101 protein-coding genes and 3 tRNA genes (2 of these 104 only partly in view) are annotated in these 113951 nt (G+C 62.3%); 34 read left to right on the top strand and 70 right to left on the bottom strand.

The annotated features are described in order from the left end of the window. Positions 1–79, top strand: partial view of a BolA family transcriptional regulator gene (locus FAY22_RS07440; protein ID WP_146329622.1) — the end only. Its footprint begins 197 nt before the window's first position; the window shows 79 of its 276 coding nt (coding positions 198–276); its start codon lies beyond the left edge, outside the window; the stop codon is at positions 77–79. A 50-nt stretch (positions 80–129) separates the two neighbouring features. Further along, on the top strand, positions 130–906 hold the full coding sequence (locus FAY22_RS07435; RefSeq protein WP_146329621.1) for a peptidylprolyl isomerase: 777 nt from the start codon (positions 130–132) through the stop codon (positions 904–906). Positions 907–990: 84 nt separating this feature from the next. On the opposite strand, the gene purL is transcribed toward FAY22_RS07435, so the two are convergent. Beyond that, positions 991–5010: a phosphoribosylformylglycinamidine synthase gene (gene purL, locus FAY22_RS07430; RefSeq protein WP_146333330.1), complete on the bottom strand. Its 4020-nt coding sequence runs from the start codon at positions 5008–5010 to the stop codon at positions 991–993. 116 nt (positions 5011–5126) lie between these two features. Continuing rightward, a complete protein-coding gene (locus FAY22_RS07425) occupies positions 5127–6827 on the bottom strand; it encodes a glycosyltransferase family 39 protein (protein WP_168204790.1) in 1701 nt (566 codons plus the stop codon). 81 nt (positions 6828–6908) lie between these two features. On the opposite strand from FAY22_RS07425, the gene FAY22_RS07420 reads away from it, so the two are divergent. The 4 genes from FAY22_RS07420 (at position 6909) to FAY22_RS07405 (ending at position 11740) form a co-directional block, all read left to right on the top strand. Then, positions 6909–8225, top strand: coding sequence for an amidase (locus FAY22_RS07420; protein WP_146329619.1), 1317 nt, complete (start codon positions 6909–6911; stop codon positions 8223–8225). A 68-nt stretch (positions 8226–8293) separates the two neighbouring features. Next, positions 8294–9028 (top strand): ParB-like protein, encoded by a 735-nt coding sequence (locus FAY22_RS07415; protein WP_146329618.1) that lies wholly within the window; start codon positions 8294–8296, stop codon positions 9026–9028. Positions 9029–9384: 356 nt separating this feature from the next. Then, entirely contained in the window at positions 9385–10635 is a 1251-nt protein-coding gene (locus tag FAY22_RS07410) for a D-amino acid dehydrogenase (RefSeq protein WP_146329617.1), read from the top strand. Continuing rightward, positions 10628–11740, top strand: coding sequence for an NAD(P)/FAD-dependent oxidoreductase (locus tag FAY22_RS07405; RefSeq protein WP_146329616.1), 1113 nt, complete (start codon positions 10628–10630; stop codon positions 11738–11740). Before FAY22_RS07410 ends, FAY22_RS07405 begins: the two co-directional genes overlap by 8 nt. 5 nt (positions 11741–11745) lie before the next feature. Here the strand turns inward: FAY22_RS07405 and FAY22_RS07400 are convergent, their stop codons facing one another. After that, positions 11746–12009: a DUF2249 domain-containing protein gene (locus FAY22_RS07400; RefSeq protein ID WP_146329615.1), complete on the bottom strand. Its 264-nt coding sequence runs from the start codon at positions 12007–12009 to the stop codon at positions 11746–11748. A gap of 244 nt (positions 12010–12253) precedes the next feature. Here FAY22_RS07400 and FAY22_RS07395 point away from each other — a divergent pair, with 244 nt between their 5' ends. Beyond that, positions 12254–13795: an NAD(P)H-hydrate dehydratase gene (locus FAY22_RS07395; RefSeq protein WP_146329614.1), complete on the top strand. Its 1542-nt coding sequence runs from the start codon at positions 12254–12256 to the stop codon at positions 13793–13795. A 17-nt stretch (positions 13796–13812) separates the two neighbouring features. Here the strand turns inward: FAY22_RS07395 and FAY22_RS07390 are convergent, their stop codons facing one another. Then, the gene (locus FAY22_RS07390; protein WP_146329613.1) at positions 13813–14499 is read right to left on the bottom strand and encodes an ABC transporter ATP-binding protein; all 687 of its coding nucleotides are present in this window, start codon (positions 14497–14499) and stop codon (positions 13813–13815) included. On the opposite strand from FAY22_RS07390, the gene FAY22_RS07385 reads away from it, so the two are divergent. Further along, on the top strand, positions 14498–15175 hold the full coding sequence (locus FAY22_RS07385; protein WP_146329612.1) for an arylesterase: 678 nt from the start codon (positions 14498–14500) through the stop codon (positions 15173–15175). The two genes, FAY22_RS07390 and FAY22_RS07385, sit on opposite strands and share 2 nt — an antisense overlap. A gap of 70 nt (positions 15176–15245) precedes the next feature. Here FAY22_RS07385 and FAY22_RS07380 read toward each other — a convergent pair whose 3' ends face one another. The 11 genes from FAY22_RS07380 to FAY22_RS07330 all read right to left on the bottom strand — a co-directional run bounded on the left by FAY22_RS07380 (position 15246) and on the right by FAY22_RS07330 (position 28846). Beyond that, entirely contained in the window at positions 15246–17171 is a 1926-nt protein-coding gene (locus tag FAY22_RS07380) for a SurA N-terminal domain-containing protein (RefSeq protein ID WP_146329611.1), read from the bottom strand. A 132-nt stretch (positions 17172–17303) separates the two neighbouring features. Further along, positions 17304–17380: transfer RNA gene (locus tag FAY22_RS07375), tRNA-Asp, on the bottom strand. Between the two features lie 28 nt (positions 17381–17408). Then, positions 17409–17484, bottom strand: a tRNA-Val gene (locus tag FAY22_RS07370). A gap of 92 nt (positions 17485–17576) precedes the next feature. Continuing rightward, entirely contained in the window at positions 17577–17849 is a 273-nt protein-coding gene (locus tag FAY22_RS07365; RefSeq protein ID WP_146329610.1) for an HU family DNA-binding protein, read from the bottom strand. Between the two features lie 262 nt (positions 17850–18111). Continuing rightward, on the bottom strand, positions 18112–20520 hold the full coding sequence (gene lon / locus FAY22_RS07360; RefSeq protein ID WP_146329609.1) for an endopeptidase La: 2409 nt from the start codon (positions 20518–20520) through the stop codon (positions 18112–18114). A gap of 271 nt (positions 20521–20791) precedes the next feature. Further along, positions 20792–22060: an ATP-dependent Clp protease ATP-binding subunit ClpX gene (gene clpX, locus FAY22_RS07355; RefSeq protein ID WP_146329608.1), complete on the bottom strand. Its 1269-nt coding sequence runs from the start codon at positions 22058–22060 to the stop codon at positions 20792–20794. Positions 22061–22220: 160 nt separating this feature from the next. Further along, positions 22221–22847 (bottom strand): ATP-dependent Clp endopeptidase proteolytic subunit ClpP, encoded by a 627-nt coding sequence (gene clpP, locus FAY22_RS07350; protein WP_146329607.1) that lies wholly within the window; start codon positions 22845–22847, stop codon positions 22221–22223. A gap of 31 nt (positions 22848–22878) precedes the next feature. Beyond that, on the bottom strand, positions 22879–24228 hold the full coding sequence (gene tig / locus FAY22_RS07345; protein ID WP_146329606.1) for a trigger factor: 1350 nt from the start codon (positions 24226–24228) through the stop codon (positions 22879–22881). Between the two features lie 28 nt (positions 24229–24256). Beyond that, positions 24257–24343 (bottom strand) — tRNA-Leu (locus tag FAY22_RS07340). Between the two features lie 202 nt (positions 24344–24545). Next, positions 24546–27650, bottom strand: coding sequence for an efflux RND transporter permease subunit (locus tag FAY22_RS07335; RefSeq protein ID WP_146329605.1), 3105 nt, complete (start codon positions 27648–27650; stop codon positions 24546–24548). Next, positions 27647–28846, bottom strand: coding sequence for an efflux RND transporter periplasmic adaptor subunit (locus FAY22_RS07330; RefSeq protein ID WP_246860692.1), 1200 nt, complete (start codon positions 28844–28846; stop codon positions 27647–27649). Before FAY22_RS07330 ends, FAY22_RS07335 begins: the two co-directional genes overlap by 4 nt. 156 nt (positions 28847–29002) lie before the next feature. On the opposite strand from FAY22_RS07330, the gene hpnC reads away from it, so the two are divergent. The 3 genes from hpnC (at position 29003) to hpnE (ending at position 32072) form a co-directional block, all read left to right on the top strand. After that, positions 29003–29812: a squalene synthase HpnC gene (hpnC, locus tag FAY22_RS07325; RefSeq protein WP_146329604.1), complete on the top strand. Its 810-nt coding sequence runs from the start codon at positions 29003–29005 to the stop codon at positions 29810–29812. A 99-nt stretch (positions 29813–29911) separates the two neighbouring features. Continuing rightward, on the top strand, positions 29912–30745 hold the full coding sequence (gene hpnD / locus FAY22_RS07320; RefSeq protein WP_146329603.1) for a presqualene diphosphate synthase HpnD: 834 nt from the start codon (positions 29912–29914) through the stop codon (positions 30743–30745). After that, positions 30732–32072: a hydroxysqualene dehydroxylase HpnE gene (hpnE, locus tag FAY22_RS07315; RefSeq protein ID WP_146329602.1), complete on the top strand. Its 1341-nt coding sequence runs from the start codon at positions 30732–30734 to the stop codon at positions 32070–32072. Before hpnD ends, hpnE begins: the two co-directional genes overlap by 14 nt. 5 nt (positions 32073–32077) lie before the next feature. Here the strand turns inward: hpnE and radA are convergent, their stop codons facing one another. Together radA and alr are read right to left on the bottom strand one after the other, a co-directional pair. Beyond that, complete coding sequence (gene radA, locus FAY22_RS07310; protein ID WP_146329601.1) at positions 32078–33448, bottom strand: DNA repair protein RadA; 1371 nt, start codon at positions 33446–33448, stop codon at positions 32078–32080. 10 nt (positions 33449–33458) lie between these two features. Beyond that, the gene (gene alr, locus FAY22_RS07305) at positions 33459–34535 is read right to left on the bottom strand and encodes an alanine racemase (protein ID WP_146329600.1); all 1077 of its coding nucleotides are present in this window, start codon (positions 34533–34535) and stop codon (positions 33459–33461) included. 141 nt (positions 34536–34676) lie between these two features. On the opposite strand from alr, the gene lplT reads away from it, so the two are divergent. Continuing rightward, positions 34677–35927 (top strand): lysophospholipid transporter LplT, encoded by a 1251-nt coding sequence (gene lplT / locus FAY22_RS07300; RefSeq protein WP_146329599.1) that lies wholly within the window; start codon positions 34677–34679, stop codon positions 35925–35927. Between the two features lie 17 nt (positions 35928–35944). Here lplT and FAY22_RS07295 read toward each other — a convergent pair whose 3' ends face one another. Genes FAY22_RS07295 through tsaB form a run of 4 tightly spaced genes read right to left on the bottom strand, consistent with a single transcriptional unit; the run spans position 35945 to position 38901 of the window. Then, positions 35945–36910 (bottom strand): DUF1853 family protein, encoded by a 966-nt coding sequence (locus FAY22_RS07295; RefSeq protein ID WP_146329598.1) that lies wholly within the window; start codon positions 36908–36910, stop codon positions 35945–35947. After that, positions 36894–37727 carry a uracil-DNA glycosylase family protein gene (locus tag FAY22_RS07290; protein ID WP_146329597.1) on the bottom strand — a complete coding sequence of 278 codons (834 nt, stop codon included), beginning with the start codon at positions 37725–37727 and terminating at the stop codon, positions 36894–36896. Before FAY22_RS07290 ends, FAY22_RS07295 begins: the two co-directional genes overlap by 17 nt. Continuing rightward, entirely contained in the window at positions 37724–38215 is a 492-nt protein-coding gene (gene rimI / locus FAY22_RS07285; RefSeq protein WP_246860691.1) for a ribosomal protein S18-alanine N-acetyltransferase, read from the bottom strand. Before rimI ends, FAY22_RS07290 begins: the two co-directional genes overlap by 4 nt. Then, a complete protein-coding gene (tsaB, locus tag FAY22_RS07280) occupies positions 38212–38901 on the bottom strand; it encodes a tRNA (adenosine(37)-N6)-threonylcarbamoyltransferase complex dimerization subunit type 1 TsaB (protein ID WP_146329596.1) in 690 nt (229 codons plus the stop codon). The genes rimI and tsaB overlap by 4 nt, the downstream gene beginning before the upstream one ends. A gap of 213 nt (positions 38902–39114) precedes the next feature. On the opposite strand from tsaB, the gene FAY22_RS07275 reads away from it, so the two are divergent. After that, positions 39115–39543, top strand: a complete 429-nt coding sequence (locus tag FAY22_RS07275; RefSeq protein WP_146329595.1) for a thioredoxin family protein — start codon at positions 39115–39117, stop codon at positions 39541–39543. Between the two features lie 19 nt (positions 39544–39562). Here the strand turns inward: FAY22_RS07275 and FAY22_RS07270 are convergent, their stop codons facing one another. Continuing rightward, positions 39563–41875 carry a xanthine dehydrogenase family protein molybdopterin-binding subunit gene (locus FAY22_RS07270; protein ID WP_146329594.1) on the bottom strand — a complete coding sequence of 771 codons (2313 nt, stop codon included), beginning with the start codon at positions 41873–41875 and terminating at the stop codon, positions 39563–39565. A gap of 108 nt (positions 41876–41983) precedes the next feature. Between FAY22_RS07270 and FAY22_RS07265 the strand changes: the two genes are divergently transcribed. Continuing rightward, a complete protein-coding gene (locus FAY22_RS07265; RefSeq protein WP_146329593.1) occupies positions 41984–42583 on the top strand; it encodes a MarC family protein in 600 nt (199 codons plus the stop codon). A gap of 2 nt (positions 42584–42585) precedes the next feature. Here the strand turns inward: FAY22_RS07265 and FAY22_RS07260 are convergent, their stop codons facing one another. From FAY22_RS07260 to FAY22_RS07250, 3 genes are all read right to left on the bottom strand, one after another. Continuing rightward, positions 42586–42951 carry a type II toxin-antitoxin system death-on-curing family toxin gene (locus tag FAY22_RS07260; protein ID WP_146329592.1) on the bottom strand — a complete coding sequence of 122 codons (366 nt, stop codon included), beginning with the start codon at positions 42949–42951 and terminating at the stop codon, positions 42586–42588. Next, positions 42948–43175, bottom strand: a complete 228-nt coding sequence (locus FAY22_RS07255) for an AbrB/MazE/SpoVT family DNA-binding domain-containing protein (RefSeq protein WP_146329591.1) — start codon at positions 43173–43175, stop codon at positions 42948–42950. The genes FAY22_RS07260 and FAY22_RS07255 overlap by 4 nt, the downstream gene beginning before the upstream one ends. A 115-nt stretch (positions 43176–43290) precedes the next feature. Further along, positions 43291–44049, bottom strand: a complete 759-nt coding sequence (locus tag FAY22_RS07250; RefSeq protein ID WP_146329590.1) for a sulfite exporter TauE/SafE family protein — start codon at positions 44047–44049, stop codon at positions 43291–43293. Positions 44050–44257: 208 nt separating this feature from the next. On the opposite strand from FAY22_RS07250, the gene FAY22_RS07245 reads away from it, so the two are divergent. After that, positions 44258–45163 (top strand): LysR family transcriptional regulator, encoded by a 906-nt coding sequence (locus tag FAY22_RS07245; RefSeq protein ID WP_146329589.1) that lies wholly within the window; start codon positions 44258–44260, stop codon positions 45161–45163. A gap of 15 nt (positions 45164–45178) precedes the next feature. Here the strand turns inward: FAY22_RS07245 and FAY22_RS07240 are convergent, their stop codons facing one another. Then, entirely contained in the window at positions 45179–46492 is a 1314-nt protein-coding gene (locus FAY22_RS07240) for a methyl-accepting chemotaxis protein (protein ID WP_168204789.1), read from the bottom strand. 197 nt (positions 46493–46689) lie between these two features. Between FAY22_RS07240 and FAY22_RS07235 the strand changes: the two genes are divergently transcribed. Then, positions 46690–47676: a zinc-dependent alcohol dehydrogenase family protein gene (locus tag FAY22_RS07235; protein ID WP_146333325.1), complete on the top strand. Its 987-nt coding sequence runs from the start codon at positions 46690–46692 to the stop codon at positions 47674–47676. A gap of 98 nt (positions 47677–47774) precedes the next feature. On the opposite strand, the gene FAY22_RS07230 is transcribed toward FAY22_RS07235, so the two are convergent. After that, positions 47775–47978, bottom strand: a complete 204-nt coding sequence (locus FAY22_RS07230; RefSeq protein WP_146329587.1) for a cold-shock protein — start codon at positions 47976–47978, stop codon at positions 47775–47777. Positions 47979–48132: 154 nt separating this feature from the next. After that, entirely contained in the window at positions 48133–48255 is a 123-nt protein-coding gene (locus FAY22_RS22535; protein WP_256377361.1) for a hypothetical protein, read from the bottom strand. A gap of 101 nt (positions 48256–48356) precedes the next feature. Here FAY22_RS22535 and FAY22_RS07225 point away from each other — a divergent pair, with 101 nt between their 5' ends. Further along, on the top strand, positions 48357–50009 hold the full coding sequence (locus tag FAY22_RS07225) for an ATP-dependent DNA helicase RecQ (protein WP_146329586.1): 1653 nt from the start codon (positions 48357–48359) through the stop codon (positions 50007–50009). 11 nt (positions 50010–50020) lie between these two features. On the opposite strand, the gene FAY22_RS07220 is transcribed toward FAY22_RS07225, so the two are convergent. From FAY22_RS07220 to FAY22_RS07210, 3 genes are all read right to left on the bottom strand, one after another. Beyond that, a complete protein-coding gene (locus FAY22_RS07220; protein ID WP_146329585.1) occupies positions 50021–51733 on the bottom strand; it encodes a diguanylate cyclase in 1713 nt (570 codons plus the stop codon). 225 nt (positions 51734–51958) lie between these two features. Next, the gene (locus FAY22_RS07215; RefSeq protein WP_146329584.1) at positions 51959–52492 is read right to left on the bottom strand and encodes a hypothetical protein; all 534 of its coding nucleotides are present in this window, start codon (positions 52490–52492) and stop codon (positions 51959–51961) included. 49 nt (positions 52493–52541) lie between these two features. Continuing rightward, a complete protein-coding gene (locus tag FAY22_RS07210; RefSeq protein ID WP_146329583.1) occupies positions 52542–53438 on the bottom strand; it encodes an endonuclease in 897 nt (298 codons plus the stop codon). Between the two features lie 127 nt (positions 53439–53565). Here FAY22_RS07210 and imuA point away from each other — a divergent pair, with 127 nt between their 5' ends. From imuA to hpf, 3 genes are all read left to right on the top strand, one after another. Next, positions 53566–54294 carry a translesion DNA synthesis-associated protein ImuA gene (gene imuA, locus FAY22_RS07205; protein ID WP_146329582.1) on the top strand — a complete coding sequence of 243 codons (729 nt, stop codon included), beginning with the start codon at positions 53566–53568 and terminating at the stop codon, positions 54292–54294. Further along, positions 54227–55687, top strand: a complete 1461-nt coding sequence (locus tag FAY22_RS07200) for a DNA polymerase Y family protein (RefSeq protein WP_146329581.1) — start codon at positions 54227–54229, stop codon at positions 55685–55687. Before imuA ends, FAY22_RS07200 begins: the two co-directional genes overlap by 68 nt. Positions 55688–55838: 151 nt before the next feature. Next, on the top strand, positions 55839–56171 hold the full coding sequence (gene hpf, locus FAY22_RS07195) for a ribosome hibernation-promoting factor, HPF/YfiA family (RefSeq protein WP_146329580.1): 333 nt from the start codon (positions 55839–55841) through the stop codon (positions 56169–56171). Between the two features lie 86 nt (positions 56172–56257). Here the strand turns inward: hpf and FAY22_RS07190 are convergent, their stop codons facing one another. Beyond that, positions 56258–56485: a hypothetical protein gene (locus FAY22_RS07190; RefSeq protein ID WP_146329579.1), complete on the bottom strand. Its 228-nt coding sequence runs from the start codon at positions 56483–56485 to the stop codon at positions 56258–56260. A 299-nt stretch (positions 56486–56784) separates the two neighbouring features. On the opposite strand from FAY22_RS07190, the gene FAY22_RS07185 reads away from it, so the two are divergent. The 4 genes from FAY22_RS07185 (at position 56785) to FAY22_RS07170 (ending at position 61644) form a co-directional block, all read left to right on the top strand. Beyond that, positions 56785–58425 carry a VRR-NUC domain-containing protein gene (locus FAY22_RS07185; protein ID WP_146329578.1) on the top strand — a complete coding sequence of 547 codons (1641 nt, stop codon included), beginning with the start codon at positions 56785–56787 and terminating at the stop codon, positions 58423–58425. Then, a complete protein-coding gene (locus FAY22_RS07180) occupies positions 58404–60689 on the top strand; it encodes an ATP-dependent DNA helicase (RefSeq protein WP_146329577.1) in 2286 nt (761 codons plus the stop codon). Before FAY22_RS07185 ends, FAY22_RS07180 begins: the two co-directional genes overlap by 22 nt. A gap of 70 nt (positions 60690–60759) precedes the next feature. Next, positions 60760–61350, top strand: a complete 591-nt coding sequence (locus tag FAY22_RS07175; protein WP_371417379.1) for an NAD(P)H-dependent oxidoreductase — start codon at positions 60760–60762, stop codon at positions 61348–61350. Positions 61351–61365: 15 nt separating this feature from the next. Continuing rightward, a complete protein-coding gene (locus tag FAY22_RS07170; protein WP_146329575.1) occupies positions 61366–61644 on the top strand; it encodes a DUF4389 domain-containing protein in 279 nt (92 codons plus the stop codon). A gap of 13 nt (positions 61645–61657) precedes the next feature. Here FAY22_RS07170 and FAY22_RS07165 read toward each other — a convergent pair whose 3' ends face one another. The 3 genes from FAY22_RS07165 to FAY22_RS07155 are packed head-to-tail and all read right to left on the bottom strand — an operon-like array spanning position 61658 to position 64873. After that, a complete protein-coding gene (locus FAY22_RS07165; protein ID WP_246860690.1) occupies positions 61658–62863 on the bottom strand; it encodes a polysaccharide pyruvyl transferase family protein in 1206 nt (401 codons plus the stop codon). A gap of 39 nt (positions 62864–62902) precedes the next feature. Next, the gene (locus FAY22_RS07160) at positions 62903–63481 is read right to left on the bottom strand and encodes a lipase secretion chaperone (RefSeq protein WP_168204788.1); all 579 of its coding nucleotides are present in this window, start codon (positions 63479–63481) and stop codon (positions 62903–62905) included. 33 nt (positions 63482–63514) lie between these two features. Then, on the bottom strand, positions 63515–64873 hold the full coding sequence (locus FAY22_RS07155; protein WP_146329573.1) for a triacylglycerol lipase: 1359 nt from the start codon (positions 64871–64873) through the stop codon (positions 63515–63517). 502 nt (positions 64874–65375) lie between these two features. On the opposite strand from FAY22_RS07155, the gene FAY22_RS07150 reads away from it, so the two are divergent. The 3 genes from FAY22_RS07150 (at position 65376) to FAY22_RS07140 (ending at position 71732) form a co-directional block, all read left to right on the top strand. Then, positions 65376–68537, top strand: a complete 3162-nt coding sequence (locus tag FAY22_RS07150) for an error-prone DNA polymerase (RefSeq protein WP_146329572.1) — start codon at positions 65376–65378, stop codon at positions 68535–68537. Between the two features lie 196 nt (positions 68538–68733). Beyond that, positions 68734–71037 carry a penicillin-binding protein 1A gene (locus FAY22_RS07145; protein WP_146329571.1) on the top strand — a complete coding sequence of 768 codons (2304 nt, stop codon included), beginning with the start codon at positions 68734–68736 and terminating at the stop codon, positions 71035–71037. 50 nt (positions 71038–71087) lie between these two features. Continuing rightward, positions 71088–71732 carry a HugZ family protein gene (locus FAY22_RS07140; protein ID WP_146329570.1) on the top strand — a complete coding sequence of 215 codons (645 nt, stop codon included), beginning with the start codon at positions 71088–71090 and terminating at the stop codon, positions 71730–71732. Here FAY22_RS07140 and FAY22_RS07135 read toward each other — a convergent pair. Continuing rightward, a complete protein-coding gene (locus FAY22_RS07135) occupies positions 71729–73897 on the bottom strand; it encodes a TonB-dependent siderophore receptor (RefSeq protein WP_210411909.1) in 2169 nt (722 codons plus the stop codon). The two genes, FAY22_RS07140 and FAY22_RS07135, sit on opposite strands and share 4 nt — an antisense overlap. Positions 73898–74200: 303 nt before the next feature. Between FAY22_RS07135 and FAY22_RS07130 the strand changes: the two genes are divergently transcribed. The 7 genes from FAY22_RS07130 (at position 74201) to FAY22_RS07100 (ending at position 79942) form a co-directional block, all read left to right on the top strand. Next, entirely contained in the window at positions 74201–74401 is a 201-nt protein-coding gene (locus FAY22_RS07130; protein WP_146333322.1) for a (2Fe-2S)-binding protein, read from the top strand. A 9-nt stretch (positions 74402–74410) separates the two neighbouring features. Then, complete coding sequence (locus tag FAY22_RS07125) at positions 74411–75094, top strand: energy transducer TonB (RefSeq protein WP_146329569.1); 684 nt, start codon at positions 74411–74413, stop codon at positions 75092–75094. A 9-nt stretch (positions 75095–75103) separates the two neighbouring features. Beyond that, positions 75104–75832: a MotA/TolQ/ExbB proton channel family protein gene (locus FAY22_RS07120; RefSeq protein WP_146329568.1), complete on the top strand. Its 729-nt coding sequence runs from the start codon at positions 75104–75106 to the stop codon at positions 75830–75832. Beyond that, complete coding sequence (locus FAY22_RS07115; RefSeq protein WP_146329567.1) at positions 75832–76248, top strand: biopolymer transporter ExbD; 417 nt, start codon at positions 75832–75834, stop codon at positions 76246–76248. The genes FAY22_RS07120 and FAY22_RS07115 overlap by 1 nt, the downstream gene beginning before the upstream one ends. Positions 76249–76329: 81 nt before the next feature. Next, entirely contained in the window at positions 76330–78459 is a 2130-nt protein-coding gene (locus tag FAY22_RS07110) for a TonB-dependent siderophore receptor (protein WP_146329566.1), read from the top strand. A gap of 61 nt (positions 78460–78520) precedes the next feature. Continuing rightward, positions 78521–79240, top strand: a complete 720-nt coding sequence (locus FAY22_RS07105; RefSeq protein ID WP_168204787.1) for a DUF4198 domain-containing protein — start codon at positions 78521–78523, stop codon at positions 79238–79240. A 3-nt stretch (positions 79241–79243) separates the two neighbouring features. Beyond that, a complete protein-coding gene (locus FAY22_RS07100) occupies positions 79244–79942 on the top strand; it encodes a PepSY-associated TM helix domain-containing protein (protein ID WP_146329564.1) in 699 nt (232 codons plus the stop codon). Between the two features lie 217 nt (positions 79943–80159). On the opposite strand, the gene FAY22_RS07095 is transcribed toward FAY22_RS07100, so the two are convergent. The 34 genes from FAY22_RS07095 to FAY22_RS06930 form a co-directional block, all read right to left on the bottom strand. Continuing rightward, positions 80160–80432, bottom strand: coding sequence for a DUF6587 family protein (locus FAY22_RS07095; RefSeq protein WP_146329563.1), 273 nt, complete (start codon positions 80430–80432; stop codon positions 80160–80162). Continuing rightward, on the bottom strand, positions 80432–82318 hold the full coding sequence (locus FAY22_RS07090) for a ferrous iron transporter B (RefSeq protein WP_146329562.1): 1887 nt from the start codon (positions 82316–82318) through the stop codon (positions 80432–80434). The genes FAY22_RS07095 and FAY22_RS07090 overlap by 1 nt, the downstream gene beginning before the upstream one ends. 21 nt (positions 82319–82339) lie before the next feature. Next, positions 82340–82639 (bottom strand): FeoA family protein, encoded by a 300-nt coding sequence (locus tag FAY22_RS07085; protein WP_146329561.1) that lies wholly within the window; start codon positions 82637–82639, stop codon positions 82340–82342. Positions 82640–82784: 145 nt separating this feature from the next. Continuing rightward, a complete protein-coding gene (locus tag FAY22_RS07080) occupies positions 82785–83267 on the bottom strand; it encodes a DUF4405 domain-containing protein (protein WP_146329560.1) in 483 nt (160 codons plus the stop codon). A 3-nt stretch (positions 83268–83270) separates the two neighbouring features. Next, positions 83271–84086, bottom strand: a complete 816-nt coding sequence (locus FAY22_RS07075; protein ID WP_246860689.1) for an FAD:protein FMN transferase — start codon at positions 84084–84086, stop codon at positions 83271–83273. After that, positions 84083–84619 (bottom strand): FMN-binding protein, encoded by a 537-nt coding sequence (locus FAY22_RS07070; protein WP_146329559.1) that lies wholly within the window; start codon positions 84617–84619, stop codon positions 84083–84085. The genes FAY22_RS07075 and FAY22_RS07070 overlap by 4 nt, the downstream gene beginning before the upstream one ends. Before the next feature lie 15 nt (positions 84620–84634). Beyond that, the gene (locus tag FAY22_RS07065; RefSeq protein ID WP_146329558.1) at positions 84635–85921 is read right to left on the bottom strand and encodes a porin; all 1287 of its coding nucleotides are present in this window, start codon (positions 85919–85921) and stop codon (positions 84635–84637) included. Positions 85922–85943: 22 nt separating this feature from the next. After that, positions 85944–87167, bottom strand: a complete 1224-nt coding sequence (locus FAY22_RS07060) for a cytochrome-c peroxidase (RefSeq protein ID WP_246860688.1) — start codon at positions 87165–87167, stop codon at positions 85944–85946. A gap of 242 nt (positions 87168–87409) precedes the next feature. Further along, positions 87410–88855 (bottom strand): cytochrome c oxidase accessory protein CcoG, encoded by a 1446-nt coding sequence (gene ccoG, locus FAY22_RS07055; RefSeq protein ID WP_246860687.1) that lies wholly within the window; start codon positions 88853–88855, stop codon positions 87410–87412. After that, entirely contained in the window at positions 88833–89429 is a 597-nt protein-coding gene (locus tag FAY22_RS07050) for a hypothetical protein (protein ID WP_146329557.1), read from the bottom strand. The genes ccoG and FAY22_RS07050 overlap by 23 nt, the downstream gene beginning before the upstream one ends. Continuing rightward, the gene (locus FAY22_RS07045) at positions 89426–90220 is read right to left on the bottom strand and encodes a cytochrome c3 family protein (RefSeq protein ID WP_146329556.1); all 795 of its coding nucleotides are present in this window, start codon (positions 90218–90220) and stop codon (positions 89426–89428) included. The genes FAY22_RS07050 and FAY22_RS07045 overlap by 4 nt, the downstream gene beginning before the upstream one ends. Then, positions 90201–90728 carry a hypothetical protein gene (locus tag FAY22_RS07040; RefSeq protein ID WP_146329555.1) on the bottom strand — a complete coding sequence of 176 codons (528 nt, stop codon included), beginning with the start codon at positions 90726–90728 and terminating at the stop codon, positions 90201–90203. The genes FAY22_RS07045 and FAY22_RS07040 overlap by 20 nt, the downstream gene beginning before the upstream one ends. A gap of 113 nt (positions 90729–90841) precedes the next feature. After that, positions 90842–91882 carry an FAD:protein FMN transferase gene (locus tag FAY22_RS07035; RefSeq protein ID WP_146329554.1) on the bottom strand — a complete coding sequence of 347 codons (1041 nt, stop codon included), beginning with the start codon at positions 91880–91882 and terminating at the stop codon, positions 90842–90844. Then, positions 91870–92967 (bottom strand): uroporphyrinogen decarboxylase, encoded by a 1098-nt coding sequence (gene hemE / locus FAY22_RS07030; RefSeq protein ID WP_146329553.1) that lies wholly within the window; start codon positions 92965–92967, stop codon positions 91870–91872. The genes FAY22_RS07035 and hemE overlap by 13 nt, the downstream gene beginning before the upstream one ends. A gap of 100 nt (positions 92968–93067) precedes the next feature. Further along, positions 93068–94336 carry a two-component regulator propeller domain-containing protein gene (locus FAY22_RS07025; protein WP_246860686.1) on the bottom strand — a complete coding sequence of 423 codons (1269 nt, stop codon included), beginning with the start codon at positions 94334–94336 and terminating at the stop codon, positions 93068–93070. Positions 94337–94350: 14 nt separating this feature from the next. Continuing rightward, positions 94351–95421 carry a two-component regulator propeller domain-containing protein gene (locus FAY22_RS07020; RefSeq protein ID WP_146329552.1) on the bottom strand — a complete coding sequence of 357 codons (1071 nt, stop codon included), beginning with the start codon at positions 95419–95421 and terminating at the stop codon, positions 94351–94353. Next, positions 95421–95780, bottom strand: a complete 360-nt coding sequence (locus FAY22_RS22310) for a cytochrome c (protein ID WP_246860685.1) — start codon at positions 95778–95780, stop codon at positions 95421–95423. The genes FAY22_RS07020 and FAY22_RS22310 overlap by 1 nt, the downstream gene beginning before the upstream one ends. Continuing rightward, positions 95777–96316 (bottom strand): tetratricopeptide repeat protein, encoded by a 540-nt coding sequence (locus FAY22_RS07010; protein ID WP_146329551.1) that lies wholly within the window; start codon positions 96314–96316, stop codon positions 95777–95779. The genes FAY22_RS22310 and FAY22_RS07010 overlap by 4 nt, the downstream gene beginning before the upstream one ends. 46 nt (positions 96317–96362) lie before the next feature. After that, positions 96363–97766, bottom strand: coding sequence for a sigma-54 dependent transcriptional regulator (locus FAY22_RS07005; protein ID WP_246860684.1), 1404 nt, complete (start codon positions 97764–97766; stop codon positions 96363–96365). After that, positions 97763–99289, bottom strand: a complete 1527-nt coding sequence (locus FAY22_RS07000; RefSeq protein WP_146329550.1) for an ATP-binding protein — start codon at positions 99287–99289, stop codon at positions 97763–97765. The genes FAY22_RS07005 and FAY22_RS07000 overlap by 4 nt, the downstream gene beginning before the upstream one ends. Then, the gene (locus tag FAY22_RS06995; RefSeq protein WP_146329549.1) at positions 99286–99891 is read right to left on the bottom strand and encodes a TlpA disulfide reductase family protein; all 606 of its coding nucleotides are present in this window, start codon (positions 99889–99891) and stop codon (positions 99286–99288) included. Before FAY22_RS06995 ends, FAY22_RS07000 begins: the two co-directional genes overlap by 4 nt. Positions 99892–99898: 7 nt before the next feature. After that, the gene (gene ccsB / locus FAY22_RS06990; protein ID WP_168204786.1) at positions 99899–100873 is read right to left on the bottom strand and encodes a c-type cytochrome biogenesis protein CcsB; all 975 of its coding nucleotides are present in this window, start codon (positions 100871–100873) and stop codon (positions 99899–99901) included. 343 nt (positions 100874–101216) lie between these two features. Next, the gene (locus tag FAY22_RS06985) at positions 101217–103175 is read right to left on the bottom strand and encodes a cbb3-type cytochrome c oxidase subunit I (RefSeq protein ID WP_146329547.1); all 1959 of its coding nucleotides are present in this window, start codon (positions 103173–103175) and stop codon (positions 101217–101219) included. 1 nt (position 103176) lies between these two features. Further along, positions 103177–103986: a cytochrome c biogenesis protein CcsA gene (gene ccsA, locus FAY22_RS06980; RefSeq protein WP_146329546.1), complete on the bottom strand. Its 810-nt coding sequence runs from the start codon at positions 103984–103986 to the stop codon at positions 103177–103179. Between the two features lie 6 nt (positions 103987–103992). Next, positions 103993–104961 (bottom strand): cytochrome c biogenesis protein ResB, encoded by a 969-nt coding sequence (locus FAY22_RS06975; RefSeq protein ID WP_146329545.1) that lies wholly within the window; start codon positions 104959–104961, stop codon positions 103993–103995. Positions 104962–104984: 23 nt separating this feature from the next. Next, on the bottom strand, positions 104985–107558 hold the full coding sequence (locus FAY22_RS06970) for a cytochrome c3 family protein (RefSeq protein ID WP_146329544.1): 2574 nt from the start codon (positions 107556–107558) through the stop codon (positions 104985–104987). A gap of 237 nt (positions 107559–107795) precedes the next feature. Further along, a complete protein-coding gene (locus FAY22_RS06965; protein ID WP_146329543.1) occupies positions 107796–108863 on the bottom strand; it encodes a 6-bladed beta-propeller in 1068 nt (355 codons plus the stop codon). After that, on the bottom strand, positions 108856–109875 hold the full coding sequence (locus FAY22_RS06960) for a hypothetical protein (RefSeq protein ID WP_146329542.1): 1020 nt from the start codon (positions 109873–109875) through the stop codon (positions 108856–108858). Before FAY22_RS06960 ends, FAY22_RS06965 begins: the two co-directional genes overlap by 8 nt. Before the next feature lie 14 nt (positions 109876–109889). After that, entirely contained in the window at positions 109890–110291 is a 402-nt protein-coding gene (locus FAY22_RS06955; protein WP_146329541.1) for a c(7)-type cytochrome triheme domain-containing protein, read from the bottom strand. Between the two features lie 17 nt (positions 110292–110308). Continuing rightward, positions 110309–110842, bottom strand: a complete 534-nt coding sequence (locus FAY22_RS06950; RefSeq protein ID WP_146329540.1) for a c(7)-type cytochrome triheme domain-containing protein — start codon at positions 110840–110842, stop codon at positions 110309–110311. Positions 110843–110997: 155 nt separating this feature from the next. After that, entirely contained in the window at positions 110998–111927 is a 930-nt protein-coding gene (locus FAY22_RS06945) for a hypothetical protein (RefSeq protein ID WP_146329539.1), read from the bottom strand. Between the two features lie 16 nt (positions 111928–111943). Continuing rightward, a complete protein-coding gene (locus FAY22_RS06940) occupies positions 111944–112882 on the bottom strand; it encodes a hypothetical protein (RefSeq protein ID WP_146329538.1) in 939 nt (312 codons plus the stop codon). Then, positions 112879–113790: a c(7)-type cytochrome triheme domain-containing protein gene (locus tag FAY22_RS06935; RefSeq protein ID WP_146329537.1), complete on the bottom strand. Its 912-nt coding sequence runs from the start codon at positions 113788–113790 to the stop codon at positions 112879–112881. The genes FAY22_RS06940 and FAY22_RS06935 overlap by 4 nt, the downstream gene beginning before the upstream one ends. 8 nt (positions 113791–113798) lie before the next feature. Beyond that, positions 113799–113951, bottom strand: the 3' portion of a protein-coding gene (locus FAY22_RS06930) for a c(7)-type cytochrome triheme domain-containing protein (protein WP_210411908.1). Its footprint extends 279 nt past the window's final position; only the last 153 of its 432 coding nucleotides appear in the window; its start codon lies beyond the right edge, outside the window; its stop codon occupies positions 113799–113801.

Here is a 113951-nt window from a genome sequence, read left to right as displayed (position 1 = left end):
TTGTCTGCATGACATGATGCACCGCGATATACACGCCCTTACCATCATTGCATTTGCGCCGTCCGAGCTATCGTCGTAATTCGGCGTATTTTTTTATCTTCCACTCATTTTGTATTTAGGACTAACACAATGACCGTAAAACCCGCACGCCTGTTGATGCTGCTCGTCGCCGCCGTCGCGCTGCCCGTCATGGCGCAAAACATCGCCGTCGTCAACGGCAAGCCTGTTCCCTCCTCCCGCGCCGACGCAATGGTCAAACAGCTCGCGGCTCAAGGCCAGCCCGATTCTCCGCAACTGCGTGCCATGGTCAAGGAAGAGCTGATCAACCGCGAAATCCTGATCCAGGAAGCGGACAAGCTCGGCCTATCGAATACCCCGGAAGTGAAGAACCAGGTGGAAATCGCGCGTCAGTCGATCGCGATCCGCGCACTGGTGCAGGACTACCTGAAGAAGAACCCGGTCAAGGATGCCGACATCAAGGCTGAATACGATCGCTTCAAGGCGCAGGCCGGCGACAAGGAATACCATGCGCGCCACATCCTGGTCGACAAGGAAGAAGATGCCAAGGCCATCATCGCCAAGCTGAAAGGTGGCGCCAAGTTCGAAGACCTGGCCAAGCAATCCAAGGACCCGGGTTCCGCGGCCAACGGCGGCGACCTCGACTGGGCATCGCCTGCCTCCTTCGTTAAGCCGTTCTCCGACGCCATGGTCGGCCTGCAGAAGGGTCAGATCACCGAAACCCCGGTCAAGACCCAGTACGGCTATCACGTGATCAAGCTGGAAGACGTGCGCGCGGCACAGATCCCGTCGCTGGAAGAAGTCAAGCCGCAGATCGCCGAATCTCTGCAGCAGAAGAAGCTGCAGGCCTTCCAGGAAGACCTGCGCAAGAAAGCGAAGATCCAGTAATTCTTCCGTCCCAACAAAAAGGCGCTCTATCCAGAGCGCCTTTTTTTATTTCAGACAATCATGCGGGCAGCACCCGCAGATCCGTCAGCCCACCCACTTGCGCGCATTGCGGAACATGCGCATCCACGGCGAATATTCGCCCCACGAATCGGGATGCCAGGAATGCTGCACGGTACGGAACACGCGCTCGGCATGCGGCATCAGGACCGTGAAGCGGCCGTCCGGCGTCGTTACCGACGTGATCCCTTGCGGCGAACCGTTCGGGTTGTACGGATAGCCTTCGGTTGCCTGCCCCTTGTTGTCGACGTAGCGCATCGCCACGATCGCCTTGCTGAGGTCCCCGGTCTGCGAGAAGTCGGCGAAGCCTTCGCCGTGCGCGACCGCGATTGCGCTCTGCGTGCCGGCCATGTCGGCAAAGAAGATCGAAGGAGACTCGGCAACTTCGACCATCGCGAAACGCGCCTCGAACTGTTCCGACTTGTTGCGGGTGAACTTCGGCCAGTCCTGCGCGCCAGGGATGATGGATTTCAGATTGCTCATCATCTGGCAGCCGTTGCAAATGCCCAGCGCGAACGTATCGACGCGGTTGAAGAAACCGGCGAACTGCTCGGCCAGCTTGGCATTGAACAGGATGGTCTTGGCCCAGCCTTCGCCGGCGCCGAGTACATCGCCGTAGGAGAAGCCGCCCACCGCGATGAAGCCCTTGAAGTCGTCCAGCCGCGCGCGACCGGCGATCAGGTCGCTCATGTGCACGTCAACCGCCGTGAATCCGGACTTGTGCATCACATAGGCGGTTTCGATGTGGGAATTCACGCCCTGCTCGCGCAAAATCGCGACCTTCGGCTTGACGCCGGTGGCGATGAATGGCGCCGCCACGTCGACCTGCGGATCGAACGTCAGCTTGGGCGTGATGCCCGGATCGGCGGCGTCGAGAATGCGATCGTATTCCGCGTCGGCGCAGGCCGGATTGTCGCGCAGGCGCGCGATGCGCCAGCTGGTTTCGCTCCACAGGCGATGCAACTCGATGCGCGGCTGGCTGAAGATCACTTTCGCGTCGCGCGTGAACTCGATTACGCCACGATCGTTCGTCTTGCCGATAATGTGGCTGCAGGCGCCCAGGTTGTAGGACCGCAGCACGTTCATCACATCCGACTTTTCCTCGGCGCGCACCTGGATCACCGCGCCCAGTTCCTCGTTGAACAGCGCGCGCAGCGTCATTTCGTTGCGGCGCTCCGCCACCTGGGTTGCCCAGTTCTTGGCTTCCCCGGAGTCGGAAGCATGCTCGCCTTCCATCGCCAGGATATCGAGATTGACCGACACGCCACAGCGGCCGGCAAAGGCCATTTCGCACAGCGTCGCGAACAGGCCGCCGTCGGAACGGTCGTGATAGGCCAAGAGCTTGCGCTCCTTGTTCAGTTGCTGGATCGCGTTGAAGAAGGCTTTCAGGTCTTCGGCGCTGTCGACATCCGGCACGCTGTTGCCGATCTGTTGCATCACCTGCGTCAGCGCGGAGGCACCCATGCGGTTCTTGCCGCGGCCGAGATCGATCACGATCAATGCCGTGTCGCCCAGGTCGGTGCGCAATTGCGGCGTCATTACAAGACGCACGTCCGATACCGGGGAGAAGGCGGAAACGATCAGCGAAACCGGCGAGGTCACCGACTTGCCGCCTTCGGTATCGGTCCAGGTCGTGCGCATCGACAGCGAATCCTTGCCGACCGGGATGCTGATGCCCAGGGCCGGGCACAGCTCCATGCCGACCGCCTTGACGGTATCGAACAGTGCGGCGTCCTGCCCCGGCTGTCCACAAGCTGCCATCCAGTTCGCCGACAGCTTGATATCGGAGATATCGACGATCGGCGCGGCGGCGACATTGGTGATCGCCTCGCCCACGGCCATGCGGCCGGATGCGGCGGCATCGATCACCGCCAGCGGCGTGCGCTCGCCCATCGCCATCGCCTCGCCGCGATAGCCTTCCAGTCCCATCGCGGTGACCGCGCAGTCGGCAACCGGCACCTGCCACGGGCCGACCATCTGGTCGCGCACCGACATGGCGCCGACGGTGCGGTCGCCGATGGTGATCAGGAACGACTTGTCGGCCACGGCCGGCAGGCGCAGCACGCGCTGCGCCACCTCGAGCAGATCCATCCCGGTCAGATCGACCGGCGGCAGCTCGCTCGGCACGCGCGCGACGTCGCGATGCATTTTCGGCGGCTTGCCGAGCAGGATATCCATCGGCATGTCCACCGGGCTGTTGTCGTGCTCCGGATCGATCACCTTCAGCTGGCGTTCCTCTGTCGCCGTGCCGACTACCGCGAACGGGCAGCGTTCGCGTTCGCACAGGTACTGGAACAGCGGCAGCGACTCCGGCGCAATCGCGAGCACATAACGCTCCTGCGACTCGTTGCTCCAGATTTCCTTGGGCGCCATGCCGCTCTCTTCCAGAGGCACCTTGCGCAAGTCGAACACCGCGCCGCGCTTCGCGTCGTTGGTCAGTTCCGGGAACGCGTTGGACAGGCCGCCTGCGCCGACGTCGTGAATCGACAGGATCGGATTGTCGTCACTCATCGCCCAGCAGGCATTGATGACTTCCTGCGCGCGCCGCTCCATCTCCGGATTGCCGCGCTGGACCGAGTCGAAGTCGAGATCGGCGGTATTGGTGCCGGTTGCCATCGAGGACGCGGCCCCGCCGCCCATACCGATGCGCATGCCGGGGCCGCCGAGCTGGACCAGCAGGCTGCCGACCGGCAGCTCATGCTTTTTGGTGTGCTTGTCCAAAATGTTGCCCATGCCGCCGGCGATCATGATCGGCTTGTGGTATCCCATCACCTTGCCGCCGACGTTCTGCTCGTAGCTACGGAAGTAGCCGCCAAGATTGGGACGGCCGAACTCGTTGTTGAATGCCGCGCCGCCGATCGGACCGTCGATCATGATCTGCAGCGGCGAGGCGATACGGTCCGGCTTGCCGTAGATGCCAGCCTGGCCGTGGGACACGCGCTGCGCCACCGGCTCGGTGACATCGCGTGCGTTTTCCCATGGATGGACCGAATGCGTCAGCATCAGATTGGAAACGGTGAAGCCAGTCAGGCCGGCCTTTGGTTTGGAGCCGCGGCCGGTCGCGCCTTCGTCGCGGATCTCGCCGCCGGCGCCGGTGGAGGCGCCCGGGAACGGTGAAATTGCGGTCGGGTGGTTGTGCGTCTCGACCTTCATCAGGATATGCGTCAACTCGTCCGACGCTTCGTACACGTTGCCGCCAGCCGCGCCGCGCGGATAGAAGCGCGAGACTGTCGCGCCTTCAATGATCGATGAATTGTCGCTGTAGGCAACGATCGTGCCCTTCGGCTGCAACTGGTGCGTGTTCTTGATCATCGCGAACAGCGACCTGTCCTGCTTCTCGCCGTCGATGGTCCAGTCGGCATTGAATATCTTGTGGCGGCAATGCTCGCTGTTGGCTTGCGCGAACATCATCAGCTCGACATCGGTCGGATTGCGCTTGGCCTGGGTGAAGGCATTGAGCAGGTAATCGATTTCGTCGTCCGACAGCGCCAGGCCGAGCTCGCCGTTGGCGCGCTCCAGCGCATGCCGACCACCGACCAGCACATCGACGAATTCCAGCGGCTTGGCCTCCAGCTCGCGAAACAAGGCGGCGGCATCATTAGCGTCGCGCAGCACCGTCTCGGTCATGCGATCGTGCAGCAGGGACGCGACTTCCTGCGCCACGGCGGACGACATCTTCTTCGCGCCGCCGAGCAGGCCGGATTTCATCTGCACGTGATACGACACGCCGCGCTCGAGGCGCTTGACGTGCGCCATCCCGCAGTTGTGGACGATGTCCGTCGCCTTGCTGGCCCACGGCGAGATCGTGCCTAGGCGCGGAATCACGATGAATTCCTCGCCATCGGCCGCTGCCGTGAACGGCTCGCCATAGGTCAGGAGCCCGTTGAGGCGGCCGATATCCTCCTGGCTCGGCGCGCTGGCCGCATCGATGAAATGCAGGAAGCGGCCGGTGACGCCGACGATGGCCGGCTCGACTGCTTGCAATTGTGTTAATAGGCGTTGGGTGCGAAAGGCAGACAGGGCATTAGAGCCCGGCAGAATCAACATGGCGGTGAGAAGTTGGGGCAGCTCCGCTGCCTGCGAGGACAGCATGACTGCGGGTTATTTCAGAAACCGAGATTATACCTTGTCACCGCATATGGCTGTCCTAGCAACGACAGGCATCAATTGAAGAACACGGTCGTGTCGCCGATACGTTTTTCGCCCTTGAAATTCGCGTTCAATCCGGCCGCGCGGAACTCGTCGAGTTGACGCCGCTTCACCAAGATTGCTGCCGGATGCTGCTTGAGCGCCGCCAAAAACTGGGCAGTCGAAATCATGATGTCATTCTTGCGCAACCTGTTCCCCCAAAACAGATCGTTGCTATGCCCATCGACCACCGGCACCGGGTGTTTCAGGTAAAAGGGCAAGGAAGACTGTTCTTCGAACTTCTGGAACAGGTAGACCGTACGCCCGGCAAGTTCATCCTGCAGCCACCCCGCGAGCTGGCGAGTCGAAATCTGCGGCTCCATCGCCTGCAACGTCACCGTCAGCCCGATGGATGTCCACGCCGGCAGCAGCAGATAGGCCAGCACTCCGATTCTGGCGACACGCCAGGCGCACAGTGCTGCAAGCATCGCCAGCGCGGCCAGGCCGCCGAAGAAATACAGCAGGAACTGGCGCTGCGAAAATCCCAGGATGAACAGCTGCGTGTCCGATTCCTCGCCGCGCGCAGCCAGCACCGCATAGGCGATCACCGCAAGGACGGCGATCAGCGCGCCCGGCAGCAAGCGCGCCCGGGGCGCGACGAAATCGCGCTCTTCCAGCGCCAGCGCCAGGTGGAAAGCGGCAAACGGCATGACCGCCACCAGATAGTAATTCGCCTTGGCGCTCGAAACCGAAAAGAACAATAGCGGGACCAGCCATGCGACGAACAGGAACCGTTTCAGCAAGCCTTCGTCCGGCCGCGCATGCGCGCGCCGGGAAACGGCCATACCGAACAGCAGAAACGACCACGGGAAGAGATAGATCGCCATGCGCGGCAGGTAGTACCACCATCCGCCCGAGTAGTAGTCGTGCGGCTCGCGCTTGCCGAGAAAACGCAGGACATGCTCGTTTATGAAATAGAACCACGCGAAAATCGGCTCCGTCATGCTGGCCGCGATATGCCAGGGCGCAGCAATCAACACGAATACCAGCAGCGCACGGGGATCGAACAGGCTGGCGCAGCGGCGCAGGAATCCGGCAAGAGAGCCGCCGGACGCAGCCAGGAAAATCACGACGACCAGCCCGTACAGGATGAGGGCGACGAATCCCTTGGCCAGCAAGGCGAGCGCCAGGAAGGCATACGACCAGCGCAGCCACGCAGGCTTTTCCTCCTGCAGAAAGCGGTAGCCGAACATCAGCGCCGCCGTCAGCAGCGCTGTCAGCAGCATGTCGAACATCAGGACATGCGACATCGCCGTCACGCCGACGCCGCTGACGAACATCAGCGCTGCCAGGCGCGCCGCCTGCGGCCGGCGCACCACACCGCCGAACCGCAGCAGCATTGCCACGCACGACAGCGAAGAGGCGGCCGGCACCAGCCGCGCGGCCCATTCCGATTGGCCGAAAAGCGCGAACGACAATGCCGTCAGCCAGTACAGCAAGGGCGGTTTTTCCATGTAAGGCAACCCGTTCAGGTGCGGAATCACCCATAGCCGCCAGTCGTGCGATGCGAGCATCTCGCGCGGAATTTCCGCGTACAGCCCTTCGTTGTTGTCGAGGATGCCGAAGCCGCCGAGACCGCCCAGCACGAACACGAGCGCCGCCGCCCACACCAGCCAAAGCGGAATGGAAAGCGCAGTTCTCGCCCCGAAGTTCCTGCCAGCCGCATCCTGCGTCATTGTGCCTCTCCCAGCGAAACGCTTACCACAGGCAACTCGATATACTAGTTGCCCTGCAAAGTAAAAACCGCCGATTTTCGCATGAATAACCTCATTTCCCAATCGATCGCTGCACTGGCCACTACCTCGCGCCGCGCCCTGATGGATGCCATCCTTCCGCATGCCGAACGAGCCACGGCCGTCTTTACCAGGCTCTACCCCGCAGCAGCACGGGCAAGCGCGGCTTATGCGGACGCGATGCGGGTCGCGGGCGTGCAATTGCCGCCGCTGGCGGGGCTGCCGGTATCGGTCAAGGATTTGACCGATATTGCGGGCGAAACCACGATGGCGGGCTCCACCGTTCTGGGCGGCATGCCGCCCGCCGCCGCCGATGCCCCCGCGGTGCGGCGTCTGCGTGGCGCCGGCGCCGCGCTCATCGGCAAAACCAACATGACCGAATTCGCGTTCTCTGGCGTCGGATTGAACCCGCATTACGGCACCCCGCCCAATCCGGCGGATGACACCGCCATGCGCATCCCGGGCGGATCCTCTTCCGGCGCTGCGGTATCGGTGGCAAGCGGCCTTTGCGTTGCCGCCCTCGGCTCAGACACCGGCGGCTCAATTCGGATTCCCGCGGCCCTGTGCGGCATCGTCGGCTTCAAGTCGACGGCGCGGCGCGTGCCGACCGCAGGAACCATACCGTTGTCGACCACGCTGGATACGGTTTGCGCGATGACGCGCTCGGTCAACGACTGTATCTACCTCGATAGCGTGATCGCCGACGATCCGTTGACCATTCCCGAGCTGGCCCTCGGCCAAGTGCGCCTGGCGGTGCCCGGGACGGTGATGCTCGATGCGCTGGAGCCGCATGTCGCCACCTCGTTCTCCGCCGCGCTGACCAGCCTGTCCCGGGCGGGGGCGCAGCTCGTCGACGCGCCGTTTTCGCTGCTGGCCGAGGCAGCCGAGCTCAACAGGTTTTCCGGCGCGGAGGCCTATTCCTGGCATCGCGGATTACTTGCCGCCCATGAAGACCAGTACGACTTCCGCGTCGCGAAGCGCATCAGGATGGGCTCCGCGCTGAGCGCTGCCGACTACATCGACCTGCACAGAAAGCGACGCGACTGGATCGCAAGGATGGAAAGGGAACTGGGCGCATTCGACGCGCTGCTCATGCCAACGGTCCCGATCGTCGCGCCGCCCATCGCGTACCTCGAGGCGTCGGAAGACGCATTTTTTAAGGCCAATGCTCTCCTGCTGCGCAATCCGTCCACCATCAACCTGCTCGACGGCTGCGCGATCTCGCTGCCTTGCCATGCGCCGGGCACGCTGCCGGTCGGGCTAATGATCGCCGGACCGGCAATGTCGGATGCGAAGGTGCTGGCCATCGCGCGCGCCGCCGAAGCAGCGCTGCGCCAATAACATCCCGAATGGCGACCGCGCGCCGGACTTGCAGTTATCATTGCGCCTTTGCTTATCCAGGAAATCCCATGCCAGGCATTCCTTTCGCCAGCCGCTCCTTCGAACCGAAGCTCGCGGCATTTGGGCTATCCTTGCCCGCCGTCCTCGCGCTCGCCTGCTGCAATGCGCTGGCAGCGCCGACATGCAGCCGGGAGATTCCGGTTCATGGCAAATGTGAAATCTCGCTGGAAGCGCTGCACCCGACCCAGCCGGCGATCGGAGCGATGCAGGTCGAAGAGCGCGCGGCGCGAATGCCTCCCGGGATCGACGGCGCCCAGTACACCAGCAAGTGGGCGGTTCCGGTGGTGCAGGCTCCGGATGGCAAGTTTTATCTGACCGATGGACATCATCTTGCCAGCGTACTCACGCGCGTTGGTGCGGAAAAAATAACGGCTGAAGTGATTCACCGTTTCGACAACCGCGCCTCCTTCTGGGATCAGATGCGAGCCCGGCACTGGGTGTATCTGTTCGACTCCCACGGCAAACCCATCACGCCGGAGGAACTGCCGGCGCATATCAAGGACTTGGGCGACGATGCCTATCGCTCTCTTGCCGGCTATGCGGAAGATGCCGGATTCTTCAAGAAGACCGACGCCTACTTCATGGAGTTCGCCTGGGCGCGTTACTTCGGCGAGCGCATGGGCTGGCAGCCGATAGACCGGCTGACCCTGCTCTCCGCGCTCCAGACGGCGCAAAAGCTGGCCTGCCAACCGGAAGCACAGGACTTGCCGGGGTACGCCGGGCCTTGCGCCTCGAACAAATGACATGCAGATAATGCATCGCCGCCATCGGCGCATGCCAAAAATTGTTTAACTTCTCAGGAGTGATGCAGGCCAGTCACAAGTCACATGCATTGTGTAACCACTTTCCCTGCCGAAAGAATAAAATGATGCCAGCGAACTAGATATGTGTCTGGCAGTCTATGCTGTCACTTGGCAATTGGCAGCACGCGCCGGATCGAAGCTTTATCTTTCAACACATTTTGTACTGCAATGGCGTAGCAAACCTGTTTGTTCATGCAAGCGCGTTTCCGAGCCTGCGGGCACAGGCCCGCCGTGTCATCCGATGCGGCGGCGTCCCGCAAGGCTCTCGTCCACACACCCAATGACAGGTTAAATAAGTGACAAAGCAGGTCGTAGTTATCGGCGGGGGCGTCGTCGGCGTCTGCACCGCCTATTTTCTTGCCGAAGCAGGACATGAAGTCGCAGTCATCGAGCGCCACCACAATGTCGCTCATGAAGCAAGCTTTGCCAATGCCGGCATCGTCGCTCCCGGCCATGTGGCGCCATGGGCGGCGCCGGGCATGCCGCGCAAGATACTCTCGTCGCTTTTCCGGTCGGAGGCGCCGGTCCTGCTCAAGCCGAGCACCGACCGCGCCCTGTGGCGCTGGCTGCGCCGCTGGGTAGCCGAGTGCGACCTGGAGCGATACCGGATCAACAAGACCCGGATGCAGCGCATCGCGTTCTACAGCAGGGAGCTGCTGCACCAGCTGCGCGAGACATATGAAATCGAATACGAGCAGACCGAAGGCGTGCTGCAGCTGTTTCGCACCGACCAGGAAATGAAGCTGGCCGAACCGGCCCTGGAGCTGCTCGCCGAATACGAAGTGCCGCACCAGCTGGTCGATCCCGAAACCGCCCGCCTGATCGAGCCGTCGCTTTCCACGACAACGAAACTGGCCGGCGCATTGCATTTGCCTCAGGATCACGCAGGCAATTGTCCGCTGTTTGCAAAGCGGCTGCGGAATATCGCCAGTTCGATGGGCGTGCAGTTCTATTTTTCGAACACGGTGCGCTCGATCGAACAGGAAGGCGGGCAGGTATGGGTAAACATCGACGAGCGCCGGTTTGCCGCCGATGCGGCCGTGATCGCCGCAGGTATCGATAGCCTGCCGCTGCTCAAATCGATCGGCATCACCGTCCCGATGTACCCGGTCAAGGGATATTCGGCGACGGCCGCGATCAAGAACTTCGATCAATCGCCGCACGCGGCGCTGCTCGACGAATCCTACAAGGTCGCCATCACCCGGCTGGGTGGCCGGGTGCGCGTATCGGGCACGGCCGAGTTCGGCTCGGACACGACCCAGCTGAATCAGGCCGCGTTGCGCACGCTCGTCAAGGTGGGCGCCGACTGGTTCCCGGACGCAGCCAACTATGCGACAGCCAATTTCTGGTGCGGCGTGCGCCCCATGCTGCCGGATGGCCCCCCTATTCTGGGCGCCACGCCGGTGCGCAATGTCTATCTCAATATCGGGCACGGCAGCAGCGGATGGGCCATGGCAGCCGGTTCCGGCAAGGTGCTGGCCGATATCATTTCGGCGCGCTCTCCCGACATCGACATGGACGGCTTGACCCTTGCCCGCTATGGATAAGGTTGACTGCCTGGTCGTCGGCGCGGGCGTCGTCGGCCTGGCGGTCGCGCGCGAACTTGCGCAGCGTGGAAGAGAAGTTCTGGTAGCAGAAAGACATGCGGCAATTGGCATGGAAACCAGTTCGCGCAACAGCGAAGTGATTCATGCCGGCCTATACTATCCGACAGGCAGCCTGAAGGCCCGACTCTGCGTGGCCGGACGGCATTCGCTGTACGCCTATTGCGAAGACCGTCACATCGCCTACCGCCAGTGCGGCAAGCTGATCGTCGCCACCACCGAGTCTCAGCTCGACAAGCTCGCCGCCATCCATGCGCAGGCCCAGGCCAATGGCTGTCATGAAGTCGCGATGCTCACCGCCGCACAAGCCCGGGCGATGGAGCCGGCCTTGTCCTGTATCGCAGCGCTGTCATCCCCCCGCACCGGCATCCTCGACAGCCACGCCTACATGCTCGCGCTGCAGGCGGACGCCGAACGCGCTGGCGCGCTGTTTGCGTTCGACAGTGAAATTGCCGGCGGCGTCGCGCATGCCGACGGCATCGCTGTGCTGGTACGCGATGGAGGCGGAAACGAAACGGAAGTGCTGGCTAAAACGGTGATCAATTGCGGTGGTCTATGGGCGCCGCAGCTTGCACGCGCCATCGACGGTCTGGATGCGGATAGCGTTCCGCATCCCTACTTCGCCAAGGGGAATTACTATTCGCTCGCCGGCCATGTGCCTTTTTCCAGGCTGATCTATCCGATTCCGGAAGCGGGCGGGCTGGGAGTACACCTAACGCTCGACTTGGGCGGACAAGCGCGCTTCGGGCCGGATGTCGAATGGCTCGCCAATGCGGACGGCGCGCTCGATTACGCCGTCGACCCCGGGCGCGCAGACAAGTTTTACACCGAAATCCGCGCGTACTGGCCACAGCTGCCGGACGCTGCCCTACAACCAGCATATGCCGGCGTGCGCCCGAAAGTCAGCCCGCCCGGTAGCAGCGCCGACTTTCTGTTCTCCACGCACGGCCATCCCCGTTACCTGGGTTTGTACGGCATCGAATCTCCCGGCCTGACCGCGTCGCTTGCGATCGCGGCGCACATGGCCGGGATGCTGACGCTATCCTGAACGCGTCAGGCAGTTACCAGGAAGTCGATAACGATTGCGCCCGGCTCACGCTGCACGTAGGCCATTTTGACGCCTTCGCCGAAGTGCGCATGAATTTGCGACAGCAGCGGCAGCGGATCATGGTCATTGCAAAAACGCATGGTTTCGCCCGGCTGCAATGCGCTCAGCGCACCGAAGATCGCCGCATGGCGGAAGCGCTTTGCGATGCCGCGCGCGTCAAATGGATAAACGCCTTCGGCGATGACCGGATGGGAACAATCGTGTGCCATGAAACTACTCCTGTGGTGAAATGAAATCTTCCTCGGATCGAACGTCCGCAACCGGGCGCTCTCATTAATCCTGGGCATTGCCCGGATTTAAGATCCATTCTAAATGCAGCTTTTAAATGATGCAAATAAAATGAATGTTTTTTGAGTGACGTAGAATGTTCGCAACCTAGAGTTACTTAGCATAAAATCAAGCTCCATCCCTGCCGGTAACGCCATTTCAACCAACCTGCTCCACCACTGCTCCATGCCATCGCCCCACGCGCTGTACTCGGTAGCGGAAATTCGCGCCATTGAACAGGCTGCACTCGCCGCACTGCCCGCCTTCACCTTGATGCAGCGCGCCGGTCAAGCCGCTGCGAAACGCGCCCTCGAGCTCGTCGGCCCACTCCGGCACCACGCACCCATCCTCGTCCTGGCCGGCCCCGGCAACAACGGCGGCGACGCACTGGAAGCCGCCACCCACCTTGCACGGGAAGGCGCGTCGGTCACCGTTTTGCTGTTTGCGGATTCAGATCGCCAATCGGAAGATTCCAGGCGCGCACACAAGAATGCGAAAAACAGCCCGCTGCGATTTGCCGACCCGGCCTGCGGGGAACAAGTCATCACCGCCTCGCGCTGGTCGCTTATCGTCGACGGATTGTTCGGGATTGGCTTGGCCCGGGCCATTTCCGCACCGCTGCGCAGCGTGATAGAACAGGTCAACAATCTCGATTGCAAGGTGCTGGCGCTGGATGTCCCCAGCGGCCTCGATGCCGATACCGGAAATATCGTCGGCCCCGAAGGTATCGCGATACGAGCAACCGACACGGTGACCTTCATCGGCGGCAAGCCTGGATTGCATACAGGGCATGGACGGGACTACGCCGGGCACGTGGAGGTGGCGGACCTGGATATCGGGCGCGAATTCTTCGTCGACGCCAAGGCGCAGCTCAATCGGCCGGAATTGTTTTCCGACTATTTGCGACCCCGTCCACACAACTCGCACAAGGGCTCTTTCGGCGATGTCATCGTGGCCGGCGGCGCGCATGGGATGAGCGGCGCGGCCATTCTGGCAGCGCGCGCTGCGGCGAAATGCGGCGCTGGTCGCGTGTTCGCGGCATTCCTTTCCGAGCCGCCGGCCTACGACAGCGCGCAGCCGGAACTGATGTGCCGCCATGCGCATGACATGGACTTTGCTTCATCGGCGGTCACGATCGGTCCCGGCCTCGGCACATCAAATGCCGCGAGGGACATCTTGACGCGCGCGTTGCTGTCCGGCGCGCCGCTAGTGATCGATGCGGACGCCTTGAACCTGATTGCCTCAAGCGACGATTTGCGCCTAAAACTGCGCAGTCGCGGCCACCCGGCGCTTCTGACGCCCCACCCGCTGGAAGCGGCGAGATTGCTGAACACGAGCGCCGCGCGCGTTCAGGCAGATCGTCTGGCGGCAGCACGCCAGCTGGCTGCGGAGTTAAACTCGGTCGTTCTGCTGAAGGGCTCGGGAACTATAGTCGCCCAGCCGGGCGGCGAACTGGCGATCAATACCACGGGCAATCCCGCGCTTGCAACGGCGGGCACCGGTGATGTCCTTGCAGGGATATGCGGCGCCTTGCTCGCGCAAGGCTGGAAGGCGTGGCCCGCAGCCCTCGCCGGCTGCTGGCTGCATGGATCAGCAGCCGACACCCTCGTAGCTCAAGGTACAGGCCCTATCGGGCTGACCGCGAGTGAACTCATTCCATGCGTACGTGCGCTTCTCAACCGCCTTAGCCATAAGCATGGCGTGGACGAACCATCGAATAGCCAATGAAAGTCCGCGCGTGACGATTATGATGCCAGTCGTCCCGCGGCGATGGTAATGGTGCGCTGGCAGCGCGCAGCAATCGATGGATCGTGCGTGACCAGCACCAGGGTCGAGCCGCGCTCCCGATTCAGTTCGAACATCAGCTGGATGATGGCTTCCCCGGTCACCGCATCGAGGCTGCCGGTCGGTTCGTCCGCCAGCAGCAGTGGCGGCTCGGTCACAAAGGCGCGCGCCAGCGCGACTCGCTGCTGCTCTCCCCCAGACAGGTATTTCGGATAGTGCCGCAAGCGGCTGGCAAGGCCAACTCGTGCCAGCATTGCCTCCGCCTTTTCCCTTGCGTCGCCATCGCGCCGCAATTCCATTGGCAGCATCACGTTTTCCAGCGCGGTCAGATGCGCCAGCAGCTGGAATGACTGAAACACGAATCCGAGCATGGCTTGACGCAGCGCGGCGCGCCCATCCTCGTCCAGCGCGAAGATATCCACCCCACCAAGTTTTACGGTGCCGCCCGATGGCGTATCGAGACCGGCCAGCAAGCCAAGCAAGGTCGACTTGCCGGAACCGGAAGCACCCACGATCGCGAGAGTCTCCGCGGCCTGCACGGTAAAATCGATGTCATCCAAAATATTCAGTTCGCCGGCCGCATCGACGACGCGTTTGCATAGATGAACGACTTCAATGGCATCAGGGCGAGAGGAACTATCCAGCATGCAAAATGATGTGATGAAATTCGGAAGATTGATGCGTTCGATTCAGGTCATAGTGGCATTCATGCTAGCCCTGATGGCAACGTGCGCCTATTCTGCATCAAAAACGGTGCTCGTGCTGGGCGACAGCCTCTCGGCCGAATATGGCTTGGCGCGCGGAAGCGGCTGGGTAGCGTTGTTGGAAAAGCGCATGAACTCGGAAAAACTGGATGCGCGCGTCATCAACGCGAGTATCAGTGGCGAAACCACAAGTGGCGGCAAAGCGCGCCTGCCGGCACTGCTGGAACAGTATCGCCCGGATATCGTCATCATCGAGCTTGGAGCAAATGACGGTTTGCGTGGATTGCCCGTCGCATCTGCCAAAGCCAACCTGGGCGCGATGATCGCCGCCGTGCGTGCCGCGCGTGCCCGCCCCCTTCTCGTTGGCATGCGTATCCCGCCGAATTACGGGCGCGATTACACCCAGCGGTTTTCAGCATCATACACGGAGCTGGCCCGCGAGTTGAACGTCGCGCTCGTGCCATTCCTGCTCGAAGGCGTGGCGGACAACCCACAGCTTTTCCAGGCCGACCGGCTGCATCCGCTCGCCGATGCGCAACCGGCTATTCTTGACAATATCTGGCCATCCCTCAAGCCGCTGCTGCTCAAGCCGCTGCTGCTCAAGCAGATGCGCCATTAAAGTCGTCGAAAAACAAAAGAGCCACCCGTTAACTGGGCGGCTCTTGTACCGATTGGAAGGAACAGGACAATTATCTCGATTCGTCCGTATCCGTTTCAGCCTTCTGGGTGACAGGTTTCAGGACTTCGACCTTCGCCTTCTTTTTCAACGCATTCAGATAAGCCTGCATCTCTTGCTGGGCCAGCGCATTGCCGATCTGTTGCTGCTCCGCCTGACGCCGTGCGGCATCGACGGTCTTCGGCTGCAACACCTTGTTGACGCGATATACGCCATATCCCTGCGGCAGATCAACGCCGACATAGGCCGGCAACTTGCTGGTATCTGCCTTCATGACCGCACCAAGCGCGGCGCTATTAATGCCCTCGCCTTTCACCCGCGATACGGTCTTGGACTCCGAAAAACCGCTCGCATCGCCGGCCTTCGCTGCCGCCAGTTTCTTCTCGCCAGCCTGCTTCGCCAGCTTGGCCGCTTCGAGCTGAGTCACGCGCTCGCGCACAGTCGCCTCGACCTCTGCAAAAGCCCGCTTGGTTACCGGCTTATAGTCGACCACGCGGCCGGCAATCAGGGTGTTCGGTGCGACTTCGACAGCTTCCGTATTGCGCTTGTTCTTGATCGCGTCATCCGAAAACAGCGCTTTCAGGAACTTCGGATTGTTATATGGCGCGTTGGGCGAACTGCCCGGGTTTGGCGTGCGCGTCAGGTTCGAAACTGTCTCGATCTTCAGGCCGAGCTTGTCGGCTGCCGGCTTGAGGCTGTCCGCTTGCTCATACACGGTGTTGGTGAACAGCTCCGCCATTTCCGAATATTTCTTTGTTGCCTGCTGCTTTCTGATCTCAGCGGCAATCTCACCTTTCACCTCGTCCAGCGGCTTGATCGCGGCCGGCTTGATGCCGGTGAGTTGTATGATATGGAAGCCAAAATCGGACTGCACGAGGTCACTGACTTCCCCTTGCTTGAGCTTGTAGACCGTGTCTTCAAACGGCTTGACCATCATGCCCTTGCCGAAATAACCAAGGTCGCCGCCATTTTGCGCGGACCCCGGGTCCTGCGAGTTTTCTTTGGCCAGCTTGGCGAAATCAGCGGGATTCTTGCGAACTTGGGCAAGCAAGGCTTCAGCCTTCGCTTTGGCCGCCGCCTTGTCCGCGTTCGACGCATTCTTGTCGACCTTGATCAGGATATGGCTGGCGCGGCGCTGCTCTTCTTCACCATAGCGCTTCGCATTCTGTTCGTAGTACGACTTGATGTCAGCATCGCTCACGGGAATCTGCGCCGCCAATGCCTCGCCGTTCAGGACGACATATTCCGCCTTGACTTGCTCCGGAACCTGGAAATCGGCACTGTTCTTTTCGTAATACGCCTTGAGCATGTCGTCCGTTACTTTTACTTGCGAAACGTAATCGGCCGCTTTGAACAGCTGCTCCTGGACTTCGCGCTCTTGGTCGTTCAGGTCGGACAGACGATTTGCAACCGTTTTCGGCGCAAATGCGGTCGACTGGACTGCATTGCTTACTTGTTGCAACGACAAATCCTGGCGCAGACGCGCCTCATAGAGCGCCGGAGTCATGCCTTGCATCGCGAGCAGCGACTTGTAACGCTCCGCGTCGAACTTGCCGTCGGCGCCAGTCAAGCCGGGAATTGCCAGAATTGTCTGCTGCAGCGTACGGTCGGATACGGACAAATGGTCGCGCGCAGCAGTTGCGACCATCACGCGCTGCGCGATCAGGTTATCGAGTATGGCCTGCTTGGCCTCCGGGGTATCGAACATTTTCGGATCGAACTGGGAGCCGAACATTTGACGCAGGCGATCCATCTGTTCGCGTTGCGCCGCATCGAACTCCTGTTGGGTGATCGAATGCCCCGCAACCTTGGCTACCGTGTTGTCGTGCTCGCGGAAGCGCGTATAGCTCTCGACTCCGAAAAACGCAAAGGATGGAAAAATCAACAGGAGCAGCAGAAACTGCATCAAGCGCTGATGAGTGCGGATAAATTCAAACATCGTAGAGCCTATCTCGAACGGAACACGAAAATGCGATTTCAGCGCAGCATATTAACCAGCTTTGTACGCAGCGAAAACAGAAATTTGCCCGCATATGAAAAAAGGCGAACTTACGTTCGCCTTTTTTGGATTTGGCGGAGTGGACGGGACTCGAACCCGCGACCCCCGGCGTGACAGGCCGGTATTCTAACCGACTGAACTACCACTCCTGAATCTACTGCATGAATCTGGCTGCACTGGTGGGTGCTGAGAGGCTCGAACTCCCGACCTACGCCTTGTAAGGGCGCCGCTCTACCAACTGAGCTAAGCACCCGCAAAAGGTACCACTTAGCCAGCCAAATCAGACGTTTGTCACCACGTCGTAAAGAACGAAATTATAGCGCATCTTTTAACAAGATGCACTAATTAGTTAAGCGCGTCTTTCAAAGCTTTTCCTGGACGGAATTTTGGCACTTTGGCGGCTTTGATCTTAATCGCGTCCCCGGTGCGCGGATTACGGCCGGTACGTGCTGCACGCTTGCCGACCGAAAAAGTACCGAAACCGACAAGGGTAACGCTTCCATTCTTTTTCAACGTTATTTTGACGGCCCCAACCAACGCGTCCAGCGCACGTGTCGCCGCGGCCTTGGAAATATCTGCAGTTCCGGCGATATGATCGATTAATTCTGTTTTATTCACTGAAGTCCCCTCGAAGTGTTGGATTTCACAACGGTTTTTATTACTTATTTTGGTGGCCGCATCCGTTGCAAAATGCAGAAAAGAAATTTTCTGCAGAGTGTATTAAACAAGTCGCTAAGCCTTGTGTCAAGCGACCTGCCGGCGTTTTGGCGCCACAAACACCGGCATGGAACAGCGCAAATTCATGCTACCTCATGGCGAAACAAGGAGTACAAGGTGAAAAAAAAGCGCTCCGAAGAGCGCTTTAAATGAGCAATTTAGACTAGTGCTTCACAACATTCGGATCCGCAGTTCCAGTGCTTTGAGCAACCGCAGTATCGACTGCTGCCTCGTCGGCCAACGGAGTCGGCTGACGCTCGAGTGCAATTTCCAACACCTTGTCAATCCAGCGAACCGGAATGATTTCAAGCTTGTTCTTCACATTATCCGGAATATCCGTGAGATCTTTAACGTTTTGTTCCGGAATCAGCGCCGTTTTAATGCCGCCGCGATGAGCAGCAAGCAGCTTTTCCTTCAAGCCACCGATCGGCAGCACTTCGCCGCGCAAGGTGATTTCACCGGTCATTGCCACATCGGCACGCACCGGTATGCCCGTCAGTACGGAAACCAATGCCGTCGTCATGGCGATACCTGCCGAAGGGCCATCCTTCGGCGTCGCGCCTTCCGGCACGTGAATGTGGATATCGGTCTTGCTAAACAACTCAGTCTTGATGCCAAGTCGCTTGGCGCGGCTGCGTACGACCGTCCGCGCGGCCTCGATCGATTCTTTCATCACGTCGCCCAGCGTGCCGGTACGAATGATATCGCCCTTGCCTGGCATCGTCATCGCCTCGATCGTCAGAAGGTCGCCGCCGACTTCGGTCCATGCGAGGCCAACCACCTGCCCGATCTGATTCTCTTTTTCGGCGATGCCAAAGTCATAACGACGCACGCCGAGGAACTTGTCGAGGTTCTTCGAAGAGACAGTGATCTTGTGATCCTGCTTCTTCAACAGCAACATCTTCACCACTTTGCGGCAGATCTTGGAGATTTCGCGTTCCAGCGAACGGACGCCCGCTTCTCGCGTGTAGTAGCGGATGATGTCACGAATCGCTGATTCCGAAACAGTGATCTCATCGTCCTTCAGGCCATTATTCGCAATCTGTTTCGGTAGCAGATAACGCTGCGCGATATTCGTTTTTTCATCTTCCGTGTAACCGGACAAGCGAATCACTTCCATCCGGTCCAGCAGCGCCGGCGGAATGTTGTAGGAGTTCGATGTCGCAACAAACATTACGTCGGACAAATCGAAATCGACCTCGATGTAATGATCCGAGAATGTGTGGTTCTGCTCTGGATCAAGCACCTCGAGCAACGCGGACGCCGGATCACCCCGGAAGTCTTGCCCGAGCTTGTCCACCTCGTCTAGAAGAAACAACGGGTTACGCACGCCAGTCTTCGCTAGGCTTTGCAAAATCTTTCCTGGCATAGAACCGATATACGTACGTCGGTGGCCACGGATCTCGGCCTCGTCACGCACACCGCCCAACGCCATGCGCACAAATTTGCGGTTGGTCGCACGCGCAATCGATTGGCCAAGGGACGTCTTACCCACGCCTGGAGGCCCAACGAGGCACAGAATCGGCGCCTTGACCTTGTCGACACGCTGTTGCACGGCCAGATATTCCAGGATGCGTTCCTTGACTTTTTCCAGCCCGTAGTGCTCGCTTTCGAGCACCTGCTCAGCGTGAGCGAGGTCGTTGTTGACTTTCGACTTCTTTTTCCACGGAAGGCCGACGAGAGTATCGATGTAATTGCGTACCACAGTTGCTTCCGCAGACATCGGCGACATCAGCTTCAGCTTTTTCAGTTCTGCCTCCGCCTTCTCTCGCGCTTCCTTCGGCATCTTAGCCGCGATAATCCGCTTCTCAAGCTCTTCGAGGTCGGCACCTTCCTCGCCCTCCCCGAGTTCCTTCTGGATTGCTTTCACCTGTTCATTCAGGTAATACTCGCGCTGGGATTTTTCCATCTGGCGCTTGACGCGACCACGAATCCGCTTTTCGACTTGCAAGATGTCGAGTTCGGCCTCAAGCTGGCCAAGCAGATGCTCATGGCGTTTAGCCACGTTGAAGATTTCAAGAATGATCTGCTTTTGCTCTAGCTTAAGCGGCAAGTGCGCGGCAATGGTATCCGCCAGTCGACCTGCATCATCGATGCCTGCGAGCGAAGTTAGTATTTCCGGCGGAATTTTCTTGTTCAGCTTCACATACTGATCGAATTGCTGCACGATGGCCCGGCGCATTGCCTCGACCTCAGACTCATCGCCCGGCTCCGACTCAACCGGAGTCAATTCGGCAACGAAATGCGTTTCCAGCTCGCTAATGTCATGAATGCGAGCCCGCTGAGCGCCCTCGACCAGCACTTTGACCGTCCCGTCGGGCAGCTTCAACATTTGCAAAATATTTGCGACGCAGCCAATCTTATAGATATCCGATGCAGAAGGCTCATCCTTGGCCGCTGCCTTTTGCGCCGCGAGCATGATGCTCTTTCCTTGCTCCATTGCAGCTTCCAGCGCCTTGATCGACTTCGGGCGGCCAACGAATAGAGGTATCACCATATGCGGAAAGACAACAACGTCGCGCAACGGCAATAGCGGCAGTTGGGTGTTTTCAGTGAATGTAGTAGTCGTCATGGCGAACCTTATTTAAGAGCTTGTTTATGATGTTGGCCCGACAGCCAAAAACTCAAGTCCAAGCGGCAACAAAAATCGCAACAGAATTCACCAATAAAAAAGGCCACACACGAAGTCGCCTTCGGGTGGCCTTGCATTGGAAGCCTGAAGTGATTCCTGTGATTCAAATTGTACTGCTTCTAGGAAAAAACGGGCTTTCACCTGTAGTCGCATGCTCCACATCTATAAAGATGCGAAACATGCATCCACGCGGAACAGGAGCTGAGAATTGCTACTTGGCCCCCGACACCTTCGGCTGCTCGTGATAAATCAACAAAGGCTTCGCTCCATTGACGATCGTATTTTCGTCAATAACCACCTTGGCGACATTCTGCTGGCCCGGCAATTCAAACATCACATCCAAGAGTGCGTGTTCAAGGATAGAGCGTAGACCACGCGCACCGGTCTTGCGTTCAAGAGCCTTTTTGGCAATTGCATGCAATGCTGCTGGCCGAACTTCCAACTCAGCGCCTTCCATCTGAAGCAGTTTTGCATACTGCTTGATAAGCGCATTCTTGGGTTCAAGCAAGATTTGGATCAGCGCCTCCTCGTTTAGTTCACTTAGCGTTGCAACGACCGGCAAACGTCCCACTAACTCCGGGATCAAGCCGAACTTGATCAAGTCTTCCGGTTCGGCATCAAGCAAAACCTCGCTGGCATTGCGCTCTGTTTGGCTTTTCACGCTGGCAGAGAATCCGATCCCACTCTTCTCCGATCGATTCGATATGATTTTTGCGAGCCCGTCAAAAGCACCGCCGCAGATAAACATGATATTAGTTGTGTCGATCTGCACGAAATCCTGATTCGGATGCTTACGCCCCCCTTGGGGTGGCACCGAAGCCATCGTGCCTTCGATCAGTTTCAGCAACGCCTGCTGCACACCCTCGCCCGACACATCGCGGGTTATCGACGGATTGTCGGATTTGCGTGAAATCTTGTCGATCTCGTCGATATATACAATGCCTTTTTGGGCTTTTTCAACCTCGTAGTTACAGTTTTGCAGAAGTTTCTGAATGATGTTTTCAACGTCCTCGCCGACGTAGCCTGCCTCGGTCAAGGTCGTTGCGTCTGCAATCACAAACGGAACATTCAGCATGCGCGCCAATGTCTGCGCCAATAATGTCTTACCCGAACCGGTGGGGCCGATCAGCAGAATATTGCTTTTCGCCAGCTCGACATCATCCTTCTTTCCGAGGTGCTTGAGACGTTTGTAGTGGTTATATACCGCCACCGAAAGAATGCGCTTGGCCGTTTCCTGCCCAATGACGTATTGCCCAAGCAACTCAAAAATTTCTTGGGGTGTCGGCAAATCCGATTTGGGTCCGGCCACCGACTCCATGCTGGAAGCCTCATCACGAATGATGTCGTTGCACAGATCTATGCACTCGTCGCAGATGAAAACCGACGGGCCTGCGATAAGTTTCTTTACCTCGTGTTGGCTCTTGCCGCAGAAGGAGCAATAGAGCAATTTCTCGCCACTGGAGGATTTTTTGTCAGACATAGGGCAAAGTGTGGTTGGGTATGAATCCGATATTACCTGCGAAATCCCAATTCGTCACGACAGCGCTCAAGAATTTAGAGCAAAGTTGACAAATTTCGTCGCTATAAAACAAAACGCCCGAACGCGGTGCGTCCGGGCGTTTTACGCATGGACAGGCACCTTAGGCGCGGCTGGTCAGCACCTTATCAATCATTCCATATTCTGCCGCTTCCGCAGCGGACATGAAGTTATCTCTGTCTGTATCCTTGCTGATTTGTTCCACAGTGCGGCCGGTTTTTTCAGCCAAAATGTGGTTCAGCCGATCACGCAGGTAAAGAATTTCGCGCGCCTGGATTTCGATGTCTGCCGCCTGGCCTTGGGCGCCGCCCAAGGGTTGATGAATCATGATCCTGGAATTCGGCAGCGAGAACCTCTTACCCTTCGCCCCGGCGGCTAGCAGGAAAGCGCCCATCGACGCTGCCAAACCAGTGCACAGAGTAGAGACGTCCGGCTTGATGAATTGCATGGTGTCGAAAATTGCCATGCCTGCCGAAACCGAGCCCCCCGGGGAATTGATGTACAACGAAATATCCTTGTCCGGATTCTCGCTTTCCAGGAAGAGCATTTGCGCGACGATCAGGTTGGCCGAGTGATCATTGACGGGACCAACCAGAAAAATCACGCGCTCCTTCAGCAGGCGCGAGTAGATATCGTATGCGCGCTCGCCGCGCCCGCTTTGCTCAATCACCATCGGCACCATACCGAGCATGTCGGTATCCAGTGCTGAATTTCTCATCATGCCTGACATGTGCTTTCCTCAAGGAGTACGCACAAGCCGATTAGGCTTGCGCGGTATTGCCCATCAATTCGTCGAACGAAACCGGCTTGTCGCTCACCTTCGCCTTACCAAGCACATAGTTAACGACGTTTTCTTCCAAAACAAGGGCTTCGACCTCGGCCAGACGACGGCGGTCTGCATAATAGTACTTCAGAACCTGTTGCGGATCTTCGTAGCTTTGCGCGAACTCTTCAACCTGGGTCTTCACCTGTTCCGGCGTTGCTTCGAGCTTGTTTGCCTTGACAACCTCAGCCAGGATCAGGCCGAGGCGAACCCGGCGTTCCGCCTGGGAGGTAAACAGTTCACGCGGGAACGGCATGTCGTTGACCTTCATGCCGCGCTGTGCCATGTCTTGACGCGCCATTTCGATCAGACGGTCCACATCCTGCTCAACCAGCGCGTTCGGGACATCGAGTTCGGACACATTGATCAGCGCGTTCATCACGCTGTCCTTGGTCTTGGCTTTGACACGGTTATTCACTTCACGTTCAAGATTTTGCTTGATGTCCGCGCGCATCTTGGACAGATCTCCGTCGGCGATGCCGAGCGACTTCGCGAACTCGGCGTCGACCTCCGGCAGGTGCGCCCATTCGAGCTTCTTGATCGTGATGGTGAATTCGGCCGTCTTGCCTGCAACTTCCTTGCCATGGTAATCAACCGGGAAGGTCAGCGGGAAGGTCTTGGAATCGCCGACCTTCAAGCCCGTTGCGGCCGCCTCGAATTCCGGCAGCATGCGCCCTTCGCCAAGCACGAAGGTGAAATCCTCGGCCTTACCGCCCTGGAACTCCACGCCGTCGATCTTGCCGACAAAATCCAGCGTCACGCGATCGCCGCTTTGGGCCGTCTGGTCGGCACCTCCGTCGCCGTGCGCGCCCTGCTCGCCCTTGACGTGATAATGCACGCGCTGCTTGCGCAGGATATCGATGGTCTTGTCGATTTCCGCATCGGTGACGGCGCTCGTAACCTTTTCGACTTCGACACCGGACAGGTCGCCGATCTTGACTTCCGGGTAGACTTCAAACGTTGCGTCGAACGCGACTTCGCCTTCGCCCACGCCGTCGCCAGACTTCGGCTCGATCTTCGGATAGCCGGCCACGCGCAGGTTGTTTTCGCTGGCAGCCTCGCTGAAAGCGCGGCCGACCTTATCGTTCAATACTTCAGTCTCAACCTGATAGCCGTACTGCTGCGCGACCATCTTCATCGGCACCTTGCCCGGACGGAAGCCAGGCGCCTTCGCGGTGCGGGCACGAACTTTCAAACGTTTTTCAACTTCCGCCTGCACGTCTGCCACCGGCAGCTTGATGGTGATGCGGCGCTCGAGTTTTTCCAAGGTTTCGACTGCAGTTGCCATGAGAATCGTCCCAAAAATTAATATTCTGTGGTGCGAGGAGGGGGACTCGAACCCCCACACCATTGCTGGCGTCAGGACCTAAACCTGGTGCGTCTACCAATTTCGCCATCCTCGCGGGATTTTGCAATTTTATTTGCGTTGATTTTGCACAAAAGCAAAGGGCGACCCTGAAGTGAATATCCGGTCGCCCTGTCTTTGTTAGTAGCTCTTCAACTTCAACCCGGCATTTTACTGGATTTTTGTGCCGCCTGTCCCGATTTTTCGCGGGACAGGCGGACACCTCGCTTTGGCTACGGGCGAGCCCTTCCGGACGGCGCTTACGGGATGACCGCAATCTCCGGCTCCGGCTTCTTCACTCGGAACCATGCGGCATACAGCGCCGGCAAAAAGAGTAGCGTCAACGCGGTCGCAATGATCAGGCCGCCCATGATGGCGACCGCCATGGGCCCCCAGAAAACGGAGCGCGACAAAGGGATCATCGCCAGCACGGCCGCCGCCGCCGTCAGGATAATCGGGCGGAAACGGCGTACAGCGGATTCCACGATCGCATTCCAGGGCGCCACGCCTTCACGGATGTCGTGCTCGATCTGATCGATCAGGATCACGGAATTTCGGATGATCATGCCGAATAGCGCGATCACGCCCAGTTGCGCGACAAACCCGAACGGACGATGCAGGATCAACAATGCCATCGCGGCGCCGGCCACGCCGAGCGGCCCAGTCAGGAATACCAGCAGCGCGCGCGAGAAGCTGTGCAACTGGAGCATCAACAGCGTGAAAATGATGAAGATCACCAAGGGCACATTGGCGGCAATCGATTGCTGCGCCTTGCCGCTGTCGGCCGCGGCGCCGGCAAGTTCGATCGCGTAGCCGGCGGGCAGTTCGGCGCGCAACAGATCAAGTTTCGGATTAATCTGGCTCGACACCGTCGGCCCCTGAATGCCATCGACCACATCGGATTGCACGGTAATCGCCCATTCCCGCCCTTCGCGCCACACCACGCCCGGCTCCCAGACGAAATGGGCGCGCGCCACCTGCGCCAGCGGCACCGCACGGCCACTCGCGGTCTGGATATTGGCTTCGTTGAGCGCGGAAATGGTCGAACGCTCCTCGACGGGTTGGCGGACCACGATATCGATCAGCTTGTTCTCTTCGCGGAACTGGCCGATGGTGGTGCCGGTCAGGATGGTGTTTGCCGTGCGCATCAACACCTGCGAACTGACGCCGAGCGCGCGCAACTTGTCCTGGTCGAGATCAAGGCGCAACACCTTCACCGCCTCGTTCCAGTTGTCGTTGACGCCGATCGCGTTCGGATTGGCGCGCATGATTTCCTTCACCTGATCGGCGATGGCGCGCACCTTGGCCACTTCCGTGCCGGTGATGCGGAACTGGACCGGATATGGCACCGGCGGCCCGTTTGGCAACAACTTCACACGCCCGCGCACTTCCGGAAAGTCGTTCTTGAAGGCGTCGATGATTTTCAGGCGCAACGCTTCACGTGCCTGCAAATCCTTTGGCAGAACCACGATCTGCGTAACGTTAGTCTGCGGGAAGATCTGATCGAGCGGCAGATAGAAACGTGGGCTGCCGGTGCCGACGTAGCTGGTGACGCTCTCGACCCCGTCCTGCTTGCGGATGAATGCCTCGAATTTTTTCGCCTGCGCCTCGGTGGCGTTGAACGCCGTACCTTCCGGCATCCACAGTTCCACCATCAGCTCCGGCCGGCTGGAATCGGGGAAAAACTGCTGCTCGATGAAGCGGAAACCGAACACGCCAAGCGCAAATGCTGCCAGCGTGAGCAGGATCGTGGTCTTGCGCCATTCGACGCACCAGTTCACCAGCGCCCGAAAGCGCGTATAAAACGGCGTGTCGAACAGCTCGTGCTGGCCGTCTGCATTGGCTTTCGGCTTCACCTTCAGCAGCACATAGCCGATATACGGCGTAAACAGCACGGCGGCCACCCATGAAATGAGCAGCGCGAGCGCGTTGACGGAAAACATCGAGAACGTATATTCGCCCGCCGCCGATTTAGCCAAGCCGATCGGCAGGAATCCGGCAGCCGTAATAAGGGTGCCGGTCAGCATCGGCATCGCTGTCGATGTATAGGCAAAGGTCGCGGCTTCGAAGCGCGACAGGCCCTCTTCCATTTTTCGCACCATCATTTCGACCGCGATGATGGCGTCGTCGACCAGCAGCCCAAGTGCAATGATCAGCGCCCCAAGTGAAATCTTGTGCAGGTCGATGTCGAAAATCCGCATGAACAGGAAGGTCACTGCCAGCACCAGCGGAATCGTCAATGCGACAACCAGCCCCGGGCGCGCATCGACGCGGAATGGCCTGGTGTGCAAGCCGAGCGCGATGAAACTCACCGCAAGCACGATCAGGACCGCTTCTGCCAGGGTGCGCAGAAACTCGTTGACCGAGGAAGCGACCGCCTTGGGCTGGTTCGATACGCGCTCGAGCTCGATACCGACCGGCAGCTTGCCCTTGATCTGATTGACCGTCTTTTCGAGGTTACGGCCGAGCACGATGATGTCGCCACCCTTTTCCATCGAGATGCCCAGGCCGATCACTTCCTTGCCGTTGAAGCGCATCTTGTCCTGCGGCGGGTCCTTGTATTCGCGCTTGACCTTGGCGAAATCGCCGAGGCGGAAGCTGATCCCGTTGGCACGCAGCTCCATGTCTTCCAAGTCCTTAACCGACTTCATCGCGCCGGTCACGCGCACCTGTAGGTTGTCGGTCGCGGTCACCAGGACGCCTGTGGATTCCACCGCGTTCTGGGCGTTGAGCTGGGCGATGATGGAATCGAAAGGAATGCCGAGCTGCGCGAATTTCTTGTGCGAGAACTCGATATTGATCTTCTCGTCCTGCACGCCAAACAGCTCGACCTTCGAGACCGACGGGACACGCAGAAATTGCTGGCGCACGAAATCGGCGTAGTCCTTGACTTCCGCATAACTGAAACCATCGCCGGAGAGCGCAAAGATCGAGCCATAGGTATCGCCGAACTCGTCATTGAAAAAGGGGCCGATCACGCCCGGCGGCAATGTGCTCCTGATATCGCCGATCTTCTTCCGAACCTGATACCAGGCACCCGGAGTTTCCTTCGGAGGAGTCGATTCGCGCAGCTGCAGGATGATCGTGGTTTCGCCTGGTTTCGAATAGCTGCGGATCCGATCAATATACGGTGTCTCCTGCAGCTTTTTTTCCAGCTTGTCGGTCACCTGGTCCGCCATCTGCAGCGCGGTGGCGCCCGGCCAGATCGCGCGCACGACCATGGCACGGAACGTAAATGGCGGATCCTCATCCTGGCCGAGACGGCCGTAGCTGATGACACCGCCGAGCAGCAGCGCCACGATCAGATAACGGATCAGCGGGATATGCTCGAGCGCCCAGCGCGAAAGATTGAAGCCGCCCCTCATTGGCCGGCTCCGGCATTCAAGGCAGCGGGAGCGAGCGGCGCGGGATTGCGGCCGGATGCCAGCGCCTTCTCGTCTTTCGCTGCAGCGTCGCCGCCGAGGATCTTCACCTTTTGGCCCGGCTTGAGGAGATTGACGCCGGCCGTGACGATGGTCTGACCGGGAGAAATGCCGGCGGCCACGACGATTTCATTGCCGGAACTTCCTGCGACTTGCACCGGCACCGCTTTTACCGCGCCGTTCTCCACCACCCACACTGCAGTGGCCGACTTATCCTGGAATAACGCCGTCAGCGGCAAAGTGATCATCGCGTCCTGCGACTTCGTGGAAAATGCAACGTAGGCGGTCATGCCCAGCTTGACGTGATCGGGCGCGTTCGGAATGGCGATTTTCGCCGTGTAGGTTCGGGTAGCCGGGTCCGCGACCGGCGACAGCTCGCGCAGTTTGCCCGGGATGATTTCATCCGGCCTGGCCCAGGTACGCACGCGCACATCCGTCATCCGCCGCAAGACGTCCACCTTGTCTTCCGGGATTCCGATCACGATTTCCTTTTCGCCGGTTCGCGCAACCCGCACCACGGGCGTGCCCGGCGCGACAACCTGCCCCACCTCGGCATCGACCCCGGTCACGACGCCGTCGACGTCGGAAACGAGTGTCGTGTAACCCGCCTGGTTCGACTGGTTGCGGAAGGCGGCCAGCGCCTGTTCATAGCTGGCCTGCGCGGCCTTGAAGGCCGTTTCCTTGCTGTCCAGGACGGCCTGGCTAACAAAATTCTTTTCGCGCAAATCCTGGTATCGCTTCAATTCCGCCCTGGCCAGATCGCGATTGCTCTCCGCCGCCTTCAGCCCGGCATTGGCTTGCGCCTGGGCCAGTTGCATATCCTGTGGATCGAGTTGCATGAGCACCTGCCCGCGCTTCACAATGGCGCCGACGTCTACCTTGCGCGCAATGATCTTGCCTCCGACGCGAAAACCCAGGCGCGACTCGATGCGGGCGCGTACCTCGCCGGAAAACTCGGCTGCAACGTCGACATTGCCTGCTGCCAGCCGAATGGCACGCACCGGCCGGATTTCCTCCGCCTTTTCGACCGGCTTGGAACAAGCGGCCAAAAGGGCCAGGCTCGACAGCGCCAGCAATGCAAGGCGCGGCAGAGACTGCAGCGGCATTATCGACGGACATGGATTTTCAGGAGCGGCCATGCTTTTTCCTTTACTATTTCCGCATAAAAAAACGCCGCTCCGGCTGGCGGCGCCTGCATGATGTTCAATGCACCTTACAGTTAATGACTTACTGGTTAGTAATTATAAGCACGCCAAACATGTTTTGCATATGACTTTTTAGTCATTAATATTCTGATGTCAATCGAGCACTACGAAAACTTTCCTGTTGCCTCCCTCTTGTTGCCGGCGCGGCTGCGACCGGCCGTCGAGGCCATCTATGCCTTCGCCCGCAGCGCGGACGATCTGGCGGACGAAGAAGATGCTGCTCCGGAAACGCGCCTGCAAGCCTTGCGGGCATACGAGCAGGCGCTCGACGCCATTGAGCACGCGCAGTTGATCGAGCAGCCGTTGTTCCGGAACCTGGCAAAGGCTGTCGAGGCGCATCGACTGCCCCTGCAACCGTTGCGCGACTTGCTATCGGCCTTCAGGCAAGATGTATCGACCACGCGCTACCCCAGCTTCTCGTCGCTGCTCGACTATTGCCGGCGCTCGGCCAATCCGGTAGGAGCCCTGATGCTGCATCTCTATGAAAGCGCCACCGAACAAAATCTCAGGGATTCGGATGCCATATGCACTGCCTTGCAGCTGATTAATTTCTGGCAGGATGTCGCGATCGACTGGTCCAAGTCGCGCATCTATCTTCCTGAGGAAGACCTGGAGCGATTCGGCGTCGGCGCCGGGCATATCGCCACCGGCACGGTCGATGACGCCTGGCGGGCGCTGATGCGCTACGAGGTCGGGCGCGCGCGCGCGATGATGCTGTCCGGCGCTCCGCTCGCATCGCGGCTCGGCGGGCGCATCGGCTGGGAACTGCGCCTCGTCGTGCAAGGCGGACTGCGCATTCTCGACCGCATCGAAGCGGCGGACTTTGATGTATTCCGGCGCAGGCCACGACTGCGCGCCTGGGACTGGAGCGTCATGCTGGCGCGTGCCTTCCGCATGTAACCAACCCGATCCCGAGGACCGTCCGGCGAAAGCCTGTGCCACTGACGCGGCATCCGGGCTACTATAGCGCCTTTTACACCGATTTCACGCCGCCACCCCATGTCGCCAGACGAATACTGCCAACAAAAAGCCGTACAAAGCGGTTCCAGTTTTTATTACAGTTTCCTGTTCCTTCCGGTCGAGCGCAGGCGCGCCATTACCGCCCTGTACGCGCTATGCCGCGAAGTGGACGACACGGTGGACGAATGTTCCGACGTCACGATTGCTCGTAACAAGCTGCAATGGTGGCGCAAGGAGATCAAAGCCATGCTGGACGGCGCTCCCACCCATCCGGTGACAAAGGCGCTGCAGCCGCACCTGACAACCTATTCTCTCGACGGCAAGCACCTGCTTGCGATTGTCGATGGCATGGAAATGGACCTCGACCAGACGCGCTATTTGGATTTCGCGGGATTGAAGCGGTACTGCTGGCACGTCGCCGGCGTGGTGGGCATCCTTTCCGCCAACATCTTTGGCGTCACGCAGCCGCAGACCCTGCAGTATGCGGAAAAGCTCGGCCTCGCCTTTCAGCTGACAAACATCATCCGGGATGTCGGCGAGGATGCGCGCAAGGGGCGCATTTACCTGCCGGTGAATGACTTACAGCAGTTCAACGTCACTGCCGCCGACATCCTGAAAGGACGGCATGGCGACAATTTCGAAAAGCTGATGCGCTTCCAGGCCGAGCGCGCCCGTGCCGCTTATGACGAAGCCTTCGCACTGCTGCCGCGCGCCGATCGCCGCGCGCAGCGTCCCGGCCTGATCATGGCTTCGATTTATCGTGCGCTGCTAGACGAGATCGAGCGCGACGGTTTTCACGTGCTGAACCAGAAGATTTCCCTCACGCCGATCCGCAAGTTGTGGCTGGCGTGGAAGACCTATGTCCGCGGCTAGCAGCGCCCGCGTCGCCGTCATCGGCGGCGGCTGGTCAGGCTGCGCCGCCGCTGTCGAGCTGGCGCGACTTGGACATGCAGTCGTGCTGTTCGAAGCGGCGCGCATGCTCGGAGGCCGCGCCCGTGGCGTCGACATCAATGGAATGCGGCTGGATAACGGCCAGCACATCCTGCTCGGCGCCTATACCGAAACCCTGCGCCTGATGCGCACGCTGGGCATCGATGCCGCCAAGGTGCTGCTGCGCCTGCCGCTGCAAATGTGTTATCCGGCGCAATGCGACGGCATGCAGTTCGTCACGCCGCGCCTGCCGGCGCCGCTGCACGTGCTCGCCGGCCTCTGGCGCGCAACCGGGCTGGAGCGGGAAGACAAGCTGTCGCTAGCGCGTTTTTCGACGTCCGCGCGCTGGATGGATTGGCGGCTCGACACCGATTGCAGCGTGACCGAACTGCTGGACCGTTTCGACCAGCCTGACCGCCTGATCCGGCTGATGTGGCGTCCTCTGTGCATCGCGGCGCTGAACACGCCGCCGGAACGGGCCTCAGCACAAATTTTCCTGAACGTGCTGCGCGACAGTCTCGGCGCGGGCCGTGCCGCGTCCGACATGCTTGTTCCGCGCGTCGACTTGAGCGAACTGATGCCTCAGCATGCCGCCGCATATATTGCACGTCACGGCGGAGAAGTCCGCTGTGGCACGACGGTCGGCGGCATCGCTCGCAACGGCCGGCGCTGGCAGCTTGCGGCAAGCGCCGGCGAATCGAAGGAAGAAATCGGGGAATTCGACGCGATCGTCGTCGCAACCCAGGCCCATCATGCCGCACGCCTGCTCTCGGCCTTCTCCGAGACGCTGCCCCTGCCCGCGTTCGAGCACGAGCCAATTACGACCTGCTTCCTGCAATATGCGGCGGACACGCGCCTGCCGCGCCCCTTCTTCGCATTGCTGGACAATGGCGCGTCCGGGCTGTGGGGGCAGTTCGTATTCGACCGCGGCCAGCTCGACGCGAAGCAGGCGGGCTTACTGGCGGTGGTTGTCAGTGCATCGGGCGAAGCGATCGCTGGCGGTCACGAAGCGCTGGCAGATGCGTTGGCCGGGCAGCTGGCAAACGCCTTCATGCGGCCGGAACTCGCCGCGCCGCGCTGGTCCAGGGTCATTTCCGAAAAGCGCGCGACCTTTTCCTGCCATCCGGGACTTGCGCGTCCTGCCAATCGCACCGGAATCCCCGGCCTTACGCTTGCCGGCGACTACACGGCAGGAGACTATCCGGCCACACTGGAGTCCGCCGTGCGCAGCGGCGTGCAGGCGGCGCGCACGCTTTTTGAAACGTCCTGAGCGACCTACTCGGCGTCGCGAATCCGGTTCATCGCCTCGTCGATGCGCTCGACGCCGATGATGTTCAAGCCTTCGATCTGCTGCTTGGGCGCATTGGCTTTCGGGATCAGCGCCAGCGAAAAGCCCAGCTTCGCCGCTTCGCGCAAGCGCTCCTGCCCGCGCGGCGCGGGGCGGATTTCACCGGCCAGTCCGACCTCGCCGAACACTACCAGCCCGCGCGGCAAGGGCTTGTTGCGCATCGACGAATGAATCGCCAGCAGCACCGCCAGGTCGGCGGCCGGCTCCGTGATCTTCACGCCGCCGACGGCATTGATGAAGACGTCCTGGTCGAATGCGGCGATGGCGGCGTGGCGGTGCAGCACTGCCAGCAGCATGGCCAGCCGGTTCTGCTCCAGTCCGACCGACAGCCGGCGCGCATTCGGCACGTGCGAGGTATCGACCAGCGCCTGGATCTCGACCAGCAAGGGCCGAGTACCTTCCTGAGTCACCATCACGCAGGAGCCCGGTACCTGGCTGTCATGCTGCGACAGGAACAGTGCGGAAGGGTTGGAGACGCCCTTGAGCCCCTTCTCGGTCATGGCGAACACGCCCAGCTCGTTGACCGCGCCGAAGCGGTTCTTGAACGCCCGCACCAGGCGGAAACTGGAATGCGTGTCGCCTTCGAAATACAGCACGGTGTCGACGATGTGCTCCAGCACGCGCGGCCCGGCCAGGGCACCTTCCTTGGTGACATGGCCGACCATGATGATCGTGATGCCCGACTGCTTGGCGACGCGCGTGAGCTGCGCCGCGCATTCGCGCACCTGCGCCACCGAGCCGGGCGCCGACGTCAGCGCATCGGAATAAATGGTCTGGATCGAGTCGATCACCGCTACCTGCGGCTTGTGTTCGGCCAGCGTATTGAGGATTTTTTCCAGCTGGATCTCGGCCTGCAGCTGCAATTCTTTCGCATCGATCGCAAGGCGCCGGGCGCGCAGCGCGATCTGGGCGCCGGATTCCTCGCCGCTGACGTACAGCACCTTCTTCAGGCGCGACATGTTGGCCAGCGCCTGCAGCAGCAGGGTCGATTTGCCGATGCCTGGATCACCTCCGATCAGCACCACGCCGCCCGCCACCAGACCGCCGCCCAGCACGCGGTCAAATTCCTCGATCCCTGTGCCGAAGCGCGGCACGTCGATGGCTTCGATGTCGGCCAGGCTGAGCACGGGCGAGGTTTGCGCGAGGCCGCGATACTGGCCCGAAAAGCGGTTGCCGGCGGCTTCCACCACGGTTTCGACGAGCGTGTTCCACTGCCCGCACGAGGGGCACTGCCCGGCCCATTTACTGGAGACGCCGCCGCATTCGGTGCAGGTGTAGTTGGTTTTTTGCTTTGCCATCAGGAAGCCATCACTGCTCGATTACCTTGACGCGCGGCGCCAGCGCGCACATCAACTCGTAGCCGATGGTTCCCGCCGCGCCGGCGACCTCGTCGATCGGCAAGCCTTCGCCCCAGAGCGTGACTTTGCTGCCCACATGCGCACCAGGCACATCAGTCAAATCGACGTTCAGCATGTCCATCGACACACGACCGACGATGCGCGTTCTGACGCCATCGACCAGGATGGGCGTTCCAGTCGGTGCGTGGCGCGGATAGCCGTCGGCATAACCGCAGGCGACCACGCCGATTTTCATCGGCTTGTCGGCGATAAAACGGCTGCCATAGCCGACCGCTTCCGGCGCGTCGATCTCCTGCGTGCCGATGATCTCGCTGGTTAAGGTCATCGCCGGGCGCAATCCGAATTCCTGAGCGCTGGCGCCGCCGGGGGTGCCGCCGTACAGCATGATGCCGGGGCGAACCCAGGCGCATGCGAGTTCGGGGCGCGTCAGCACGGCGGCCGAATTGGCTATGCAGCGATCCCCGGGAAGACCGTCGGTGCCGCGCTGAAAGCGCCGCACCTGCTCGTCCAGCGGCAAGCTCGGGTTATGGATGTCGTCGGCATTGGCAAAATGGGTCATCAGGCCGATATGGCGCACCATCGGCGCCGCCCTCAAGCGCTCGTAGGCGGCACGATAGGTCTCGGGCGAAAAGCCGAGCCGGTTCATGCCGCTGTTCATTTTCAGGTAGGCATCGATCGGGGAACGCACCGGCGATTGTTCAAGCATCTCGATCTGCTCGATGCAATGCACGGCCGTCTGCACCTGGTGCGCGGCCAATACCGGAACATCGGCTGGATCGAAAAATCCTTCCAACAAGAGAACCGGCTTGCGCCAGCCCATTTCGCGCAGGCGCACGGCGCCATCGACTTCGATCAGCGCCAGGCCGTCCGCGGACGAAAACGCGCGCATGCCGCGCGCCAGGCCGTGGCCATACGCGTTGGCCTTGACGACAGCCCAGATTTTCGAAGACGGTGCGGATTTTCTTGCGACGGCGAGATTGTGCTGCAGCGCAGCGAGATGAATGGTAGCAACGAGCGGTCTTGGCATTGACGGGATGTTTGACGATGGATCCAAGTAGGCTTTCATTTTACCGGACCGCCGCATTGCGCGCAGATTAATTCCGCGGAAGGGTCCCATTTTCATGGTATAAAGCAAGCCGGAGATACACTGTTCTTAGTCAACATGCGGATGAATCGCGGTTTCTACACCATTATGGCGGCGCAGTTTTTTTCGTCGCTCGCGGATAACGCCCTCCTGATCGCGGCTATCGCGCTGTTGGCAGAAATGAATTCTCCGGCCTGGATGACGCCGCTGCTCAAGCTGTTCTTCGTGCTCTCGTACGTCCTGCTGGCCGCCTTCGTCGGCGCGTTTGCCGATTCGCTGCCCAAGGGCCGCGTCATGTTCATCACCAATCTGATCAAGATTGTCGGCTGCGGCATGATGTTCGTCGCCGTGCACCCGCTCGTCGCCTATGCGGTAGTCGGGTTCGGCGCGGCGGCATACTCGCCTGCCAAATACGGCATCCTGACCGAGCTGCTGCCGCCGGAAAAACTGGTGGCGGCCAACGGCTGGATCGAAGGCTTGACGGTGGTGTCGATCATTCTCGGCACCGTCATGGGCGGCGCGCTGGTCAACCCCACCGTCGCGTCGACCTTGTTGAGCATGAAGATTCCCTTCATTGCCACCCCGTCGGCCGCGGCCCTGACGATCATCATGATCGTCTATATCATCGCCATGGTGTTCAACACCAAAATTCCCGACACCGGGGCGCGCTATCCGCACCAGGAACGCAATCCGATCAGATTGATCGCCGATTTTTCTGGCTGTTTCACCACGCTGTGGAAGGATAAGCTGGGGCAGATTTCCCTGGCCGTCACGACGCTCTTCTGGGGAGCCGGCGCGACCCTGCAATTCATCGTCCTGAAGTGGGCGGAAAAATCCTTGCAGATGCCGCTGGATAAGGCTGCCGTCCTGCAAGGAATTTTCGCGGTCGGCGTTGCGATCGGCGCGGGCGCCGCCGCACGCATCGTACCGTTAAGGAAATCCCTTACTGTCATGCCGCTGGGCGTGGCGATGGGCTTGCTCGTCATGACCATGACCATGGTGCATTCGGTATGGATCGCCTATCCGCTGCTGATCCTGATCGGCGCGTTGTCCGGGTATTTCGTGGTGCCGATGAATGCTCTGCTGCAGCATCGCGGCTATGTGCTGATGAGCGCCGGCCACTCGATCGCCGTGCAGAATTTCAACGAAAACATGTCGGTGCTGACCATGCTGATGCTGTACGCGATGATGGTGAAGCTGAACCTGAACGTCAACATCGTCATCATTCTGTTCGGGCTGTTTGTTTCCGGCACCATGCTCCTGACCATGCGCAGGCATGCCAGTAACCAGCATAAATTCGATTCGCTTTCATTGATCGGCGAACACAAGCACTGAGACTGGAGGACGCTTCCCTACCCGGGCTGCACGACACGCCGTTCAGCCCGGCTGTGCCAGTCGTCTGGGACCACGAACCCGCGATCCACCTCCAGCATGCAGCCATCGCCCTGCGCCAGCAGCGCGATCAGCAACGGCGTCGTCGCCGTCTGAAAATGGCCGGCAATCATTTCCCGCACGGCCCGCCTGCCAAGCGCCTGTCCGATGGGGACCTTCGCCGGAGCCAGCCAGCCGAGCCTTGGCAAGACGGCAAAGTGCTCGCCGGCGACCCATTGCAACTCTTCCTGGGCGCACCAGAATCCACGGCAATGGCCGCTCGAAACGCCAGCAGGAATCGCCGGCAACGGCGTTTTCCCGTGATAAAACAGCCATCCCTTAACCAGCGCCTGCGCCTGTGCAACGGGCTCGGGCAAATGCAGTTTTGCCGCCGGATGCTGCGACAGCGATAACTGACGGTCCATGATCTTGCGCACCTTGGCGCCGAGGGTGTCGGCCAGGTTGGGCCCGACGAAATAATCCGCATGGCGCCCGTTGCCACTCGCCTCCAGCAGATACAGCTTGGTTGCAAATTCCCAATGCACCAGCGCGCCGCCCTTCCTCAGCAGGAAATCGAATTCCCCTATCGTTTCGTTCTTCCCGGCGCGAACCTGCACGCCGTGCGCGACCAGCGTGCCCTGATGCCGCAGATAGAAGGCCATCAGATTTTCCGCGTATCGGCCGAGCCGGGTAAAGGGCTTGATGTCCAGCCAGGAGTGCAAGGCGGACGGATCGCTGTCGAGCGCCGCCAGCCAGCGCCCCGTGACTTCATCGACGGTGCCGGTCGAAGCGATGCGCCCGCGCCACTCGGGCGCCTCAGGGTCGAGCAGGTCCGGCGCGTCGAGCAGCCAGGCGAGTGCACGCACGTGCGGGTCGCGCAAGTGATTCCAGCGGCGGTGGAAATGCGCCTGGTAAGTGGCAGCCGGCCGATCAGTCGGCGCCGGCATAGGTGGCCATCGCCAGGCACAGGTCGGCCCATGCCTTTCTCTTGTCCGCCATGTTGCGCAGCAGGTATGCCGGGTGATACGTCACGATCAACGGGCGATCCGCGTAACGATGCACGCTGCCGCGCAGCTTGGACACCGGCGTTTCCGGATCGAGGCCGAGCAGGGACAAGGCGGCGGTCTTGCCGAGCGCGACAATGACGGCCGGCTGGATCAACGCGATCTGGCGCTGCAGGTAAGGCATGCAGGCTGCCGCCTCGTCCGGCGCCGGCGGGCGGTCGCGGCCAGTGTCGTCAGTCGGACGGCATTTGACGATGTTGGCGATATAGGCATTCTCGCCGCGCCGCAAACCCATCGCCAGCAGCATGTTGTCGAGCAGTTTGCCGGCCGGCCCGACAAACGGCTCGCCGCGCAGATCCTCGTTGCGGCCGGGGCCCTCGCCGACGAACAGCCATTTGGCCTTTTCATCGCCGACGCCGAAGACTGTCTGGGTACGGCCGCTGCACAAGCCGCATTTGGTACAGCCGGCCACGCTCGCCTTGAGCGCCGCCCAGTCCATGCGAGCGACTTCATCGGCGCTCGGTACATGCGACGGCGGGTCGAACGCTTCCGGCAGGCCCGCGCGCCCGGGCGCGACCGACGGAGCCGCTTCGACAGCGGCCGACTTGGCTTCGACAACGGGCTGCCTTGCTTCGACGTTGCCGGCCGCCACACCTGCCGGCGGGGACGCCTCGTCCGGCGCGGCATCGCGGCGCACCCACAAGGGGCCAACCCCGATTTCATCCAGAAACACGGCGCGACGCTGCATGTTCGACGTCATAGGTGGAACCTCATCACGATCGCATCCTCGCGCGCGCCGCCGGCGGCCGGATAATATCCCCTCCGCTGGCCGATCTGAACAAATCCATAATGCTGGTACACCGCGAGCGCGCGCCGGTTGGACGGTCGCACCTCCAGAAGCACCGACTGCATGCCGTTTTCCTTCGACAGCGCCATCACCTTGTCAAGCTGAAGGCGTCCCACGCCGTGGCCATGCAAGTCGCGCCTGACGCTGATATTGAGCAGATGCGCCTCGTCGACGGCCAGCATCAGGAGAAAATAACCGGCGAGTGCACCCGACGCTTCACGCAGCGTCCAGGTCTGGTATCCGCTGTACATCGAATCGAGGAAATTGCCGCGTGTCCACGGATGGGGATACACGTCGTTTTCGATCACCAGCACTTCCGGCAGGTCGTCGACCTTCATCGGCTCAAAACGCATCGTCGCCGGATCGGGCGTCTCGCCGCTTGCGACATACACCGCGCTCATGCGGCCGCCCTCGCCATGCGCTCGGCCGTGGTATAGGCCACCTTGTTGCGCAGGTAAATCGGTTGCGCCTCGCGCGCGTGGAGTGCACGCCCCGCGGCAAATTCGGACTGGGCCAGCTGCGCGACCTGGACCGCGTGCGGCATCACGGCAGGATGCGATCCCTGGCTGAACGGCGCCCCTTCGAAGATGGACGGATACGCGCTCAAGCCGTTTCCGCATGCCGTTACCGGCCCTTGCGGCAGCACGCCGGACGGTGCCGACAAGGCCGGCTCGAGCACGGCCTGCCATCCGTCGGAATAGCGGTACTGAGCCCAATAGACTTCCTCCATGCGCGCATCGAGCACTACCAGCACGTCGGAAGCGCCGGACAGTTCGCGGCATGCCTGCGCGGCCGCCTGCAAGGTCACCACCGGCACTACCGGCAGGCCGACGCCGAATGCCAGCCCCTGAACGACGCCGCACGCCGTGCGCACGCCGGTAAACGATCCAGGCCCGGCGCCGAATGCCAGGGCATCGCATTGCGCCAGCGTGATCCCGGCCTGCGTCAATAATGCCTGCACCAGCGGAAGCACGGTTTGCGAATGGGTTTGCACGCCCGCCGCCTCGTGCGCGAAGGTGCGCCCGTTGTGAAGCAATGCGACGGAAGCGAGTTCGGAAGATGTTTCGATGGCAAGAATGGTACACATGACGATATTTTACCGTGGGCTGTCTATGGCGCGGCTTCCATGCGCCGAATTTATCGGCCGTTTCCTGGTCGGCGATAATGATAAATGCAATACGACAATGCCGATATTGCAAGTCCCGGCGTGTCATCTGCATGTCGGCAACGACACCTTCGTTCCCGTACAATATCGGCGCCCATACCACGATTGGCGGTAACTTTTCTCGCAATAACATCCATGGCCATTCTCACCCTACAACCAAATACCCGAGCGCAGCTGACGGAATGGCTCAGCGGCGACACATGGGTGATCGCCTGCCTGTGCGCGGCGTGGTGCGATACCTGCCGCGCCTATCGCAGCTCGTTCGACGACCTTGCGGCGCGCCATCCGGACAAGCGTTTCGTGTGGATCGATATCGAGGATGAAGCCGACGTGGTGGGCGACATCGACGTCGAGAACTTCCCGACCCTGCTGATGCAGCGCGGCGAGAACGTGGCCTTTTTCGGCACGGTGCTGCCGGACGTGAACCTGGCCGACCGCCTGATCGCGGCGCAGGCGGCGAGGAGCGACAGCGAAATCCGTGCGGAAGCTGGCGGCAGCGCCGAGCGCCAGGGCTGGCAGAGGGACTGCAATCTGCGCGCGCGCTTGAACGAAGCGCTCGGCTAAAACTGCTCCAAGGCGCCGCTCAGGCCAGGCGCAGCGGCAGGCTGCGCAGGCGCTGCCCGGTCAGCGCAAACACCGCGTTGGCGACCGCCGGTGCGATCGGCGGCGTTCCCGGCTCGCCGACGCCTTCAGGCGGCTCCGCACTCTTGATGATCACGGTGTCGACCTGCGGCGCCTGCTGCATGCGGACTATCGGGTAATTGTGGAAATTCTGCTGCTCGACGCGGCCATCCCGGATCGTCACTTCCCCGAACAATGCCGCCGACAGGCCGAAGATGACGCCAGATTCGATTTGCTGCGCGACGCCGTCCGGGTTCACGGCGATGCCGCAGTCGACCGCGCAGGTTACCTTGTGCACGCGGATTTCCTTGTTCTCGACCGACACTTCGGCCACTTCAGCGACAATCGAGCCAAATGACTGGTGCAGGGCGACGCCATGCGCGTGCCCGGGCGCCGGTTCGCCGGCCTTCTCGACCGCCGCATCGAGCACAGCGAGGTGGCGCGGATGGTTCTTCAACAAGCCGCGCCGAAACGCCACGGGATCCTTGCCGGCCGCATGCGCCAGCTCGTCGATGAAGCTTTCCTTGAAAAACGCATTGTGGGAATGCCCGACCGAACGCCAGTTACCAAGCGGGACAGGCGTCGGCACGATGACATGGGCGATGCGCTGGTTCGGAAACTCGTAGCACAGGTCATATTCCCCTTCGGCCGTGGTCTTGTCCGGCCCCATGCCAGGAAGCGGCTGGCGCAGCACTTCGTATTTGATCGACAGCGGGTCGAGGTCGAGGTTGCGCTTCAGGAATTGCTGCATCACCGCATCGCCGGCCGACTTGTTGTCGTACATGAGGACGTTGCCCGCGGCGTCGAGCGCGGCGGAAAACCGCGCGATCGCAGCCGGACGGTACACATCGTGCGTCGTGTCGTCCTCGCGCGTCCAGATCATCTGCACCGGTGCGCCGTCGGCCTCCATGGCGATCGCGACTGCCTGCGCCACCATGTCCGTTTCCAGGCGGCGCCCGAAGCCGCCGCCGAGGTAGGTGACGACGAGGTCCACCTGGTCGGCCTTCACACCCGCCACCTTGGCCGCCATGTCCACCGCGATGCTCGGCGCCTGGGTCGACACCCACAGCTTCACCCTGCCGTCCTTCACCTGCGCGGTGCAATTGATCGGTTCCATCGCCGCATGCGCCAGGAACGGCGCGCGATATTCAGCCTTGACGGTTTTGACGGCCGCCTTGCCGGCATCCATGTCGCCACGCCGCGTATAGACATCGCCAGCTTCGCTGTCCAGTTTCCGTTCCAGCTCCCTGAACATGTCGGCGCTGGAAAAATGCGCGTGCGCGCCCGGCTGCCACTCGACTGGCAAGGCAGCCACCGCCTGCCTGGCTTGCCAGAACGATTTGGCGATCACCGCGACTCCCGCGCCGGCGCCGAACTTGTCGCGTATCGCGCGCGAAAAATCGACCACCTTGACCACGCCCGGCATCGACCGTATCGCAGTTCCGTCCACCTTGCCGACGGCGCCGCCGATAACGGGCGACATTGTCACGGCCGCGTACAGCATCCCCGGCAGCCGGACATCCAGGCCGAAGCCTGCGCGGCCGTTGACCTTGGCGGCGGAATCGCGGCGCTGCTGCGAGCGGCCGATCAGCTTGAATTCGGACGGCTTCTTCAAGCGGATCTCGGACGGTGCATGCGACACTGCCTTCGCCGCCAGTTCCGCGTAAGCGGCGCGTCTGCCGCTTGGATGTGTCACCGCCCCGCCGTCGGTGCTGCACTGTTCCGCCGGAACGTTCCATTCGGCAGCCGCCGCCGCCACCAGCATCGCGCGCGCGGCCGCTCCCGCCTCGCGCATCGGCCCCCAGGCATCCTTGATGCTGGACGAGCCGCCGACGATCATGATGCCGAGCTCGCGCGCGGTCTTGCCGGTCAGCCAGCGCGCGGCACGCTTGTAGAGCCCGTTGTCGGCCGGATGAAACGGCAGGCTGTCCTGCATGACCGCGACGTTGCCGAAAATTTTGTCGATCGGCGCCTGCTCGATTTTCACCGCAGCCACCGGCACGTCGAGCTCTTCGGCGACCAGCATCGGCAAGGCCGTATGCACGCCCTGCCCCATTTCGCTGCTTGGCATGGCCACCGTCACGCTGCCGTCCGGGCCGATCTTGATCCATCCGTTGAGCGCCACTTCGCCGTTTGCGACAGGCAGCGGATGGGCTGTGTTGAGCCGCTGGCGCGGCGGCAGGAAGCCCCAGCCGACGATCAGGGCGCCGGTAACGCCCAGTCCTCCCAGCATGAAACTGCGACGCGATTTCTTTTTTGGTTCGACAGACCGCATGCTCTCTCCGTATATTGTTCTGTATTGTTTGTGGCATCCTACGCGAATTATTCACCCCACGCGTTAGAGACCGGCGCCTAAAGCATCCGGCGCTTGCGGCGACTCATCATGACCCAGAGTTTTTTCCAGGCTTTCATCCTCTTGTTGCTGGTGACCGATCCCTTCGGGAACGTGCCGCTGTTCGTCAGCGCGCTGGCCCACGTGCCCGCGCAGCGGCGCTGGCGCGTGATCGTGCGCGAATGCGCGATCGCCTTCCTGATCCTGCTGATCTTCATGTTCTTCGGCCGGCACTTCCTGGCCGCGCTGCAGCTGTCCGAAATCGCGTTGCGCATCGGCGGCGGTGTGATCCTGTTCCTGATCGCGTTGCGCATGGTGTTCCCGCAACCGGGTGGCGTATTCGGCGATCACGAAAGCGTGCACGAACCGTTCATCGTCCCGCTGGCCATTCCGGCGCTGGCTGGTCCGTCGGCGCTGGTCACGGTGCTGCTGTTTTCGTCGAACAGTACGGTGGAGACCCTGCTGCACCTTGCGGTGCTGTCGCTGGTGGCAGTGGTGTGGCTGGCGGTTCTGCTGAGCGCCGAACGTATGCAGCGCGCTCTCGGCGAGCGAGTCATGACCGCCTTCGAGCGACTGATGGGATTGATCCTGACGGCGATGGCGGTGGAAATGCTGTTGGCGGGAATCCGCTCCTACATCAAATCGCTTTGACGTTAAAGATTGACGCGTATCCAGTTCGCCAGTTCCGCCTCGTCAGCCTCGCCGGCTGCCGCGCGTTGCAGGATATCGGCTGCCTCGTCCGGCGCGGCCGACAGACGCCAGTCGTTGGCGTACAAGAACAGGCCCATCGCGACAAAGGCTGCGCTCGCATTGTGCTTCGAAAAAGGCTGGTATTTCAGCACGCCGAAGGCATAGGCGGCGGCAAGCGTGGCGACGTCGGCGGCCGCAGTTTCCGCCTGTACCAGCGGATAGGCAAGCGCGGCATTCAGCATGCCTCGGTCGCAGGACAGGTTGTCCGCTCCCATGTTTTCCTGATGCAGGAAAAGAAGTGCCTCGGCATCGATGGAGCGCAGGTTCATTTGCGCAACTCCGACAGAGTTTCGCCGTAGTCCTGGAGGAATTCGCGTCCGGCGTCGATCTGGTCCTGCAGCGCAGGATCATACGCGGAAAGCATGAGCAAGCCCTCTTCGATCTCGGATACATAGATCGTTTCGCCGCTGCGCCTCTTGAGTATGCCAAGCGCCTTGGGCGGCAGCACGATGCCGACGGCATCGCCGATTTGCGTCAGCTTGAGCTTGTACATAGTCCCTCCGACCATCCGGTACCATGCATGTTACCCAAACTGCACGCGAAAAAACGACCGGTGCCGGTTTTTTCTGGTCGATTAACAACCAGAAACTTCCAGCGGCAGGAGAGCCCTAAAACGTCTTGTAGAAATAGAACCCCGTCAGCATGAAGCCGACCGCAATGATGAAGCGGCGCAGCCAGAGCGCCGGAATCTTGCGTGCAATGCTGGCGCCCCAATAGCCGCCCAGCGTTGCGGTGGCGAGCATGATGAGGGTGTACGGCCAGCTGACGGCGCCGGCAATCACGAAGGTCAGCACCGTCACGCTGTAAATAACGGCGGACAGCAGGTTCTTGATCGCGTTGATCTCGTGCACATCGTCGTGCCCGGCCATGGCCAGACTGGCGAGCATCAGGATACCCATGCCGGCCCCGAAGAAGCCGCCGTAGACCGATACCACCGCCTGCCCGGCCAGCGCGGTCGGGCTGTTGCTAGGCTGCCCGGCCTCGGCACCGCGCAGCAGCAGGGAGAGCTTGCCGGAAAAGGCGAACAGGACGGTAGCAAACAGCAGCAACCAAGGAATCAGGCGCGAGAAGGTCGCATCCTTGGTTGCCAGCAGGAGCAGGCCGCCGCCGATGCCGCCGACGAAAGAGACCAGCCCCATGGGGATCAGGTAGCGCTTGTAGCGCGCCAGTTCCTTGCGGTAAGCCCAGGCCCCCGACAGGCTGGCCGGCCACAGGGCCACCGAATTGCTGGCGTTGGCCACCACCGGCGGAACGCCCGCGGCAAGCAGGGCGGGAAAGGAAAAGAACGTGCCGCCACCCGCCACCGAGTTCATCGCGCCGGCGCAGAACGCGGCGAGGCCCACCAGGGCGATTTGCCATGCGCTCATCGTGGAGTTCCGTTCAGGTGTTCGACAACGTCCTTCCATCCGGTCAGGCCGGATAACGCCCCGCAAGCATCGATATCAATGGCATGGATGGTCATGGCAATCAGTGAAGTTTATGTCTAGCAAAGTATATTCAATATAAATTCTCACAACCAAAACGAAAAATCACTTTATTATTTCGTTTAAGTAAAAATTGCCGGATTCCCTGACCATGGATCATTTCAAGCAGATATCCACTTTCGTCGACGTCGCTGCCAAAGGCAGCTTGTCGGCCGCCGCGCGCGCCGAAGGCATCGCGCCGGCCATGATCGGCCGCCGTCTCGATGCGCTGGAAGAGCGGCTGGGGGTGAAGCTGCTGCAGCGCTCGACGCGCAAGATTGCCCTGACCAACGAAGGCGTCGCATTCCTGGAAGATTGCCAGCGCATCCTGGCCGACCTGGAAAACGCGGAAGCGGCCGTATCCGAACGCAGCGCGAACGCCAGCGGACACTTGCTAATTTCGGCGCCGGCCGGGTTCGGCCGGCAGCACGTGGCGCCGCTGATTCCTTCGTTCCTCGCGCAGCACCGCAACGTGGCAGTGACGCTGAACCTGAACGACCGCGTGGTCGACCTGATCGGCGAAGGCATCGACGTGGCGATCCGCATCGCGGCACTGTCGGACTCCAGCCTGATCGGCGTGAAGCTCGCGGACAACAAGCGGGTGGTGGTGGCTTCTCCCGCCTATATCAAGCGCCATGGCGCGCCCGCGTCGCTGGACGACCTGGCCAAGCACAATTGCCTGCCCATCAGCAGCGAAGGCAGCCAGCGCGGCTGGACCTTCCGCCAGAACGGCAAGAATGTCACCCTGAAAGTGACCGGCAATATGGTATGCAACGACGGCGCGGTGCTGCACGAATGGGCGCTGGCGGGCAAGGGACTGGCATGGCGTTCGATGTGGGAAGTCGGCACGGCGATCGAAGCCGGCCGCCTGGTGACCGTGCTCGATGAATTCGCCGCGCCGGGCAACGACATCTACGCGGTGTTTGCGCAACGCCGCCATCTCCCCTTGCGAATTCGCGCGTTCGTGGATTTCCTGCGCCACGCATATGCCCAGCCTGATTACTGGCGCAACACCTGACTCTTTTGCACAGCGCTAGAACTGGTAGCCGATGCGCAGCGCGCCCCAGTGCTTGCCATTGATACGGATCGGCACCGACAAGTCCTTCATCACCACGTAATTGCCGCCACCCATGTCGCGCCGGTAGGTCTGCAGCAGGAATGGCCGCGTGTTCCGGATGGCTGTCATCTCGGTGCGCCCGTTGAAGAAGCGGCGGTTGCGGCAATTTGCCTGATTCCAGACCGGATCTGCGCCCTGCTGCTTGGAATACTTGCGGTTATGGGTGGGGATGTAGCCGCGCATGTCGGTGGCGATGCCGAACACGATCTTCGGCGACCAGGAGAGGATCTGCTCGAGAACGTCCTGCAGCATGCGGTCGGCAAAGCCGGTAAAGCGGGTCAGGAACTGTTCGGGATTGGTTCCCGCTATCGGCTGGTATTTGTCGTCGAAGGCATCGGCCATCGACAGCGTGCCGTTCCCGATCGCATCCTCGAAAATGCCGCTGATATCCCTGGCGGTCTTGATCGCGGCCTCGATGAACGGGGTATCGTCGGTATGGATGCCGCTTTCGGCCACCATCTCGATCAGGGACTCGGACAGCGACAGGAAGCTTTCGGTCTGCTTATTGGCATGCTCCAGCGCGCTTGCCGTATCTACTACCTGGCCGGAAAGCTCGCGCACCGAATCGAGCACGCCGGCGCATCCGGCCAGGTTCTTTTGCGCGGTGCGTGCAATGTCTTCCACGCCCCGCTCCACCTCCGATACTGCGGCGTCGAAGGTATCGCCTCTGGCAGCGCCCGCCTGCCGTGCCTCCTTCGCCAGGATATCGTCCGCCAGCAGCTTGATACGCGCTTCCAGCTGCGCGACGGTGGTCGTGATCAGCTTGGAAGATTGCTCGACCTTGGCCGCGAGATCCTTCACCGCATCGGCCACCACGCCGAACCCGCGCCCTGCCTCGCCCGCGCGTTTCGCTTCCACTGACGCATTGAATGCCACCAGCCGGGTCTGCAATGCAATCTGAGTGATTTCCTGGGCCGCCTGCGCGACTTCGCCCAGATTATTGGTCACGCCGACCACGCCCTGGCCGATCTGTTCCACCGAGCGCCGCGCACGGCGTACCGACTCGCTGCTGGCCCTGGTGACATCGTCGATGGCGCGATTGGCCTGGATCATGGCATCGATCTCGCCTGCCAGCGCCTTGAAGGTTTCCGCTTGCCGACGGCTCATTCCCGCCAGGTCGTCGAGCAGGCCATTGAGGCTGGCCGATTCCTTGCCCAGCCCGGCAGCCTGGCGGGCGAAGCTCTCCACCATGCGCTCGACTTCCGATTCGGACGCCACCGCTTTCGGCACGGGCTCTCGCACGGCCCTGGAAGATTTGAAAAACATCCGCAACTCTCTCCGAATAGTTTCTTTAAGGCACAACAATGATGCATCCTATAAGCACATTCGGCAGGGGTCAATCGTGCATTGCGGGGTATATCATGAAGCTATCGATAATCGGACAAGGATTAAGCGATGCCGATGCCGCAATCCCCCACGACGGCGTGATGCGCGCCATGCTGCTGGACCACCCGCACGCGCCGCTGAGGGCGGCGCGCGTCCCGATCCCTGTGCCGGGAGCAGATGAAGTCCTGATCCGGGTGGGCGCCTGCGGTGTTTGCCGCACCGACCTGCATATCGCGGACGGCGAGCTGCCCCCGCACAAATCGCCGCTCATCATGGGCCACGAAGTGGTCGGCACGGTCGTCGCCGCCGGCGAGCGGGTGCGCCGTTTTTCCATCGGCGACCGGGTCGGCGTCCCTTGGCTGGGCGGCACCTGCCGCCACTGCGCGTATTGCGCCGCACAGCACGAGAACCTGTGCGACACGCCGCAGTTCACCGGATATGACCGTGACGGCGGCTATGCGGAATATGCGGCGGCCGACGCGCGCTATTGCTTCGCACTTCCGTCGCGCTACGACGATATCCATGCCGCGCCGCTGCTTTGCGCTGGACTGATCGGCTATCGCGCCTACGCGATGGCCGGCGATGCCCGGCGGCTGGGGCTGTACGGTTTCGGTGCCGCGGCGCACATCATTGCTCAGGTCGCATGCCGCCAAGGAAGGGAAATCTATGCCTTCACGCGCCCGGGCGATACGCGATCGCAGCAGTTTGCGCGCTCGCTCGGCGCCGTCTGGGCGGGCGATTCCACGGCAATGCCGCCGCAGCCCCTCGACGCGGCCATCATTTTCGCGCCGCTGGGCGCGTTGGTGCCGGCGGCGCTGGCGGCAACCCGCAAGGGGGCAACCGTGGTCTGCGCCGGCATCCACATGAGCGACATTCCTTCCTTCCCCTACGCATTGCTCTGGGGCGAGCGGAGCGTGCGCTCGGTCGCCAATCTGACGCGCGCCGACGGCGATGCATTTTTTTCTCTCGCCCAGGAGATCGATATCCAGACCGCGCCCGTCGCCTACCCGCTGGAAGAGGCGAACCGGGCACTGGCGGAACTGCGCGCCGGGCAGTTCGACGGCGCCGCCGTCCTGCTGCCCCATTGACATGCGGCACGGCGGGAATGAACCTCCGCCTCGTGAAAACTAAACGCGGAAATGAAAAAACCCCGGCATGCCGGGGTTTTTGCTGCATCAGGCCGGAATTACAGGGCCTGGATGTTCGAAGCCTGCTTGCCCTTCGGGCCGGTGGTGACTTCGAAAGATACGCGCTGGTTTTCCTTCAGCGACTTGAATCCGCTCGACTGGATCGCGGAGAAGTGCGCGAACAGATCTTCGCCGCCTTCATCCGGAGTAATGAAACCAAAACCTTTTGCGTCGTTGAACCACTTAACAATACCAGTTGCCATTTACTACATTCCTATTTCAGTTAATGGGCTTGCGCCCGGTCTATCCTTTGAAGCAAGAAAAGAAATGACAGATCGATACTGCACTGCTAGCTCAAACTTCAATCGGTGAGGCATTGTACCGCATATGGAAAACGATCGTGCAATTATTCGGTGCCTATGCGGCTTGTTTCATTCCGGCATTAATGTATTTTTGCAGCAAGTTTACCCCGGGAACACACCACCACTCCGTCCGAACCGATTTAATTGGCATGGTTGCTGCATTGATGCGCTTTTCCATTTCATCTCCGCACCGCTGTCATGACAAGCGCAATCAGTTCCCCATCGAGAAAATCACGGCACCGCATTCCACCGGCCCTCAAGCCGGGACGAGATCCGCACATGCCCGGGGACGACACCTGGCAGGCAACGCTGCAGGAAGCATTCGGCATCGACAAGCTGCGGCCGGGGCAGCAGGATGTCATCGAAAGCGTGCTGGCAGGCCGCGACACACTCGCCGTTATGCCCAGCGGCGCTGGAAAATCATTGTGCTACCAGCTTCCCGCGCTGAAGATTCCCGGTACGACGGTGGTGGTTTCGCCCCTCATCGCGCTGATGAAGGACCAGGCATCCAAGCTGGAAGACAAGGGCGTCGCCACCACGGAGGTCAATAGCACGCTCACCCGCCGCGAGGAGGAAACCGCCCTGCAAAGCATCGAAAGCGCAGCCAACGAATTCGTGTTCGCCACGCCGGAACGCCTGTCCGATCCCGATTTCCTGTCCACGATCCGGCAGGGCAAGGTCAGCCTGTTCGTGATCGACGAAGCGCATTGCATTTCGCAATGGGGGCACGATTTCCGGCCAAGCTATCTGCAGCTCGGCGCGGCCATCGACGCGCTCGGGCATCCGACCGTGCTGGCGCTGACGGCCACCGCCACCGACGAGGTCGTTGCCGATATCCGCAAGCAGCTCGGCTTGCCGGAAATGCAGGTCATCAATACCGGCATCTATCGGCCAAATCTGCACTATCGTGTAATTGCTGCAACCGACGAAGCGGAAAAAGCGACCCATGCCCTGCGCCTTGTCCGCGAATCGCATGGCGCCGGCATCGTCTATGCCGCCACCGTCAAGGCGGTCGAAGAGCTGGCCGAGATATTGCTGCAGGCCGGAGAAAACGTGACCTACTACCACGGACAGCTGCCGGCCAGGACGCGTACCCGCAACCAGGATCTGTTCATGAACGGCCAGGCGCGCATCATGGTCGCCACCAACGCGTTCGGCATGGGCATCGACAAGCGCGACATCCGCTTCGTGATCCACTACCAGTTGCCCGCCAACCTGGAAGCGTACTACCAGGAATCGGGCCGCGCCGGGCGCGACGGCGAGCCGTCCGAATGCACGTTGCTGCACTATCTGAAGGACAAGCAGGTACAGCAGTTTTTCCTGGCGCGGCGCTACCCCGGCGTGGACGACCTGACGGCCATCTATGCGGCGCTGCAGGAACTGGCGGCGGAATATCCGGCCGTGCCGTTCGCGCGCCTGCATGAAGCGCTGGAACAGATTTCGGACAGCAAGCTGCATGTGGCATTGAAGCTGCTCAAGGATGGCGGGCTGGTGGCGCAGGACGACAACCTTTCCTACCGTTTGCAGAAGCGCCAGGCCAAGCCGCGCGAACTGGCGCAACTGGTCGACACCTATCGCGACAAGAGCGCACGCGACCACGAAGCGCTGGAACGCATGGTGTTCTATGCTCAGACCGGCTTTTGCCGATGGAAAGTGATGCTCGACTATTTCGGCGAGCAAGTCGACTGGGAACGCTGCGGCCGCTGCGACAACTGCCTGCGTCCGCCGGAACAGTCGCTCGCGCCGGAACACGTGCGGCACCATATCCCGCCGTCCGGCGACACGCCTCCGGCCCTCGCCAGCGGAAGCGCCGTCAGGGTACCCAGGTTCGGCGAAGGAAGGGTCGTTTCGTCGCAGGGCGACAAGGTGACCATCGTCTTCCCCGACAGCGAAACCCGCACCTTCCTGCGCAATTACGTGAAGCCTGCGTGACGGCGCTGCCGCTAGCGCCCTACCTTGCGGCTTTTCTTGGCGTCGAACATGCGCTGGTCGGCGATCTTCATGAGCGCGTCGACATCCTCGCCATCCTGCGGGAAAAGCGCCCAGCCGATCGATACGCCGACCTGCGCCGTGCCATGCTCAAGCTGCACCGGCTCTTCCACGATCTCGCGGATCTTGTTCTCGGTCGCGATCACGGCATCGGCGTCGGTCACACCCTTGAGCAGCACCACGAACTCGTCGCCGCCGTAGCGCGCCACCACGTCGGAGACACGCACCGCCTCCTTCAGGCGCGCAGCGACCGCGACCAGCACCTGGTCGCCGGCGCTGTGGCCGCACTGGTCGTTGATGGTCTTGAAATTATCGAGGTCGATGAACAGCAGCGCGAAGCTGGGCCGTTCGCCTCCCTTCTGCGCGAGCTGGCGCCGCAAAAAACCGATCTGCGCGATCAGCGATGCGCGGTTGAACACCGCGGTCAGCTTGTCGATGCGCAGGTTGTGTTCCATCTCGCTGAAGCTCATCGCCAGCTGGCCGATTTCGTCGCGGCGGCGGATGTTCAGCGCCGGCAGCGGCTCGCCGTCGCCGATCTTCCTGGCCGCGACGGTGAGCTGGCGGATATCATTAAGCACCCGGTTCAGCAGCGACAGCCCGAGCACCAGCGCGGCGATGACGCAGAAGGCGGCGATGAAAATGCTCTGGATGACGCTGCGCGTGACGCCGCCCATGAAGTCCGAGCGCGGCACGACCACCACGCTGATCCAGTCCACGCCGTACTTTTGCCCGAGCCGGCTGGCGGCGATCTCGAGCGAGCCGGCGATGGCCGTGAAGTTGTTTTCGCCTGCCGCTTCGCCGCCGGCTTCCCGGTTTTTCCATTCCAGCACCTTGGCATAGGCCTCGCGGATTAGCGGCGTCTGCATTTCCTCGATGCGGCGGGGTACGGGCGCGCCCTGTGCCATCTTGAAAGGCAGCTCGCTGCCCGAAGTGGCGATCATGACACCGTCGCTGTCCATCACGAACGCCACGCCGTGCTCGCTGATCGCCAGCGTGCGCAGGAAATCCGTCAGCATGCGCAGCGTGACGTCGGTCGCCAGCACGCCGGCCACGCTGTGGTCGGCGCGACGCACCGCCTTGGCCAGCGTGATGGTCGGTTCCTGCGATGAGAAATCGTTGTACACCGGCGACCAAACCGGCTTGCTTTGCCTGACAGCCGCCACATACCAGGGGCGCTTGCGCGGATCGTAGTCGTCGGTGCGCAGCACGCGGCCACGGTCGCCGGGAGCCTTCACCGCATAGACCGTGCGCTTGCCGGCGCCAGGTTCGCGCCAATAGAGTTCCACCAGATCCTTGTTGACCCGGTCGACGCCGACGAAGCGCCCGTCCGTACCGCCGAAATAGACGTAGTTGTTGATGTCGACGAACAGGCCGCTGGCTGTCCAGAAGCGCTGTTCGAGCACGGCCAGATCGTCGGGAAACGGCTGCTCCCGGGGAAGCGTGCGCGGGTCGGGCGCCGCCGCGTTGAGCGCAGTGAGCGCGCCGGCCAGATGCTGTTCGGTGGCGCTGCCGATCCGCGCCGCCATGTCCGCCAGCACGCGCTGCGACAGCGTCTGCACCGCTTCCTCGCCGGCGCGATACGACACCCAGCCGATCGTCACCGAGACGAATAGCACGAGCAGCACGTACGGCCAGACCAGTTGGCGGCGTAATGAAGATTTGTTCATGGTCCTCCCAAGGTGCTTGCTGCCGGCTGAGAACCATGCACGGTCCGGGCGGCCCTCGCAACCTTGATCCTTGAATTTTTGCAACCGATTATACCGGCTATGCGCATATAAAAGTTGCCATACGTCAACATTCGTTACCCACGCTGTCCGATTGCAAACAAGGCAAACTCAGATCTTGAAAAAAACATATTAGCGACTGATATTTATCAATGTTTGCATCGGCACTTACGCTTTCGTGGTTTCTCCAATAAGCCGAGTACTCAATCTACAACTATATTTCTTGAGAGGAACCAACATGAAATACTCAGTATTGCTCGCGGCATTGGTAGCCGCTCTTGCGGTCACTGCATGCGGGAAGAAAGAGTCGACGGAAGCCCCTAGCGGCGCCACCAGCAGCGCCCCCAGCTCCGGCACGGCCGGCAGCACCTCAGGCTCGGCCGGCAGCACCTCAGGCTCGGCGAGCGGTACGGCCGGCACCACCACCGCACCCGAAAGCGGCGCGGCGGGTGGCAGCGCAGGTGGTGCACCGAGCGCCAGCACACCTCCCGGAGGTACCAGCGGCACGACCGGCGGAGCGACGGGGAGCGCCGGCGGCTCGGCAGCTACGCCTCCTGGCAGCACCACCACCACCACATCGCCGGATGGAAGCAGCAGTACCACTACCACCACTCCACCGGGCGGCTCATCCTCGTCTTCCTCCACGACGCCGGCAACTCCCAAATAACCGGAGAAAAGCAGCGACCTGACCGGTGTGCTCATTGGCGCAAAGCCAATGAACACCGTGTCGGACGCGGCGTGATGGTGAACGCTATTTCTTGATTGAGAACACTACCGGCTCGATGCGCAATTCCCGGCGCATCATTGGCTTGACGAGAATCTTGTAGGTGTCGATATCGAATGTGCGCCCGGTCGGACGCTTGAGTTGTGTCGCGCTTTCGGCATGGTCGATCGACCCGAGATAAAACCAGCGGTCGATCACATGGGTCTGCACCCATCCATCGCACTCTTCCACGATACCCATCGGCCCGGCATAGGGCCAGGCAACGACCCGCATCGCTTCCAGCGCTGCCTGCAAGCGGCGGTGATGGCCGTGCGCCGGCTCGTCCCCGGTGCATGCGCCAAGACAGCGTCCGATCTGCCGTGCAAAGCAGGCCCGGCCGCGCGTGGGCGATTCCAGACCGGCCATGGCTGGACACAGCCGTTCCGCATCGACAATGGCGCGCAGCTTTTCCAGCGCGGCCTTGCGCGTGGCGAACAATCCATACAGGTGATCCGTGCAAGCGAAGTCGTGCTCGCGCGCATACACGATTTCCGGCATCGACATAGCCTCCGGCAGCAGGCGCAATGAACACATTTCGCGGGTGCGGCGCAGCTTCTTGTTGTGCAGCGGCTGCAATTCCTTGATCAGGCGGGACTCCAGCAGCAGCGCCCCGATCTCGCCGGCGGTGCGGCGAAATTCCACATGGCGGCTTTGCTTCAACATGCGCGCCTCTTCCGGCGTGCGCAGGTGCGACAGCACGCGGGTACGGATGCTGACGCTCTTGCCGACATAAAGCGGCCGGTCCTGTTCGTCGCGAAAGATGTAAATGCCCGGCTTCGGCGGCAGCGCATCGAGGCTGGCGCGATCGATGTGATGCGGGTATTCGAAACTGTCGGCGGGGTTAGTCTTGACCAGCAGTCCGACCGAAGTGATGCGGGTTTGCATGAAAAGCAGCTTGGGAAAATCGGGCCGCGCCATCGCCTGGGGATGACTATCCGGCCGCCGAATTATACTGTATATTTATACAGCAAAATAAATAACCGATCGCTCAAAAGAATAACTAGGAGGTGCGATGCCCGCATTAGTTTCCCCCGCCCTGCCGGATGCAGTCTGGCGCGCCAGCCAGCTGGGTTCGCACCGCTCCGCGGTCGCGCCCACCGGTTATGCGGCGCTGGACCGGGAACTGCCCGGCGGCGGCTGGCCGAGTGCGGCCTTGATCGAATTGCTGCTGCGGCAGGCGGGCATCGGTGAAATGCAACTGCTGCGTCCTGCCTTGGCTGGCATCGCGCCAAAGCGCCGCATCGCCCTGGTGCAGCCGCCCCATGCGCCGCAGGCCGCTGCCTGGAGCGCATGGGGCTTGCCCGCCGAGCGCCTGCTCTGGGTCAGGGCCGCGCGCAGCGCCGATGCCATGTGGAGCGCGGAACAGATCCTGCGCAACGGCAGTTGCGGCGCCTTGCTGTTCTGGCCAACCCATGCCCGCCCGGAAGCGCTGCGGCGCCTGCACTTGGCCGCGCAAGCCGCTGACATCCTGTTCTGGGCCATGCGTCCGCTCGCCGGCGCACAGGATGCATCGCCCGCGCCGCTGCGGCTGGCGCTGCACCCCGCCAACGGCGGTGTCAAGATCGCCATCGTCAAGCGGCGCGGCCCGCTGCAAGGCGCGCCGCTCCATCTCGCGCTGGACGGCCTGCCGTCCGCTCCGGCCTCACTTGCCCCTTCCATTACCCCTGTCTCCCATGCGCGCCTGGATCGCCGTGTACCTGCCGCAGCTGCCGCTCGAAACCTTCCTGCCGCGCTGGTGTGAGCCGGGCAGGCACGTCGTCATCGAGCGCGGGCGGGCGCTGGCGATGAGCGTCCACGCCGCCGCGGCCTGCGTGCGCAGCGGCATGCGGCGTGCCGGCGTGCAGGCCATCTGCCCCGATGCGCAGCTGCACGAGCGCGACGCCCTGCGGGAGCAGGACGCGCTGCGCGACATCGCCCTCGCGCTGCTGCGGTACACGCCGGAAGTCGCGCTCGCCGAAGAATCGAGCCTGCTGCTGGATGTGACCGCCAGCCTGCGCGCATTCGGCGGGCGGCTGGCGCTGTGCCGCCTGGTGCGCGGCACCGTCGCCGCACTCGGCTTCACGCCGCGGCTCGGCATGGCGCCGACCGCCCTGGGCGCCTGGCTGCTCGCGCGCGGCCGCATGCCGCTGGCGCGGCGCGTGATCCGCATCGACAGCATGGCGCGCCGGCTCAATGCCCAGCCCTGCACGCTGCTGCCCGCGCTGCGCCCCTACCATGAATGGCTGGCCGGGATCGGCTGCCACACCCTGGGAGATGCGCGCCGGCTGCCGCGCGCCGGACTGCAGCGACGCACCGGCAAGGAGACGCTGGAAGCGCTCGACCGCGCCTACGGGCTGGCGCCGGAGCTGTTCCGGTGGGTGCAGGCGCCCAAGGTATTTTCCGCGGGGCTGGAGCTGCCCGGCCGCATCGAGCACGCCGAAGCGGTCCTGTTCGCCGCGCGCCGCCTGCTGCTGCAGATGGCCGGCTGGCTGGTAGCGCAGCAGCTGGCGGTATCGCGCTTCGTGCTGCTGCTGCAGCACGAGCGCGGGCGCAGTGCGATCGCGCCCACGCCAGTCGAGATCGCGCTGGCCGCGCCGGCCTGGCATGAGGAGCACCTGACCAGGCTGCTGAAGGAGCGCCTCGGCCGCGTCGAACTCGCCGCCCCGGTGATCGCGCTGCGCCTGGAAGCGGGGCAGACGCAGCCGATGCTGCCGCCGGCCGGGTCGCTGTTCCCCGAGCCCGGTGGCACGCCCGCCGATGATCACCGCCTGCTGGAGTTGCTGACCGCGCGCCTTGGCAACCAGAGCGTGCTGGCGCCCGCGCCGCGCGCGGATCACCGGCCGGAGCTATGCAACGCCTGGATTCCCGCCGCCGCGACTGTCCGTCCCTCCGCTGCGGTGCTGCCGCATGCCGAGCGGCCATTCTGGATACTGGACCAGCCGCTTGCGCTGAGCGTGCGCGAGCACCGGCCGTTTTACGGCTCTCCGTTAAAAATGATCAAGGGTCCGGAAAGAATCGAATCCGGCTGGTGGGATGGCGCGCTGGCGGTGCGCGACTACTTCATTGCGCAGGATGAAGCGTCGGCTTGCTACTGGATTTACCGCGAGCGCAACGGGGAAGAAATCCGCTGGTTCTTACATGGCTTGTTTGCATGAGTTTTTGATTTAAATCATTTATCGACTGTCTGCCAGCGTCATATCATCCGCGAACCCTGTGTCAAACCTGTAAGCTTCACACACGTTGCACAGCCGACAGTGCCAGCCCGGGGGGCGGCTACTGTTTCTTATCTTAATTGGAGTTAACTGCATGAACCTGACAATCACCGGACAGCATCTCGAAGTAACCCCAGCACTTCGGGACTACGTAACAAGCAAGCTGGAACGGGTGGTGCGCCATTTCGACCAGATCATCGATATCGCGGTCACCCTCGGCGTCGAACAGCTGACCGAAAAGGAAAAGCGTCAACGTGCCGAAGTCAACGTCCGCATGAAGGGAAATGCGATTCACCTGGACAGCTTTGCCGACGATTTGTATGCAGCGATCGACAGCCTGGTCGACAAGCTCGACCGTCAGGTGCTCAAGCACAAGGAAAAAATCCAGAGCCATCAGCACGAAGGCATCAAGCACGCCGGCGAATAACTAGCCGCAGGACGCGGCGGCGCGTGCGCCCTGCGTTCTTCCCCTGGCGCCGCCTTCCGCACGATGGCGCCGGGGATACCGACGATTCAAGTGGCGATCTCCCGGAAAACCACGTCTTCCACATTTCCCCGCCAATCCTTGCGCGCCGCCAGCACCGTCTGCGCCGGCTGCAACGCATAAATCCGCTCGAACATGGCGCGCCACCTGCGATGAATGCGCATGAAAGCCAGCATGGCCAGCGTCGCGGCAAGCCAGATTGCCAACATGCCCAGATTGCCTTGAGCCAAGACCACGGCCATGACCAGCGATAGCATGAAACCGGCGGCACCGATCAGTGCCGTGATGGAAGACAAATTCTTGCGCGAGAAAACGTGATGAAGCGTAGTGCGGGAAAACGGTGACGTCTGCATGAAGTGTTTGGCCTACGTATTTTGACTTACGGCAATTTCTTTGACCCGCCGATTATGCCATTTCCTGTCAGAATGATTCATTGAAGAATTCAATCGATCCGCAGTGAAACTTTCAGCCTTGTCCGGTAGTCTCGCAGTGCTGACAAGTTGCGAACGAAGCAGCGCTTCGCGATAATGCCTTGCCCGATTTACCACATCCCCCGATGATCCGGACGCTCGAAAACCGCTTCTACTACCTCGACAATTTCCATCGGGTGCTGGAGTGGATTACGGAGCGCTACAGCGCCCTGTTGACTCCTGGGGAACAGGCATTCATCGAGCGCTTTACCGCGCTGCCTCAGCCGTCGCGCGCGCTGCTGGTGCGCATGGTGATGCGCAAGGGAGAGCTGTTCCGTGCCAGCAAATTGCGCTACGAGGAAATCGGCTGCGTGAGGGAGGCGGCGCAGGCTCTGGTACAGCTGGGCTGGATCGACGACCGGCCGGACCTGACGCTGGAACAGGTGTTCGCCCTGCTGACCAAGGCGGAAGTCGCGCAAGCCTTCCGCCTGCCCCAGGCTCATGCGCGCAAGGCTGAACTGCTGGAAGCGCTGCGCATGGAATTTCCCGAAGCCCGCCCTTTCGAGGCATGGCACCCCGGCGCCGGCGAGTGCGTGTACCAGGTACAGGTCAATGCGCTGTGCGAACGCCTGAAGCTCATCTTCTTCGGCAACTGCCGCCAGGACTGGTCGGAATTCGTACTGTCCGACCTTGGCATCTACAAGTACGAAAAGGTCGCGTTTTCCGCGTCCTCGCTGGCTTTTCGCACGCGTGCCGATGTCGATGCCTGCTTGCACCTGCATCAGTGCGGCGAACACTTCGAACAGGGCGAGCAGCCGGAAGACATCCTGCGCGAACTCCCCGCCGCGCTGGACAACGACTGGCTGGAGCGCCGGCGCCAGAAGCTGCTGTTCCGGATCGCGCAGCACTACGAGCGCAACGCGGCGCTGCCCGAAGCGCTGGCGATCTATTCCACCTGCCGCTTTCCCGAAGCGCGCCTGCGCGCCATCCGCGTTCTGGAGCGGTGCGAACGGTTCGAAGACGCTTTCGCGCTGGCCGATGCCGCCAGCCATGCGCCCGAGAGCGAAGCCGAGAGCCAGCAGCTGGCACGCATCCTGCCTCGGCTGCGGCGCCGGCTCGGCCTGCCGAAAAGTGCACCGCGCGCCGCGTCGCCGGTTGCGCGCATCGAGCTCGTCCTGCCCCGCCCCGATACCGATTTTTCCGTGGAAGCGCTGGCCGGAGCGCATCTGGCGCAGCCGGACGCGCCGGTACGCTACGTCGAAAACACGCTGATCAATTCGCTGTTCGGACTGCTGTGCTGGCAAGCGATCTTCGCCGCCGTTCCCGGCGCCTTTTTCCATCCTTTCCATACCGGTCCGGCCGACCTGCACAGCGAGGACTTCCGCCTCCGGCGCGAGCGGGAATTTGCGCACTGCCTGGCGCAGCTCGACTCCGGCCAGTACGTCGAGACGATCAACCGTCACTTCGAACACAAGGCGGGAATACAGTCGCCCTTCGTGTTCTGGGACATCCTGGACGGGGAGCTGAAGGACATGGCGCTGGCCTGCATTCCAGCCGCCCACCTGAAGAAATGGTTCGAGCGCATCCTGCAGGACATCCCGTCCAACCGCGCCGGCCTGCCGGACCTGATCCAGTTCTGGCCCGCCGAAAGGCGCTACCGCATGATCGAGGTGAAAGGCCCTGGAGATCGCCTGCAGGACAACCAGATTCGCTGGCTGGATTATTGCAACGAGCATGCCATGCCGGTCGCGGTCTGCCATGTGCAATGGCTGGAGGAAGGCGCGTGAAATATACGGTCGCGGTGCGCGCGCTGACCGAGTTCACCGCCAGGAAAGGCGACCTCGACCTGCGCTTTACGCCCTCGCCGTCGGCGCAGGAAGGCATCGCCGGGCATGGCGCCGTCACCGCGCGCCGCGCCGCCGGCTATCATGCCGAAGTCAGCCTGTCCGGCCAATACAAGCACCTGCTGGTGCGCGGCCGCGCCGACGGCTACGATCCGGCCTTGAACCAGCTGGAGGAAATCAAGACTTACAAGGGCAAGTTCGACGCCATCCCCGACAATCACCGCCACCTGCACTGGGCGCAGGCGAAGATGTACGGCTGGCTGCTGTGCCAGAAAATGGGGCTGTCCGAACTGCGCCTGGCGCTGGTCTACTTCGAGATCGGCAGCCAGACAGAAACCGTGCTCGTAGAGGAGCATGCGGCAGCCGAACTCCAGCGATATTTCGAGGAGCAATGCGAACGCTTCCTGGCCTGGGCCGACCGGGAGCTGGCGCATCGCGCCGCGCGCGACCAGGCGCTGGCCGCGCTGCGGTTTCCGCATGCGGCCTTCCGCCCCGGGCAGCGCCAGCTGGCCGAAGCCGCCTATCGCGCGGCCAGCAGCGGCCGTTGCCTGATGGCGCAAGCGCCGACCGGCATCGGCAAGACCGTCGGCACGATGTTCCCGCTGCTGAAGGCCTGCCCGACGCAGGAACTCGACAAGATCTTCTTCCTGACGGCGAAAACCTCAGGCCGCGCATTGGCGCTCGATGCGCTGGGCCAGATAAGACGCAGCGCGCCGGCGCTGCCGCTGCGCACGCTCGAACTGATCGCACGCGACAAGGCCTGCGAGCATCCGGACAAGGCTTGCCACGGCGAATCCTGCCCGCTCGCGCGAGGTTTCTACGACCGGCTGCCGCAGGCGAGACAGGCGGCGCTCGCGGCCGGCGCGCTGGACCGGGCCGCCACGCGCGCCGTCGCGCTCGAACACGGCGTCTGCCCCTACTATCTCGGCCAGGAGCTGGCACGCTGGTGCGACGTCGTCGTGGGCGACTACAACTATTATTTCGACAGCAGCGCGCTGCTGCACGGCCTGACGCTCGACAACCAGTGGCACGCCGCCGTGCTGGTGGACGAGGCGCACAACCTGATCGAGCGTGCCCGCAAGATGTACAGCGCGGAACTGGACCAAGCGGCCTTCCACTTCATGCGCCAGTCCGCACCCGCCGCGCTCAAAAAAAGCCTGGACCGGCTCAACCGCGCCTGGAATGCGCTGCACAAGGAACAGGGCGAACCTTACCGCGCCTACCCGGAAATTCCGTCGAAGTTTGCTGGCGCGTTGCAGCAGGCAATCAGCGCGGTCACTGATTTCCTGGCCGAAAATCCGACCTATGTTAACAGCGGCCTGCAGCGTTTTTATTTCGATGCGCTGCATTTCTCGCGCCTGAGCGAGTCGTTCGATACGCACTCGCTGTTCGATGTCGCCAAGGAGCAGCATGGCGCCCATGTCCGCTCGACGCTCTGCATCAGGAACATCCTCCCGGCGCCTTTCCTCGCGCCGCGCTTTGCGACGGCGCGCACGACCACCCTGTTTTCCGCCACGCTCAGTCCCTGGCACTTCTATCGCGACATGCTGGGCATGCCGCAGGATACGGCCTGCATCGACGTGGAGTCGCCGTTCACGGCGGAGCAGCTGACGGTGCGGATTGCCGGCCGCATCTCCACCCGCTACCGGCAACGCGCGCAGTCGCTCGCGCCGATCGCCGAACTGATGGCGCGGCAATACCGCGAGCGGCCCGGCAATTACCTCGCTTTTTTAAGCAGCTTCGACTATCTGCGCGACGTGGCCGAACTGTTTCGCGCGCGCCATCCCGATATTCCGACCTGGGAGCAATCGCGCCGCATGGATGAGCAAGAGCGCGAGCAATTCCTTGCGCGCTTCACACCGGAAGGATGCGGCATCGGCTTCGCCGTGCTGGGCGGCGCTTTCGCCGAGGGTATCGACTTGCCCGGCGAACGGCTGGTGGGCGCCTTCGTCGCGACGCTCGGGCTGCCGCAGTTCAACCCGGTCAACGAACAGATCAGGGAACGCATGGAGGCCGCGTTCGGCGCCGGCCACGACTATGCCTACTTGTACCCGGGCCTGCAAAAGGTGGTGCAGGCGGCCGGCCGCGTGATCCGCACGCAATCCGACCGCGGCGTCGTGTACCTGATCGATGACCGCTTTGCGCGGCTTAACGTGCGGGCATTGCTGCCCCGCTGGTGGAAGGTTGAACCTGCCCCCGAATCCTGAACGGATTGTGATGGATCAAGGAAATCGAGGCGGCACCATGTCAGCCTGAACCATCGTCAGGGAGGCAATCATGGGCAAACGCATTCTCTTGATTCAAGGTCATCCGGACAATAGCCAGAGGCACCTGTGCCATGCGCTGGAAGACAGTTATGCGGCCGGCGCCGCTGCCGCCGGTCACGAGCTGCGGCGCATCGATGTGGCCTCGCTCGATTTTCCGCTGCTGCGCAGCCAGCATGAATGGGAAGACGGTACGCTGCCGCCGGGCTTGGCTGATGCGCAGGCGTCCATTCAATGGGCCGAGCACCTGGTGCTGTTTTTCCCGCTCTGGCTGGGCGACATGCCCGCGCTGCTCAAGGGTTTCCTGGAACAGGTGGCGCGCCCCGGCTTCGCGTTCGCGCGCGAAGGCAGGAATAATCCGCTCAACAACAAGGCGCTGAAGGGCCGCTCCGCGCGCGTGGTCGTCACCATGGGCATGCCTGCCGCCATCTATCGCTGGTATTTCCGCGCGCATAGCATCAAGTCGCTCGAGCGTAATATCCTCGGCTTCGTGGGCATTGCGCCGATCAACGAAACCCTGATCGGCATGGCCGGCGAGATGAAACCGGAGACGGTGAAAAAGCATCTCATCAAGCTGGAAAAGCTCGGGCGCGACGGCGATTAGTTGAAAGGAGTCATCATGAATCATCCTCCCGTTATCACGACCGGCGAACGCAGCCTGCTGGTGCGCGCCCTGTTCATGGTGCTGATGGCTTTTGCATACCAGTTGTCCGGCACGGTGCTGTTTTGCGTGGCGGTCATCCAGCTGGTGCTGGCATTGGTGAACGGCGCGCCCAACGCGCGCCTGCAATCCTTCGGCCGCAGCCTGGGACTCTATATGCGGCAAGTGGTGAACTTCCTGACCTTTGCCTCCGAAGACGTGCCCTTCCCCTTCAGCGAATGGCCGGCTGGCGGCTGAAGCCGCATTGCACTCACTGCAGTCCGTCGCATAACGCCGCGAAGTCCATGCGGTAGCGCGCCGCCAGGTTTCTCGCGGTAGCCCGCAATTGTTCCGGATTCGCCGCCAGCGCCTGCTCGATGGCACGCGCGATCTCGTGCACCTCCACCGCGCCCGGCAGCGCCGCGTCCCAGGCGGCGGCGAACGCCTCCGGCTTGGAAAGCTGTCCGGCCTGGGCCGGATAGCGCAGGTTGAGGCGCGGGACCGCGTGCGCCAGCGCGACGATCCTGCCGTGCAGGCTGCTTCCAACGTAAGCCCGGCTGCCGGCGATCAGCGCACAGATATCCCAGAGATGAAGTGAGTCGAATATGCGCCATTGTGCGCTCAGGTGGGCCGCGATGCGCCGGTATGCGTCGAGGTCATCGTGCCACGGCGCCGCGCCGGCGCGGAAGAACACGATGCCTTGGCCGCGCGCAAGGGCAATGCGGTCGAGCTGGGCGGCGATAGCGGCCAGCGTCCTGTCGTCGCCGAAGTCGCTGCTGAACTGCACGGCAAGGTACCCTTGCGGGAAAGCTGCCGATACCTGCGCAACCGCCCCTTGCCGCAAGCGTGTGCCTATCGCGTCGCCGAACAGCTCGGCCACCATCACCGCGGGATCGGGCATCAGGCACGCCGCAATCCCCGCCGCGTCCAGCATTGCCAGCGTCCTGCCGTCGCGTACGCCGATGCGGTCGGCCAAGCCGAGCTTGGCCAGCACCTCGCCGCGCAAGTCTGGATCGCGCGCATCGAGGTCCATGCCGCCGACGGCATTGAAGATCACCTTGCCTGCGCTTGGAAACAGGTCGCGCGTTACGACATAAGGCGCCAAGTCGGGAAGACCCAGCAGGCGGCGCGCCCATTGCCGCCCATCCTGCGGATGCGTCTCGAAGCGCATGACGGTTTCGTGCGCCCGGCCCGGCGGCAACAGCATCACCGCGGCCTGCCAGGCATCGCAAGTCAGGAGTTCGCCGCCGGCGTGGAGGATGTGAAGCGGCCGGTTTTTCCATTGCGCGGCTAGCTGCGCCAGCGCCTGCACCCGATGTCCGCCGAAACGGCGCAAGTCGCGCCGCGCCAATCCGGCGAAGACGAGTTTTTTCCGACCGAGCAAGGCTGCGGCGACATGCGGAAACAGGAGATCGCCGAAATTGTGGCGGTCAAAGGCGCCGAACAGGATGACGGGGGTGTCTGCGTCGCGGTTCACGCATTCATCATAGTCCGGGTGGCAGCCTCCCGGCGCGGCTCATTCCAGCGTCAGCCGGGGAAAGCCTGCGCTTTCATAGGTGGTCAGCAGCTTCTGTTCATCGGCGGTAAAACGCGCATTGCGCAACTGCTGCAATGCTTCTTCAGGGTACATGCCGCTATTACCGCCGAGCAGTTTGTCCCGCTCGGCCAGATAAGCGCCGACGCGGGCATTCCATGCATTTTCATCCCGCTCCATTTTGCCCAGGTGCGCCGCCGCTTGCGCCGACAATTCCGCGGCACGCATGCGGTATACCTCGTCCTCGCTCGCCCCCCGGCGGCGCATCCTTTGCACGTTTTCCTGCGCTGCCGCGATTTTCATGGTCGCGTCCGGCACGTCGCGCAATGCAGGCTGCTCGGCGGCATAGGAAATCGCCTGCTCGGCCGCTGTCGTGCCGGATGCCGGCGCCGGCTGCGCGCTGGCGTCCGCCGGCGGCTCGTCGCCCATCGGCTTGATGAAGCTGAAAAGATCAGGTTCGGCGGCGGTGCGCTGCACCGCCTTTTCGCCCGGCCACATCACAAACACGAAAAAGGAGGTGGTCAGCACCGCCGCCCCTGTCCATGCAAGTATCTTTTTCATTTCCATCGCCATCTTTCGAGCATGCCCGCACGGTCACAAGCCGTACAGGATTTTCGTCAAGTTGTCGTAAATCGGATAGACCGAGGAGCTTGGGAGCAGCCAGCCGATCACGTCGAAGTGGTCGTACTGATTGTAGTAGCCGAGGTAGTTCCAGGTGCCGCGCACCGAGGTGCCGTCGTAATTGCGCACCGGTTGCCCGGACGGCGACTTCATGCTGACCGTGTTGACCACGCCATCATTCGCAAACCAGCTGCTGTCGATCAGCACGCGGCTCGGATCGGTCTGCGTATACGATCCCATGCCAGGCACAAAAAGCGAGGGCACCACCCATTCGCCGGCGGTGTTCTTCATGAAGAAGATCATGTCGTCGCGCGCATACTGGTAGCTGGAGCTCTGGAACGGCGCGATGAGGCGGTCGGTCGAATTGCAGCAGAAGCTGCCCTGTTCGGTCGCCTTGCCGCCGATCGAGTAGTAGTACACGTTGGGCGAGGTCTTGACCCAGCTGTTCAACGCCTTCGCGCCGTCCGGGCCCAGTTCCCACTGCGCCGAATCGCGGTTGGACAAGGACCAGAACGGCGCGCCCTTGATACGGTCGAGGAATTGCCAGAAGGTTTCGGTCGGCTGTTGCGCCAGGCCATACTGTTCCAGACGGAACTTGTAGATCGGGTTGCTGCTGCCGCCGAGGCCGGCCACCTCGACGATCTTGCCGGCCAGTTCCGATACCTTGGGCACATAATCGATAATCACGTCGCGCAGGGTGGTGCCGTTGTGCGGAGTGGAGATGGTGGTGGCGCTCTTGACCCAGCCGATCTTGCCGCCGGTGTAGAGCGCGCCACCGCCCTCGTCGCCGTTGGGCGAGCCGTTTTCCAGCAGCTGGATCAGGGTGCGCACGGTTTGCCCGCCCTGGCTGTGCGACACCAGGTGGATCGGGTGGGCCGCGTCCCACTGCGGGTACAGCGCGACCGGGTAATGGTTGGGGTTGTTGTCGGGATCGGCGGCCCAGCATTTGCCGGCCGGTTTCTGGATCTTGCCGTAGGCGGCGAATTGGGCGGTGCGCTGGGCGCCGTAGTCGGTGCAGCCGCCCTTGATCTGGTAGTACAGCTCGACGGCGCGGTCCCAGTTCGAGCTGACCGGCCCGACCGCGGCGGTATATACCTGGTGGCTGCCGTTGTAGGTCTTCATGTGCGCTTCGACGTCGTTGAAGCCGCCCCAGTACTTGAAGCCGGTGCCCTGCAACTCGTCGGGGCCGAAGCCGAGGAAGCCGTGCACCAGCACGACAGGATCATTATTGGCCGCGAACGCCGCGGGCCCCGCCATGAATGCGGATAAGGCAACCGCTGCAACGGTTACTCGCGCAAGTAACCCGGCCGCGCGCTTGAATACAGACGCCATCTTGCTCTCCTTGAATGGGATAAATGCTGCCTTGTGCAGCCGGCTCTGTTGACCGAGCCTTTGTCGAAATCCGTTTGCAAACAGGATGCTTTCGCTATTCCGTTTGGCGATTGCGAAAGAAAGATGGCGCTGGGCGAATGAGGCGCGGCAATGACGGCGCGAGGATGCGGGCGAGTTGCATGGTGTTGTCTCCTGTGTGAATCGGCGATGGTTTTATTATTTTTTAACAGCGCTGAACTTGAACGAAAGCTTTCCACTGCACACGAACAAGTCCGAATGATTTCACCACAACCAAATCGCATCCTCTTCGTCTCCTTCCGCCCTGCCAAGCCAACAAATTGACATCGCAAGCCAATCTTGGTCGCACGGCAACAATGCTTTAAAAAACTGTGATAGCGAAATTAACTATAAGACAACTTATTCCCATCGATTAACAACGCCGTTACAAAAATGCATGCCTGTCGCTATACTGTTTTTATATACAGTATTTCATAACAAAAACATGCACTCCTCTTCTCTTCCGCCCCAAGCCCTCCCGGCCTACGCCGAACTGCAGTGCGTGACGAACTTCACCTTCCTGCGCGGCGCCTCGCATGCGGAAGAGCTGGCCGCGCGCGCCGCCGCCCTTGGCTACACGGCGCTGGCAATCGCGGATGAATGTTCGCTGGCAGGCGTGGTGCGAGCGCATGTCGTCACCCGGCAGCTGGCGCTGCACCTGATCATCGGCAGCCAGTTCCGGCTGGTGGACGAGGATGGCAACCCGGCCTTCTCGCTGGTCGTGCTCGCGCAAAACCGCAACGGCTACGGCAACCTGGCCGAAATGATCACGCTGGCGCGCACGCGCGCTGACGTGGGCAAGGGGTTTTACCGCCTGACACCGACGGACTTTTCCGCGCCGCAGGGGGAGCATGCGCACCTGCGCGGGATGCCCGATTGCCTGCTCATTCTCACGCCGGAGCACGGCATTGCCGCCGGTGCGCTCGCCCTGCAGGCGCAATGGATGAGGCAGACCTTCCCGCAGCGCGCCTGGATCGCGCTCACGCTGCTGCACCGGGCCGGCGATGAGCGACATCGCACCCTGGTCGAACAAGCCGCCCAGGAACAAGGCTTGCCGGTCGTCGCCACCGGCGATGTCTGCATGCATGTGCGCTCGCGCAAGCCGTTGCAGGACACGCTGACCGCGATCCGCCTGCGCACGCCGATTGCCGAATGCGGTTACGGGCTTGCGCCGAATGCGGAACAGCACCTGCGCTCGCGGCTGCGGCTGGCCAACATCTATCCGCCGGCGGCGCTGGGCGAAACGGTACGCATCGCGAAGCTGTGCACGTTTTCGCTGGACGAATTGCGCTATGAATACCCGGACGAGCTGGTGCCGCCGGGAGAAACGCCGTCCAGCCATCTGCGCAAGGAAGCCTATGCCGGCGCGAACCGGCGCTATCCCGCCGGGATTCCGCCGCAGGTGCGCCAGCAGCTGGAAAACGAACTGGCACTGATCGATGAGAAGCAGTACGCGCCCTACTTCCTGACGGTGTACGACATCGTGCGCTTTGCGCGCGGCGAGCGCATCCTGTGCCAGGGACGCGGCTCGGCCGCCAATTCCACCGTCTGCTACTGCCTGGGCATCACGGAGGTTGATCCGTCGCGCAGCCATACCCTGTTCGAGCGCTTCATCTCGCGCGAGCGCGACGAGCCGCCCGACATCGACGTCGATTTCGAGCACCAGCGGCGCGAGGAAGTGATCCAGTACGTGTACCGCAAATACGGCAGGCTGCGCGCCGCGCTGACCGCCGTCGTCATCAGCTACAAGCCGCGCAGCGTGTTGCGCGACGTGGGCAAGGCGCTCGGCGTGGACCTTGGCATCGTCGACCGCATCGCCCAGTCGCACCGCTGGTGGGACGACAAGACAGGGTTGGCGGCGCGCTTTGTCGAATGCGGCATGGACCCGGACACCCCGCTGGCGCGGCAATGGGCGGAGATCGCGGAAAAGCTGATGCGCTTTCCACGCCACCTGTCGCAGCATCCGGGCGGCTTCGTGATCGCGCGCGGCAAGCTGTCGCGCCTGGTGCCGATCGAAAACGCCGCGATGAAGGACCGCAGCGTGGTGCAATGGGACAAGGACGACCTGGACGCGCTGGGCCTGCTGAAAGTCGACATCCTCGCGCTCGGCATGCTTTCCATGATCCGCCGCGCGCTCGACATGATAGCCGCGCGGCGCGGCCGGCCGTTTTCGATGCAGGACATCCCGCGCGAAGACCCGGCCACTTATGAAATGATCAGCAAGGCCGACACCATCGGCGTGTTCCAGATCGAAAGCCGGGCGCAGATGACGATGCTGCCGCGCCTGCGGCCGAACAAATTTTACGACCTGGTGATCCAGGTCGCGATCGTGCGCCCCGGCCCAATTCAGGGCGGCATGGTGCATCCCTACCTGAAGCGCCGGCAGGGCCTGGAGCCGGTCACCTATCCGAGGGAAGAGATCAGGCCGGCGCTGGAGCGCACCTGCGGCATCCCGATCTTCCAGGAACAGGTGATGCAGATCGCGATGCTGGCGGCGGGTTTCAGCGGCAGCGAAGCGGACCAGCTGCGCCGCTCGATGGCGGCATGGCGGCGCAAGGGCGATCTCGGACGGCACAAGGAAAGGCTCAAGCAAGGCATGGCGGACCGGGGTTACGAGCAAGCCTTCATCGATGCCATCGTGCGCCAGATCGAAGGCTTCGCCGAGTATGGCTTTCCCGAGAGCCATGCGGCCAGTTTTGCGCTGCTTGCCTACGCCAGCTCCTGGATCAAGCGCCACGAGCCGGCCGTGTTCCTCGCGGCCTTGCTGAACAGCCAGCCGATGGGCTTCTACTCGCCGTCGCAACTGGTGCAGGATGCCAGGCGCCACCAGGTCGAGGTAAGGCCGGTCGATGTCACGGTCAGCAGCTGGGAAGCGACGCTGGAGCCGGCTGCCGGCGACCAGCCGGCGGTGCGGCTGGGCCTGAACATGGTGCGCGGGCTGTCGCTTGATGCCGGTCGGCGCATCGAGCAGGCGCGCGCGCGACGTCCATTTTCCGATCTCGCTGATTTTGCGTTATGCGCGCAGCTGACGCGCCACGACTTGCAGGCGCTGGCGGATGCGAACGCACTGCAGGCGCTGGCAGGAAACCGGCGCCAGGCCTTGTGGCAGGCAGTCGCGAGTGCCGCCGACAAGGGCTTGCTGAGCCGGGCGCCGGTGCGGGAGGAAGCGCTGCGGCTGGCCCCGCCGAGCGAGGGTGAAGGCATCGTCGCCGACTATCGCTCGCTCGGCCTGACGCTGGAGCGGCATCCGCTGGCGTTGTTGCGTCCGCTGCTGGCAGAAAGGCGCTTTTTGCCGGCCGAAGTCCTCAACACTTTCGCCGACCGCCAGCTGGCGCGTGCCTGCGGCATCGTCACCGTGCGCCAGCGCCCGCAGACCGCCAGCGGCACCGTGTTCGTCACGATCGAGGACGAGACCGGGTTCGTCAACGTGATCGTCTGGCCGGCCCTGGTCGAACGCTATCGCAAGGAATTGCTCGCGTCCCGCCTCCTGGGCGTGTACGGCATCTGGCAATGCGAAAGCAATGTGCGGCACCTGGTAGCGAAACGGCTGGTCGACTTGTCGACGCTGCTGGGGCGGCTGGCTACGCATAGCCGGGATTTCATGTAAGACATCCTGCGCGCCCTACTTTCTTAAAATCACTTGTTTCGAAATGAAACATGGCTTCGGCTTTTTCCGAACCGGGGCTTAGAGTCCGGTTCAACATGAAATACGGGGGATTGCAGTGCGACGAGTTTCGCTGCTTTTATTGCATATAAGGAACTGGTGGAAACGGCCGCTGAAGCGCCGCCTTGTCGAGGCGGCAATGGCGCTCGTTGCATCCGCCGCGCTGGGCGGCGCACTGCTGGCCGCCTATGCATTCCTGATCGTCGCGCCCGGCCTGCCGCCGCTCGATGCGCTCACCGATTACCGCCCCAAGATTCCGCTGCGCGTGTACACCGCCGACTTGGTGCTGATCGGCGAATTCGGCGAGGAGCGCCGCGATTTCGTGCCGATCGCCGAAATGCCGGCGGTAATGAAGAATGCGCTGATCGCCACCGAGGACGAGCATTTCTACGAACACAGCGGCGTGGACTACACCGGCATTCTGCGCGCCACCCTCGCCAACTTCTGGCGCAGCCGCTCGCAGGGCGCTTCCACCATCACGATGCAGGTGGCGCGCACGTTCTATCTGAGCCGCCAGAAGACCTATGCGCGCAAGATCCAGGAGATCATGCTCGCGCGCAAAATCGAACAGACGCTGTCGAAAGACCAGATCCTCGAGCTGTACATGAACCAGATCTACCTGGGGGAACGCGCCTATGGCTTCGGCAGCGCCGCGCGCATCTATTTCGGCAAGGATATCCAGGATCTGACCATCGCCGAAGCCGCGATGCTGGCCGGCCTGCCGAAAGCGCCATCCAGCCTCAATCCGGTGGTTAACCCGACGCGCGCCGCGCAGCGCCAGCAGTACATTCTCAAGCGCATGCGCGAGCTCGGCTACATCACGCCGAAGCAGTATGCGCAAGCGGCTCAGGAAAAGCTTGCCGTGCGCGACAAGGGCTACCGCTTCGAGACGCATGCGGAACACGCGGCGGAAATCGTGCGGCAATACATGTCCGCGCAGTACGGCGACGACATCTACACTCACGGCTACACCGTCTACACCACGCTCAACAGCGCCGACCAGGATGCCGCCTACGGCGCGGTGCGGCGCGGCGTGCTGGAATACGAGCGGCGCCACGGCTACCGCGGCCCGGAAGCCTTCGTCGCGCTGCCGGAAGACGAGGACGAGCGCGAGCAAGCCATCGCCGAGGCGCTGCTCAAGCACCCCGACAGCGACGAACTGCGCTCGGCGGTGGTGCTGGCCGCCTCGCCGAAAGCGGTGCGCGCGATGCTGCTGTCGGGCGACGTGATCGACATCGGCGGCGAAGGCTTGCGCTTTGCCGCGTCTGCCTTGTCGCCCAAGGCGCGTAACCGTATCAAGCCCGGCGCAATCATCCGCGTGGTGCGCGACGCGAAAAAGCGCTGGGCCGTCACCCAGCTGCCGGAAGTTTCCGCCGCCTTCGTCGCGCTCAATGCCAAGGACGGCTCTTATCGTGCAATGGTCGGCGGCTTCGATTTCGCGCTCAACCAGTTCGACCACGTCTCGCAAGCCTGGCGCCAGCCCGGCTCCGGCATCAAGCCCTTCATCTACTCGGCCGCGCTCGAAAAGGGCTATTCTCCGGGCACGCTGATCGACGACGCGCCGCTCGCCATCAACGTGTCGGCCGGCAGCCAGGCATGGACGCCGCAGAACGACGACGGGCGCTACGACGGCCCGATCTCGATGCGCACCGCGCTGAAGAAATCGAAGAACATGGTGTCGATCCGCCTGCTGCAATCGATCACCCCGCCCTATGCGCGCGATTACCTGACGCGCTTCGGCTTCGACGCCAGCCGGCACCCGGACAATCTCACCATGACGCTCGGCACCGGCTCGGTCACGCCGCTGCAGATGGCCGCCGCCTACGCCGTCTTCGCCAACGGCGGCTACAAGGTTGCGCCCTACCTGATCGAAAAAGTGCTGGACAACCGCGGCAACGTGCTGGTGCAAAGCAAGCCGGCCATCGCCGGCGACGAGGCGGCGCGCGTGCTCGATCCCCGTAATGCCTTCATCATGGACAGCATGCTGCGCGACGTGGTCAACTCGGGAACAGGTTACGCGGCCAGCCAGCGCCTGGGGCGCCATGACCTGGCGGGAAAAACCGGCACCACCAATGACGCGATGGACGGCTGGTTCGCCGGCTACGGCGGCGATATCGTCGCCGTAGCCTGGATGGGCTACGACAAGCCGCGCTCGCTGGGCAGCCGCGAATTCGGCGCCACCGTGGCGCTGCCGATCTGGACCGACTACATGCGCAGCGCCCTGCGCGGCGCGGCGCCCTTCCAGCGGCCGCTTCCGGCCGGCATCGCCCAGGTCGACGGCGACTGGATGTACAACGAGTATGTCAGCCACAACGACCCGGTGCGCGCGGTGGGCGACGCGGTCAAGAGCTTCTGGGACCGGCTGTTCGGCGACCGGCCGGCCACGCCGGGCAACAATATCCGGCAGAGGGATCCCGTCGATGATCTGTATCGCGGCGGCTGAGCACCGGTGCGATTAAACTGCAAGGGTCATTCATTCTTTCGATCCTTGCCATGAAACCCAGCCTGACCACTGCCCTTCATCTGCTGCACGGCGCATCGTCCGGCGCGCTGGCGACACAATCGACGCAGCTGCCTGGCTATCCGTTCGCCTCGGCGCTGCCGTTCGTTCCGGACGAAGGCCATCGTCCGGTATTCCTGCTGAGCGGCCTGGCCGAACACACCAAAAACCTGGTCGCCGATCCGCGCGCCAGCCTGCTCGTCACCGAGGCCAACGCGGAAAACGTGCTGACCGCGCCGCGCATGACCATCGTGGGCGACGTGATTCGCATCGACACGGCATCCGAGCTGGCGGCGCGCTATGTGCGCTACCAGCCCGATGCGCGGCAATATCTCGAACTCGGCGATTTCGCGTTTTTCCGCCTGCAGCCGAAACGCGCCCGCTATATCGGCGGCTTTGCGCAGATGGGATGGATCGAGGACGCGGAATGGCCACAGGCAGCGGTTTTACCCTGGTCCGATGAAGCGGCGCTGCTGGCGCGCTTCGAGCATGCCTTGCCTGCCGGCGCCAGGCTGCTCGGGATCGACTGCTACGGATTCGACCTCGAGCGCGACGGCAGGCGGCAGCGGCAGCCGTTTCCCGCCGCCTGCCGCTCCCTGGACGAGATCGCAAGCCGCATGGAATCTGGCCAGGCTTAAAAAGCCGTTGCCAGCGTCAGGCGCACATTGCGCGGCGTGCCGACGATGATGTTGTTGTCGCCACCCGCCGTCGCGTAGTAATGCTTGTCCAGCAGGTTCTCGACATTCAGGGACAATCGCGTCTTCTTGTCGAACTGGTAGTAGACGGCGCCGTCGGTGCGGGCGAAGGCCGGCAACGTCACGGCATTGCTGGTGCTGGCGTAGACGCTGGACTGGTATACCACGCCCAGCCCGAAGGCCCAGCCGCCGGCGACGTCCACGCGATTCCACAGTGACACTGCGTTTTTCGGCACCAGCGGCACGGTGGTGCCGGCCGGTACGGCAGCGCTGGTGGCGCTGCCGCCGGTAGCCTTGACGACGCGAGCATCCAGGTTGGCGTAACCGGCATAGACCTGCCAGTCCCTGGTCATCTGCCCCTGCAGGCCAAGCTCGATGCCTTCAGTGCGCTGCAAGCCGGAAAGCTGCAGCCTGGTCGAATCATTCGGGTCCTTGCTCTTGACATTGGCCCGGTCGAGACGGAACACCGCCGCGGTCGCGGACAGCACCGGAGTGATATCCCACTTGCCGCCGATTTCCCAGTTCTTCGCCTTCTCCGGCGCCAGATCGGCATTGCTGGCGGACAGCGACAGGGTTTCGCCGCTGGGGAGGAAGGCGTAGCTGTAGCTGGCGTAGTAGGAGGACGAGGCGTTGGGCTGATAGACCAGGCCGGCGCGGGGCGAGAACTCGCGGTCTGTGTGGGCAAGATCCACGTTGGCCGCGTTGCGGTCGTCAATGCCGACGCTGTAGCGGTCGTAGCGCACGCCGAGCACGGCTTTCCACTGCGGAATCAGGGAGATCTGGTCCTGCGCGTAGAGTGCTGCGATGTTGGCGGTGGTGCTGTTGTTGGTATCGCTGGCTTGCGCCTTCCACTGGTTGACCGTGGCGCGGGGCGCCGTGGCGTCGACCAGGCTGCTGGTGGAGGTGCCGAAGTAGCCGGTCAGGCGCGTGTTGTCGCTATCCTGGTGGCCGAGTTCGAGGCCGGCGAGCACGAGGTGCTCGACGCTCCCGGTGCGCAGACGCGATTCGAGCTCGCTCTGGTTGAAGTAATTGCTGCGCTGGTTGGCCTGGCTGTAGGCTGAAATGCTGACCTTGCCGGCATTATTGACGCTGCTGTTGGGCTGGACGTTCTGGCGCAAAGTGTCGTAGTGCGTGGCGTGGAATGTGTTGCGCACGGTGAGGTTGGGCGCAAGGCTGTGCTCGATCTTGGCGGCGAAGGCGTCGACGCTCACGTCGCTCGGACTCTGGTCCGGGTTGCCGAAAAAGGTCGCGCGCGGCGTGTCGTAAGGTGTTCCGTTACGCGACGGGATACCGCGGTCGACAGTGCGTTTGTCGTCGAAATGCTCGTAGCTGAGAAGCACGGAGGTGTCGTCGCTGGGAAACAGCTCCACCACCGGGTTGATGCCGTGGCGCTTCAGCTGGTAGCCCTCGCGGAAGCCGCCGGAATCCTCGACCACGGCGTTGAGGCGATAAGCGACGCTATCCGAGAGGCGGCCGCTCAAGTCGGCGGTGGCGCGCTTGGTATCGTAACTGCCAACCGTAAGTTCCGCACGCCTGGCCGGCGTATCCAATGGCTTCTTGGTGACGCGGTTGACGATGCCGCCGGCGCCGCCGCGGCCGAACGTCATGCCGCTGGAGCCCTTCAGAATTTCAAATCGCTCGGTGTTGTAGGGATCGCGGAAATACAAGGCATCGTCGCGCACGCCGTCCACGTAGAGGTCGGAGGTGCTGCTGATTCCGCGCAGCACTGGCTGGTCGCGTCCGCCTTCACCGGGATTCATGGAAGCGCCCGGCACGTAGCGCAACACCTGCGCCATGCTGGTCATGCCCTGATCCTTTACCAGCGACTCGGGGACCACCTGCACCGACTGCGGCACATCGCGCAGCGGCGTATCGGTCTTGGTCACCGTCGATGAGCGCGTTGCGCGATAACCCTGCACCGGGCCGTCGGCGCGCTCGGTCTGCGCGCGCACGGTAATGTCCGGCAGGCTGGAATCCTCGGCGCCGTAAGCCAGGCCCGGCTGTGCCAATTGCGCCAGCGCGGCGAGCATCAGTGCGGTCAAGGGCCGCAGGCGCGGCACAAATGCCGCGGTTGGGCGCAACACGCGCCGGTGAGCCATCTGAGTCATGGATATTTCTCCTGATAAGTATTGACTGGCTGGCTGACGGCGGCGCCGCGGGCTGGCGGGGGTTAAGAAAACCTGCATCGGCGGTCTGGACGGGCTTTTCCTGCCGCGTTCCTGCACTGCTTTACTTATCAATAAGTAAGGAACCGGTGAAAAACTTTTTGACGACGCCTTTTATATAGCTATAATAATGCGAATCATTCTTATTTACAATCAGATTGTTGATTCTCAGACATATCTGATTTGAAGTGCACCGGGCGCCGAATGGTATTCGCCGGCGTTCCCCGGCCAGAAAAAGGTAGAACCATGATCGTTTGTGTCTGCAACAACATCTCCGAGCGCAAGATTCATCATGCGGTGAATGCCGGCGCCACTTCCATGCTTGAGCTGCGCGCCGGCCTCGGCGTCGGCAACTGCTGCGGCAAATGCAATTCATGCGCCAAAACCATCCTGCGCGAGTCTCTGCAAGCTCAGGCACAGCTCGCTCCACTGGCACTGGTGGCATAGGCGGATTCAATGAGCCGAACCGCCCCCTTCCCCGTTGCCGCGCTTGCGGCGCAAGCGCGCCGCATCGGCCCGCTCGGCCTGATCGTGCTGCTGCACATCGGCTTTTTCTACGCGCTTCAGAGCGGCTTGCTGCGCAAGGCGAGCGAGGCGATCCCGCGCGAAGTGATCGCGACCTTCATCACGCCCGAACCGTTGCGCGAAAAGCCGCAGCCGCAACCGGCGGCGCCGAAAACCGTCCCGGTGGTGAAGAAGGCGGTGACGCCGCCGAAGCCGGCCCCGGTCTTCAAATCCGCCGAGCCGTCGCCCAAGGCGATCAGCGTCGATCCCAACCCGCCCGCCCCGCAACCGGCGGCGCCTGTCGCGGCAGTACCTGCTCCGGCCGCGCCGCCCACGCCGGACGCTCCCGCCGCGCCGAAAACCGTTACTTCCGGCATCGAGTACATCCAGCCGCCGCAGCCCGAATACCCGCCCATCTCCAAGCGCATGGGCGAAGAAGGCAAGGCCGTGCTGCGCGTGCTGGTCAACGAAAAAGGCCGGCCGGAACGCGTCGAGCTGCACAAATCGTCCGGCATCGCACGCCTCGACGAAGCCGCCCGCAAGGCCGCGCTGCGCGCCCTGTTCAAACCCTTCATCGAAGACGGCAAGGCGGTGAGCGCCTACGCCATCATCCCCATCAACTTTCAACTGGATTAAGGAATCATCATGCAAGGAAGCCCGTACGGACTGGAAACGCTGTGGATGCAAGGCGACTTTGTCACCAAAGGCGTCGCCATACTGCTGGTGTCGATGTCGATCGCCTCGTGGTACGTGATTGTCACCAAGGCGCTGCAACTGCTGCGCTTCGGCCGGGCCGGCAAGGCCGCCGGCCATCAGTTCTGGGACACCACCAGCGTCGATGAAGGCCTGGCGACGCTGGGCAGCGGCAATCCGTTCGCCGACATCGCGCACGCTGGCGTGGGCGCGATGCGCCACCACAACGCCCACAAGGGCCACCTGCACGACCAGCTGTCGGTATCCGACTGGGTCACGCTGTCGCTGCGCCAGGCGATCGATGAAGCCTCCGGCAAGCTGCAGTCCGGCATGGCGGTGCTGGCCTCGGTCGGCTCCAGCGCTCCTTTCGTCGGCCTGTTCGGCACCGTGTGGGGCATCTATCACGCGCTGGTATCGATCGGCACCTCGGGTCAGGCCAGCATCGACAAGGTGGCTGGTCCGGTCGGCGAGGCGCTCATCATGACCGCGCTCGGCCTGGCCGTCGCGATCCCCGCCACCTTCGGCTACAACGCCCTGGTACGCGGCAACAAGGCGATCATCGCCCAGCTCAACAAGTTCGGCTTCGACCTGCACGCGCTGTTCGTCACCGGCGCCCGCACCGAATCGAGCGCCAATGACGGCGCAAACGGCGCCAAGCTGGTTGCCGTGGGAGGTATGTGATGGCGATGGGTTCCCTGTCCAATTCGGACGACGATTTCAACCCGGAGATCAACACCACGCCGCTGGTCGACGTGATGCTGGTGCTGCTGATCATCTTCATCATCACCATCCCGGTCATGAACCACAGCGTCAAGATCGACCTGCCGCGCGCCACCAACCAGCCCAACGAGAGCAAGCCGGAAAACATCAACCTGTCGATCGATGCCGAAGGCAAGGTGTACTGGAACAGTGATGTCGTCGATCCCGCCGAGCTGAACGCGCGCATCGCCGTCGCGGCGCAAAAGACGCCGCAGCCGGAACTGCACCTGCGCGCCGAGCGCACCACGCAGTACGAAAAGGTGGCGCAGGTGATGGCCGCCGCGCAGTCAGGCGGTCTGTCCAAGATCGGCTTCGTGACAGAACCACAGGGTAAATAACTAGTTTTTTCTATCATCAGCCAGCCACGACGCGATCCGCCGTCCCAGCCAGCCACCAGTTTTCAAATAACAAGGAACATCATGGGACTCAGGAAGAGCAAGCTGGCGCTGCTGGTCGCGCTGGCTGTACAACAACTCGCCGTGCACGCGCAGACGGCTGCGCAAAAAGAGGAAGCGCTGCCCGAGGTCAAGGTCAAGAGCGCGCGCGAACTGCCGCCGACCTACAATCCGCCGACGGCCGTCAGCGCCACCAAGATCGAAGCGCCGTTGCGCGACATCCCGCAGACCGTCAACGTCGTGCCGCAGGCCGTGCTGCGCGACCAGGCGGTCCGCTCGATGCAGGACGTGCTGAAATCTGTGCCTGGCGTCGGACTGTCCTCCGGCGACGGCCAGCGCGACCAGGTGACGATCCGCGGCTTTTCCGCCATCGCCGACCAGTTCATCGACGGCATGCGCGACGACGCGATGTATTTCCGCGACCTGTCCAACATCGAGCAGGTCGAAGTGATCAAGGGGCCGGCATCGGTGCTGTACGGGCGCGGCTCCTCGGGCGGGCTTATCAACCGCATCACCAAGAAGCCCGGCATCGACAAGAACGAAGTCAGCCTGCAGTTCGGCAGCTGGAACCAGAAGCGCGGCGAATTCGACCTGGCGCGCAACTACAGCGACAACGGCGTGGCATTCCGCGTGACCGGCGCGCTGGAGCGTGCCGACAGTTACCGCGACCAGCAATTCCTGCAGCGCGAGGCGCTGTCGCCCTCCCTGTCGATCAAGCTCGGCGACGCAACCAAACTGCTGATCCAGGGCGAATACCTGTCTGACCGGCGCGTGACCGACTTCGGCATTCCCTCGTACAAGGGGCGACCGGTGGACGTGCCGTCCAACACCTACTACGGCGCAGCGGACGCCAGGCATTTCGATTACACCCAGTCGCGCGTGACCGCGCTCGGCTTCACGCTGGATCACCGCTTCAACAACGAATGGTCGCTGCGCAACGCGTTCCGTCATTACGACTATTCGCTCAACCGCAACAACACGCTGGTCGGCTCGGTCAACGAAGCGGCGCTGACCGCTTCGCTCAACCGCAGCAACGTGCTGCGCCAGGAAGACGGCTATTTCAACCAGACCGAACTGGTGCAGAAGACCACCATCGCCGGCATGCCGCACCAGCTGCTGTACGGCGTCGAAATCGGCAAGCAGAACAAGGACCAGTTCTTCCGCACCTGGAACAACATCGCGACCGTTTCCCTGTTCAACCCGGTGTCGCCGGTAGTGCCCTTCACGCCAAGCACCACGCCTTCTTCCTCGACCGACAACCAAGGCATCCTGACGACGAACAGCGCCTACATCCAGGACCTGGTCACGCTGTCCGCGCAGTGGAAGGCGCTGGCGGGCGTGCGCTATGACGCATTCGAGCAGGAGACGCAGAACCGAAGCGGCCAGACGATCCTGAGCCGCACCGACCGCGCCTGGAGCCCGCGCGCCGGCCTGGTGTACCAGCCGAATGAAACCCAGTCCTACTATGCGTCGGTCAGCAAGTCCTTCCAGCCATCCGGCGAGAGCCTTCCGCTGGCGGCCACCAATGCGCAAATTGCGCCTGAAGAGACGACAAACCAAGAAATCGGCGCGAAGTTCGATTTCTTTGACGGCAAGGCATCCGCCACGGCATCGCTGTTCCGGCTCGAGCGCACCAACATCAAGTTCACCGACCCGGCGACCAACCGCCTGGTCCCGATCGGCACCCAGCGCACCGACGGGCTGGAGCTGACCTTCAGCGGCGACCTGTCGCACGGCTGGCAAGTCTGGTCCGGCTACGCCTATCTCGACGCGGAAGTCACTTCGTCTCCTGCCGTCGACAACAGCGACAATGTCGTGAAAAACGTAAGGGTGCAAGGCAAGCAGCCGACGCTGACGCCGAAACACAGCGCCAGCCTCTGGCTGACCAAGGCCCTCGGCAATGGCCTGCGCGCAGGCGCCGGCGTGAACTACGTCGCCGACCGCTTCGCCAATCCCGGCAATACGGTCACCCTGCCGGCCTACACCCTGGTCGACGCGATGGTCGGCTACAAGATCGCCGGCCTGGATCTGCAGCTGAACATCAACAACCTGTTCGACCGCGCATACATCGTATCCGGCCACGGTTCGGCGCCCAACCTGAACGTACCGGGCGCGCCGCGCAATGTGCAGCTGACCGCCCGTTACACGTTCTAACACAATGCCCCTTTGCCGCAGGCGCAAAGGGGCATTGCCATATCCAACAACAATGAAAACCGTGAACATCCATATTCAATTCCGTACGGCCACGCTCTTCTTCGCCGCCGTCCTGGCCAGCGGCGCGGCACAGGCACACTACCTGTGGATTGAGCCGGGCGATGCCGGCGCCCGCCTGTACTACGGCGAAGCCGACAACCTTCTGAAGGAAAAAAGCCCCGGCAAGCTCGACAACATCAAGTCCCCGCGCGCATTTGCAACTAGGGCTGCCAAGATTGACGCCGTTTCCGTCAGCCGCGCCGCGGAATTCTTCGCGATCGACAGCGGCAAGGCGGATTCGACGGTGCTGGTCGCAGAAGAGTCGCTGGAAGTGCGCGACCTGAGCAAGCATGGCCTGGGCATCGCGAAATCGAACTATTACGCGCGTTACGGCCAGGCGGCAGCCGTCGGCGCCTCGCCGCTTGCGCTGGATGTGCAGGCGCACGGCGCGAACGCGCTGGTCGTGCTGTATCGCGGCCAGCCGCTCAAGGATGCGAAGCTGGAAGTGATCGCCCCCAACGCATGGGTCCAGGAACACAAGACCGATGCGCAGGGCGCGGTGAAGATCAATGCCCCGTGGCGTGGCCAGTACGTGGTCCACGTTCTGCACGTCGACCGGACGCCCGGAGAATTCGGCGGCCAGACGTATGACAACCTGCGCAACCATTTCACCTACACCTTCGTCAAGGCCGACGGCACCGATCCCGGTCCGGCGCTGGCGCCACAATACGGAGCGGATTGAGCCATGCATGCCGACGCCATTACCCGCTCACTGGACCGCGAACCAGAACATGCGGTGCCGCTTGCACCGGCAAAGCGCAAGCGCAGCCGGCGCGCCGTATTCCTGACCTGGCTGCGCAAGACGCACTTGTACGTGGGCTTGTGGGGCGCCGTGCTGGGCCTGCTGTTCGGCGCCACCGGCATCCTCATGAATCACCGGGCGATCATGAAGATACCCGTGGAAAAAACGGTGCAGAAGACGGCGCAGCTGCCGCTGCCGGAGCGCACGTTTTCCTCACCCGCCGATATGGCGGACTGGCTGCAAAACGAGCTGAAGTTCAGTTCCGTGCAGCCGCCGGTAATGAAAACCCAGCCGGCCAGGACGGTGGTGTGGTCCGACCGCGAAGTCCGGCAGCCGGAGCGCTGGACCATCAACCTGACGCGCCCGGAAGGCGGCGTGCTGGTTGAGTATTTCGTCGGCAACCGCTTCGTCAAGCTCGATCAGGTCGACGCCACGCCGATAGGCACGCTCACGCGCTTGCACATGTCCATAGGCGTCAACGCGTTCTGGGTATTGCTGTCCGATACGATCGCCGGGGGCCTGATCCTGCTGTCGATCACCGGCCTGCTGCTGTGGACGCAGCTGCACACGGTGCGCACGGCCGCGGTATTGACCAGCTGCGGAGCACTGTGCGCGACGCTCTGGTTCATGTGGACGATCTGAGCCGCTCTCTCTGCGCCGGCGAACTCCTTCAGCGAACGGCGGGCCGGGCAAGATACTACGCCCGGCCTGTCGCCGCCCCGCAGCTTTTGGGCATCCAGCGGCTTCATCCCTCAAGCAAGCATCCAGCCTGGGCCTGGCGCAGCCTTCAGCGGGTTGAAAAGGAACAGGGAAAACATGCGCGCCGCTCAGGCAGCACATCGTGGAGAGGCAAATCTGCCTATTTGATGGTCTTCAGCTTGATGGAAAAACGCTCGTCGGTAACCGGCGACGATTCGTTCGTCCCACACCCGCCGCAGGAACTGCAACCGTCGCTGCATGATGCGGCAGGCTCTGGCGCAGCCAGCCGCGCTGCCAGCTTCTCCCAGCCCCGGCGCCGCGCAAGCCGTTCCAGCCGGCTGCGCAGCGCATTGCGCAACGCCTTCGGCAGGTAGCGCTTGAGCACAGCGACAAACGCGCCCGCTACGATCAATCCGACGATCCACTCCTGCATCACGCACCTCCCAGCAGCATGCGAGCACCCTGATAGGTCGCGAACGACGCCAGGTAGGCCAGAGTGAACATGTATCCGGTCATCGCCAGCGGCGGAATCCACGAGTTGGTTTCGCGCCTGACGATGGAGAGCGTGGAAATGCACTGCGGCGCGAACACGTACCAGGCGAGCAGCGACAGCGCGGTCGGCATGCTCCAGGTGGCAGCGATCATCGGCGTCAGTGCGGTGGCGAGCTGGTCGCCGGTGGCCGACAGCGCATAGACGGTGCCGAGCGCGCCGACGGCGACTTCGCGCGCGGCAAGGCCGGGGATGAGCGCGATCGCGATCTGCCAGTTGAACCCGATCGGCGCGAACACCACTTCCAGCATGCGGCCGAGATGGCCGGCCAGGCTGTACTGGATCGCGGGTCCGGTCGCGCCTTCCGGCGGCGCCGGGAAGCTCGACAGGAACCACAGGATCACCATCAGCGCCAGGATGATGGTGCCGACCCTGGTGACAAAAATTTTGGCGCGCTCCCACAGGCCGAGCGCGAGATTGCGCAGGTTCGGCCAGTGGTAGTTGGGCAGCTCCAGCATCAGCGGCGTGTAGCGGTTCTTGCCGAAGGTACGCTTGAAAACGTAAGCCACCGCCATCGCCGACACGATGCCAGCAACGTACAGGCCGAACAGCACCAGCCCCTGCAGGTTGAAGATGCCGATCGTGCGGTCCGGGATGAAGGCGCCGATGATCAGCGCATACACCGGCAGGCGCGCCGAGCAGGTCATCAGCGGCGCGATCATGATGGTGGCGAGTCGATCGCGCGGGTCCTGGATGGTGCGCGTGGCCATGATGCCGGGCACGGCGCAGGCGAAGCTCGACAGGAGCGGAATGAAGGCGCGGCCGGACAGGCCGACGCTGCCCATCAGTCGATCCAGCAGGAAGGCCGCGCGCGGCAGGTAGCCGGACTCCTCCAGCGTCAGGATGAACAGGAACAGGATCAGGATCTGCGGCAAAAACACCAGCACGCTGCCTACGCCGGACAGAATGCCGTCCACCAGCAGGCTGCGCAGCACGCCTTCCGGCATGACGTCGTGCACCGCCACCCCGAGGGCCTCGACACCGCTCTTGATGAGTTCCATCGGCGCGGCCGACCAGCTGAAGACAGCCTGAAAGACCAGGAACAGCAGCACCGCCAGGATCACGTAGCCGAGCACCGGGTGCAGCACGAACGCATCGATCCTCTCGCCGATCGCGTGCTCTTCTCCGTGCCGCGTGATCACCGCGTTCAGGATGCGGCGCACTTCCCTTTGCGTTTCCTCCAGCGAGGCGCTGTTGTCGGCATTGAATTGCGCATGCGCGCCGAGCGCGCTCAATTCAGCGCGCGGCCGCAGCGCCAGCGCATCGAGCTGCGAGATCAGGGACGCGCTGCCGCCCGGCTTGACCGCAACGGTCTCGATCACGGGAATGCCGAGTTCGTCCTGCAATTTCGCGGTGTCGATCTCCAGGCCGCGCTTCTTGGCCACGTCCATCATGTTCAGCGCGAGCACCGTCGGGCGCTTCAGGCGCAGCACTTCCAACACCAGCCGCAGGTTCAGGCGCAGGTTGTTGGCATCGGCCACCAGCACGATCACGTCCGGCGGCACTTCGTCGGCGCGCGTGCCGAACAGCACGTCGCGCGTGATCGCCTCGTCCGGCGTCATCGCGTTCAGGCTATAGGCACCGGGAAGGTCGACGACCTGATAGGAGCAGCCGGCCGCCGAAGTGAACTGCCCTTCCTTGCGCTCGACGGTCACGCCGGCATAGTTGGCGACTTTTTGTCGGGCTCCGGTCAGGCGGTTGAACAGCGCAGTCTTGCCGCAGTTGGGGTTGCCGACCAAGGCAAGGCGCAGCGGCTTGGCAGTACTCATAAACAGGGTGGGAAATGGACTTTATGCGGCGCCGCTGTCGGCGTGCATGATATGAATCAGCGCCGCCTCATGCCGCCGCAAGGCGAACGTGGCGTTGCCGAGCTTGACCGCCATCGGGTCGCGGCGCGGGAACGATTCCGCCACCACTCGGATCTGCTCGCCCGGCGCGAAACCGAGTTCCAGCAGGCGCGTCTTCAGCGCGAGCTGTTCGGCGCTATGGGTGTGGGCGAAGCCGCGCACGACGGCGCGTTCGCCTTTCCTGAGCAAGCCGAGGTGGGGAATTTCATCTTGCAACGACTGATCCGTGAGTACGGCAGACATGGTTCACTTTCAAGAGTGAGTCAGAAATGGCCGGATTGACGCTTACTTTACCGCTCTTGAAGATAGTATAGCACGCGAATGATAATTATTCTTAATAAGATTCGTACAACTTAGTTGCCCTGCAGATACAGCAAATTCTCGCGGATTATAGGGATTTCTTTCTGCCCAAAACTATGTGCAAGATCAATAAACCCGGAAACAGCAGGCCGACGGCCCAGTGCGCCGCCGACCACAACGGCCGGTTCTGCTCGCTGGCAAGGTAATACAGCCCGTAGCCGCTCAAGCTCAGCGCCGCCAGGAAGACGATCATCGACCAGCCGGACACGATGTTGCGCCCGGCCTTGATCGCGCGGCGCAGATGGATGTTCAGCAGGCTGCCAACGAAAAACAGCGCGGCCATCGCACCGGCGCCGTGCAGCTTCATCGACCAAGGTTCCAGCGGATGGACGCCCTCCCCGAACTCGGTGACCGGCCGCAGGAAGTAATGGGCAAGCAGCCACAAAGCGCCTGTCGCAACGAGCCAAGCTGCAACGCCGTAAATGCAGAAACGGTGCCAGCGCTCGATGCGCAAGCCGACCGCGCGCTGGCCATTGGGAAGATGATGCAGTGATTGTTTTCGATGTCGCATCGCTCAGATTATAAAAGCGCTGGCGCCGAAACGGGGCAGCGCGGTGTGCCTTGCGTCCTTCGTGGCCGCGACAACTTTGGTCAGCGCATCGGCCAGCATGCAGTTCAGCGCTTGCACCGTCACGCTGAAATCGCCCGGGCATGCCCGTCCGTTGCGACCGTCGATAAGCACGCTGCGCGCATCGGTTGTGCGGCCCGAAAAGTAATTGGCGGAAGTCGCCAGAGCGGCGTCCCGCAGATCGATCTGCAAAGCCATCTCGCCCGGCGAGCGCGGATCGCGGATCGACACCGGATGATCGCCAAGCACCCGCAGGTCGCCGCCGGCATTGACGCAGGCCGAGCGCACGCCGCGGCTCCGCAGCGCATGGATGGCGAGATCAACCGCGTATCCTTTTGCGATGCCGCCGAGATCGATCCACAGCGGCCGGCTCTTCGTCACCAGGAATCCATCATCGAGCGCCAACGCGCTGCCGCCGGGAAGATAGCGCACGCGATCGCTGCCCGGCGCTGGCAGACAGCCGGCCTCGACCAGGCGCGGCGCACAGGCGATGTCGAAGATGCCGGCGCTGGCTTCGAAAACGTCCAGCGCCGCACGCAGTACCGCGTGGGTATGAGCATGCACCGGCACTGCTACGTCGGGCAAGGCGCGATTGATGCGCGACACGTCGCTTTGCGGGTCATGAAAGCTCATCAGGCGCTGCACTTCGGCGACGGCTGCAAACGCATCGTCGAAGCATGCCGCCAGTTCGGCGGCGCCAAGCGAATCGGCAATCGTGATATCCACCAGCGTGCCCAACCAGGGCTGGGCGCGGCGCATCATTTTTTCAGCATCACCTGGGCGATGGCCGCGATACGCCTCACGCCGTCGGTCACGTGGGTGCACGACAGGGTCGCGCCGCTGATATTGGCGATTCCCTCTCCCACCGCCAGCCCCGATTGCGCGGTCTTGCCGACGAACTGCTTGCGCCAGGCCGGGCTCTTGATTTCGAAGCCGTGGCTTTCGCGATAGGTGAGGATTTCGACCTGCTTGATGCTGGCGTCCGGGTTAACGCCGACCGCGTAGGAAATCAGTTCGAATTTCCCGATCACGTCGTCGAGCACCATGTGGCCCAGCAGCGCATCGCCGCGGTAGGCGGCGAACACGCGCCAGTTGACCGAGCGCGCCGGCAAGCCGGCCAGCTTCTCGACCTGCCGCATCTGCTCCGGCGCCAGCTGCAGGCTGGCGTCGGCGAAACGCGTGGCGTCGGGGAACATCGCGCGCTGCGCCTGCTCCACCGTCAGGTACTGGGTAGCGAATGCCGATCCGCCGGCGGCAGCCGTGGCCGCCAGCGTCGCCAGATGGAGCGATTTCATATGCGACTGGAGAATTTAAAATGCGAAACCGAGGCCGAGATTCACGCGGTTGCGCGTCGTATCCTCATAGAACTTCTGGTAATCGGCCTTCAGTACGACACCTTCGCCCACCTTGAAGTTCGCACCGACGGTGACGACCTTTTCGTCCGGACCGGTTTGCGCTTCCAGGCCCGTCGGCACCGCAGTATACCCCTTGGCGGTATTGAACCGCTCGTAGCGTGCAAACGGCGACAAGGCGTAATCGCCCGACTTCCAGAGCTGGTAGGCGGCTTGCGCATACCAGCCGGCGAACGACGATGGAACCGGCGTAGGCTGGCCTTGGGCGGCAGAGATCAGGTTGAGGGCATCGACTCCGCTGATGTTGCCGCGTGCGTAGACGGCGGACAAGTCCCAACGTCCCGGCGTGTAGCGCGTGTGCAAGTCCCACAGAGTCAGGCGCGCGCCGTTCGCGGCAAAATCAGCGGTATTGTGTCCCATCTTGCCCGTGAATACCGAGCCGCCCACCAGCAGGCCCGGCACGCCGCGCCAGTTAAGCGCGCCGTGCACGCTCATGTCGCGCGACTTGGCAAGCTGGCCTTCCTGGTGGATGCTGCCCAGCGGGGATTCGCGTCCTTCTTCCGATGCCGCATCCCATTTGGTGAGGTCGAAACCGGTAGTGACACCTACATCCCAGGTCAGCCCGTTTTCCAGCGTGGACGACAGGCCGACGCCGACCTCGCGCCAGGTCGACGGGATGATCGCGGTTTCTACGAAATTGCGCTCGACGCCATAATAGGCCGTCGGCTCGTGGTTTGTATTCAGCAAGCCGGCCGGGATCAGGAACAGGCCAGCCTTGGCACGCAGGCCGTTGTCAAATTCGCGCTCGACGTACAGCTGTTCGACCTCCACTTCGCCGTTGTCATCCTTCGAGGCAACAGCATGTTCGAATTCGAATTCCGATACCAGCTTGGTCTTGTCGTCGAAGCGGTGCTGGATGCCGATCACGGCGCGCCGCACGTCGGTCTGCGAGGCGCTGGCGTCCTTGGTCGGGTGGGTGTAGTTGATCTCGCCGTAGCCGGTCACCACTGTCTGCGGAGCGCCGGATGCGGATCCCTGGCTGGCCGGCGCAGCTGCAATGGTCTCCTGGCGCTTTTCGACCGTGTCAGTCTTCTGCTTGGTGGCCGCCAGTTCGGACTTGACCTTTTCCAGCTCGGCCGCCAGTTTTTCGATGCGCTGCAGCAGTTCCGCTTCACTCGCCAACGCCACGGTCGGCACCGCCACGAAGGCGGCGAGGATGGCTCGCGCCAGGATATTTTTCTTCATCATTGCTCCCATAAGGTAAAAATCATTGAATCTTGTAGCCGTCGTTCAGGGTGCCGAGGAACTGGATCACGTCGTCGATCTCGTCCTCGGACAGCGCCGGCGCCATGCCGGGCATGCGGTTGTACGGCGCCTCGCTGGTGTTCACGTTGGCGCGATACTGCTGCGGCAGGTCGTCGAACTTCTGCACCACGCCGCCCACCGTCGGGTACCACTCCTCCGGGTTGGTGTCGCGCCGCACATAGAACCGCAACGCGTCGCGCAAGGTGCTGAAACGACCGTTATGGAAGAACACCTTGCGGGTGGCGACATTGCGCAGGGTCGGCACCTTGAACGCCCCGCACAGATCGCTGCGGTCCGCCAGGTCGGTGCGGTCGGGACCGCACAGACCGAGGTCGAAATAGCTGGCGACAGAGGTGGCCGGAATCGCCGTGTTGCGCGGCACGCCCAGGTTGTCGAAGCTGAAGTCGGTAAACAGCGGCGGAGATCCGTCGGCGCCGCGCGCGCTCGTGTGGCAGGCGGCGCAATTTCCCTTGGCCGGGCTGTTGAACAGCGCCAGGCCGCGCAGCTCGGCGGCGCTCAGCTGCACCTTACCGGCCAGGAACAGGTCGTACTTGGAATCGAACGGATGAAATTCGCTAGCCTCGATCTGGTAGCGCTGCAGCGCGAATGTCGCGCGGTCGAAGGCGTCGTCCGGGTTATCGAAGATCGCTCCGCCGAACACCTTGCGGAACTCGTCGGCATAGGAGGCGAGCCTCAGGCGGGATACCATATCGGCCTTGCTGGCGTTGGCCATTTCGTGCGGCGCCAGGAACGGACGCTGGGCCTGCTCGGCCAGCGATTGCGCGCGCCCGTCGCGGTCGAAGCCGCCGACCGGGGCGCCCTCGCTGTCGAACGAGAATACCGGGTTGAAGCTGAGGTAACGCAGGGACGGCACCGCACGAAAACCTGGAATGTCGAGATTGGGGCCGCCGAGCTGCACGGATACGGCGTTGGATTGCGCATGCGCGTGGGCCGGATCGTGGCAGCTCGCGCAGGATTGCCCTCCCGATGCGGAAAGGCCGGGATCACTGAAAATTTTCTGGCCAAGCGCCGCAACCGCGCTCAACTCCGCATCCTGCGCGGCACCGTCGCCACTCCCCCCGCCGCCGCACGCATTCAAAACGCAGGCGGCCAGCATCACCAGCGCCCATGCAGCCACACGCGATGCGCGCTCGCGGCCGCGCCCCCCTACATTCGACATATTCATCCCGGTAGCGTGACTAAAACCCGCTGGCTGTCACTGCCCCGGCATGACGCGGCAGGCGATCTGGCTTGCGAGGAAAGGAAAACCCCTCCGCAAAAAGAGGGGGTCTACGAAAAAGCCGGCGTTCACCGCCGATATTTCCACAACACACAACTTAAATGAGAATGATTTTAATTAACAAAAGCAATTAATTCAACATCTAGCGAACGAATTCTCCGTCGCGATGCCCCTAAGACAAGACCGGCTCATCCTCCCTGCGAAACGACGAACACGGACTGTTCCGTTATGCGCGTCCGGGTGCCATCGAGCGCATCGAGGGTGAACAGGATGCGCGTGGAGCCCGGCTTGAGCGCGGCCTCTCGTGCGCGCACGCGCAGCGGGATAATGCGGGAACTCGCCGCGTCGAGGTCGTATTCCCCTTTCGGTACCGTCGCATCCACCCCGGTCACCGTGACCAGCACCCGGCGCGGCCGCTCGTCCATGTTCATGACCTGCAGGCGGTAGGCGTTTTCGATCATGCCATCTCCCGCCGGTCGCGCACCCGTGCGATCTGGAATCACGTCGAGCCGGAGCGTAGGGCGCGATGCCAGCGCGGCAATATACAGTGCGAGCCCGGCAGCCAGGATGACGGCATAGCCCAGCACGCGCGGGCGCAAAATGCGACGCCGCGCCCGCTGCATGGGCCAGCCGCACTCCACCGCAGTCGCAGTAGAGTAGCCGATCAGGCCGCGCGCCATGCCGAGCTTGTCCATCACCGCATCGCATGCGTCGATGCAGGCGGCGCAATCGATGCACTCGTATTGGAAGCCGTTGCGGATATCGATGCCAGTCGGGCACACCTGCACGCAGATCGTGCAATCGACGCAATCGCCCTGCCGCGCCGCGCCAGGATCGCGGCGCTTGCTCCGCAGCCCGCGCGGCTCGCCGCGACGGCGGTCGTAGCCGATGACGAACGTGTCACGGTCGAACATCACGCTCTGGAAGCGCGCATAGGCGCAGATGTACTTGCAGAACTGTTCGCGCATCCATCCGGCATTCAGGTATGCCAGCCCGCCGTACAAGCAGATCCAGAGGCTTTCCCACGGCCCGGTGTCCAGTGCGACAAGTTCGTCCAGCAGCGCCGTGATGGGCGTAAAATAGCCGACCAGGGTGATTCCGGTCCACGCCCCCAGAAGGAGCCAGGCGCCATGCTTGGCCAGTTTTTTCGCCACTGAGGATGGCGACAGCGGCCGCGCATCAAGGCGCATGCGTGCGGTGCGACCGCCCTCGATCCTGTTCTCGATCCACATGAAGATCCCGGTATAGACCGTATGCGGACAGGCGAAGGCGCACCAGACGCGCCCACCAACGGCGCTGGCGAGAAACAGCAGGCCAGCGCACAGCGCCAGCAGGCCAGCGAGATAGACGAAATCCTGCGGCAACAGCACCAGTCCGAACAGCGTGAACTTGCGCGCGGCAAGATCGAACAGCACGGCCGGCCTGCCGTTCCAGCGCATCCAAGGCAAGCCGTAATACACCAGCTGTGTGGCCCACACGCAGGCCCAGCGCAAGCGGGTGTGGCGTCCTTGCGCCTCGCGCACATACAGCCTGCCGTGCGGCGCGTGCATCCGTACCGGCTGCCAGCCGCCGTGCCCTTGGTGATGAGCTGTTTGTGGTGCGAAGGGATGGTCAGCCGACATGGCTGCGCGCATGCTCCCGAATGCGCTCCAGCGCGGCCTGCGCTGCTGCGCGTCCTTGCGCCAGAGGAGGCACCGTGGCCGGCAGCGCGGCAACCTCCCGACGCACCCGTCCAAGCCGCTCCGCCTCGGCGCGGCGCCAGCTTACCGCCTGCTCGAGCACCGCATGGGCGTGGTGAACCGCATAATTTTCCGAAAAATCCAGCTCCCGCGCCCTGTGCATGATTTCATCCATGCGGCGTATGATGCCGTGCACATATACTGCCCAGATACGGTCCGCCAGCACGATGGCGAGCAGGTTGACCGCGCCCACCGCAAGCAGTATGCGAACGCCCTCGGCCAGGAAGCGCGGCAGCACCTTCATGTCGTCCGACAGGTGGACGCGGTAGAGGTTGTCGTCGATGATCTCGCCCAGCGAGCGGTACAGCGCCCACATCGCCAAGCCGACCAGCGCGCACTCCAGGACGACCAGCGCCACCAGCAGCCACTTCTGGATGATGTGGTCGATGTAATGCAGCCGGCGGCGTTCGTCCTGGCGCGCGCGAAGCGCCGGCGGCAACAGCCGTTCAAGTCTGAAGCGGGTACTCATAGGTCGTGGCATTCGTAGCAAAGTTTGGAATCCGCCTTGGTAACCACCAGCTTTCCATGCTCCTTCTGGTAGCCGGAGTGGCACGAAACGCAGCTCACCAGACCGCTCGGCAGCAGCAGCTTGCGCTCCACCGCCTTGCGCGGACGGTAGCCGCCGAAGGCCGCAGCCTTCTGGTAATCCGCGCCAACCGGATGATTCACCGAACGGCTGGCATGGCGCACCACGCCGTTGCGATCGACCAGAGTGGCAAGCCGGGGATCGCCGCTGTTGCCGTGGCACTCCATGCACTGACGCGAATATACGTCGAGAGTCGGCGCTTCGCTGTCGATGCCGCTGCTCAGGTGCCCGACCATCAGCGACGCGCCGCCGTCGCGCATCTTGCGGAAAAATTCGGCGTCGTGGCAGGCGAAACACAGGTCCTTGCCGCGCCGGGTGCCGCGCATCAGGCCGTGACCGCTGGCATGCACTTCATGGCAGGTGCTGCAGGTCAGGTCGCCCTTCCAGTCCAGCGGATACGTCTCGATCGGCCTGGTCTTGGGCTGGAATCCGCTCGGATGGCTGACCTTGATGGCGGCCGGATGGCATTTGCTGCACAGGACTTCCTGGCTGGCGACGAGCATGCCGGCCTGCTGCGGAGTGACGCTCTTGCCAGCAAGGTGGCAGGTGGCACAATCGGCCGTCTCCAGATGCCGGTTGCCGCTGCCGTTGAACATCGCAAACGGCAAACCGCCGGCGAACAGGGCCAGAAGCAGCGAGAGAGCGACGAGTACGCTAAATGCGGGCTTTTTCATCCAGCGCTTTCAGGCTTGCCACCGCATCCGCATAGGCGTCGGCATCGCCCCGCTCAAGAGCGGAAGATGCTTGCCAGGATAAGCGGTCGAGCATGGCGTGGTGCGCACGCAGGCCGGACACCGCATCCTTGATGTGGCGTTCCTGCTCCTTGAGCGAATCGCCGGCCCGCAGGTTGACCAGGCCGGCCGTGTCACTCGCCATCGCCAGCTTGACGTTCTGTGCGAAACGGTACAACGGTCCAGCGACACGAAAGCTGCTGTACAGCGCGATCATCCAGGTCACCACGCCGACCAAGGACACCAGGACCAGGCCGGCGAGCAGCATCACCGGTCCCATCTGGGCACGCGTGATGCTGCTGTTGCGAATGATGCTTTCGTAGGATGATCCGGAGGGGCCGGCGAGAAAACTCGCCGCCACCAGCAGGCACAGCATGGCGGCCACGCCGGCCGTCAGCGCCACCTTGGCGACAAGCTTGAGGTGAAAAAAAATCAGCGGCTGGTCCTGCATTGCATCCTCCCCCCGGGAACTCCGGCCCGGCACTTTTTATGCGGCCGCAGGCATCGAGGCGTGGTGCGATCTTCCCCATCGCGCCACGAGGGCCGGCGGATTTTTGTTCGTCTTTATCCGGCGTGCGCCGGCTGCCGCTCCATCCGGTCACGCATTTCCTGCGTCAGTTCCACATTGCCCTCGGCGTCGATGAGCATGACTTCCTTCAATCCCAGCCTCTCAGCCATTTCCTTCCAGTGACCAGGACCGACGATGAACAGCGGCTTGGAGTTACCGTCCGAGCGCGTCCCCGCGTCATTGCCGCCGCGGGTGATGACCGTCACCGACGCGACAAGATCGGTCGTCTCGCCGGTGCGCGGATCGATGATGTGCGGATGGCGCTTGCCGTCCTTCATGAAGTAGCGCTGGTAATCGCCGCTGGTGCCAACCGCCTCGTTGTCATTCAATTCGACGGCGGCGACCATGCCGCCACCTCGCGGATCCTGGATACCGACCTTCCACGGGCGGTCACCCGGTCGGCCGATGGCGAGGATGTTCCCGCCAACATTGATCAGCGCCGCCTCAACATGCTCTGCACGCAGGATTTGCGCTGCGCGGTCCAGCGCATAGCCCTTCGCGTACCCGCCCAAGTCGAGCATCACTGCCTTGTTGCGACTGGAAATCCTGGTGCCGTCGAATATCAGGTCGGACATGCGGGGATCGGCATCGACCCAACGCTTGATTTCCGTCGGCGACGGCGAATGGGGCGCGATGTCGCTGCTCTGGAATCCCCACAGGCGGATCAGGTGGCCGATCGCCGGATTGAAGGTGTTGTCAGCCTGCCCCGCCAGCATGGCGGCGGCCTTGAGCACGTCCACCATTTCGGCATCGGCCTGGAAGCTGTCGCCGCGCGCGATGGCATCGTTCAGTGCCGTCAGCTGGCTCGGCTTCCATGCATGGAACTTGTCGTGCAGCCGTCCGAACTCGTTCATCACGCGCTGGCCGAGTTCATTGGCGCGCGCTTGCGGCTCGCCATAAATGCTCACCGACACCCTGGTTCCGAAAACTTCCCCTTCAGTGCGATAAGTGGCCTCGTTGCGGGCGCAGCCGCTTAACAGCGGCAGCAACAGCAGCAGCCACGCGACACAGCGACGGATGACGCTCAGGCGGCGCATGTTTGCCGGCGCATTTCCCGGCTCATCTGGTGCACGGCGTCGACCAGCACGGCGACTGCTTCCGGCGGGGTGAATTGCGAAATGCCATGGCCGAGGTTGAACACGTGCCCGGCACCGGCCTGCGGCTGGCCGAACGATTCCAGCAGCCTGCGCACTTGCGCCCGGATCTGCTCGGGGCCGGCAAACAGCACGTTCGGATCGAGGTTGCCCTGCAGCGCCACCTTGTGCCCGACTTTCGCCCGCGCCTGCCCCAGGTTCACCGTCCAGTCCAGCCCCACCGCGTCGGCGCCGATGCCGGCGATTTCCTCCAGCCACAAGCCGCCGCCCTTGGTGAACACGATCGCCGGGATCTTGACGCCGTCATGCTCGCGTTTCAGTTGCGCCACCACCTCGCGCATGTAGGCCAGCGAAAACTGTTGATAAATGCCGTCGGCCAGCGCCCCGCCCCAGGTGTCGAAGATCATCACCGCCTGCGCGCCCGCCTCGATCTGCGCATTCAGGTAAGCCGCCACCGCTTGCGCATTGGTCTTGAGGATGTGGTGCATCAGGTCGGGACGGTTGTACAGCATGGTTTTCACGGTGCGGAAGTCGTCCGAGCCGCCGCCTTCGACCATGTAGCAGGCCAGCGTCCACGGGCTGCCGGAAAAACCGATCAGCGGCACCCGGCCATTCAATTCGGTGCGGATCTGGGTGACGGCGTCGAACACGTATTGCAGCGCGCCCGGCGGCGGCACCTGCAGCGCCATGACCGCCTGTTCGTCGCGCAGCGGGCGCTCGAATTTCGGGCCTTCGCCTTCGGCGAAATACAGGCCCAGGCCCATGGCGTCGGGCACGGTCAGGATGTCGGAAAACAGGATGGCGGCGTCCAGCGCGTAGCGATCCAGCGGTTGCAGCGTGACTTCGGTGGCGAAGTCCGGGCTCTTGGCCAAGCCCAGGAAGGAGCCGGCGCGACGGCGGGTGGCGCAGTATTCGGGCAGGTAGCGTCCTGCCTGGCGCATCAGCCACAGCGGCGTGTACTCGGTCGGCTGGCGCAGCAAGGCGCGCAGGAAAGTGTCGTTCTGGAGGGGAGCGAATTTGGCGGTCATGGAAAACTTTCGAATTACTGCCGGCGCTTCGTCAACTGCGATGCATGCTCGAAGAAATGGCTCCCCTCCCCCGCCGGCGCGAGAGGGGAGATTTTATGGATTACTGCGCCTTCGGCTTGAAATGCGTGACGCCGCCGAAGCTGCCGATCCACTGGTCGCCTCCCGGCCCGGTCGCCATCGAGAACACGGCGTTCGAGAACAGGCCGTCGGCAGTGGTCAGCACCTCGAATTTGTCGCCTACGCGCTTGGCCAGTCCTTCGTTGGTGCCGATCCACATCGTGCCGTTCACATCACGATGCAGCATGAAGATATGGTTGCCCGGCAGGCCATCCTTCACCGTGTAGTTGCGCCAGGTCTTGCCATCGAAATGGCCCAGGCCGCCGCCCCAGGTGCCGCACCATACCGAGCCGTCGTCGTCAACCACCATCGACACGATGTAGTTCGGGTTATAGGCGACATTGATACCCTGCAGTCCCATCTCCTGCTTCTGGCGCGCATGGTGCACCGATTGCTGCGCCGGGTCATTGTTGAACTTGATGTCGTTCTTCACGATTTCATAGTCGGCGCCCTGGCCCTTGGCGTGGTTCCAGTTATCCCACTTGCCATCCTTGAAGCGCGCCAGGCCGCCTTCGGTCGCCAGCCACATCTCGCCGTTTTTGCCCTCTGCCAGGCCGTACACCCAGTCGTTCGGCAAGCCGCCCTTTGTGTTTTCCACCGTATACAGGTCCCACTTGGAACGATCCTTCAGTGCGCCGCCGCGGATACGGTTGGCGCCCGACCAGGTCGCAACCCAGACGTCGCCGTTGGATGCCTTCAGCACACCGTAGACGAAAGCGTCGCCCAGGCCGTCCGGAATGTTGAAGTTTTCCCATTTGTCCTTTTCCTGGTCGTACAGCGACATGCCGCCGCCATAGGTGCCGACCATGATTTTTCCGTCCAGCTTGCTGATATGGAAGATACCGTTGGAGAGCAACCCGTTGCGCGAGTCGAACAGGCGGTATTCGTCCGTGGTAGTGTCATAGCGCACCACGCCGCCGGACGTGCCGACCCAGACAATTTTCCCATCCATCAGGATCGATTTGACATTGCGGTTGCCGACGCGGAAATGGGTATAGCGTGCGTTCGGATCGATCTGCACCTTGCCCTGCTGGACCGGTCCGCCTTGCGCCGATACCGGCTGCACGCCGCCCATGGCCTCATGATTGGCCGGCGCCAGGGCTCCCGGCTTGAGCGGACCCGCGGACAGCTGAGGCAGGGACGGCGGGGTCGGCTGCGAAGCGTGCTTGGTGCCGAAGTAATAGGCGCCGCCCACCAGGGCCGCAACGCCGACAATGCCGACAATCGCCGAAGTCATTTTATTCAATTGCACTCTTGTTCTCCTGTTTATTTCGATTGGCCCAGATGCGCGACGCCGCGCTTGGTGCCGGCCCAGATGTCGCCGTTGGGCGCCACCGCCAATGCATAGACGTTGTTGTCGAGCAGCCCGGTCCGGGTGTCGACGCTCTTCCAGGTCTTGCCGTCGTAGCGGGTTACGCCGCCATTGGTGCCGAACCAGAACACGCCCTTGGCATCCTGCACGATGCTGTACACGATGTCGCCGGCCAAGCCATCCTTGACGGTGAAGTTGCTCCATTTCTTGCCGTCGAAATGGGCTACCCCGCCGCCCCAAGTGCCGGCCCAGATGGTCTGATCCTTCGCGACAGCGATAGCGAACACGTAGTTCGGGTTATAGGTAGGCGAGCCGTCCTCCGAACGCAGGCCGAGGTCATGGCGCGAACGCGTTCCCAGGCCGGTATTGGGGCTCGCCATCAGCTTCTTTTCGTTGACTGCTCCGAGGCCGTCCTTATGGGTCCACGACTTCCAGGTCTTGCCGTCGAACATGGATACGCCGCCCTCGGTACCGAACCAGACGCGGTCCTGGGCATCGACGTCGATGCCATACACCCATTCGTTGATCAGCTCCTTGACGTAGGTGCGCATCTTCAGCGTCTTGAGGTCGACCACGTTCACGCCGGCCCAGGTACCGATCCACAAATCGCCGTTCTTCTGGCTGGCGAACGAATAGATCCAGTAGTCGGCCAGGCCATGCATCGGAAAGAAGGTTTTCCACTTGCCGTCCTTGTAGCGCGACACACCGCCGGCATTGGTGCCGAACCACTTGTAGCCATCCTTGTCGATACCGACGGCGAATACGTATTCGTTGGCCAGGCCGCTGTTGCGCGTAAAGGTGTTGCGCAGCTTGCCGGAGGCAACATCGATCTCGTGCACGCCGGCCGAGGTGCCGACCCACAGGGCGCCCGCTTTCGGCTCAACCGCCAGCGCGCGGACATAAACGTTGTCACCCACGCCGAAGGTCTCGATCACCTTTGGCTGAGATGCGCTATCCTGCGCGCCGGCATTGCCGACAAAGGCGGAAAAGAGAGTGGACAGCAGCAGCAGTTTGTATTGACGCATCAATGTAAAGTCCTTACGAAAGCGATGACATCCATGATGTCGCGGTCAGTCAGAATTCCCTGGAATGCAGGCATGGCGTTCCTGCCGCTCCGGATCGAGGCCAGCAAAGTGAAGTCGGGCTTGAGCACGCCTTCGCCGCGGCCGAAATTGGGCACGCCGGGCATTACGCTCTGACCACCCTGCCCGTGGCAGACCATGCAGTTTCTTTCATAAAGCTCGCGCCCCTTGATATGGTCTGCGGCGTACAGCCCGCTGCTGAAGCCGGCTGAAAGCAATGCCACCGCCACCGTCGCGAGCACCAGCGATGCGCGCGACAATTTCTCAATATTGCACTTGCCTATTCTCAATTTCGGGATCACTTGTCACCCTCCTTCGCCTTGGCGAGTGCCGCTTCCTTCGCGCGCAGCTCATCCGCCTTCGCTTTCCACTTGGCGCTCTCGGCGAGGTCCGGTGTAGTGCCCAAGGTACCGCTCTTGTACATGTCGACCATCACGATCACGGCCGGCAGGTAGTCCCTCCCGGCGGCCAGTGAGATGTACTTGCGCGCCTGCGCTTCATCGCGCTGGACGCCCTCCCCCTTGCCATACATGAGGCCCAGTCCGAATTCTCCGGCCGCGTTACCCTGGTCGGCCGCCTTGCGGTACCAGCTCACCGCATCTACGTCTTCCTCGGCTTTGTCGAGAATGTCGCCCAGCCGCGCCTGTGCCGGGGCATACCCCTCGCCGGCAGCCTTGCGCCATAGCGACATCGATACCACCAGATTGCCGCGAGCGAATTCCTTCTCGGCCTGCTCGGTATCCTGTTCCGGGCCGGCATGCGCCAACGGCGCGCCCAAGGCCAGTAAGGCGCCAACCAGCGCGATGCGCTTGCGGTGCTTGCGATTTGCGTTTGTCATATCCTCCCCGTTACATTCGCGCCGGCGGCCGCGGCGGAACCGGCAACTACACGCCGTCCTGCAGCAGCCCGAGCGCCTCGAACTCTTCCAGCTTGCGATACAGACTGGACAATCCAATCCCCAGTTTTTGCGCGGCCAGGCGCCGGTCGCCGTCGGCGTCGCTGATCGCCTTGGCGATCACCGCGCATTCGAAGCGACGCACCTGCTCGCGCAAGCCATCGCCGGACGCCGGCACCTGGATGCTGCCGCGTGCCGGCGCGCTGCGCGCGATCTGCGGCGGCAGGTCGGCGGTCGTGATGCGCCCCTCGTCGGCCAGGATCAGCGCCCGGTCGACGACGTTTTCCATTTCGCGCACATTGCCCGGCCAATCGTACGCCCCCAGGATGTCTTCCACATCCGGATCGACGACGATCGACAGCCGGTTGTTCATCCTCTTGGCACCACGCTGCAGCAAGAATCGCACCAACCCCGGAATATCCTGCCTGCGCTCGCGCAGCGGAGGCGTATGCACATGGAAAACCGAGAGGCGGAAGTACAGATCTTCGCGGAACTTGCCCTCCGCGACCATCTGCGCCAGGTCGCGGTTGGTGGCGGCCACGATGCGCACGTCGGCGCGCTTGGCCTGCTCGCTGCCCACCGGTCGCACCGTCTTTTCCTCGATCACATGCAGCAGCTTGACCTGCAACGCCAGCGGCAGCTCGCCGATCTCGTCGAGGAAGATGGTGCCTTTGTCCGCCTCCAGGAACAGGCCCTTGCGCGCCTTGTCGGCGCCGGTGAATGAGCCCTTCACGTGGCCGAACAACTCGCTTTCCATCAGGTTTTCCGGAATCGCGCCACAGTTGACCGGAATGAAGGGGCCTTCAGCGCGCTGGCTGTTCTGGTGGATCTGGCGCGCGATCACGCCCTTGCCGGTACCGGACTCGCCCGTCACCAGCACCGTGCTGTCGGTCGGCGCGACCTTGGCGATCAGGCGTTCGAGCTCGCGCATGGCGGGCGAGGCGAACGCGAACATCTCCTCGCGCGAGCCCATCACCAGGTTGCGCAGCACCTTGTTCTCGGACGACAGACGGCGCATGTCGGAAACCTTCATCAGGCGGTGCAGCACCTCCTCATTGCGCACCGGCTTGATCATGTAGTCCGACGCGCCGGCCTTGATGGCGTCGATCGCGGTATCGACCGAAGCAAAGGCCGTCATCATGATGAAGCTGGTGTCGATGCCGGCCGCGCGTGCGCGCCGCACCAGCTCGATGCCGGTGAAGTCGGGCATCTTGATGTCGCTGATTGCGACATCAATGTCGCCCTTCGACAGCCGCTCCAGCGCCTCGGTAGCATTCGCAGCCTGGCATACACTGCAGCCGGAGCGCGAGAGATGCGCCGCCAGCACCTGCCTGATCGCCGGCTCGTCGTCGACGACCAGCACCTCCAAGGATTTCATGTTCATGTCTGTCATGAGATTTCTTTAATTGGGAAAAATGCCTGCACCCTCGTGCCGGCGCCCGGCGTCGAGTCGATCTCAATGGCCCCTTCGTGCCGCTTCATGATCGAATAGCATAGCGACAATCCGAGACCGGTGCCCTTGCCCGCCGGCTTGGTGGTGAAAAATGCGTCGAACGCCTGCGCCAGCACTTCCTTTTCCATGCCGGGGCCGTTGTCCTCAACCGTCATGCACACGCGCCCTCCTTCGACGCGGGTGGACACGATGATGGTCGGCGGCCGGTCCATCACAGGCTCCAGCGCGTCCATCGCGTTGATCAGGAGGTTCATGATCAGCTGCGTCAGCTGGTCCGCCACGCCGTAGATCGCCGGCAGCTGAGTGTCCAGGTCAAGACGCAGGTCGACGCGCCGCATGCGCTTGTCGTAACGAATCAGGCTGCTGGTGCTGCGCAGCTGCGCATTGAGGTCGACGAACTGCGGCTCGGCTGGCTGCGGTGACGCGAAATCCGAGATCTCGCGCGTGATGGCCGACAGGCGCTGCGCCTGCTCAAGGATCAGTTCGGGACGGCACTGCACGCACACATCCTTGGCAGAGCAGATGCCCAGCCCTTCGTCGCGCCGCAGCGCCATGTCCTGGGCAATGCCGGAAATCGCCGCAATCGGATTGCCGATCTCGTGCGCCACGCCAGCCGCGAGCGCGCCGATGGCCGCCATCTTCTCCTGGTGAAAATACTTCTGACGCTCCAGCAGCAGTTCCTTTTCGCGCTTGTCGAGCGCACTCGCCATGCCGTTGACCGCCTCCATCAGTTGGCCGACCTCATCATGGCGACGCACCGGCAGCGGTGCGCCGCGATAGCCATTGACGATGTCGAGCGCGCGCGCCTGCAGGTTGCGCAGGTCTTCGGTAAGCTGCTTAAAGAACAGACCGATGCACACTCCGAGCAGGGCCAGTCCCATCATGGCCAGGAACAAGGCGGTCATAGTGACCGAGTCGACCTGCACACGGTACTGTTCAGACATGCGCTCGCGCGCCCGCTGCGATTGTTCGGCCAGGTTGGTGTACTCATTCTTGGTCTTGACCAGCTCAACGATCAGGTTGTTCATTCTGGCCTTGGACGGATCGCCGGTGGCGGAATCCAGCGCTGCGCCGACCGCGTCGAGACTGATGTCCAGCGCCGGAATGCGCGCCTTCACCTCGTCATGCCGCGCGCGCAGCGACTGCAGGTGCATGCGGATCCGCTGCATGCCGGCTTCGCGGTCGGGCGCATCCAGATTGGCAAATACTGCCATCACCGTATGGAAGGCGGCTGAGTCGGCCTGATTGAGGAGGCTGTTCGTCTCCAGCGATTTTTCGATCTGCTCGAACTCGGCCAGCAGAAGCCGCTTTTCATGGAAGACGAAAAGTGCGATCACGAGCGCGTAGGCAATGAGTGCGGAAAACACCAGCAAGCCCTTGGTACGCACGGACAGCGAGCGTTTCGGTGTGCCTTCAGGCGCCGCAGCTGCGGCGATGGCTTCAATATTTTTTTCTATCATCATTGATGTCTGGCGCCGTTCCTATTGCCGGCCGCCGTAGCCCGCGAGAGCTCTTCGAGTTGCGCAACCTTGGCGGGACTGTTCCAATCCTGCAGGCCGGGCACGCGCTGCAGCAGAATACCATCCGCCCCGATCAGGAAGGTTTCCGGATATACCTGCATGCCGAGCTGCTTGGCGATCTTGCCGCCGCGATCAAAAAAGTTAGCAAAGGTAATCTGGTTTTGCCGCAGGAATTCCTCGGCCAAAAATGCATCCTCGTCGGCCGACACGCCCACCACAGCAAATCGGGCAGGATCAAGGCTGCGGCTGAGAGCTTCCAGCCCAGGCATTTCCTTGCGGCACGGGGGGCACCAGGTTGCCCAGAAATTCAGCACCAATACCTTCCCGCGAAAAGATTGAGTTGAGACAGTCTTTCCCTCGGAAAAATTCAGCACGATCTCCGGAAAAGCAGATCCCTCGGCCAACACCGTTGCCACCCCAGCTTCTTTGCTCCCGCAAGCGCTCAGAAGAACTGTCGACGCGAGCAGTAGCATGATCGCACGCAGCCCGGGTATCACCCCGGGGAACACACGAACGACGATTGAAGAATACATGCTCCAGGCCATTGTTACGTCATATATAAGAATGCATTCCCGGCCACAACGCTCTCACACCCAGGAAGCAAAAAACCGTCATGCCGAACCCTGCAATGCTCCACCATGCCATGCGCCGGCTGCGCCATTTACCCACGTAACGAAAGTAGAAATACGAGGCATAGGCAAGCCAGACCATCAGCGACCAGGTTTCCTTCGGCTCCCATGCCCAGTACCGTCCCCATGCCTTGTAGGCCGCCACGCCGCCCAGTACTGTGGCAATGGTATGCAGCGGGAAGCCAAGCAAAATAGCCTGGTGCATTGAGGAATCGATGCGCTGCAGGTCTGGCAAGGAATTCATCGCAAACCTCCGACTCTTCCCTGCATGCGGAAGCGGCAGCGCGTCGAGTTGGCTGCGCATCAGGTAGGCCGCTCCCATAGCCGCGGCCACCGCAAACGCCCCGTAACCGAGAAAATTCGCCAGCACATGCGCATAGATCCAGTAACTGCGAAGCAGCGGGACTTGGCTGCCCGCGACCGCCTGTCCGCTGGCAAGCAGCCAGATCTGGAACAGAACCGCGCCCAGCACAATGATCATCACGAACGCGCCGGCGGCTCGGGTGCGGTACACCTGCTCCATCACCAGGTAGATCACGATGGTGACCGTACTAAACAAAGCCATCATTTCATACAGCACGTTAAGTGGCAGATGCCCAGGCCGATGCAGGTAATAGGTCTCGATCCAACGCACGAGCAGCGTCAGCACCAGGCCCGTGGCACCGACGGCAGCCAGCCCGGAAGCCCATCTGCCAACCGTTTCGGAACCGAACCACAGGTGCAGGACGTAGAGCACGGTCGACGCCACAAGCATCAGGTTGGCGTAACCGATTACCTTGAAGGTGTACAACTGCTCAAGGTGGATCGACGGCGTCAGAATGGCCGTCTCCAGATATTCGCCCATCCCCATTCCGACACTGGCCACGACGAACAGGACGAGCAGGAGTAACTTCCCCATGGAAATGCCGCCTCTGCGGTCTTTTAGAAATCGCATCGCATGCAATATTGCCTGTTGCCCCATGAGTCCTTGCCTCCCAATAACCGGCCCGTCGTTCGCCTATTGGTCGAATGACCTCTCCCCGGGACTCTTGTTATACCGACGCACCCCGCAATAATGCGATGTCATCCAGCTCCTTTTATCCCATTGCCGGCGAGCCGAAACGGCCCGTCTATTTATCTAAAGCAATTTTAGTTCCATGCCAGAAGAGCATCGCGGAGGCGAAGAAGCATTGCGCGAGTGCTCACACGAATTAGATTTATACCGCGTTGCACCAGACTGCCGGACGGCTGACCGGCGAAAGTTAGTTGAACCTTTTCTCGCGAATGGGATAAGCAATGCCGCCATTCCCGAGTTTGGGAAGCGCAACCTGTTGCGAATCGTTCTTCTTGTGTTTTTGCAACTCAGCCTCCCACTCCCAGATCGCAGAGTTTGCCTTGGCCAGATAGGGGTCATCCGGCTTCGACAGATGCACGTAGGCCCGCATCGCCCCAAGCGCGCCCGGCAGGTCATGCAAGCCCTCCAGTGCTATCGCCAATCCGTAATAGGCGTTGACTTGCGAGTTGCGCAAGTCAATGGCGGCCTCGAAGGAGTCGCGAGCCCTATCGAAACGCTGCAGGCCTATCAGCGCAAAACCCATGTTCACATGCGCTTCCGGCATTTGCGGAACCAGTGCCAGCACGCGGTGCAAGGCTTCTACTGCTACCTCATACTGTCGCGCGTTGAGCGCCGCAACAGCATCGGAAAACATGATGTCGACTTCTTCCTTGCGTTTTTGCGCCGCATGGCGCAGCGCGGCGGCATCGGTGGAGGCATGCTCCGCCTCGCTGGAGCCATTACCAGGAAGGCATGCTGTCAGCAGGCTGCTTGCCAAGACGACGCCAGCGCCGGACAGAAGCGCCCAACGCGACTGCGACGGCATGGCGGTGACGATAGCGCCGCGCACGCCACGCAATGCGCCGGCGATATTGAATACGAACAGCCCTGCGCCGCCCACCGCCAGACAACCGCCCAGCCCGGCCAGACCCATGGCTGCAAAATACGCAGGGAAATGCACAATCACGTCGGCATGCGGCGTCTTCCGTGGCACGCCGAGCCAGCCCGACCAGGCTAGCGAACTTGCCAGGACGATCAGCCCGACGCCATAGATTACGGGCTGCCAGCGCACGCGCCGCGTCTGCGGAAGGTACCGGCCGAACTCGCCCAGCAATTGGTAACCGAGAGCCATGTACGCCAGGGTCACGGCGCCAACCGTGCCGTGATAATGTGCCGGCACCAAGGTCGATTCTCCGCGGATCGAGGCACCCAGCACGCAGCCCAGCACAAACAGCAGAATCGATAGCAATAAAGGCAGCGCAGTCGGCGCGCGCCACACTCCCCTCCCGGCCCTCATCAGCCGTAGCAGCAGGCAGGCCGCCAGCGCGGCCGCGCCCGGCCAGCTCCCCCATGCCATCAAGCTGGTGAACGCATGGCGGAACGCGCTGCTGTCGGCGGGATAAGCGATGTAGATGGCGGGCGCCAACAACACCGGCGCTGCGGCCAGCGTCAGGAGCGACGCCAGCAGGCGACGTGAAGCAATTGCCGCTCCCAGCGCACGCTCGCCCAATACCGTCCAGACGCCCATCAGCAGCAGAATATGAACGAATTGCAGCACGTGCCCCGGGCCCCATGCCAGGATTTCATAGGCGGCCGGCGAGCCAGGCATGCCTTGCTCCGCCAGCGACACCGACAACATGCCGAACGCCAGCGCCGTCACACCGATGGACCAGGCAACGGCCAAGTGCCAGATATCGGACGAGCCCTGCCGAATCCGTCGTGCCAGCGCGCTAAGCGACGTAATGCCGCACAGGGCGATGCCGGCGAAAAAGGAGCCCAGACCGATCAGGAACACGGGGCTATCAAGCACCGGAACGTAATTGGCGAGCACCGGCGCGGCGCGGCCGGCAAAAGGCGCGGCCACCATGGCCAGCACGCCCGCGGCGGAAAGCGCGAGCGAAAACCAGCGCACACGCGCAGCCCTGCCGCCTGCGGCCAGCGTCCACAAGGCGGCCGCCCCCGACAGGAACCACACAACCACCGCCAGGCCGACATGCAGCACCAGCGTACTGCGAAAGAGCGTCGCCGGCGCAACGGCGGCACCGGGCAGCGGCGCGCGCGCCGCCACCAGCAACAGCGCGCAGGCGGTCGACAAGCCCAGCGCCAGCACGGCCAGCAGCAGCCAGCCGGCAGCGAGACGGCGTACGCCGGATGACTCACGCAGCATGCTAGACAGCTCCTTTATGCGGGGTGGTGGAGATGAACGGAACACCGAAGAATGTCAAAAAGGCCACGACGAATACCGCCAGCACCAACAACGAGCCGGCGCGCGGCGAAAGCTTCAGGGTAAATCTTGCATGCAAGGAAAATGCCAGCACCAGCCAAGTCAGGAAGGCCCAGGTCTCCAGCGGATCCCAGGCCCAGTACCGCCCCCATGCATCCTGCGCCCAGATCGCACCGGCGATCAGCATCAGGGTCTCGAACACGAAGCCGATCGCCATGCAGCGAAACGACAATTCGGACAGGCGCTTGTCGTCAGGCAGGCGCTCGAAGCGGCTCGCGCCGTACGCGGTGCCGCGAGCCAGGATCACGCCCGACACTGCGAGCGCCACCAGGGTAGCGCCGAAAAACACCTTTCCGAAACCGATGTGGATATACAGCCAGACCGTATGATAGGTCGGTGGCAAGTGCCCTTCGCCCGGGTTGGTCATCAACAGCCAGCCCATTACGATGAACAGCACCGGCATCACCACCGCCGCGCTGGGCCGGATCGGCGGGATGCGCCAGTACGCGATGGCGAAGGCGAGCATCATGCTCCACACGTTACTGGTCAGGATCTCGAACATCGTGATGTACGGCCCGTGGCCCAGGCGCTCCCAGCGCAGCGCGATCGACCAGGTATGCAGCAGCAGGCCGAGCACGATCAGCGCGAGTATGATGCGCTCCGGCCGCCTACGCAGCAGAACGGCGACGATGCCGATGCTGCCGGCGACGACATAGGCCAGCAGCGCGGCCCACAGGACTTTCAGTTCAATCATGTTTCCTCATGCATCCCACGGCCTCGCCGAGAATTTGCGCCACAAGTGCCAGCCAAGGGCGGCAACCGTTATCATGCAGACCACCAGCATCCAGTGGATGGTCCAATCGTAAAACACCGCATATCCCATCCAGGTGCGCAGCCCGTCGTAGACCAGTCTTCCTTGCGGCAGTTCGATCGCGTCCCCAGGTTGCAGTTCGCGCCGTAGATCGCCGATGTGCACGACGACCTTGTGCTCGCGCGGAAGGCGGAATTCCGACGGCCCATCCTGCTTCAGGATGACCTCATCGAACTGCAGCATGGTCCACACCCGGATGCCGGTTCCCGGCAGCTGCCACTCGCGCGCCTGTTTGTATTCATTCAGCGGATAGGATGGCAGATGGACAGTACCCAGCGACGCCGGCCCGCCCGACGCCGGCTGCCAGAAAAACGTCGGCGCAAACCCCTTGTTCGGACTAGTGTAAAAACGATAACCGGACAACACCAGTGGCTGCTGGTCGCCGATCTCGGCATGCTGCTCCCTACCCTCGGCGTCCGCATAGCGCACCATGTTGCGCGTCTTGTCCCGCACCACACCAGGCGCATAGGCGATACGAAAGCCCTCGTTACTGAAATGAACACGGCCCAGGTTCCACCAGTGCCATGGTCCTGCCTCGAAGGAGGTCAGCTGGCCATCGAACTCCTCCCCTTCGGACAGCTCAACACTGCCTTTCAGGTAGGTCAGCCGGCCGGCAACCAGCAGCAGCACGATCGCGATCAGGCCGAGATGAAATATGAGCAGCGCCTTCTGGCGCCTGAAAGCCGGCTTGCTCGCCACCGCCGCCATCAGGTTAAGGGCGAACAGCGCAAGCGGCACCGCCAGCGCCCAGGTGCCGCTCATCCATTCCGCATAGGACATCAGGATTCCCGCACCGAGCGCAATGAGAATGAACAATGTCAGCTTGAGCGAAGCCAGTCGCGCGATCCAGGCATGCATGTTCGATTTCCGGCTGACTCGGCTCACGGCGGATTGCTGCACATCGTATTTCTCATGTAGTCCTTGCCGCCGCAATTCGTATCGGCCCACGAGCCGCTCTTGGCGAACGAGGTAACCCGCAGCACCGACTTGTAATAGTAGGGGCCGTTGGTATAGGTGCCGGCCGGCGCGGCGGTGCCGGCCGGCTTGCCAACCTCGGGACCGAGATCATTCAAGTTCACAAGGAAGGCTTTGTTCTTCCAGCCGTGCGGCACCGCTACATGGCACCAAGTGCAACGCAGTTCCTTGCCCAGCCTGTCGACGTGATAGTTGTGCAGGTTGCCCTTGCCGGTGGAACCATCATAAAAACCAGTCTTCCTGCCGCTGTCGTTGCGCGTCGTGTAATTCGTCTTGTCATGGCACTTGAAGCACAACAAATTGGCGTTCGCGCCGGTGGTGTCGGTCCACTGCCCCTTGAGGACGAAGTCGTTGGCGGAACCGTGCGGCCCCCAAGGGTTTCCGTTGTCGCCATTGTCCGGAATGACGGAAGTCACCGAAGTTACTGCCGACCCGTGGCAATCCGAGCAATACATCGTGTTGGAGCCCACCTGGTTAGACCATGGAGCCTGCCATGGATTTCCGCCGCTCATGCCGCGGGTAGTGGTCGTGCGGCCGGTCGCATTCATCACCGGGTGCCAGGAGCGATGATTGCAGTTGTTGACGTTGGCGCCGGCGTCGGTCCCCATGTTGAGGCAGGCATTAGTGGCCGGCCCCTGGTGCGTCGACGGCGCCTGGAATTCCTTCGCCTGGTTGGTGTACATGCTAAAGCCATTGGCGCTGTTGGTCGTGGTCCCGCCCGCCCCGGGCACCGGCCGGTTGCCGGTGCCACCGGTTGCATCCGGTTTGTTGTTGTCGGAATAGCCGTAGTTAGAATGGCATTTCAGGCAGATCTGGTACTCGCGCGTGACATAGGTGTCGGTGACGAGCGCGCTGGCGCTGGTGCCGGGGTCGCCGCGCTTGACCGTGAAACTGGACGGGATCGAATGAAAGGAATTGTTGGGATAGATCGGCTCGACGCCCCATCCGCCGCGCAACACCCCGGATGCGATATTCGAGTGCAATGTATTGGCATCATCGGTATGCGGGTGCGTGCCGGCAGCATCCGGCGTGCCGGTGATCGTACCAGCCGGCTTCCCCCGGAAATCGCGGAATTTCACCACCCTGTGCGGATTATGGCAGTCCGTGCATTCGGCATGGCGCCTGGTCAGATCGCCCACGCCGAGATTGGCTTGCGACTCCAGGAAATCCTTGCCGCACTTGCCGCCCGTCTTGCTGCAATTGGCGTCGATGTTGTCGTTGAAGACGCCACCGATATCATGCACCTCGACTCCAGCCGCCTGATCCGCACTCTTGATTGGCATATGACGCGTCAGCGAGAAATCGGTCTTAATATCCGGCACCGCGTTGGCTGTATTGGCGGTGTAGTTCACTGCCGATCCGGCGCTGGTCGTATGACACTGAAAACAGGTTTCCTCGATGGCCGGGTTGCCTCCGCTCTTGGGGGCCGAGGTGCTGTCGGTTCCCTCGCGCAGCAGGCGGCGCGATCCTTGCACGGTATGGGTATCGTGGCAATTCAGGCACGACACCTGCCACACCGGCGGGCTGGTATTGGCCGGCGTATCCAGCGCAGACGGAAATTCGCGCTGCTGCGCGGCCGCGTCCTTATAAGTCTGGGTAGCAACCTGGCTGTTGGCATGCGCCGAATACGCCCACGATGCGCCCGCCTTGTCATGGCAAGCCAGGCAGATGATGTCATTGGTGGTGTTGAACGCGCCTCCTCCAGGCTGCGTTACCTGAAAGCGGTTCATGCGCAGGAATTTCGCATTGCCGTTGGCCGTCGTCTTATCGCGCAGATGCGGATCGTGGCAAGTCGCGCACTGCATCTGGCCGTTTTCCAGCGGCATTGCGGGGCGTGCGGCCCCAGCCACGCGGGTACCGACGATAGTGCCGTCCGGCCCGCGCAGCTCACCGTCATTGCTGGCGAGGGTGCTGCTATAGGTGAACGAGATCGGGTGATCGCTGCGCAAATCTGTGCCGAGGTCGCGCGTGAAACCGGTGGTCGCGCTCCCGCTGGGCATTTTGACCGGAGACGCCTGGCCGTTCATCGCAATAGTTGCGTTCGCCGCGCCGTTGAGCACGTCCACTTTGTCGATCGCCATGGTCCCGTCATGGCAGGAAAGGCACAGCTTGGAACTGCCGCCGGGCGCATTGGCCAGTTCCGTCGCACTGGCCTCCAGTGAGCTCGAATTGTAGGGCGTATAGGTCTGGCCGGACAATTTGCGATTCCACAGCGGGGCGCCCGGCGTGACGGCCTCAGCGCCGTGCGGCGTATGGCAAAACACGCACACCTGGGTTTCGCTACTGGCCTTGATGGTGCGCGCCGGGACCTTCCCGCCCGACGGCGTGCTGGATCCATCAGCAACCGCCGACAGGTTGTGCTTGGTGCCGCGGACGTCGGAGATCTTGTTGGTGACAGAAATCGCCCCCTGCGCGATCGCTGTTATCAGCAACCATGCAAACAACACGACAGCGATACTGACACTTTTATACCGCGACATTAGATCCTTCTCAAAAACAGGAATACAGAATACTAGCCAAAGGGCGGCAAACTTTGGCCTTCGGGATGGCGCGGCAGCCGATCGCCGAGGGAGAACCGTTGCCCACAAGCATCTAGCAACAGATTGTTGCACGAATTTGCCATCGCTTGAATGCTGCCCAAAGCATGCACTTTATCAATAAAGTTGCTTTAGCAAAAAGCGAGCCAGATTTGAGGACGAAGTGGAATGTTGAAAGCGCTACGTATTGCCCAGGAATTGGAAAATGACGACCCGTCCATTGAACATGTCCGCCACGTAGATGCGGCCCTGCGCATCCCTCCAGACGCCGGATGGCAGATAAAACTGGCCGATATCCTTGCCGGTGCCGCCGATCGGCATCAGGAAGCGTCCCTCCTGATTAAAAACCAGCAAGTTGTCATAGTATGACTCCACCACATAGATATTGCCGGCGTCATCCGCCGTCACGCCCTTGGGGCGCGTGAAATTTCCGTAATAGAGGCCGCGCTGGCCCAGGCTACGGATGAATTTTCCTTGGGCATCGAATATCTGGACCCGGGCATTCATGCTATCGCTGACATAGAGCTGGTCGCCGACGAACGCCAAATGGGTCGGAAAATTCAAGCCTGCGTCGTCTTCGCCACGTTTGCCGATGGTTTCCAGCAGGCTGCCATCGTCGTCGAACACTTTCACGGCGTGTGCATGGGTGTCCGCCACATAGATGCGCCCGCGCCGGGCGTCACGTGCCAGCCCGGTAGGCCGGTTCAGCACGCCGCCGCCGAAACTGCCGGCCGGCTTGCCGTCGGGGGTGAGGCGGAACACCTGCCCCAGTTCCGCGTCCGCCACCAGTATCTGCCCTGCGGGGCCGGGTGCGATGCCCACCGGCGTGACAAAGCGCCGGTTCTCCTGTGCCGTGGTCCAGACATGCAATTTGCCGGCGGGCTGGTCGAACACGAACACCGCGTGGTTGCTCACGTCCGTCACGTAGATGCGCCCTTGCTCATCCGTCATTCCGCTTTGCGGGCGCTTGAGCGTGATTTTCTCTTCGCCTAAACCGGCCAGGCCAACCAGCCAGTAAAACAGCTTAAGCGCGGCGCCACGCCTGTCGCCATCCTCGGCGACCAGGTTCTCCTCGCCGGTCAACTGGCCGAGGTAGCGATAGCGCGGAGTTTCGCCCTCCGGGGGCCAGACGCGCGCGCCAGCCTGGCGCTCGACGTCAAACTGCATCACGTACTTCGTGTCGGCGCAGCCCGCCAGCAGCAGCACCACGCTGATCAGCGCGGCCAGCATGGCGCGCAGGCTATTCATTCGCAGGCCTCGCGGTCGCGGGCGGCGCAATGCGGAACGTCTGTATACGCCGGTTCATACTGTCGGCGACATAGAGGATGTCGCGCTCGATGAACAACGAAGCGATGCGGTTGAACGATGCGCCGCCTTGACCGGCGCCGAAGGATGCCGCCACCTCACCGTCGACAAATACCTTGATGCTGTCGTCGAACGCGTCTGCCACGAATACACGGTTGAAACCATCCACCGCAATCGCCGCAGGATCCTTCAGCACACCGCCGCCCAGTACATAGCGATCCTCGCCGTCCAGCCCCATCACCACCACTTCGCGGCCGAGGCGATCCACCAGGTACAATCCGTCCGGCCCACCCGCCATCGCGGCCAAGCTGCGCGTGCGCAGCGACTTGAGCGTGCCGCTCGGCCTGCCGAGAGAGTTGAAAATCACCACATGGTTATACAGATTGTCGGCCACCAGCACCTGTCCGCTGGCGTCGTTCAGCAGAATGCCGACCGGACGCCCCATCGCCGTATCGCTGCTGAAGCCCTGCAGCAGCCTGCCGTCCCAGGAAAAATGCATTACCCGGCCGGCATCGGCATCCGCTACGTACAGCGACATATCCGGCCCTACGGCAAGGGCGCTGACGCTTGCGGCGGGATAATCGGAGAAGCGCGACAGCGCCATGTACGCGGCATCGTAGCGAAGCAGCTGGCGATGGCCGATATCGGCGACATACATGGCATTGTTGCGCGCGGCGACAGCGGAAGGAGCAAGAAAGTTGAGGTAGGTGGGCGCGGCCGCGGCAGGCGGAACCGGCCGGGCAAGCGCGCCGAACACTGGTCCCGGCGGCGCATACAGGCGTGCGCCGGTGATTGTGCTGGATGGCGCCAGCAGCGGCCGGTTCGCGGCCGGAACGTCGGATACGGGCTCGCTCACCGCGCACGCCGACAAGCACAGGCAGAGCGAGGTCAGGACTACGCCTGCCCGGAAACGGCGCTCAGCTCCACTACCCTTCGACACCGTTTTTCCACTCATTGCCAGCTCCTTCTTTACCAACGCCCCGGTCCGGCGGTTGACGCCCCACCGTAGATGCCGCTCTGCAGTCCTGGCCGGCCAGAGTGGCACAGGTCGCAGTTGGCCGGTCCCCACGCGATCTGGTCGTTATGGCACATCCCGCAAAACTTGCCGTCGATGATATCCGACATCAGCACGTTATTGCTACCCGCACGCATCTGAAAGCCCAGTTCGAAATGGCATACCTTGCAACGGAAACGGATGCGGTGAAACCAGTGCGGAAATATGACCGGACGCACCCCCTCTTTTTCCGCACGATTGTTCAGGACTACGTCGGCATACTCGGCCTGCGCCGGGATGCAAAGCGCGGCAATCCAGAATGCCAGAACCGCGCATGCGATGCGAAGGAAATTGCGCTTGCTGCGAAGAGAAACCATGGTTGTATCCGATTGCGTCACTTGCGCTCAACGCTATGACAGCGCCGGCATTCCGTCAACGGAAATGCCACCGCGCCGTGACAGCGGCCGCAAAATTCTCCCTGCAGCACATTGAACATGTTCAGCCCCTTGGTGGTGTTCGCCTTGTACTTGAACAAATGCTCATGGCAGTTGGTGCAGTCCAGCCACTCGGTGTGCTGCTTGTGCGGGAACAGCACCATCGGCATTTCGCCGGTGTACGGCAACAGCACATCGAGGTTCAGCGTGTAGATCCTGGTATTTTGCAGGATGTTGGTGCGTGGCGTAATGGCACGCTGCTCCAGCGCCTTCACCCAGCGCACCCTGTTGCCGACTTCATCCGGAGGTAGATTCGATAGGGCTTCCTCCGGCTCCTGCAGGTATTTGATTCCAGGATTGTTCGGATCGTGCAAACCGTCCTTGGCGAGCGGAAGGTGATCCGCGGCCGCGAGCGGATTCAGACATGAGAGGGCAAGCATCATGGCGGCTGCCAGCTGCATGCCTATCCGCCAGTAATGTGTAAGCGCGTGCATGTGGCTATGGTTCGTTTCTAAAGGCGCGTTGCGAGACTATTTTCGGAAGCGCCGGCTATTTTATAGGCTCGCCGTAATTTGCATTCTTGTTGGAGAGCCACGCCCGCAGCTTCCATCTTTCCGCGGGCTGGCGAGTCTTAGCGCGCCCCCGCCGCTTACCCCGGAATATAAACTCCTGCGCCGCGGATAGCGCGTACCAGTTCTTTGGTCGAATCCTCCAGCGCCTTGATCGCAGATTCGAAGTCGCGCTTGCCAGCCATACCTTCCGCGCTGGCACGCAGAGCCGCCGCCTGGTCAAGATACTTCTGCACCATGCTCTCCAGGTTGGGATTGCTGGCGCGCTTTTCGTCCAGCAGTACTTTCACCAGCATCTTGTGCGTGTCGTTGCGGTCAATCTCGTAGTGATATTCCTCTTCCTTGGTCGCGAAGTTCAGCGAGCGCACCAGCGTGTCGCCTTCTCGCATGCTTTCGATCGACGTCTTGGTCGTGACATAGACCTTGTCCAGCAACGCGCGGCCTTCGTCGAGCTTGCCGGCCGCGGCCAGCGCCGCCGCCTCGCGCATCTGCGCCTCGATCTGGCTGCTGGTTTCAGCGCCCTTCGCGCCGAGCTTCTTCTCCGCAGCGATGCGCTTTTGCGCGGCCAGCAAGGCCTTGACGCTTTCCATGCGGTTGTCGAAATCGCGCTGCTTCTTCTCGGCGCCAAACTGTTCGGACGCGGCCAGGCGCACGCTTTCCATCATCGCGCGCGCGGCGAGATCGAGCGTGCGCGTCGCGTCGGGATACTTGCCCGCCTTGTAAGATTCTTCCGCCTGCAGCCGCAGCTCACGCGCCTTGGCGCGCATTGCCAGCGCTTCCGGCTTGCCACTGGCTTCGATCTGTTTGGCCGCCGAAGATTTCTCGATTAGCGTCGCGACCGAGCCGAGCCGGCGCTCCAGCTGCTCCTTGTCTTCCGCCTGGCGAGGAGCGCGCACTGCGCCCGCATTGTCGGCGGCCGGCTGCGCGTCTGCAGCGAAGGCTACGCCAAGCATGTTCAGGCCAACCACCCCGGCCAGCATGACCAGACTTGTTTTCCATTGCGATTTCATGTTCATTCCTACCTTTCTATTGCTTGGCTTCCGCCTGCGGCACGACCAGGCCGGCAACGCGCAAAGCCCGCTGCAAATGCCCAGTCGCGTCAAGTATTGTCTTCAACGCATTGCTGTAATCGTTGCCCGCCGCCTGCTGCCGAGCCACGTCGCGCAACTGCCGGCTCTGCTGTACGTAACGTTCGCTCAAAGCTGCCGTCTCGGGCGGTGTATGCAACTGTGCCAGCGCGATCGGCACCAGCTCCTCGTAACCCCTATTGCGTGCCAGCTCGTGCTGGAACTCGTCGGCAGGCGTAGCGAACTTCGCGTCGTAGACGATGGTTTCCGATGCCAGGATCTTGTTGAGCATCGACGCAACGATTTTGTAGGCATCGTCGAGTTGCCGGTTCGCCTCCCGGTGATTGCCGGCCGACGCCAGACCCGCGGCCTTGTCCAGCATGGTGCCGATGCGTTCCAAGTCGGGCGCGAGCGCGGCCGCCTGCGCATTGTTCGCGCTGCGTCTAGACGCGTTCCGGTACAAAGCCTGGAACGCGCGGATCGCCTCGCTCAACTGCACGTAACGGACGCGCTCCTGGGCGGCGGCTTGGGCCGGGTCCGGCACCAGGCGCGACGCTGCGACGATCTGGCGCAACGCCTCGTCGAGCAGCTTGATTGCCGCTGCCTGCCTCCCGGTCTGCGCTTCGCCGCCTGCGCGCTGATATGCCGCCTGCGCCTCGGCCAGCAAGCCTTTGGCCTGCGCATTGCCGCTATCCGGAATGCGCAGCACCGCCGGCGAGCGGTCAAGCAGCAGCTTCACCAGCCGCATCTTGCTGTCGACGGTGGCCTGCAGGCTGCCGGCTGACGGCTGCCCTCCGGCGCTCTCCGCCGTCGCGAGCATCGGCAGGGAGGCAGCCGGAATACCGGACAGCAGCGCGAGCGCTAGCAATAGCGCAGGCTTTTCGCCCTTCATTTTCATGGCTTGGCTGCAGCGTTCGCCGGCAGCGCCTTGCTCTTCGAATGGCAGCGGCGGCATTCCGCGACAGGGAATGCAACCTTGCCATGGCAGACGCCGCACTTCTGGCCGAGCAGGATGGCCGCCATGCTGATCTGGTTCGCGCCCTTTTGCGGAACGAAGATCGCAGGATGGCAGTTCGAGCAGTCCAGCCATTGCGTATGCTGCTTGTGCGGATACACCACGTCCGGCATCGAGCCTTTCACCTCGCGCACGATGTTCAGGTCCATCACCATCGGCTTGGCGTTCGGGTCATTGCGGTCGAAGCGCGGATTGATCTTGTCCTCGTTGAGCGACTTGACCCAATCCACATGGTTGCCGTAGCCGTTCTTGACCAGCGAATCGAACGCGGCTGCCGGCGGCTGCAGCGACACGGTGCCGTCATTTTCCGGATCGTGGATGCCGTCTTCCGCCTGCGGCCGGTTGTACTTGCCCGGCGCGCGCAGCAGGCGGTTGAAGTTGTTGATGCTGGGCGAAAACGCAGCCGGGTGCGTAGCCGCAGCGACTGCCGCAGGCGCCGCGGCAGGTTCAGCCGCCTTGGAGCTCTTGCCGTCGGCCTGGCTAACCAGGTAATCGACGGCGGCCTGCACTTCGGCGTCGCTCAACTTGGCGTTGCCGCCGCGCGGCGGCATGATGCCTTTGCCCTTGGTGGCGCTTGCGTACAGCGCCGCCTTGCCGGTCTTGATGCGCGGCTCCCAGGCGGCGGAATCGCCCAGCTTGGGCGCGCCCGCCGCGCCGGTGCCGTGGCAGGCGACGCAGGTCGAGTCGTAGACGGCCTTGCCGTCGGGCTTGCCGGCCGCACCGGCTTGCGTGGCGAAGGCGCTTGCCGCGGCCAGAGCGAGTGCTGCGCGGAGCATGATTGATGCTTTCATGGTTGCTCCTATTTCTTTTGCTGTTGAGTCTGTTGCGTCGATGCGTTGGCAGGAACGACCAGCGAACTGATGGTGCTCTCGTGCACTTGCGTCGGCGTGCCCGGCTTGCCGGAGTGGCACAGGTTGCAGTTTTCGACCGACCAGGCGATGTTGCCGTTATG

The sequence above is a fragment of the Noviherbaspirillum sp. UKPF54 genome (assembly GCF_007874125.1).
Classification (GTDB): Bacteria; Pseudomonadota; Gammaproteobacteria; order Burkholderiales; family Burkholderiaceae_D; genus Noviherbaspirillum.
Note: the sequence above shows the minus strand (reverse complement) of the source record. Positions and strands in the feature narration are given on the sequence as shown.

Excerpts from the sequence above, each read along its gene's own strand:
- FAY22_RS07435 (WP_146329621.1), top strand. The coding sequence starts at position 130 with ATGACCGTAAAACCCGCACGCCTGTTGATGCTGCTCGTCGCCGCCGTC.
- purL (WP_146333330.1), bottom strand. The coding sequence starts at position 5,010 with ATGTTGATTCTGCCGGGCTCTAATGCCCTGTCTGCCTTTCGCACCCAA.
- FAY22_RS07425 (WP_168204790.1), bottom strand. The coding sequence starts at position 6,827 with ATGACGCAGGATGCGGCTGGCAGGAACTTCGGGGCGAGAACTGCGCTT.
- FAY22_RS07420 (WP_146329619.1), top strand. The coding sequence starts at position 6,909 with ATGAATAACCTCATTTCCCAATCGATCGCTGCACTGGCCACTACCTCG.
- FAY22_RS07415 (WP_146329618.1), top strand. The coding sequence starts at position 8,294 with ATGCCAGGCATTCCTTTCGCCAGCCGCTCCTTCGAACCGAAGCTCGCG.
- FAY22_RS07405 (WP_146329616.1), top strand. The coding sequence starts at position 10,628 with ATGGATAAGGTTGACTGCCTGGTCGTCGGCGCGGGCGTCGTCGGCCTG.
- FAY22_RS07400 (WP_146329615.1), bottom strand. The coding sequence starts at position 12,009 with ATGGCACACGATTGTTCCCATCCGGTCATCGCCGAAGGCGTTTATCCA.
- FAY22_RS07395 (WP_146329614.1), top strand. The coding sequence starts at position 12,254 with ATGCCATCGCCCCACGCGCTGTACTCGGTAGCGGAAATTCGCGCCATT.
- FAY22_RS07385 (WP_146329612.1), top strand. The coding sequence starts at position 14,498 with ATGCAAAATGATGTGATGAAATTCGGAAGATTGATGCGTTCGATTCAG.
- FAY22_RS07390 (WP_146329613.1), bottom strand. The coding sequence starts at position 14,499 with ATGCTGGATAGTTCCTCTCGCCCTGATGCCATTGAAGTCGTTCATCTA.
- FAY22_RS07380 (WP_146329611.1), bottom strand. The coding sequence starts at position 17,171 with ATGTTTGAATTTATCCGCACTCATCAGCGCTTGATGCAGTTTCTGCTG.
- lon (WP_146329609.1), bottom strand. The coding sequence starts at position 20,520 with ATGACGACTACTACATTCACTGAAAACACCCAACTGCCGCTATTGCCG.
- clpX (WP_146329608.1), bottom strand. The coding sequence starts at position 22,060 with ATGTCTGACAAAAAATCCTCCAGTGGCGAGAAATTGCTCTATTGCTCC.
- clpP (WP_146329607.1), bottom strand. The coding sequence starts at position 22,847 with ATGTCAGGCATGATGAGAAATTCAGCACTGGATACCGACATGCTCGGT.
- tig (WP_146329606.1), bottom strand. The coding sequence starts at position 24,228 with ATGGCAACTGCAGTCGAAACCTTGGAAAAACTCGAGCGCCGCATCACC.
- FAY22_RS07335 (WP_146329605.1), bottom strand. The coding sequence starts at position 27,650 with ATGAGGGGCGGCTTCAATCTTTCGCGCTGGGCGCTCGAGCATATCCCG.
- FAY22_RS07330 (WP_246860692.1), bottom strand. The coding sequence starts at position 28,846 with ATGGCCGCTCCTGAAAATCCATGTCCGTCGATAATGCCGCTGCAGTCT.
- hpnC (WP_146329604.1), top strand. The coding sequence starts at position 29,003 with ATGTCAATCGAGCACTACGAAAACTTTCCTGTTGCCTCCCTCTTGTTG.
- hpnD (WP_146329603.1), top strand. The coding sequence starts at position 29,912 with ATGTCGCCAGACGAATACTGCCAACAAAAAGCCGTACAAAGCGGTTCC.
- hpnE (WP_146329602.1), top strand. The coding sequence starts at position 30,732 with ATGTCCGCGGCTAGCAGCGCCCGCGTCGCCGTCATCGGCGGCGGCTGG.
- radA (WP_146329601.1), bottom strand. The coding sequence starts at position 33,448 with ATGGCAAAGCAAAAAACCAACTACACCTGCACCGAATGCGGCGGCGTC.
- alr (WP_146329600.1), bottom strand. The coding sequence starts at position 34,535 with ATGCCAAGACCGCTCGTTGCTACCATTCATCTCGCTGCGCTGCAGCAC.
- lplT (WP_146329599.1), top strand. The coding sequence starts at position 34,677 with ATGAATCGCGGTTTCTACACCATTATGGCGGCGCAGTTTTTTTCGTCG.
- FAY22_RS07295 (WP_146329598.1), bottom strand. The coding sequence starts at position 36,910 with ATGCCGGCGCCGACTGATCGGCCGGCTGCCACTTACCAGGCGCATTTC.
- FAY22_RS07290 (WP_146329597.1), bottom strand. The coding sequence starts at position 37,727 with ATGACGTCGAACATGCAGCGTCGCGCCGTGTTTCTGGATGAAATCGGG.
- rimI (WP_246860691.1), bottom strand. The coding sequence starts at position 38,215 with ATGAGCGCGGTGTATGTCGCAAGCGGCGAGACGCCCGATCCGGCGACG.
- tsaB (WP_146329596.1), bottom strand. The coding sequence starts at position 38,901 with ATGTGTACCATTCTTGCCATCGAAACATCTTCCGAACTCGCTTCCGTC.
- FAY22_RS07275 (WP_146329595.1), top strand. The coding sequence starts at position 39,115 with ATGGCCATTCTCACCCTACAACCAAATACCCGAGCGCAGCTGACGGAA.
- FAY22_RS07270 (WP_146329594.1), bottom strand. The coding sequence starts at position 41,875 with ATGCGGTCTGTCGAACCAAAAAAGAAATCGCGTCGCAGTTTCATGCTG.
- FAY22_RS07265 (WP_146329593.1), top strand. The coding sequence starts at position 41,984 with ATGACCCAGAGTTTTTTCCAGGCTTTCATCCTCTTGTTGCTGGTGACC.
- FAY22_RS07260 (WP_146329592.1), bottom strand. The coding sequence starts at position 42,951 with ATGAACCTGCGCTCCATCGATGCCGAGGCACTTCTTTTCCTGCATCAG.
- FAY22_RS07255 (WP_146329591.1), bottom strand. The coding sequence starts at position 43,175 with ATGTACAAGCTCAAGCTGACGCAAATCGGCGATGCCGTCGGCATCGTG.
- FAY22_RS07250 (WP_146329590.1), bottom strand. The coding sequence starts at position 44,049 with ATGAGCGCATGGCAAATCGCCCTGGTGGGCCTCGCCGCGTTCTGCGCC.
- FAY22_RS07245 (WP_146329589.1), top strand. The coding sequence starts at position 44,258 with ATGGATCATTTCAAGCAGATATCCACTTTCGTCGACGTCGCTGCCAAA.
- FAY22_RS07235 (WP_146333325.1), top strand. The coding sequence starts at position 46,690 with ATGCGCGCCATGCTGCTGGACCACCCGCACGCGCCGCTGAGGGCGGCG.
- FAY22_RS07230 (WP_146329587.1), bottom strand. The coding sequence starts at position 47,978 with ATGGCAACTGGTATTGTTAAGTGGTTCAACGACGCAAAAGGTTTTGGT.
- FAY22_RS22535 (WP_256377361.1), bottom strand. The coding sequence starts at position 48,255 with ATGGAAAAGCGCATCAATGCAGCAACCATGCCAATTAAATCGGTTCGG.
- FAY22_RS07225 (WP_146329586.1), top strand. The coding sequence starts at position 48,357 with ATGCCCGGGGACGACACCTGGCAGGCAACGCTGCAGGAAGCATTCGGC.
- FAY22_RS07220 (WP_146329585.1), bottom strand. The coding sequence starts at position 51,733 with ATGAACAAATCTTCATTACGCCGCCAACTGGTCTGGCCGTACGTGCTG.
- FAY22_RS07215 (WP_146329584.1), bottom strand. The coding sequence starts at position 52,492 with ATGAGCACACCGGTCAGGTCGCTGCTTTTCTCCGGTTATTTGGGAGTT.
- FAY22_RS07210 (WP_146329583.1), bottom strand. The coding sequence starts at position 53,438 with ATGCAAACCCGCATCACTTCGGTCGGACTGCTGGTCAAGACTAACCCC.
- imuA (WP_146329582.1), top strand. The coding sequence starts at position 53,566 with ATGCCCGCATTAGTTTCCCCCGCCCTGCCGGATGCAGTCTGGCGCGCC.
- FAY22_RS07200 (WP_146329581.1), top strand. The coding sequence starts at position 54,227 with ATGCGCGCCTGGATCGCCGTGTACCTGCCGCAGCTGCCGCTCGAAACC.
- hpf (WP_146329580.1), top strand. The coding sequence starts at position 55,839 with ATGAACCTGACAATCACCGGACAGCATCTCGAAGTAACCCCAGCACTT.
- FAY22_RS07190 (WP_146329579.1), bottom strand. The coding sequence starts at position 56,485 with ATGCTATCGCTGGTCATGGCCGTGGTCTTGGCTCAAGGCAATCTGGGC.
- FAY22_RS07185 (WP_146329578.1), top strand. The coding sequence starts at position 56,785 with ATGATCCGGACGCTCGAAAACCGCTTCTACTACCTCGACAATTTCCAT.
- FAY22_RS07180 (WP_146329577.1), top strand. The coding sequence starts at position 58,404 with ATGGCTGGAGGAAGGCGCGTGAAATATACGGTCGCGGTGCGCGCGCTG.
- FAY22_RS07175 (WP_371417379.1), top strand. The coding sequence starts at position 60,760 with ATGGGCAAACGCATTCTCTTGATTCAAGGTCATCCGGACAATAGCCAG.
- FAY22_RS07170 (WP_146329575.1), top strand. The coding sequence starts at position 61,366 with ATGAATCATCCTCCCGTTATCACGACCGGCGAACGCAGCCTGCTGGTG.
- FAY22_RS07160 (WP_168204788.1), bottom strand. The coding sequence starts at position 63,481 with ATGAAAAAGATACTTGCATGGACAGGGGCGGCGGTGCTGACCACCTCC.
- FAY22_RS07155 (WP_146329573.1), bottom strand. The coding sequence starts at position 64,873 with ATGGCGTCTGTATTCAAGCGCGCGGCCGGGTTACTTGCGCGAGTAACC.
- FAY22_RS07150 (WP_146329572.1), top strand. The coding sequence starts at position 65,376 with ATGCACTCCTCTTCTCTTCCGCCCCAAGCCCTCCCGGCCTACGCCGAA.
- FAY22_RS07145 (WP_146329571.1), top strand. The coding sequence starts at position 68,734 with ATGGCGCTCGTTGCATCCGCCGCGCTGGGCGGCGCACTGCTGGCCGCC.
- FAY22_RS07140 (WP_146329570.1), top strand. The coding sequence starts at position 71,088 with ATGAAACCCAGCCTGACCACTGCCCTTCATCTGCTGCACGGCGCATCG.
- FAY22_RS07135 (WP_210411909.1), bottom strand. The coding sequence starts at position 73,897 with ATGACTCAGATGGCTCACCGGCGCGTGTTGCGCCCAACCGCGGCATTT.
- FAY22_RS07130 (WP_146333322.1), top strand. The coding sequence starts at position 74,201 with ATGATCGTTTGTGTCTGCAACAACATCTCCGAGCGCAAGATTCATCAT.
- FAY22_RS07125 (WP_146329569.1), top strand. The coding sequence starts at position 74,411 with ATGAGCCGAACCGCCCCCTTCCCCGTTGCCGCGCTTGCGGCGCAAGCG.
- FAY22_RS07120 (WP_146329568.1), top strand. The coding sequence starts at position 75,104 with ATGCAAGGAAGCCCGTACGGACTGGAAACGCTGTGGATGCAAGGCGAC.
- FAY22_RS07115 (WP_146329567.1), top strand. The coding sequence starts at position 75,832 with ATGGCGATGGGTTCCCTGTCCAATTCGGACGACGATTTCAACCCGGAG.
- FAY22_RS07110 (WP_146329566.1), top strand. The coding sequence starts at position 76,330 with ATGGGACTCAGGAAGAGCAAGCTGGCGCTGCTGGTCGCGCTGGCTGTA.
- FAY22_RS07100 (WP_146329564.1), top strand. The coding sequence starts at position 79,244 with ATGCATGCCGACGCCATTACCCGCTCACTGGACCGCGAACCAGAACAT.
- FAY22_RS07095 (WP_146329563.1), bottom strand. The coding sequence starts at position 80,432 with ATGCAGGAGTGGATCGTCGGATTGATCGTAGCGGGCGCGTTTGTCGCT.
- FAY22_RS07090 (WP_146329562.1), bottom strand. The coding sequence starts at position 82,318 with ATGAGTACTGCCAAGCCGCTGCGCCTTGCCTTGGTCGGCAACCCCAAC.
- FAY22_RS07085 (WP_146329561.1), bottom strand. The coding sequence starts at position 82,639 with ATGTCTGCCGTACTCACGGATCAGTCGTTGCAAGATGAAATTCCCCAC.
- FAY22_RS07080 (WP_146329560.1), bottom strand. The coding sequence starts at position 83,267 with ATGCGACATCGAAAACAATCACTGCATCATCTTCCCAATGGCCAGCGC.
- FAY22_RS07075 (WP_246860689.1), bottom strand. The coding sequence starts at position 84,086 with ATGATGCGCCGCGCCCAGCCCTGGTTGGGCACGCTGGTGGATATCACG.
- FAY22_RS07070 (WP_146329559.1), bottom strand. The coding sequence starts at position 84,619 with ATGAAATCGCTCCATCTGGCGACGCTGGCGGCCACGGCTGCCGCCGGC.
- FAY22_RS07065 (WP_146329558.1), bottom strand. The coding sequence starts at position 85,921 with ATGAAGAAAAATATCCTGGCGCGAGCCATCCTCGCCGCCTTCGTGGCG.
- FAY22_RS07060 (WP_246860688.1), bottom strand. The coding sequence starts at position 87,167 with ATGAATATGTCGAATGTAGGGGGGCGCGGCCGCGAGCGCGCATCGCGT.
- ccoG (WP_246860687.1), bottom strand. The coding sequence starts at position 88,855 with ATGCGCGCAGCCATGTCGGCTGACCATCCCTTCGCACCACAAACAGCT.
- FAY22_RS07050 (WP_146329557.1), bottom strand. The coding sequence starts at position 89,429 with ATGAGTACCCGCTTCAGACTTGAACGGCTGTTGCCGCCGGCGCTTCGC.
- FAY22_RS07045 (WP_146329556.1), bottom strand. The coding sequence starts at position 90,220 with ATGAAAAAGCCCGCATTTAGCGTACTCGTCGCTCTCTCGCTGCTTCTG.
- FAY22_RS07040 (WP_146329555.1), bottom strand. The coding sequence starts at position 90,728 with ATGCAGGACCAGCCGCTGATTTTTTTTCACCTCAAGCTTGTCGCCAAG.
- FAY22_RS07035 (WP_146329554.1), bottom strand. The coding sequence starts at position 91,882 with ATGCGCCGCCTGAGCGTCATCCGTCGCTGTGTCGCGTGGCTGCTGCTG.
- hemE (WP_146329553.1), bottom strand. The coding sequence starts at position 92,967 with ATGACCGCCAAATTCGCTCCCCTCCAGAACGACACTTTCCTGCGCGCC.
- FAY22_RS07020 (WP_146329552.1), bottom strand. The coding sequence starts at position 95,421 with ATGCGTCAATACAAACTGCTGCTGCTGTCCACTCTCTTTTCCGCCTTT.
- FAY22_RS07010 (WP_146329551.1), bottom strand. The coding sequence starts at position 96,316 with ATGACAAACGCAAATCGCAAGCACCGCAAGCGCATCGCGCTGGTTGGC.
- FAY22_RS07005 (WP_246860684.1), bottom strand. The coding sequence starts at position 97,766 with ATGACAGACATGAACATGAAATCCTTGGAGGTGCTGGTCGTCGACGAC.
- FAY22_RS07000 (WP_146329550.1), bottom strand. The coding sequence starts at position 99,289 with ATGATGATAGAAAAAAATATTGAAGCCATCGCCGCAGCTGCGGCGCCT.
- FAY22_RS06995 (WP_146329549.1), bottom strand. The coding sequence starts at position 99,891 with ATGGCCTGGAGCATGTATTCTTCAATCGTCGTTCGTGTGTTCCCCGGG.
- ccsB (WP_168204786.1), bottom strand. The coding sequence starts at position 100,873 with ATGGGGAAGTTACTCCTGCTCGTCCTGTTCGTCGTGGCCAGTGTCGGA.
- FAY22_RS06985 (WP_146329547.1), bottom strand. The coding sequence starts at position 103,175 with ATGCTGCGTGAGTCATCCGGCGTACGCCGTCTCGCTGCCGGCTGGCTG.
- ccsA (WP_146329546.1), bottom strand. The coding sequence starts at position 103,986 with ATGATTGAACTGAAAGTCCTGTGGGCCGCGCTGCTGGCCTATGTCGTC.
- FAY22_RS06975 (WP_146329545.1), bottom strand. The coding sequence starts at position 104,961 with ATGCATGCCTGGATCGCGCGACTGGCTTCGCTCAAGCTGACATTGTTC.
- FAY22_RS06970 (WP_146329544.1), bottom strand. The coding sequence starts at position 107,558 with ATGTCGCGGTATAAAAGTGTCAGTATCGCTGTCGTGTTGTTTGCATGG.
- FAY22_RS06965 (WP_146329543.1), bottom strand. The coding sequence starts at position 108,863 with ATGAATAGCCTGCGCGCCATGCTGGCCGCGCTGATCAGCGTGGTGCTG.
- FAY22_RS06960 (WP_146329542.1), bottom strand. The coding sequence starts at position 109,875 with ATGAGTGGAAAAACGGTGTCGAAGGGTAGTGGAGCTGAGCGCCGTTTC.
- FAY22_RS06955 (WP_146329541.1), bottom strand. The coding sequence starts at position 110,291 with ATGGTTTCTCTTCGCAGCAAGCGCAATTTCCTTCGCATCGCATGCGCG.
- FAY22_RS06950 (WP_146329540.1), bottom strand. The coding sequence starts at position 110,842 with ATGCACGCGCTTACACATTACTGGCGGATAGGCATGCAGCTGGCAGCC.
- FAY22_RS06945 (WP_146329539.1), bottom strand. The coding sequence starts at position 111,927 with ATGAAATCGCAATGGAAAACAAGTCTGGTCATGCTGGCCGGGGTGGTT.
- FAY22_RS06940 (WP_146329538.1), bottom strand. The coding sequence starts at position 112,882 with ATGAAAATGAAGGGCGAAAAGCCTGCGCTATTGCTAGCGCTCGCGCTG.
- FAY22_RS06935 (WP_146329537.1), bottom strand. The coding sequence starts at position 113,790 with ATGAAAGCATCAATCATGCTCCGCGCAGCACTCGCTCTGGCCGCGGCA.